Genomic DNA, 115,343 nt, shown 5'->3' with positions numbered 1-115,343 from the left:
CGCTGGTCCGGGAGATTCAGCGTGCCGGGCCGCGCGTTGTCGCCAATCGCGCGGCGGTGCCCGACGATCCGGTGTTCGGCGGGCTCCGGGTACTGCTGTTCCGCGCCGACGCGCGCGGAGACGTCTGGCAGATCACCGACGCCGTCGGCGGCGTGCGCACCTTCGGCCGGGACACCGCGCATCAGGTGGTGCGCGAGACCGATCCGTCCGGCGCGGCGACGGTCTACGACCGCGATCGCCACGGACTGATCACCGCCGTCACCACGCCGGACGGGACGACGACCAGAGTCGTTCGCGGCGCGTGGGGTGAACCGCTCGAAGAAGTGGGTCAGGGCGGCCGGACCTGGAGATACGAATCCGACAAACTGGGTAACACGGTCGCGGTGACGGGCCCCGACGGTGCCCGCGAGCGTTACGAATACGACTATCGTCCGAGCGGTTCGGTGCTCCGCCGCGTGATCGATCCGACCGGCTTGGTCACAGAGGTCGACTGCGACGACGCGGGACGGCCGGTGCGCGTCACCGCGCCCGGCGGTCGCACGTGGACCTACGAGCGCGACGACTTCGGCCGGATCCGCTCGCGCATCGACCCGCTCGGCCGCAGCACCGGATACACCTGGACACCGGAGGGCAAGCCCCTCAGCCAGCGTAACCCCGACGGTACCGAACTCGTCTGGGCCTACGACGCCGAAGGCAACGAACTTTCGCGTGTCGACGAGGCGGGCAATGTCAGCACGACCCGCTACACAGTGCTGGATTCGCCACTGGAGGTCACCGGAGCCGATGGCGCGCGCCTGCGCATCGGCTACGACACCCAGCTCCAGATCACCTCCGTGACGAATCCCGCCGGCCTGGTGTGGCGCTACGAGTACGACCCGGCCGGGCGACTGCTGGCCGAGACCGACTACAACGGCGCGCGCACCTCCTACACCTACGACTCCGCGGGCCGGATCCGCTCCACCACGGACGCGACCGGGCGCAGGACCCGGTTCGTGTACGACGCCGCGGGCCGCGTGCTGGAGGAGCACAGCGACGACGGCGTCACCAGATACCGCTACGACCGGCACGGCGATCTCGTCGAGGCCGCCAATCCCGATGCCGAGGTGCTGATCACGCGCGACGCGGCGGGCCGGGTGCTCACCGAACGCGTCGGTGGCGTCACGGTGGCCGTCGCGTACGACAGGGCGGGCAGGCGAACCCAGCGGATCGTCGACACCAGGGCGTTGCCGGGGGCGGGGCTCGGCAGGCGCACGGTGTTCGGGCGCGACGACACGGGGCTGCTGGTGAGCGCGGCCACCGATGATGGGCAGGGGCCCGCCGACATCGTGAGCTTCGGCTACGACCGTGCCGGCAACGAGATCGTGCGCGGCGTCGGCGCCGCGGTCGTCGACCGGCGCTACGACGCGCGGGACCGGATCATCGCCCAGCACGTGCGCAACTCGTCCGGCGTGGTCGCGGGGCGCACCTGGACGTACCGCGCCGACGGCTACACCACCGGCGGTCAGGACGTGCTCCGCGGTGCGCGCCGAGTCGATGTCGATCCGGCGGGCCGGGTCACCGCGGTGGCGGCCGAGCGCGGTCCGGCGCCGGTCGAGCGCTACGCCTACGACCCCGCCGGAGTCGTGACCCTCGCCGCCGACCCGGACGAACCCGCGCTGCCCGATCGCGTGTTGGCCACGGGGACGTTGGTGACCGAGCTGGGTCGGCGCCGGTTCACCTACGACGCCGCGGGGCGGCTGGTCCGGGTGGTGCGCACCAGGTTGTCCCACAAGCCGGAGGTGTTCGAGTTCACCCACACCGCGGCCGGACAGATCCGCACCGTGTCCGCCCCGGACGGCACCTACTGGCGGTACGGCTACGACGCGTTCGGCAGGCGGGTCTCGAAGGTGCGCACCGATCGCGCGGGCAACGTGCTCGACACGGTCGTCTTCGGCTGGGACGGCGACGAATTGGTTTTCCAGCAGAACCGGTCGCACGGTCCGGCGCCGTCGAGCACCACCTGGTGCTGGACGCATCACCCCGAGACCGGGGAGCCGCTCACCCAGTACACGCGGTCGACCGGTCCGGCGCGCGATTCCCGGGTATTCGCGGGTGCGGACCAGTCCGTCGTCGACACCGAGTTCTACGCCATCGTCACCGATCTGGCCGGTGCGCCCACCGAACTGATCGACCCGCGCGCGGGCACCGTCGCGGGCTGGGCGTCGGCCACGCTGTGGGGCCGCACCTGGTGGAACGGTCACGCGTCCACGGCACTGCGCTTCGCGGGCCAGTACCACGACGCCGAAACGGGACTGCATTACAACCGGCACCGTTACTACGATCCGGTCACCGCCGCCTATACCGCGCCCGATCCCCTCGGACTCGCGCCCAACCCGTCCAATGCCCATGCCTACGTGCACAATCCGCACACCTGGGTCGATCCGCTCGGCCTGGCGTCCTGCGGTGACGGCTGGTGGCGCAAGCTGCGGACGTTCGGCCCGATCGGGGCCGCCCGGCAGGACTACGTCGACACCGTGCGCGGTATCGCCGAGCGCGGACTGGCGCGGGTGGCGGCGGGGGAGAACCCGGAGACCGTGGCGCGCTGGGCGATCGACGAACGCAACGCGGTGAAGACCGCGACCCGTGCGAAGCTACCCAGGGTGCTCAACGTCTGGGCCGAGCGGCGCAACGTGCGGCACTACGGCCATCCGGTCGGACCCACCTACGAGTTCCTCCACGACGTGAAGGGCAAAACACCGATGGACATCATCCAGGGAGCGGGCCGCACCAGTGCCCGCGTGAATCGCATGCTCGGAGTGCATTAGGTGTCCCGGCGCGAGATCTGGCTGACGCGCAACGACCGCTTCGAATGGGTGCGCTACGACACCGCGACCGGCCGCGTCGTCGGTCGCCTGCGCCCCGCCGGGCGGTCCGCGCCGACCGCGGGCCTGCTCGGCACCTGCCTCGGCAAGCCGGTCGCGTTCTACGTGGACGCCGACGGCACCGGCTACGTCCTGCAATCCGGTTCGACCGCGATCCCCGTGGACGACCAGGCCCGCATCGGATTCCGCAGATCCGCCCGCAACCACCTCGCCCACTTGGACGTGGACCGTGGCCCGCAGCGCCTCCACCTCACCGAATGGACCTACGCCACCGCGCCCGACCCGCCGTCCGATCCCGTCAGCTCGAAGGACTTCCTCGGCACCATCCACGACTTCCTCACCCGCGAGGAACGCCGCCGCCAGGGGCTGTCCGTGTGGACGCAGGATGCCGACCCGGCCCGGGGGCCGGAGGGGGACGATTGATCCGGTCACCGGGAACCTCGCGGCGACAACGCTTCCGGGAAGGCGGGAAAGGTCCGCGTCGATCGGCGGTCGGATTGTGAGCTGTACCAATGCTGGTCCGGATGACCCGTGTGTCCGATTCGTGTCACCATGTACGGGGTTGGACCCGAGATCCTGTGACCATCGGAGTGCGTGCTGTGGCTGATGAAGGGAATGGCGGTTCGGCCGGCGATCGTACCGATCCGTGGCCGACGTTGAGCGGCTACGCGTCGGAGGGGACGCTGGAGTTCGAACCGAGCGCGGCGTACAACTTGGCGAACGCCGCGGCCGACGCGATCGCGAAGCTGATGGCGGTCAGGGAACAGGCGCTCGAGAGCCACAATCACTCCCTGGTCTTCTCGAACATGAGATCCGGTTCGGAGCTCGGCCGGATGTTCGACAACCGCGGCGATGACCTGATCGCCGCCGTCGACCGGCATGTCGAGATTCTCGAGGACATGTTCGATACGTTCATCGCCGCCGGGAAGGCTTACGTCGGCGCTGATGAAGGTAATGCGGAACTGTTGGATTCGATCGCTCTCCCCACGGAACCGGGTCGGTTGAGTGGCGAGCCGAGGACGATCGATACCTCCAACACTACCCCGAGATACACGCCCGACTCCGTCACTCCGACGAGTAGCTACCTCCCGCTGGACGAGACCGATGGGCCGCCCACCGCGCCGACGCTGACCGGGCCCTCGGAGCGGATGCAGGAGTTCGACGGCGGACTGCCCCCTGGCTTCGGTGCGGTCAGCTACGGTCCGAATGTCGAAGAGGGTTCGAGCCGAAGCTACAGTCAGCTCTATTACTTGGGGCAGAGTGTGGGCGAGGAAAAGGCCAAGGTGGCCAATCGCGCCGGTGTGTGGTCATGGCTCGCGGACAACGTGCACGAGGCATACTCTTCCTTCCGCGTAGGTATGGTCGGGGTGACCGGCGAAAGCTGGCGAGGCGCGGGCCGCGAAGCCGCAGCGGCCGCTGTCTCGAGCTACTTGGAAAGCGTGCCCCCCCTGCGTAAGTCGATGAAGGTGATCGCGGACAACCTCGAGTACGCGGTGGGATGGATGGAGGACACCCGCGTCAGCATGCCCCAAAGTCCGGTCAACCCCGCATCGCAGTCGCCGGGGTATACCGCTTATGGAACCAGCGGTTCCACCGCAGCGGACGACCTTGCGAAATACCAGACGAACATGAACGTCACGTACGGAACAGGAGCGACCGAATCGGGTTCCCGCGTTCCGTTGATTCCGTTGCCGGACGGCTATTTCGGTGACGTGCCGTCCGTGAACGGCGAACCCGGGGGCGAGTCGGGTGGCGGTCCCGGCCCGGGTGGCGTCGCGGGGCCGGGACCCGGTGCGATGGCAGCGGGTCCGGGCCCTGGCCCCGGCCTGTCCGCCCCGATCGCGCCCGGCGTGGGTCCGATGCCGTCCGGTGGCAGCGGGACGACGGTTCCGGTGGTGGGCGGGATGCCCGGCGGGATGCCGGGGCGCGAGGGGGCCGCCGAGGCGGCCCGGCGATTGGCCGAACAGCAGCGGCAGGCCGCGCAGCAGTCGGGTGCTCAGCAGGCCGCCCAACAGGCTCTCTCGGGTGCCCAGCAGGCCGCTCAGCAGGCGTTGGCCGCCGGACAGCAAGCGCTCGGGCAGCAAGCGGCGGCGGCCAGACCGGTTGATCCGAGGATGGCGGCCGGGCCGGGCACGGGCGCCAAGCCCACCGGCGGCGGTGGCCCCGGCGTGGGCAGTGGCAGCGGGCCCGCGCGTACCGCGGCAGAGGCGTCGAGGCTGTTTCCACGCGCGGGTGGCCTGGGATCCGGTGCGGGAACGATGTTCCCGCGCGCGGGACTGTCGCCGACCGGCGGGATGATGCCCGGTGCGCCGGGCGCCGCGGGCGCACCCGCGCGTGGTGCCGGCGAGAACGCGGGCGAGCGGAAGCGGCCGACCTATCTGGACTCGACGGAGCACCTGGAGGAGGCGATGGGCGAAGCGCCCCGAGTGGTGCGACCCGTCGTCGAACGATGAATCGCCGGTGGGACTTCACCGACCTGGAGTTCGTGGCGCTCTGGGACGGTATGCGGGAAGGATCGCTGCCGCAGCCGTTCTCGTTCATCTCCCGCACCGAGTTCCGGCAGGACTTCCTCCGGGAATGCGCGCGCACGCGCGAGCGGCTCCGTGACAGCGAAGGCCATGAACTCGCCCGGATCTTCGAGGACATCGCGCGTCCGGACATCGCCGTGCGAATTCGAGGTTTGCGCGGTCCGGATGCCGCCGAGCCCGCGAATGTCGTACGGCTGCTGGCGGTTCGCCGGGGTGAGCGTGGCTATGTCGTGTCGCAGTCGCCCGGTGAGACGGTGGAGCACAGCGGCGGTTTCACGGTCACCGAAGTCGGTGCGCTGTCGCTCGCCGACGCGGTGGTGAGCCGCCTGCCCGAGGTGGGGCCGGGGACCCACAAGCACATCGTGCTGCCGACTCCCGAGGAGTTCGCCGATGGCCGTCGTGACATGGACGATTCGCATGAGAGTTCGCCGCTGTGGGACTCGTTCGAACCCTCGGACGCGCATCGGGCGGAGTCGTTCCTGCGGTCGGCCACGCGCGGGATGGGAACAATGACCGTGGACCAAGGGAGGTCGAAGTTCGGACCGCGCGGTCGTGTGCGCCGCCGCCTCGAGTGGCGCGATGTGGTCGAGGACGGCCGGTATGTCATCGTCAGCGGGAGTCCGCCGTTCGCCGCAGCCGCGGACGAACGCCGGATGATCGCGGCGATCAACACCGAGATCGCCGCGGTGGTGAAATCCATCAAAGACGAGGTCTACTGAGCGTGCTGGGCGCCCGGCCGCGCCGACGGTGACGGTTCGCCGTTCTCGAAGTCGAGGTCGTCCGGATGCCCTTTGTTTGCCAGATGTTGTATCGGTCCCGGGTATCCGAACGCCGGACGCTGCGTCATCGGCTGTCAGCCCCCGACTCGAGGGCTGGACAATGCCGATACCGGGTGCAAGATAGTGGAAGTGAAGTCCGCGGCCGGGGTGGCCGCGTCGGGAGGCGTTGTGCGAAGGTTGTGGTCGGGACCCCGGCGGAAAGGTGGACAGACCGATGGCCGGTGAAGGCGAGAACCCCTGGGTCGCGTTCCAGGAGCAGGCGGCGGCGGGGAAGATCGACATCGGCGAGGGCGCCGCCAGATCAGCCGCGGGCATCGTCGCCGACTCGCTCACCATGATGCTGATCGGCAAGGCCGCGACGGATCGGATCACCGAGTATCAGGGATTCGGCAACCTCCCCTCCGGGCAGACGCTGCGGCAGCGGTTCCTCTCGGTGGCGCGAGATCTGGACGACCGCCTCGCCGAGGACGAGAAGATCCTGCGCGGCATGGGCGAGATGTTCCTGATCGCGGGCAAGATCTACGAGGACACCGATGAATCCGCCGCCGAGCAGTTCGAGACGTTCCGGATGGATCGTTTCGGCAACTGGCAGGACACGCGACGCGACTTCCCCGGTGTGCCGTTGCGTGGCGAGGGGACGCTGCCGGGATGGGCGCGGGAATTGCGCAGCGGCACCAGTGGCCCCCACTTCCCCGAGGGCGATCGGCTGCCCGATCCCAATTCGGAAGTGCAGCCGCAGACCAAAGGGATGGGCGCCATTCCGGTCGAGCTGGTCGAGAAGCCCAACGACTCGGCCAGGGACGGCGACCGGTGGACCGGGGACCCGTCCATCGAGAACGCCTACGCGATCGAGTACACCACCTTCTACGAGCTCGGCCAGGCGCTGGGAGACCACTCGCAGGACGTGATCGATGCCGCCGCGGTGTGGAATTGGATCTCGGCGCGGCTCGACGTCGCGTTCAACGATCTCGCCAACGGCATCGAGCAGTTGCACGCCTCAGGAGAGTGGGGTGGGGAGGGCCCGCAGGCGTCGCTGACCGCGGCGCTGACCTACCGATCCAACGTTCTGGATCTCACGAGTGCGGTGAGCTCGGTCGGCAACAACCTCAGCTGGACATCGGGGTGGCTGCACACCGTGAAGCTCAATATGCCGTGGCAGGCGTCGTGGGACGGCGCCGGTGGCACCGCCAGCGTAGGGAAGCCCTACGCACGCGACGTTCTACTACCAAGGGCGCGCACCGCGTTCAACAACTTCTACGTGCCCGGCGTCCAGCAGTCGAGTTCCGCGATACCGCCCATGCCGCCGCCGAACAAGGAACTGCTGACGGTCACCCCCGAGGAGACACCGGGTGGTCCCGGTCCTGGTCCCGGTCCTGGTCCCGGATTGCCCATCGGTCCCGGGCCGGGCCCCGGCTACCTCGACACCCGTGGCCTGCAACAGATCGCAGGGCCGCGCGACGGCGCCCGGCTCGACACCGAGCGACTTCAGCGCGAGCAACAGGAGGCCGCCGCCCGGCAGCAGCAGGCGGCGGCGCAGTGGCAGCGCGAGCAGCAGGAGGCGGCGCGCAGGCAGCAGGAGCAGCAGGCCAGGGAGCAAGCGGCCGAACAAGCTCGCCGTGCCGCCGAGCAGGCCGCGTCGGCGGGTGAGCAGGCGGCGCAGGAGGCGATGTCGGCGGCACAGCAGGCGGCCCAGGGCATTCCGGCGCTCGGCGGGCTGCCGACGCCGTCCGCGTTGGACGCCGCGCGGGCGGCCGCTCTCAACGCCGCGAAGGGCCTCGGTTCGGGACCGGGACCCGGCGGTGCGGCGCCCGCGGCGCGGCCCGTGGGAGATGTCGGCAAGCTCTTCCCGCGCGCCGGTGTCGCCAGCGGCGTCACCACGGGACTCGCCGGCGCGGCCCGTGCGGGGATCGCCTCGATGGGTCCGTACCCGGGCCCGCCCGGAGCCGCGGGCGCGGCCGGACGCAACGCGGGCGGCGAAGGCAAGGAACACAAGCGGCCCGCCTATCTGGACTCGGCCGAGCACCTGGACGAGGCGGTGGGCGAGGCGCCGACCGCGTTCAAGCCGGTGGTCGACCAGTGAGCAGAACCTGGGAGTTCGGCGATCTGGAGTTCTTCGTGCTGTGGGAGGAGGTCGACCGGGATGGGTTGCCCTCGCCGCTGATCTTCACCAGCCGTACCCCCGGGCACGATGATTTCGTCCTGGAGAAGGCGCGCACCAGGCAAGCTCTGCGCGCCAGGGCGGATCGGCGCGACATCGCCGAATTCCTGGAAGTGCTGGCGTTTCCCGACATTCGCATCGTGGTCGACGGCTGGGGCGGCGCGGACCCCGACGATCCGGCGGCCTGTGTGCGCTTGATCGGCGGCCGCAAGGGCGAGCAGGGTTTCGTCGTGGAGCAGCGGCCCGGTGAAACGATCTGGCACAGCGGTGGATACGTCGTCACCGAGTGCCGAGCGGTCGATCTCGCGACGGAGATCGTCGCGCGGATGCCCGCGGCGCCGGCCGGGAAGCCGGGGGAGATCGTCCTGCCCGACCCCGAGGATGCCGAGACCGATCGCCGGTACGGCAGATCGCCGGTCAAGGACGATGATCCGGTCTCGGATCGCAGGAGCGCCTTCCTGACGATGCCCGCCTCGCGCACGGGTGTCGTCAAGGTGATACAGGGAACCTCCCGGTTCGGTCCGCGCGGCATCGTGCGCCGGGAGATCGAGTGGCGTGATCTGGTGGACGACGGCCGCTACGCGATCATCGACGGCCTGCCCGCGCGAGCCGTCGGCGTCGACGCCACCGCGTTGGTCGCGCTGGTGAACACCGAGATCATCGCGGTCGTGCGCGCGATTCGGGACGAACGGGTGTGAACGGGCTGCCGAGCGCGTCGGCGTGCCGGGATCGCTGATTGCCGTGCCTGGAACAGGTGCCCTGTGTCATCATGGCCGCAGCCGGGGGGCGTTGAGGTAGCCGGTGCGACAGCGACGAGGAGCACGACCGGATGGGCGAATCCACGACGTGGGCCGAAATAGGTTCCGGTGACGTCACTTTCCACGGTGAGGCCGCGGCGTGTGCCCGTCTCTGCGCGGAGTTGGTCGGCATCGTGCTGGGTGTGCGGGACGAGGTCGGCGAGATCGCCGAACTGAAACCCTTCTCCGGCCTGGAATCCGGACGTGAACTGGCGCGGAAGATGTCGGCGCGCGGAACCGACGTGCTCACCTATCTCGACCGGCACGCCGAGATCCTGACCGAGATGACCGACGCGTTCATCGCCGCGGGCAGGCGGTACGCCGAGGCCGAGGGGCTGTCGACCGCTGAGTTCGAGGGGATCTCGGTGCCGGCGGAACCGACGGATGTGCGGAGCAGATGGGCGGTGTACACGCCGTACCAGTACGACGATCTGCGCGATCTGGGTGCGGGCGTGGACGGCGACAATCTGATTCAGGACAACTACGTCTACGACGTCCTCATGCTGGAACTCGGCTACAACAACGTGTACGGCGGGAAGACTCTGGTCGAGGAGTTCGGCCGGACGGCCGTCGACGTCGTGCGAGGCCGAGGCGAGTGGGGCGATGCGTCGGCCATCGAGAAGATCCGGCATCTGTCGGGTGTGTCGGTACCGGGCACCAATGACGCCGTGACCGAGTTCTATCCTCCCTCGATCGCGGTTTCGCACGCCGACGCCATGACCTTCGACCAACTCCGGGAATTGCACGCCAGCATCGATCCAGCGTCTGTCGACTCCGCCGCGCGGACCTGGGAGTGGATGGCGACCAGGCTCGATCGCGAGTACGAGGACCTTCGACGCAACGTGCTCGACGCGTCCGCCATGTGGGGCGGCGCCGGTGGCCCGGCAGCGCGGGAGGCTACCGAGCGATACGCCACCGATGTGCGGAATCTGATCGCAGGCATGGCGTCGGTCGGTGCGAACCTCTCCTACACGACGTGGTGGTTGGCCATCACCAAGGAAGGCACATCCGACGACGGCTCGGTCAACTCGACGTATACCGAGCGGGCTCGGTATATGGTCGACGAGTTCTATTGGCCGGGCGTCGTCGACTCGGACTCCTCGATACCGGTTCTGCCACGCCCGCAGAGTCCGGTGTCGTCGCCGGTGCTCCCCCAGGACAACCGAACACCTGGGAGCCCGACGCAGTTCGGCGGCCCGGGTTTCGCGGCGCCCCCCGGCGCAGGTCCCGGCGATACTTCCGCCGCGCGCGCACCGCGGTCGGCATCGCCGGGGGCGAGCGATGAGAACGCGGTAACGGGTAGCCTCGGGCAAGGGACCGCCGACATGCTGCGGGCCGGCGCCGACGCGATGACGGGCGCGGAGGGCAGCCCGGTCGCGGGAGCGGGAGCCGACTCCGCGCGAACGCTCGCCGCCGGCGCGGCAGACCCCCGGGTCGGTGGAGGTTCGGCATCAGGCGGACAGGGTGCAGCGTCTCGGTCCACGCACAACGCCGGTGCGCCGAGGCGTGACGGATACCTGTTTCCGCGCGCCACCGCCACCTCCGCTGTAGCCGCGCCCCGTGCGGGCTCCGCCTCGGGGGTTCCCCTGCACGGTGCGCCCGGGGCCGCGGGTACACCCGGGCGCGGCGCGGGCTCCGAGGAGCGCGACCGGAGTCGCCGAGGTCATCTCGACTCGACCGAACACCTCGATGAAGCCGTGGGCGGTCCGCAGATCGTGGCGCGTCCCGTCGTCGACCGGTGAGGTTGTCGTGATGGCGGCGCTGTCGTGTCGTCTTTCGGATCTGGAGTTCGTCGTCGCTTGGGCGCGAATGAGAATGGGAACGGTACCGCGCCCGTTCGTTTTCACCAGCCGCACACCGCTGCTGGCGGACTATCGGCGTGAGCGTGCCGAAGCCGCGGAACGGCTGCGCGCGACGTGGGGTTCGTCGCTGGACGACGGCCTGGCCGCGATGGCCTGCCCGGATATCCGCGTGGTGATCACGGGTTGGCGGGGCGACGAGCGGGATCCGCGTTGCCGAATCGCGCGACTCGCGGTGCGCAGCGGTGACCGGGGATTCGTCATCGACCAGGAGCCGGGCGAAACCCTTTGGCACAGCGTCGCTTTCACGATCATCGCGGTGGACGCGCTGGGTTTGGCCGAGGTTGTCAGCCGAACATTGCCCGAGCAGCCCGCGGGTTCGCTCGGGCGCCTCGAACCCCGGCACGGCGACGGTTTCGACCATTTCTACGCCACGTCGCCCGCCCACGAACCCACATACGATCACGACGCCGACCACTGGCAGCGGTTCGCCGAGTCGAGGGTGAGTGGCGCGGGCGTGATCGAGATCGAACAGGGCAGATCGCGTTTCGGCCCACGCGGTATCACGCGCAGGCGGCTCGAATGGCGTGACCTGGACCGAGACGGCCGGTACGCGATCGTCACACCGGACTCGCGACCCGTGTTCGAGCCCGTCGATCGGAATCGGCTGGCCGCCCTGATCAATACCGAGATCGCCGAGGTCGTCCGCGCCATCAAGGACGAGCGGGTGTGAGCGTCCGGGTTCCGGTCGTACACTGCACAACAGGACGAGCGACAAGGACGCATATGGCGACAGCGACTTCACGCAGCGGTTCGATCTCGGTCGTCACGACCGAGCAGGGGCTACCGATCTCGATCACCGTCGAGCCCGGTGAATTGCGCCGGGACCCCGGCGCGTTGGCCGGTGAGATTCTGCGATTGTGCAAGCAGGCGGCCAACCGGGCGGGTATGGAGCGACGGGCCGAGCTCGAGGCGGCCGGGCTGAGTGCCGATGTGCTCGCCCTCACCGGATTGCCGAAGCCCGAGGATGTGGCCGAACAGGAACTGCTGGAGGAGCAGGAGTACGAACAGGAGCCGCAGAGCTGGCTGCGGCCGGTGTGAACGGGGGTGCTGGTGTGAGTTCGGCGATGGACGAGCTGGAGGACCGGGTCCGCAGGCAGCTCAACAGGATTCGAGATCTCGGCGATCAGATGACCGCGGTCCGGGCGCGGGAGACCTCGCCGGATGGCGAAGTGACCGTGGTGGTGGACGGCAATGGCGCGCTGTGCGATCTGGAGTTCTCCGAGGGGATCTCGCGGTTGTCGCCGCAGGACTTCGGGCAGCTGGTGGTGACGACGGCGGCGCGGGCGGCGCAGCGCGCGTTCGCCGAACGCGGGGATCTGGTCACCGCGTTCAACGAGGAGATGGCGGGACGATGAACGGATCGGTGGTGATAGCAAGCCATCGATTCGTTGGGCGGAAGTTACATTTTGTTCTTCGAAACTTGCTCGGCGAGTCATGCGACCATCCGGTACATTGAGGAAGTCCGTGCCAATCGTCTTCTGGTAGCTGAGGTTTCGAATGGACAAGATTGCCGTCACATCGGATGCCATTCGGCAGTACGGGAACACCGCGGCGGTCATGGCCGGGGAAGTCGCGGTTGCCGGTGCGGCGAACCAGGCGGCGACGATCGCCGCGGCCATTCCGGTTTTCGGTTTGATCGGCCAGGACTTTCTCGCCGCCTTCGCCTACGCGCAGGCCAATAACATGATGTCGGTCGCCGAACTGGCGCACGTGTACGCGATGACGGCGGTGGCCTCACACGAGGCGGCTGCTCTCTACGACGTGACCGATGCGTCGTCGGCGGCCGAGCTCGGGGTCATATCCAGCTCATGAATGCGCCTTTGGACCAATCGGTAGTGGATCTGCTTCGGCAGAGCCCCGTCGGGCCGATGCTGGATCGCCCGGTGAACGACGTCCTGCGGGATATGGGCATTCCCGCGCTGCCGGAAATCCCTGGCCTGCCGCCGTTGCCGGATATGCCGCCGTTGCCGGTGCTCGACCTGTCCGCGCTCGCCAAGCCTCTCACCGATCTCGCCGGCGGATTCGGTACCGGCGTGTTGCCTTCCGCCGCACCGGCACCGGCGGCCGCCGAGGGGGCCGCGCCCGCGGCTGGTCAGGAGCCGGCGGCGCCACCGGTCGATCCGGCGCAGATGATGCAGATCGTGTCCACGGTATTGCAGACCGCGACCACGCTCGGTAGCACGGCTTTACAGGCCGTGATGGCGATCTGGCAGAGCATGGCCGCCATGGAGGCGGCCCAGAAGGGCGCCGAGACATCGAAGGACACCGCGGCGGTCGCGCAGCAGAGCGCTCAGACCTCGGTCGGTGTCACCTCCGCGGCAGGCTCGGTGTTCCAAGGCGCGGGCTTGATGGCGGGGGTGATCGCCAAGTTCGTGGCATCGGCCACGGCGGCCGCGCCGTTTCTCGCCACCGGCGCGGGCCAGGTGTTCCTGGTGGGCTTGACCACCGAGACGATCGCCGAGGCGCTGGCGGTGGTGGCCAAGACGCGCGGCGAACTTTCGGTGCACAGCGCGGCGATGACCGAGACCGGTACCAAGGTCCCGGTGACCAACGCCCCGAGCAATGTCGATCCGTCGCAGGCGATGTCGCAGATCATGCAGATCCTCGGCCCGCTTTCCCAGTTGGCGGGCAGCCTGCCGCAACAGGTGTCCTCGATCCATCAGGCGCTCGCTCCGCCGAAACCGGTGGTCACCCCGGATCGTGAGGACGCGGAGAAACTTTCGCGCGACGGACTCGCCGGTGGTGGCGGTGGCGGTGGCGGTGGCATGGTCGGTGGTGTGGGTGGCGGTGGCGCCGCCGGCGCCGTCCGCCAGCTGACGCCGTGGGGCGGTGCGAATACGGCGGGCGGCCTGGGTTCGGCGGGTACCAACGCCGGTGCCGGACAACCAGTCGCGCCCGGCGCGAGCTCCGGCCCGCGTGGCGGAATGATGAGCCCCGGCGCGGGCATGATGCCCATGGGCGCCGGCGCCGCCGGCATGGCGCGCGGCGCCGAGAGCACCGCCGACGGGTTGCGCGGCCAGCTGGTCACCGAGGAACACGGCAACGAGGTCGTGGGAGAGATCGAGGGGGCGTCGCTGCCCGTCGTGGGCGCGGTGGAACGGGTGACCGAGGTGCCGGGCACCGAACCGCCCGACAAGGCGCTGACCCTTTAGAACACGAGCCATCGAGCAGGGAGCACTCATGGAATTCGATCCGACCAGAGCCGGTCAGGCGGCCGCCGCGTTGGACGCGCTCGTCGCCCGGCTGGAACACGATCTGACCGTCGACGGTCCCGCGCTCGCCGTGCCGGCGCCCGGCGCCGACGAGGTGTCGCTGCGGGTCGCGCAGACCTTGTCGACGGTCGGTTCGTCCTACCGGGAGGCCGCGGCCAACGGGGTGCTGGAGATGCGGAAGCTGGCCGCCACCTTGCGTTCCCAGTCAGCCGACATGGTCGGCATGGATGCGGGCAACGCCGACGCGCTCGGCGCGGCGGCGGGCTGAACCCGGAATCGAGACACCATGATCGAGCCTCCGGTCATCGGCTTCACCGGGGTGATCTGGCAGGCCAGACCCACGGATCGACTGGCCCGCGAGCTGTCCACGGGCGCAGGCGTGGCGCCGATGGCGGAGTCGGCCGCCGCGTGGGCCAGGCTGGCGGCGAGTCTCGGCGCGGCCGTCGTCGAGTACGACCAGGTCATCGGGAAGATCAGGGAGTCGTGGCGATCACACGCCACCGAGGAAGTGGTCCAGCGGATTTCGCAGCTGCGCGAGTGGCTCGTCGAGGCGGCGGCCGCGGCGGGGGAGAACGCCGCGCGGGTGGCCGGTCAAGTCGTCGCGTACGAGGTCGCGCAACTGGCGATGCCGCACGTGGACGAGCTCGCCGCGCTGGAGGCCCTCGGCCGGGGTATCGAACAGGCCGGAGCGGCGCTCGGTGGGCCACTGGTCGCCGCGGCCGCGCAGGTCGACGAGGAGCGAGATCTGGCCAAGGCGAACGCCGCCCGGGTGATGCAGAGCTATGAGTCGGCCTCGACAGCGCTGGCCGAACCCTGGGAGTCGCGTCAGCCACCGGTGATCGCGTCGCCGGCGGCGTTGGAGGCGGAACAGGCGGCGGCCACGCCTTCGCCGAGCGTCGCGCCCGCGTTCGCACCCGCCGGTGTGAGCCCCGCGCTGGGCGGGATGGCCGCCATACGGCAGCCGACGGCCTATCAGGCCAGGACTCTGGCGCAGCACGTGCCGCGTGTGGAAATACTTCCCGGGCAGTCGAGTTCGGCGGCTGATCAGGCGGGCCGAGTACCCGCCGCGCCGCTGGGTATGGCGCCGGCCGCGGCCGCGGCCGCGGGCGAAGAGGGCCGCACGATCCGGGCCGCCGCCGCGGGTCTGCCCGGCACCGGTCTCGAGATCGAGGCGGGCGTCGACGCCGCACCCGCGGTGCTCGGCGCGACCGAGCCGCGGGGCGAGCAGACGGGGGCCGCGCCGTGACGACCCTGACCAACGACGGTCTGCTGGTGGCGGCGGACCTGCTCGGTGTGCAGACGTTGCCCGGCGTCCTCGGCGTGGGGCCACAGCAGGATTCCGAGGCGGCGTGGCGCGCGGCCCAGGACTTGGCGCGCGCCGAGCTGCGGCGGGCCGGACTCGTGGACGGATACGACGACGTGCGCGGCGAGCTCGCCGACGCGCTCCATGTGCTCGCCCGGCCCGAGCGGGAATTGATCGCGCGCAGTTACGGCCAGACCGAGAGTAGGCGGATGTGCCTGGCGCGCAACGGCTCCGCGCACGCCGTGGCGACGCGCGTGGGCACGGCGTTCGACGTGCGCACCACTTGGGCCGACGACAGTGGCGCCGCGCTGGCCAAGCCGGTGCTCGACATGCTCGGCCCCTGTCCGGCCGCCGCGATCGGTGATTTCAGCGCGCCCGCCGCGGAACTGCGTCCTCGTCTGGACGCGGCCACCGATGCAGCGGGCTTCGCGCAGGTGGCGCTGACGCTGGGCGTCGACGACCGTGAGGCCATGGAGTTCGGCCTCGCAATGGCCAGCTGCCGGGTTCGGACCGAGGTCGTCGCCTACGCCCATGCCGAGGGCGCCGGCACCAGATCCACCGGCGCCGTGGCGATCTACGACACCGAACGGGGTCGGATCGTCGCGAGCCCGGGTTCGTCCGCGGACCTGACCATCTGGTCCACCTTCACACCGGGTTCGGATCATCGCATCGCCCAGGCGATTTCGGCGCTGATCGACACCTTGCCCGGGGGGAGGTGGATGCCCTAGTCGACGCGTCGGAAATCACGAAGCGACCGACTCCGCCGTCGAAAGGTGCCGGCGGAGCCACCGAAAATCACCTGATGAGAGGGTAGACAATGACCGGTCAGACAAGCTTTACCGAAAAAGAAGCGGCAGACGTCGTCAACGAGTTCATGGAGGCCATCTCGGGTATCCAGACCACCGTTCGCAAGGTGGAGGACTCCTTCAATGCCGCCCGTGCCGGCTGGGAAGGCGACGCGGCGGTGAAAGGCCAGCAGGTCGCCACCGAATGGCAGGACGAGGCGGTCCGGATCAACCAGAAGATCGAGGCGATCAAAGAGGTCGTGTTCGAGGGCAACCAGACCTACTCGCAGATCGACCCCGACAACGTCGAAGCGCTGACCAATCTCGTCTGACACCGCAGACCATTCCAGGAGCACACCATGCTGTACACAGAATCGACTCGTGCCGCACTGATCGCCGAGATGGACGGCTACATCAGCGATCTCGGGACCTACAAGGCCGCTCTGCTCACGGCCAGCGCCAAGCTCGTCCGGCACGGTTGGGAAGAGAACGAGGCCGCCGGGATCTTCCAGGAGCGGATGGACTTGCTGACCAATGCGCAGGAAACCGGCGAACTCGACGATACCCACGTCAAGATCGGGAAGTTGCGCGACGCGATCAATGCGGCGTTCGACAATGCGAAGGCCGCCGACCGCAGGGTCTACAACGCCTTCTGACGCGCCGTGGGATGAGTTCGCCCCACCGCTTCGCCACACGCCCGGTCGTCGCGATCTCCGTACGGAGATCGCGACGACCGCGGCGTTTCAGGCCGACATGTCCTGCAATGCCCGAACCGGTTCCGGCACACCGAGGTAACTGATTTCGAACGGCGTCGCCACCATGCGGACTACGGTTTTTCCGGAGGCCGAAAGGACGGTGACGACATTCGGCTCCGTCGCGTCTTCGACGAGCGTGATATCCGGCTCGAACCCGGTGGGCCCGGTTCCCGGTCCGCGTACCGTGACCACCGTCGTATCGGAGTGATGCCCGGTGACGGGCACGCCGTCGTACACCACAACATTCGCCGAACGGTGCGAGTTCGCCTGCTGTGATCCGGCTGACCAAGTGGCCAGCGTCAGGCCGGGAGAGCCGACGTAGTCGACCATTTTCCGCCACTCCTCGTGGCGACTGGTGTGGACGACCACGGTTGACCCGATGGCTATGGCCCGCAGAATCACCTGCTTGGCCACCAAGACGCCGCCGACGATGTCCACGCGCCGCACGTGCGGGCCGATCAGCGGGACCGCGACGCCTTGCCCCGAATCGTCGGCGCCGACGAGCTGCCCGCAGCCCGCGATCGGGGTGGTCAGCTCGGTGAGCGCGTCGGCGTCGCCGATCACGCTCTCCTCCGGGAGTGCGAGCTCCGCGCTGTCGATCGGCAGGGTCTGGATCAGTGCGCGATATTGCCTGCCCGGCAACGGGATCAGGCCGGGTAGGTTCAGCTCTCCCGGTTCGGCGCGGGTGGTGAAGCGCACCAGGGCGGAGACGTCGATGCGTTGTCCCGCCGTCTCATCGGAACGCTTGTGTCCCGGTTCCTCCGGCGCCCGGCGCAATCGCATGGTCACCGTGGTCGCGATCGTCGAGGTCGTCCACATGTCGGCGAATCCGCGCGGGCCCAGCTGATCCAGCTCCACACGGTAGGTCGTCGTATGCATGTCGCCGTGCTCGAGCGCGTCCGGTCGTTCGGTGAAGTCGTCCAGTTCGACGCCGTGCGTCAGCTGGTGCACGACCGAGTTCAGTTCCGCACCGGTGAGCACCGAGGCCGTGATCCCGTGCGCGGCGAGTCGATTCGCGACCCGCTGGGTGGCCACGATCACCGAGCGCAGCACTCCGGTCGAGCCGCCGCCGCGCCGGTCGACTGCGGCGGCGTTGGCGAGCGGGTCCAGCCGCAGCACCACCCACACGGTGCGGTGCGCGACCGCGGGCAGGGGGCCGAGGATCTGATCGTAGAGTCGCGCGACGGGGCCGGCGCTCGCGGTGCGGGAACCGGTGCTGATGATGTCGATCGAGGAGAGCCCGATGTCGAATTGGTTCAGGCAGCGCGCCAACTCGGGAAGCGGCACCTTGTCGCCGGTGCTGAGTCCGCTCGGGCTCAATCGGGTCACGAACGGTGGCGGTACGTCCAAGCGCAGCATCGTGATCACATGCCTTCCGTCCCAGCGCATTCCGTAACTGCCGCCGTCGGGTAGGGGCACATCGAACGGGGTTCGGTGGACTGGCGCGGAACGCTTGCCGAATTTCTGCCGGGCGAAGGTGAACTTCTCGGCGATATACGCGGCCAGGCACACCCCACGGAATGGCGCCAGAAACAGCACGAAGACCGCGACGGCGATTCCGGCCGCTACCCAGGGTTCGGCGCCGAAAATCAAGGCGGCCAGGGCGCTCGCGTTCGCCAACAGCAGTACGAAAAGCACCCGGCGCAGCGGGAACATGCGAAACAACCAGAAATGTGTGGAACGCAGCGGATGCACCGGGGCATCTGCGGCCGCCTCGGCCGTAGGGGACGCCATACGCTCATCATGGACCGAACTCGCCGCCCTTCGCTACTGTTGTCCGACGAGATCACCGGATCGGGGGCACAACCGCGCCGGGCGCGTCTCGTCTCGCAGTTGTTCCGCCCGCGGCCATTCGGAGGGTTTCGTGCCCGCTCAGCTGACCACCAGGCAACAAGTCAACGGTTACCGTTTCCTGTTGCGCCGGTACGAGCATGCGCTCATCCGGCGGGACGTGCGGATGCTGCACGATCCGATGCGTTCCCAGTCCCGTTCGCTGATCGTCGGCGCGGTGCTGGGCCTGCTCGTCGTCGCGGGCGCGGCGATCCTGTCGTTCCTGCGCCCGCAGGGCGCGGTGGGCGACGCCAAGATCGTCATGGCACAGGAAACGGGCGCCCTGTACGCGGTGGTGGACGATCGATTGCACCCGGTGCTCAATCTGGCGTCGGCACGGTTGATCACCGGCACCAATGAGGAACCCACCTCGGTGAAGACGTCCAAGCTCACCGATCGGCCGCGTGGGCCGCTGCTGGGCATTCCCGGTGCGCCGGGGCTGCTGCCCGGATCGTCGGCGGGCGACCGTTCCACCTGGACGATCTGCGACACCGTCGCCCTTTCCGACGCCGGGCGCGCGACCGCGAATGTGAAGACGACGGCGATCGCGGGCGCGTTGGATACCGACGCCGACTACGCGGCTCGTCCGCTGGGGGGCGCGGAGACGATGCTGGTGACCAAAGGCGGCAAGACTTACCTGCTGTTCGACGGCCGGCGCGCCGAACTGGATCTCGGGGATCCCGTGTTGGTGCGTGCGCTCGGGCTGGCCGAGCGCACACCGCGGGCGATCAGCGCGGGCTTGCTGAACGCCACGGTAGAAGTGCCGCCGCTGCGCTCACCTGCCATCGACGGTGTCGGCGGGCCGGGACCCGGTGCGCTGTCGGATGTTCCGGTCGGCGGCGTGATCCGGGTGCGCACCGTGGCTTCGGAGGATCTGTATGTCGTTCTTCCCGACGGGGTGCAGCCGGTGTCGCCGTTCGCCGCCGAACTGATCCGGACCTCGAACTCCCAGGAGATGACCGATATCGTCGCGGTGCCGCCGGACCGTCTGGTCGGTGTTCCGGTGCGCAACACGCTTCCGGTGGACCGCTTTCCGCGGGAGATACCCGATATCAAGTCCGCCGAGGACGCCCCGGTCGGTTGTCTGTCGTGGTCGCGAGGGACGGACGCGCCCGCTGCGGCGGTGGCACTGCTCGCGGGTCGTGAACTACCGCTGCGGGATTCGGCCGCACCCGTGGAATTGGCCACTGCGGACGGCGGTGGCGACCGTATCGACGCCGCCTACATTCCGCCGGGAACAGGCGAGTACGTCCAGGTCACGGGGATCTACCCGGAGAGCGAGCGGCGCGGCAGCCTGTTCTATGTGGCGGAGAACGGAATTCGCTTCGGCGTTCCCGATCCGACCACGGCCGCGTTGCTGGGCCTGGAGGAGAAGCCCAGGCTCGCCCCCTGGGCGATCGTCGGTCAGCTGGTGCCGGGTACGAGTTTGACCAGGGAGAACGCCCTCGTCAGCCACGACACGCTGCCGACCGGGCTGCCCTGAGCGGGGTCGGCGGCGTCCCGGTGTGGGGGCCGCCTACCGGAGAGTCGCCAGCACGTTGTCCAACGCGTTGCGCATGTCGTCGGCCTCGATGCGCATGAGCGTCGACTCGTCCAGGCTCGCGAGGTCGAGGCTGTCGTCACTGGCCAGGCGGAACTCCCGCTCCTCCTCGGCAGCCTCGATGACGTTGCGGATGAACCGGCCGTTGCCCGCGATATCGATCCCGCGCCGGATTGCGCCACTCTGATCCGTGGTCTGCCGTTCGTACAGGTCGGCACAGGCGGCGACGAGCAGCGCTAGCGCCTCGTCCGACACCTCCGAATCGCGCCTGCCCGCGATGAACTGCCCGATCCGCCCCAGTTCCTCGGGGGTGTAGGAGTCGAACTTCACCCGTTTGGCGAACCGGGAGGCCAGACCGTCGTTGGACGCCAGCAGACGGTCGATCTCACCGTCGTATCCCGCGATGATCACCACCAGGCGGTCGCGGTCGTTCTCCATCCGTGCCAGCAGGGTGTCCACCGCCTCGCGGCCGAACGCGTCGCCGCCGGACAGGCCGGTCTGGATCAGCGTGTACGCCTCGTCGATGAACAGCACGCCGTCCATGGCGCTGTCGATCAGCTTCGATGTCTTGATCGCGGTGGAACCCAGGTGCTGGCCGACGAAGTCCGCGCGTTTGGCCTCGACCAGGTTGTCGGTCTTGAGCAAGCCGAGTCCGCAATAGATCTTGGCCACCACTCGCGCGACCGTGGTCTTGCCGGTGCCCGGCGGCCCGGTGAATGCCAGGTGCTGGCCGCGCGGTACCGAGGCCATGCCTTTCTCGGCGCGGACCTTCGCCAACTGTGCGGTGGCCTGTAGCTTGGCGACCTGCACCTTCACCGCGGCCAACCCGATCTGCTGGTCGAGTTCGGCGCGCGCGGCTTGCAGGATCTGCTTGGCCTTGTCGTCGCGTTCCTGCTGTCCGAGTTGATCGGCCGACGGCGCGGACGCGGGATCCCAGCGGTCGGTGCGGGCCTCGATCTGCTCGCGCGTGGTTACGGTCAAGCGGTACTTGCGATCTCGCATGGCCATGGTGTTGGCCTCGAAATCCGGCGCTTCGGAGAACACCTTCTCGAACAACGCCTGGGCCTGTTCCTCATGACCGGTCTCGCGCAGGCACAGTCCGCGACAGAATCGCGCGGTGGTCGCCGCCGCCGGAATCGGGCCGGCTTCGGCCTGCTCCATGCGCCGGATCGCCTCACCGAAGAGGCCGAGTTGCGCACAGGCCGTCCCGACCATCACGTGCGCACCCGCGGCGAGGTAGGGATCGTCCCATTCGGTGGACCCGGCCAGGACGGACATCACATCGGGCCATCGCTGGGTCTGGTAGTGCAGCACTCCGCGCACGTAGGCGCTGATCCGCTCGTCTATCTCATGATCCGTTTGGGAGAGTTGAGTCTTTCGGTAAGCCGCGAGTTCGTCGAGCATCCGCTCGGCTTCGTCGTACTCGCCGTCGGCGATCAGCTGCGACGCCTGCGCCAGCCAGATCTCGGTGTAGCCGGCCAGGGGGTAGTCGATGTACTGCCCGGCCACGAACCGCCCGGCGAGCTCGCGCGGCCGCAACCCGAGCCTGCGCTGTTCACGGAACAGCGTGTGCTGACTCGTCTTGTGCAGGTTGAACAACACTTCGCGGGTGACCTCACCCGCCGCCGCGCGACCCAGCCAGGCGTCACACATATCGGGATCCCATTCGGTCGCCCTGGTGAAGGCCAGCTTGGCGTAGTCGAGGTCGCGCGTCGATTCCTGGCCGTCGATGGCGAGGCCGAGAGAGAGGACGCCCGCGTCGAAGGCGCGTTGTGCTTGGCGATTGCCGGTCATGCGGGTTGGCCCCCAAAACCTTCGGGATGAGCGAATTCCCGCTCAGCATACCGGCTCGGCCTGGGTTAGATTGAGACTGTTGCCGAGGGGGACCGGGTGAAGTGTAGGGAGTCTGCGAGCCAGTGACAGAGTCGTCGACCGGCGGTGTGGTCGCCGCTGATCCGGAGCTGTGTCGGGTATCGGTGATCGGTGGCAACACTCAGGTGGACCTGGGTTTGCCGGCCACCGTGCCGATCGCCGCGTTCATCACCGACGTGGTCGAGCTGATCGAATCGCGGAATCCGGATCTCACCGAGCACGAGGAAGGCGCGCCGCTGGTCACCCAGCACTGGACCCTGGCGCGCATCGGGCGCGACCCCATCGCCCCGAATCAGACGCTCACCGAGGCCGAGGTGTACGACGGCGAGTTGCTCGTGCTGCGCCCGGTGGCGGCGAAGGAATCCCCCGCGCTGTTCGACGATGTGATCGACGCCGTTTCCAAACTCACCACCGCGGGGTACCGCAGCTGGTCGCCGATCTCGGCGACATGGATGGGTCAGCTCGCCGCGCTGGTCGCCGCGCTGGCCGCCACCGGGCTGCTGCTCCTGGCGAAGGCCGACGGCGCCGGCTGGCCGATCGGTTTCCTTCCCGCCGGTGTCGGTGTGGCGGCGCTGGTCTCGGCGGTGATCGCGATCCGGAGGTATCAGGCCAGGACGGCGGCGGTGCTGCTGTCCCTGCACGCCATGGTGCTGATCTTCGCCGCGGCGGTGCTGTTCGTGCCGGGATCGGTCGGTAGCCCGCACCTACTGCTCGGATCGGTCGCGGCGCTGGTGGCGGCGGCGGTCGGCTACAGCGTCACCGGCGTCGGGGCGACGATGTTCGCGGCCGTCATCACCACTGTGTTGTTCACCGGTGTCGCCGCTTTCGTGCGGATGGTGTGGGAGTTCGATTTCCCGAAGATCGCGGCGGGCGTCGTGGTCGCGTCCGTCATCGTGATCGGCTCGGCGGCCCGCCTCGCGGTGGCCGCGGCCCGGCTGCCCGTGCCCCCGGTACCGACCGCCGGAGCGGCGATCGATCCGGCCGATCACGAACCGCGCCCGACCATCGAGGACATCGGCGCCATCGGCGCCTCGGCGCTGCCGTCCGCCGCCGGGCTCGAGTTGCGCGCCCGCGCGGCGAACGAGTACCAGTCGGGTGTGATCATCGGCGCGACCGCGGCGGGTGTCGTCGCCGCGGTCGTCGCCGCGGACCCATTGGGATCGGCCCGCTGGCAGGGAGTCACCTTGGCGGTGATCATCGCGCTCATCCTGTGCCTGCGCGGTCGCTCCTTCGCCGACCTGACACAAGCCGCCACGCTCATCGGCGGTGGTGTGACCACCTTGTTCGCGCTGCCCGTCGCCGTGGCGCTCGGACGCCCGGAATCGCTGGTCCCGTGCGCCGCCATGGTTTTCGCGCTGGGCGCCGCCGCGGTGGCGTTCGGCGTCATCGGCCCGCACACCGAGATGACGCCGGTGACGCGGCGCGCGGGCGAGATCTTCGAGTACCTGCTGATCGTGGCCATCGTCCCCTTGGTGCTGTGGATCATGGGCGTATATTCGGCCGCGCGGAATCTGTGACACGGCGACGGAGTTCGGTGATATCCGGATGACCATTCCGCCACCCCGTTTCCGCGCGCGGCTCGCGCGGTGCACAGGTGCCGCCGTGGCCTCGGCGCTCGTCGTCTTGTCCGCCCCGGCGGCGGCCTCCGCGCCACCGGTCGTCGACGACGGCGCACTCGGCGCCGCGCTCGCCGTCAACGCGCGGGGCGGGCCGCCGGAGCCCACCGAACAGCGGCACACATGTGCCGAGCCTTCGCTCTCCGGTGGGCCGCCGCAAGAACCGCCCGCGGCGCAGCGGGTGCTCGATCTACCCGCGGCCTGGCGGTTCAGTACCGGCGCCGGACAGAAGGTGGCGGTGATCGACACCGGCGTCAATCGGCATCCCCGGCTGCCCGCGCTGCAAGCGGGCGGCGACTTCGTCTCCGGCAGCGACGGCACCGTGGACTGCGATGGCCACGGGACCCTGGTGGCAGGGCTGATCGCCGCCCGGCCGGCGCCGGGCGACGCGTTCGCCGGGGTGGCGCCGGACGCGGAAATCCTCGCCATCCGTCAGCTGAGCCTCGCGTACGAGGCCAGCGACCGGAACCGGAACGAGGGGCCAGGGCGGATCGCTCAGTCGGGCTACGGCACCGTGCTGACCCTCGCGGCGGCGGTGGTCCGCGCCGTGGACATGGGGGCGACGGTGATCAACATCTCCGAGGTGGCGTGCACACCCGTGAGCGGCGATCCGGCCGACGCGGCGCTGGGCGCGGCGGTGAAGTACGCCCACGACCGCGATGTCGTCGTGGTGGCCGCCGCCGGAAACATCCAGCAGGGCAGCGCTTGTGAGCGGCAGAACGATCGATCCGGGTGGAGCGCGGTCAACACCATGGTGACGCCCGCGCGATTCTCGCCGTACGTGTTGTCGGTGGCGTCGGTGGAAGCCGACGGCAGCGTGTCGCCCTTCTCGATCGGCGGACCCTGGATCGGCGTCGCGGCTCCCGGCCGCAATATCGTCTCGCTCGACAGCAAACCGGGTGGTACGGGGCTGGTGAACGCGGTACAGACCGCCGAGGGCACCGGAACCGTCGACGGGACCAGCTTCTCCACCGCGTTCGTATCCGGTCTCGCCGCGCTGGTTCGGGCCCGGTTCCCGGAACTGAACGCGCGGCAGGTGATGGACCGCATCACCCGCACCGCGCACGGGCCGGGTTCCGGCCGCGACGACCGGCTCGGGCACGGACTCATCGACCCACTCGCCGCGCTCACCGCGCAACTGCCGCAGGAGCCGGTGAGCGCGGGCGCCGACGTCGGGCGCGCGATCGCCGCGCCCGCCCCGCCGCCGTACCGGGACCCGCTGCCGCGCCGGGTGGCGACGATCGGGTCGATCACGCTGCTCGCGCTGCTCGGCATCGGGTGGGCGCTGTCGATTCCGTTCCGCCGCGACCGTGACGAGATCGTCGACCCGGGGGAGGGCGTTGCCCCCGGAGGAGGACAGTAGGACATGGCAACCGAAGGTTTCGTGCGACGTCCGAGGATCGCGCCGCCCCGAGCGCCGGGCGGCGAGGTGGCGCTGACCGCTCCGCCGGAGATCCCGCGCCCCGTGCCGACCGGCCTGCTGATGAAGCTGATGCCGGTGGTGATGGTCGTCGCGGTGATCGGCATGATCGCGATGATGGTCATGATGGGCCGCAACCTGCTGGCCAATCCGTTCATGATGATGTTCCCGATGATGATGATCATGTCGATGGTCGGCATGATGGCCGGATTCCGTGGTGGCACCGGCGGACCCAAGAAGGCCGCGGAACTCAACGAGGAACGCAAGGACTACTTCCGCTATCTGGATCAGGTGCGCAAGGACGTCCGGAAAACGGGCACCGCACAGCTCACGGCGCTGCTGTGGAGCCACCCGGATCCCGCCGACCTGCAATCGATCGCGGGCACCAGGCGCATGTGGGAGCGGCGTCCCAACGATCCGGATTTCGGGCATGTGCGCGTCGGGGTCGGCAGCCACCGCCTGGCCACGAAACTCGCCAGGCCGGAGACCGGTCCGCTCGAGGACCTGGAGCCGGTGTCCACGGTCGCCCTGCGCCGATTCGTGCGGACGCACTCGGTGGTGCACGGGCTGCCGACCGCGATCTCGTTGCGGGCGTTCCCCGCGATCAACATCGAAGGCGATCACGATCAGACCAGAATGCTGGTGCGATCCATGGTGATGGAGTTCGCCACATTCCACGGCCCCGACCACGCCGCGGTCGCCATCATCTGCGCCGACCCGGACGCCGAAACCTGGTCCTGGGCGAAATGGCTTCCGCACCTCCAGCATCCGGTGGACCGCGACGGCATGGGCACGGCTCGCATGATGTATCGCTCACTCGCCGAGCTGGAGACCGCGATGGCGGCCGAATTGCTCGAGCGCGGTCGATTCATGCGCAACGCGCAACCCACCGCGGGCCGCGTCCATTTGCTGGTCATCATCGATGACGGATATGTCAGCGGGTCCGAGCGCATCGTCAGCGATGCCGGGCTGGATTCGGTGACCGTCCTCGACTTGACGGCTCCTCAGGCCGGGCTCGCGGTGCGACGCGGCCTGCAACTGGTGGTGGCGGACGGCATGGTCGCCGCGAAGTCGGCGGCGGGTGTGGAGAAGTTCGCCACCGCCGACGCGGTGACCAGATCGGAAGCCGAATCGCTCGCCAGGGATCTCGCGCGGTACCGGATCGCCACCGCGGCCCAGATCGTCAGCCTGGGCGACGAGACCCGGGCCGTGCCGGGATTGATGGCGCTGCTGAAGATTCCAGACGCCGCACGCATCGACCCGGCTGTCGTGTGGCGGCCGCGCAGCGACCGGGAACGCCTGCGAGTGCCGATCGGCATCACGCCGGACGGCACGCCCGTCGAGATCGATATCAAGGAGTCCGCCGAGAACGGCATGGGTCCGCACGGCCTGTGCATCGGCGCCACGGGCTCGGGCAAATCGGAGTTCCTGCGCACACTGGTGCTGTCGCTGGTGACGACGCATTCACCGGACCTGTTGAACCTCGTGCTGGTCGACTTCAAGGGCGGTGCCACCTTTCTCGGGCTGGAGTCGCTGCCACACGTGGCAGCCGTGATCACCAACCTCGAGGAAGAGCTCTCGATGGTCGATCGCATGAAGGACGCGCTCGCGGGGGAGATGAACCGGCGCCAGGAGCTGCTGCGCGCGGCGGGCAACTTCGCCAATGTCACCGAGTACGAGAAGGCGCGTGCGGCCGGCGCGCAGCTGGATCCGCTGCCCGCGCTGTTCGTCGTGGTCGACGAGTTCTCCGAATTGCTCTCTCAGAAGCCGGATTTCGCCGATCTCTTCGTCATGATCGGCCGGCTCGGACGCTCGTTGCGCGTGCACCTGCTGCTCGCCTCGCAGCGCCTGGAGGAGAACAAGCTGCGCGGCCTGGACAGCCACCTGTCCTACCGGATCGGCCTGCGCACGTTCTCCGCCAACGAGTCCCGGGCAGTGCTCGGTATCACCGATGCTTACCATCTGCCCAGCGTGCCCGGGTCGGGCTACCTCAAGAGCGACGCCGACGACCCGCTGCGGTTCAACGCGGCGTACGTCTCGGGTCCGTATGTGTCGCCGCGCGGCAGCACGCAGATCGATGGTGAGGCCGTCGGCGGCCAGCACCCGGTGATCTTCACCGCCTCCGAAGTCGAGATCGTCGATGACCCGGCCAATTCCGGCGCGGTACCGGCACCGGCCGGGCTTCCCGACCTGCCGCCGGCGCCCGGGGCGGCCGAGCTGTCCCGTCCGGGTCTGCCCGATCTGCCGCCCCCGCCGGGCGGGCTCGATCTGCCCCCACCCCCACCCGCTGGCGGGCCCGAACTGCCTGCGCCACCCGGCGTGGACGACAGCGCCGTGGCCGAGCCCGCCACCTCGGCGCAGCGCGTTCCCGCGACCTTGTTGCAGGTGGTCGTGGAGCGGCTGACCGGGCACGGCAGGCCCGCGCACGAGGTGTGGCTGCCGCCGCTGGACGAATCCCCCTCGGTGGACATGCTGTTGCCCGATCCGGATTGGCGCTCGCCGGTCAACCAGCACGGTCAGCTGTGGCTACCGATCGGCGTCATAGACAAGCCGTACGAACAGCGCCGGGACGTGCTCATCGTGGATCTGGCCGGCGCGCAGGGCAATATGGCGGTGGTCGGCGGTCCGCAGTCGGGCAAGTCGACCACGTTGCGCACCATCATCATGGCGGCCGCCGCGACGCATACGCCCGAACAAGTGCAGTTCTACTGTCTCGACTTCGGTGGCGGCACGCTCATGGGGCTCGCCGACCTTCCGCACGTCGGTTCGGTGGCGGGCCGCATGGATGTGGACCGGGTGCGCCGCACGATCGCCGAGGTCACCACCCTGCTGCGCCAACGGGAAGAGCGGTTCCGGGAGCTCGGCGTCGAATCGATCCAGCACTTCCGCAGGCGCAAGGCCGAACTACTCACCCGCTCGCCCGAGGAACAAGCCGCGGACCCGCTGTCGGAGGATCAATTCGGCGATGTGTTCCTGGTCGTGGACGGCTGGTCGACCATTCGCGGTGAGTACGACACGCTGGAAGCGTCGTTCAACGCGCTGGCGGCTCAAGGGCTTTCGTATGGCATCCACCTGATCATCGCCGCCAGCCGTTGGCCGGAGATCAGGCCCGCGATCAAGGATCTCATCGGTACCAGGCTCGAGTTGCGCCTCGGTGATCCGGCCGACTCCGAGATGGACCGCCGCACCGCGGTTCTCGTACCGGTCGGGCGCCCCGGCCGCGGTCTCACGCCGCAGAAGCTGCACATGCTCGTCGCGCTGCCGCGCTTGGACAGCAGTTCCGATCCCGGATCGTTGTCGGAAGGCATCGCCGCGGCCAAACGGCAGTTCGCCGAGATGTACGGCGAGCGCCGCGCTCCTGACGTGCGGATGCTGCCGCTGCGCATCCCGCGTGCGGAAGTACTGGCGATCGCCGCCGCGCAGGGCATCGAGCAGAGCCCGACCCGGGTGGTCATCGGCCTCGGTGAGAACGAATTGTCGCCGCTGGTACTGGATTTCGACGCCCAGCCCCACCTCATGGCCTTCGCCGACGTGGAGTGCGGCAAGACGACGCTGCTGCGCAACATCGTGCTCGGCGTCACCGAGAACTCCACGGCCGAGACGGCGCGGGTCATCCTCATCGACTACCGGCGCACCATGCTCGGCGTCATCGAGGGTGACCAGCTCGCCGGTTACTCGACCTCGTCGCAGACCTCCGTGCCGATGATCAAGGAAGTCGCCAATTACCTCGCCAAGCGCTTCCCGCCCCCGGACATCACACCGCAACAGTTGCGCGATCGCAGCTGGTGGACGGGACCCGAGATCTACATCGTCGTCGACGATTACGACATGGTCGCCACCAGCCAGAACCCGCTCGACCCCCTGATGGAGTACCTGCCGCAGGCGCGCGATATCGGTATGCATCTCATCGTGGCGCGCCGCTCCGGTGGCGCCGCCCGCGCGCTGTACGACAAGGTGCTCGGCCGGATGAAGGACCTGTCGGTGGACGGCCTGCTGATGAGCGCGCCCAAGGACGAGGGCAAGCTGCTCGGTGACATCCGGGCCACCCGGCTGCCACCGGGCCGCGGCACCCTGGTCTCACGCGGCGAGCCGCAGATGATCCAGGTGAGCTACCTGGATCCGAACTGACTCGGTTCGTTCGGCCGGATGATCGGGCGTTTGCCGGTCGGCGGGTCGAACGAGGCTGGGTGCGCGCCGTGTGGTTGCCCTCCGGCGGCGGAGTTCGGCCCGGTCGGCTCAGTTCGGCCGGATGGCCGGGAGCGTGTCGGTCGGCGTGTCGAACGCGGGTGGGTGCGCGCCGTGTGGCTGCGCTCCTCCCGCGGGCACCACACGGCCGAAATCCCAGCTCTCCGTGCGGCGTTCGAACAGGGCGCGGGAGGGGCCGGTGGCGTCCCGGCCCGCGATCCGGACCAGGCGGAAGCCCGCCCTGCGGTAGTACTCGTGCAGGTCGGTATTGGTGGTCCAGGCGTCCAGGCGCAGCCAGTCGCGGCCCGCGCGGTGCGCGATCTCGCCCGCGTGCGCGAGCATCCGGTGTCCGAGGCGCTGCCCGGCGAAGCGCAGGTCGACGATCATGAAGTGCACGATCAGCGCGTGCGCGAGCTCCCGATCGGACCACAGGCCGGGATCGGCGCGGTCGTTGACGGTGATCGTGCCCGCCGCTTCGCCGTCCACCTCGGCGATCCAGGTCTCGCCCGCGTCCAGCGACCGCCCGACCGCCCTGGCGAAGATCTCGATGGGCAGCCCGCGTCCGGCGACCGTCCACTGATCGGAACCGCGCGCCGTGAGCCACGCCGTGCGTTGCACGCGCAGGCGGCAGATCAGGCCGAGATCACCGAGACCGGCCCGGCGGAAAACCGTTGTCATGTCAAGGGAATGGGGTGGCCGAGGGTGCGCCGGATGACGGCGGTGCCCTCCGCGTCGCCGAGTTCGTAGGCCAGACGGTGGTGCGCGGCGATGGACCGCTGCCGCGTCGCGCGGGTGACGCGCTCGCGATCGGCACCGATGCGCAGGTGATCGAGCAGGACCGTGCCGGTGGCGACCCCCAGCACCAGCGCCTCGTCGGCGCTCGCCGGGCGCGCGACCAGGGTGTCGCGGTGCGCGATCTCGGCGTGACCGCGATCGGCGAGACGGCGGGTGGTGCCCTCGGGGATGTCGTGCGGCGAATCGATGCCGGTGGCCTCGGCGAGGTCGCGCGGGTAGAAGCTCACCTCCCACGACCACGGCTCGTTGTCCAGGTACTGCACCACCGTGCGGGCCAGCACCCAGGAGCTCTCCGGCACCCCGAGCCAGTGCGCCACCTGGGCCGACGCCGGCTCCATCCGGGCGCTGAACTCCTTGGTGGGCACCCGATTCGCGTCGCGCGCGATCTCCTCGAAAATGTCGTGCGCGGACTTGGGACGATCGGGACGAATATGGTCGGTGACGACCGATTCCAGAATTTCCTGGTTTCGGACGATCGTCCCGCGGGAAGTCGCTGTGTAGACGAGGTTCTCGGCGACGAGCACCTGAATGGCGTTGCGGGCGGTGGTGATCGAGACCTGCATCCGATCGGCCAGCTCGGAATGGCTGGGAAGCCGATCACCAGGATGCCATTTCCCCGCGCGGATCTCCTCGCGGAGAAGGTCTGCGATCCGGTGATAGGTCGGACCGTCCGCCATCTTGCTCCTCGGTTGGTCGTGCAGGTAACGAAGTGTACTCTTCGTGACTCCCTACGGCCCGGTAACGCTTGACAGGCGACTTCAGAGGTTTATTGTAATGAACGTCCTGATCCGGTGTTGTGCGGCGATGAACGGCGAGGCAACGTGGCAGGTTCGGATTCATCAACGGTCGTGATGGCGGTCCCCGACACACCCCGGTGTGTCGATACGACGCTGCAGCCCACGGCAACGGGGCTACTCCCCACTTCGGATCTACTCGTTCGGGCGTGTCGCGGGCACCGGGTCGTCGGCGGCCCGCTGCTGTGGTTCGCGCGTGACCTGGCCGTGCTCCACGAACGCAAGCACATCGGCCGCGGCGGCTCGGTCGACACCGACCCCGTCCACATCCTCGAAAACGACAGGCGCCGTGGCGAATTGGTCATGGCCATCGACGACTGGGTGACGCGCAGCGTCCCGCAGCACCGCCTCGGCGCCACCCTGCACACCGAAACGATCGGCGCGGTGATCGACCGCCTCGCGGAATCCTCGGTGCGCGCCCACCACGCGCTGATGACCCTCGACGCAGCCGACGAACGCCTCCACTGCGCCTGGCACCACCTCGCCGAATTGGCCGACGCGTATGACGATCTGATCCGCGACGTCCTCGCGGGCCGGAGGCGCCTCCCGGAGTGGTGAGGGGTTCGGCGCGCCGGTGCGAACGGTCGGTCGTCGGGAGTTCTCGCCAGGATGGCCGGTTGGGTGCGGATCTTGTGTTGTGAGTTGGGGTTTGGGGTTGCGGGGTTGTCCGCTCAGTTGTGGTAGTGGCGGTGGTCGACGCCGAATTCGTCGGCGACGGTGGCGGCCAGTTCGACGTAGGCGCGCTTGGCTTGTTTGCTCAGGCGGTGCAGGTCGATTTCGGCGCCCTCGGAGAGGTGGGTGTCGTAGGGGATGATGTGGACCGCGCGGCAGCGGGAGAGGAAGTACTCGCGCAGCTGCTGCACGCCCACGTTCGGTGAACCCTCGCGCGGGAGGTTGATCACGACGACCGCGTTGCGCACCAGGTGGTCGTGGCCGTGCAGGGACAGCCAGTCCAGGGTGGCCGCGGCGCTGCGCGCGCCGTCGATCGCGGCCGAGGAGATCAGCACCAGCGAGTGCGCCAGGTCCAGCACGCCCGCCATGGCCGAGTGCATCAGGCCGGTACCACAGTCGGTCAGGATGATGTTGTAGAAGCGCTGCAGAATGCGCGCGACGGCGCGGTACTCCTCGTCGTTGAACGCCTCCGACGCCGCCGGATCACGTTCGCTGGCAAGCACTTCCAGTCGGCTGGTGGCCTGCGAGGTGTGCCTGCGCACGTCCGAGTAGCGCTGGATCGAGGGGTCGAGCAGCAGGTCGCGCACCGTGGAGCGGGTCTGCAGCGGCACGCGCTGGGAGAGGGTGCCGAAGTCGGGGTTGGCGTCGACGGCGATGACGCGGTCACCGCGGATGGAGGCGAAGATCGAGCCGAGCCCCATGGTGGTGGTGGTCTTGCCGACGCCGCCCTTCAGCGAGAGCACCGCGATGCGGTAGTCGCCGCGGACCGGCTGCCGGATGCGCGCCACCAGCTCCTGCAGGCGCCGTTCTTCCGCCGACATGCCGGGGTTGATCGCGCCACCGGACACGTGGTGCACGGCCTTGCGCCACCCGCTGCCCGGCGCCTTCTTCGCCCGCCGCATCGGGACGTCGTCCAGCGACGGCGGCGGACCGGACATCTGCTGCGGCTGCGGGTGCTGCGGCCTGCCCCAGCCCTCGGGCACCTGCCCGTGCTGCCCCCGATTCCAGGACGGCGCGGCCTGCGGCGGCACCGGCCCGTGACCGGCGGGCGCCACACCCTGCTGCTGGTATTCCCCAGTGCCCCACTGCGTTGCGGGCCCACCCGCGGGCGGCTGCTGCCCAGGCTGCTCGAACACGCCGGGATCGCGCCGCACCGCACCGGGCGCGGGATCACTCGTCGGCGCCCGATGCCCGCCCTGCGCGGACGGAGCCACGCCGGGAACAGGACCGCCGACCGGGCCGACCTGACCCGGTGCGCCTTGGCTGAACACCCCTGGGGCGCGGTGGAGCTCGCCGGGCGCGGGCTGGTCGCTGACGGGTGCGCGGTGAACGCCCTGGGCGGGTGCGAATCCACCTGGGGCACCGCTATTCTCGGCGCCACTCGGAGCGGGGAATCCACCCGGAGCACTGCCTTCCGGCGGACGCGGCCCGGTCGGGCTGGGTGCGCCTGGCTGCGTGAACACACCGGGATCGCGACCCACCGCGCCGGGAGCGGGTTGATCGCTCACCGGGGCGCGGTGACCGCCTGCGGCCGGCCCGACAGTGGGGGCTGGACCGCCCTGCGCCAAGTCTTGGGCGGTAGGACCGGTTTCGCCCGGGAGCCGATGCCGACCACCGGAAGGCGGTTGCGCGGTACCGCCCGGCGTCGCGAATCCCGTGCCGCCGGAACCGGAGTCGGCCGGGACGCCCGGCTGCTGCGCCGAGGCACCGCCAGGCGGTGGCCCCTGGAATACGGGCGTCTGCCCCGGTGCCTGGGCAGAAGAACTTTCACTCGCACTCGGCGCTGCGGCGCCGCGCGTTCCCGGAGGCGCGGAGCTCGCGGCCGACGGCGGCTGCGCGGGCGTGACACCGCTGGGCAGCGGAGATCCACCGATGGCGGCACCGCGTCCCTGGTTCGGGTCCGCAGGGCTGGGCGAGCGGTGCTGCGCGCGCCGCGCGGCATCGGCGGGCGTCGCATCGCCGGAGACGGCCGGGGTGGCGTCGATCGGCGGAACCACATTCGGCGCAAGGGGATTCGGTGCGGATGCCGCGGACTCGGTCGCCCCACCCTGCGTCGGCGGCTCGGGCGGACGAGGCGGGACGCCCGACGGGCGCGCCTCGCCCTCGGTGGAATCGAGCGACGAATCGGGCTGCGCGGCACCGCCACCCAACCACGGCGGCGGTCCATCGCTCGCGCGCTCGGACGTGGCGGGGGACTGCACCGTGGGCCCCGGACCGGCCAACCACGGCGGCGGGCCGTCGGGATCGGCGGCCGGTGGACTCGCCGAGCCGGTTTCGCGCGCCGCGGATACCGACGAGCTCTCGCCGGACGGCGTCGGCTGGACGTCGCCGGGCCGGCCGGTCTCCGCGGAGGACGGCCGGTCGGTAGCGGGAGCCGAATCCTGGGGTGCCGCGGGAGGAGCCGCCTGTCGCGCCGCGGGCGGCACCTCGGCCGCCCCGGGCGCACTGGAACTCGCCAGGGGGTTCACACCCTCGGCGGCGCGCTGCGGCGGGGAAACAGCCGCGTTCGGTGCCTGCGCGCTCGGGGATGCCGCGCCGGGGATCTCGCCCGAGGCGGAGCTCCCGGCCCCCTCGGCGGAGGGCGACAGGCGCGTGCCGGGGCGCTCAGCGGCCGCGTCGACGTGGGGCGGCGCCGCGTGCGGAGGCCGCCCATCGGCGGGGCTCTGTGGCGTCCCGGAATGTGGCGACGGTGGAGCGGGCAGGCGCTCGGGCGCGGCTCCGCGCTCGGCGGGGGGCGGCGGCAGATCGGGCCGCTGGCGGGTGACGCGGGTGGTGGCCTCGGTCGGATCGGGGAACGCGGGATCGACCGGAGGCTGGGAGACGGGCGGGCGCTGGCCGAGCGGCTGGAAGGCCGTGGACGGCTCGCTCGGCCTGCGGGTCGGCAGTCCGCCCGCAGCCTCACCGTGCGGGCCGTCGCCGGCGTGCGGACGCGGCGGAACCCCGGGCTGCTGCCACTGCGCACCCCGGTCGAACGCACCGGGACTTTCCCCGGTGTGGCCCGGCCCCTGGTAACCGTTCGGTCCCGGGAACTGCTGCGGCGGAACCCCGGGCGGCTGGACCGCGTGCGGGCCCGACACCTGTCCCTCGGGACGCGGCGGCACGCCGGGCTGCGCGCCCGGATCGAACGACCCGCCACCGGAGCGCGATCCGCCGGGACGCTGCGGCGCGCCCGGCCCGCCGAACGAGTTCGGCCCGGACGGATGCTCATCCGGACGGGACGGCGCCTGATCCCAGCCCTGGCCGCTGTCCCGCTCTGCGGGCTGGTCCTCGGCCTCGGCGTCGTCCTTGCCGCGACCCGACCACAGCCTGCGCTTCTTCTCCTTGCGCCCGCCGTCGGCGCGGCTCTCCGGCGACCGGCGCTTGGAGCGCTTGCGGTCGGGCGCCTCGTCGATCAGATCGTCCTGCGGCAGGTTCTGGACCGGGGCCTCGTAGCCGCTGGTGACCTCGCTGTCGGACAGCCATGGCGGCAGCATGGGCAGATCGTTGTTCCGGCTCACCGCCCGCCCCCGATACTGCTCGACATGCCCTCGATCGGTTCGTCGCGTTCGGTCACTGCAGCGCCCCGCTGACGTAGACTTCGTTGACATCCGTGACGCGCGCGTGCACGCCCCGGTGGCCGGCGGCGGGACCGCACCACGGGACGGCGTACGTGCTTCGCTCGCTGTGCTCGCTCACGGCGTCCCCCTAGATCCGCTCGACCGATTCCTGGACTCGGCCAGTTTACGTGACGTGCGCGCGGCGGGGCGGGGCAGGCGGCGACCGCCCGTGACCGTGCGCGCGGGAGCGTTCGACCGCCGCGCGCGGGGGAACGACGAGACCGTTTCCGCTGGCAGAACGTGGGCATTCCGGTCGGTGGCGCGAGATTGTCCCGGTCGGCGACAGCCCGCCGTTTCCGCTGGCGGGACCGGGGCGTTTTTGCCGGATCGTACGGCCCCCGGTAGGCTGGAGCGGCGGTACACCTACGTGCCGACTGTTCCGCACGCCACCGACCGGATTCCGGCCGGGACGTACGAAACAGACATCCAGGCTTTAAACACACCAGGTTCGAGCGGCCAGCCGTTCGACGAACCGGGATCGCGGAGGATATGGCGAAGAAGGACGGGGCCATCGAGGTCGAGGGTCGAGTTGTCGAGCCGCTACCCAATGCGATGTTCCGGATCGAGCTCGAGAACGGGCACAAGGTTCTCGCGCACATCAGCGGAAAGATGCGGCAGCACTACATCCGCATCCTTCCCGAGGACCGAGTGGTCGTCGAGCTCTCGCCCTACGACCTCTCCCGCGGCCGGATCGTCTACCGGTACAAGTGATCCGAATCGGCGAGGTGTGCTCGCGGAGCGCGCTCGCCGGGGTCGGATCACTTGGTGTTTTGTGGGGGTGCAACCCCCACACCCCGCTCGGCGGGGCTGCGCCCCCCGAACCCCCCGTGCCGTGGTTGCGTGGGATTGCAGGTCCAGTTCGGTGACGTTGCCCGGCCTTCGGAAACGGGGCTGGTCTCGGATGCCGGAGCAGGCTGAAATTGCTGGTCGCCCCGTGATCGCCGGTGCGGGAACAACTCTCGGCCCGTGGCTTTGCCGCCGATGGCGCTCTCCAGCATCGGCGCTGGACCGGGTCGCGGACCCGGGTGTCACCCCCTGAACAGGTGGTGGCAGAATAAATAGGCTTCCCCAGTCGTAAGGCTGGGGAAAAACTGTGTTCACGCCCCTGTGGACCACAACGAGATTGGACGGACGTGAAGGTTCAGCCGAGCGTCAAGAAGATCTGCGAGAAGTGCAAGGTGATCCGCCGCAACGGCCGGGTCATGGTGATCTGCGACAACCTGCGCCACAAGCAGCGTCAGGGCTGATCTCAGCTCACCGCCGGGCACCGATCGCCTGATCGGCTTGGCAACACAAAGAGAAGAACTCCCAGCTCCAGCCGCACGCTGTGGGAATCCGGGCCTCGGCCCGGGGCGTGCAGGCCAACCACCGGTACGGAGGCCGGTGCCCCAGTGAAGACGGGGGAACGGACAGGGAGCAGACCTCCGCAACGATTAAGGAACATGCCACATGGCACGTCTCATGGGCGTCGATCTCCCGCGCGAAAAGCGCATGGAGATCGCGCTGACCTACATTTTCGGCATCGGCCGTACCCGCTCCAAGGAGATCCTGGAGGCGACCGGCGTCAGCCCGGACCTGCGCTCCAAGGACCTCAGCGACGACGACCTGACGAAGCTGCGCGATTACATCGAGGCTTCGGAGTTCAAGGTCGAAGGTGACCTGCGCCGTGAGGTTCAGGCCGATATTCGCCGCAAGATCGAGATCGGCTGCTACCAGGGTCTGCGCCACCGCCGTGGCCTGCCCGTGCGTGGCCAGCGCACCAAGACCAACGCGCGCACCCGCAAGGGCCCGAAGCGCACCGTCGCAGGCAAGAAGAAGTAGGGATAACCGATGCCTCCCAAGAGCAGGGCCTCCGGCCCCAAGAAGTCCCAGAAGTCGCGTCGCAGGGACAAGAAGAACGTCCCGCACGGCAACGCGCACATCAAGAGCACGTTCAACAACACGATCGTGTCGATCACCGATCCGAACGGCAACGTCATCTCCTGGGCGTCCTCGGGCCACGTCGGCTTCAAGGGCTCGCGCAAGTCGACCCCGTTCGCCGCGCAGCTCGCCGCCGAGAACGCCGCCCGCAAGGCGCAGGAGCACGGCGTCAAGAAGGTCGACGTGTTCGTGAAGGGTCCCGGCTCCGGCCGCGAGACCGCGATCCGCTCGCTGCAGGCCGCCGGCCTCGAGGTGGGCACGATCTCCGATGTCACCCCGCAGCCGCACAACGGCTGCCGTCCGCCCAAGCGGCGTCGCGTCTAGCGGGAAAGGAAGGTAGAGCGAAATGGCCCGTTACACCGGACCCATCACCCGCAAGTCGCGTCGTCTGCGCGTCGACCTCGTCGGCGGCGATCAGGCGTTCGAGCGTCGCCCCTACCCGCCCGGCCAGCACGGCCGCGCGCGGATCAAGGAGAGCGAATACCTGCTCCAGCTGCAGGAGAAGCAGAAGGCCCGCTTCTCCTACGGCGTCATGGAGAAGCAGTTCCGCCGGTACTACGAGGAGGCCAACCGCCTCAAGGGCAAGACCGGTGACAACCTGCTTCGCCTGCTCGAGACCCGGCTGGACAATGTCGTGTACCGCGCCGGTCTGGCGCGCACCCGCCGCCAGGCCCGTCAGCTGGTCAGCCACGGCCACTTCCTGGTCAACGGCGTCAAGGTCGACGTGCCCAGCTACAAGGTGAGCCAGTACGACATCATCGATGTCAAGGAGAAGTCGGCGGGCTCGCTGCCGTTCCAGATCGCGCGCGAGACCTACGGCGAGCGTCCGGTCCCCGGCTGGCTCCAGGTGATCCCCGGCCGCCTGCGCATCCTGGTCCACCAGGAGCCCGAGCGCGCCCAGATCGATGTGCCGCTGCAGGAACAGCTGATCGTCGAGTACTACTCGAAGTAATCAGCGTTGCCGCTGGTGTTCCGGCCGTCTCACGGGCCGGCCGGAACACAACCCCTGAAACGTGGCGTCAAATAGTGGGCGCCCTAGAAGGAGGATGATCCTCATGCTGATTTCCCAGCGTCCGACGCTGACCGAAGAGGTCGTCGCGGAGAACCGCTCGAAGTTCACCATCGAACCCCTCGAGCCGGGCTTCGGCTACACCCTCGGCAACTCGCTGCGGCGTACCCTGCTGTCCTCGATCCCGGGGGCCGCGGTCACGAGCATCCGCATCGACGGCGTCCTGCACGAGTTCACCACCGTTCCCGGCGTGAAGGAGGATGTCACCGACATCATCCTGAACCTCAAGGGCTTGGTCGTGTCCTCGGAGGAGGACGAGCCGGTCACGATGTACGTGCGCAAGCAGGGTCCGGGCACCGTCACCGCCGGTGACATCGTGCCGCCCGCCGGCGTCATCGTGCACAACCCGGACATGCACATCGCCACCCTGAACGACAAGGGCAAGCTCGAGATCGAGCTCGTCGTCGAGCGGGGTCGCGGGTACGTTCCGGCCGTGCAGAACAAGGCGTCCGGTGCGGAGATCGGCCGGATCCCGGTGGATTCGATCTACTCGCCGGTGCTCAAGGTCACCTACAAGGTCGAGGCGACTCGCGTCGAGCAGCGCACCGACTTCGACCGGCTCATCCTCGACGTGGAGACCAAGAACTCCATCAGCGCGCGGGACGCGCTCGCCTCGGCGGGCAAGACCCTGGTCGAACTGTTCGGCCTGGCCCGCGAACTGAACGTCGAAGCCGAAGGCATCGAGATCGGCCCCTCGCCGGCCGAGGCGGATCACATCGCCTCGTTCGGTCTGCCGATCGAGGACCTGGACCTCACCGTCCGGTCCTACAACTGCCTCAAGCGCGAGGGTGTGCACACCGTCGGCGAGCTGGTGGCCCGCACCGAATCGGATCTGCTGGACATCCGCAACTTCGGCCAGAAGTCCATCGACGAGGTCAAGGTCAAGCTGCACGCGCTCGGCCTCTCGCTCAAGGACAGCCCGGCGTCGTTCGACCCGTCCAGCGTGGTCGGCTACGACGCGAGCACCGGCACGTGGAGTGACAGCGGCACCTTCAGTGACACCGACGGCGGCGAGCAGGACTACGCCGAGACCGAACAGCTCTAGGCCGTTGGGGTAGGGACCCCGACCGGCCTCTCACAAGGAGAATTAACCAATGCCCAAGCCCAAGAAGGGTGCTCGCTTCGGCGGGTCGGCGTCGCACCAGAAGGCGATCTTCGCCAATCTGGCCACGGCGCTCTTCGAGCACGGTCGGATCACCACGACCGAGGCCAAGGCCAAGGCCGTGCGCCCCTACGCCGAGAAGCTCATCACCAAGGCGAAGGCCGGCACCCTGGCCGACCGCCGCGAGGTGCTGAAGGTCATCCGCAACAAGGACGTCGTCCACTCTCTGTTCGCGGAGATCGGCCCGGCGTTCGAGGGTCGGGAGGGTGGCTACACCCGCATCACCAAGACCCTGCCGCGCAAGGGTGACAACGCGCCGATGGCGATCATCGAGCTGGTCCGGGAGAAGACCGTGACCAACGAGGCCGATCGCGCCCGTCGTGTGGCCGCCTCCAAGAAGTCCGAGGAGTCCGCTCCTGAGGTCGTCGAGGAGAAGGCCGACGAGGTCGTCGCCGAGGCGCCTGCCGCCGAGGACAAGGCCGATGAGGCCGCCGAGGACAAGAAGGACAGCTGACGTTCGCGTCGTGTTCTCGAACGAGCCCGCCACCCGTTCCGGGTCGGCGGGCTCGTTCGCGTTCGGCGGACGGGCCTGGTGAGGGTGGAGGATTCGATGGGTGCGGCTGACGGCGCGGTCACGCGGGTGCGGCTCGACATCGCCTACGACGGCACCGATTTCACCGGCTGGGCGCGCCAGCCCGGCCTGCGGACCGTGCAGGGCGTGCTGGAGGAATCGCTGAGCAAGGTGTATCGCGAGCCGGTGCAGTTGACCGTCGCGGGACGCACCGACGCCGGTGTGCACGCGGAAGGTCAAGTGGCGCACTTCGATACGCGCGCCGAGTTCGACGGCGACAAGCTGGTGCACCGGATGGCGCGGTTCCTGCCGAAGGACGTGCGGATCACCGCGGCGCGGGTCGCGCCGCCGGAGTTCGACGCCAGGTTCTCCGCGATCCGCCGCCACTACGCCTATCGGCTCACCACCGCCCCCTATGGCGCGCTACCGCTTTCGGCGCGCGGTGTGGTGGCGTGCCGTCCGGGCGTGGACGTGGACGCGATGCGGGACGCGTCGGCGAAACTGCTGGGACTGCACGACTTCGCCGCGTTCTGCCGCCGCCGGGAAGGCGCGACCACCGTGCGCGAACTCCAGCGCTACGACTGGGTGCGGGAGGGGGATCTGCTTACCGCCTACGTCAGCGCCGACGCGTTCTGCTGGTCGATGGTGCGCAGTCTGGTCGGCGCGGTGCTGGCGGTGGGGGAGGGCAGGCGCGCACCGGACTGGGTGGCCGGACTGCTCGCCGAGACCGAGCGCTCCAGCGCGGTCACGGTGGCGCCCGCACACGGATTGAGCTTGATCGGCGTCGACTACCCGGCCGACGCCGACCTTGCCGCCCGCAACGCCCAGACCAGGGAGATGCGGACCGTCCCCGGCCGGGGCTGTTGCGGGTAGCCAACGCCTTCGGCGTATTGCTCGGCATCTGGTACCCGGCACACAGGCTGCGCCGTGGTCCAGATGGCATGGAAGCCAACACCTTTGGCGCCGCGGCACACGCCGAGGATGCGATGGCGCACTCGGAGGGCGATTCGCGGTCAGCTGCTGCCGTGCCCGGCTTCGATGGTCTTGGGCGAGCTGCCGCCCGCGATCTCGATGCGGCGCGGCTTGGCCCTCTCGGCGACCGGGATGATGACCGACAGCACGCCGTTGTCGTAGGTGGCGCTGATCTTGTCGGCATCGACATTGTCGCCGAGGGACAGCTGGCGCATGTAGGTGCCCGCGAACCGCTCGGAGGCGATCCACTGGACGCCGTCCTCGCTGGGCAGGCTGCGCTGTGCTCGCAGCGTGAGCGTGCCGTTGTCCACGCTCACGTCGACCGAGCCGGGATCGACGCCGGGCAGATCGGCATTGAGCACGTAGTGGTCGCCCGCCTTGTACAGATCCATCGGCATGAATCGCGGGGCGCGAGCGGTACCGGTGGTCTCACCGAGCAGCTGGCGGGCGACGGTGTCGATGTCATGGAACGGATCGAACCTCAGCACAGCGATCACCTCCGTTTCGTCGCGTCGGCGCTCGCCACGGCGGCGGGCGCCGGAAGCTGTGCACCTTTGAGGTTAGCACTCTCGGGTCGAGAGTGCTAACACTTTTTCGGCGTGTTCGCGGCGTCGGCGGTGGCCGAGGAATAGGTCGTACGCGTGCGGGTGTTGGTTCGGGACATGACTTTCGACGGGCTCGGACGGGTCGGTGTGTGGCGCGGGTACGCGCAGGTGAGTGCGGCGGATGCGCGCGCCTACGAGGAGGCCGGCTACGGCGCGGTGTGGCTGGGCGGATCGCCGCCCGCGGATCTGGCGCGGGTGGACGAGCTGCTCGCCGCCACCGAATCGCTCACGGTGGCCACCAGCATCGTGAACATCTGGCAGTCGCCGGCGAAGGAGGTGGCGGAGTCGTTCCACCGGCTCGAGGCGGGTCATCCGGGACGGTTCCTGCTCGGCGTGGGCGCGGGCCATCGCGAGTTCGACGGCGTCTATCGCAAGCCCTACGACGCGCTCGTCGACTACCTCGACGAACTCGACGCGCAGGGCGTGCCGCGTGAGCGCCGGGCACTGGCCGCGCTCGGGCCGAAGGTGCTGAGGCTCGCGCGCGACCGGTCGGCGGGCGCGCTGCCGTACCTCGTGTCCCCGGAGCACAGCCGCAAGGCCCGCGAGATCGTCGGCGCGGGAACGCTGTTGGCCACGGAGCAGAAGGTCGTGCTCGACAGCGATCCGGAGCGGGCGCGCGCCGTCGGCAGGCAGGCGGTGACCCCGTACCTCGGGCTCACGAACTACGTGAACAACCTGCGCAGGCTCGGCTACAGCGACGCCGACGTCGCCACGCCCGGCAGTGACGGCCTGGTGGACGCGCTCGCCGTCCACGGCGATGCGCGCCGGGTGGCCCAGCAGGTGGCCGCGCACCTCGACGCGGGCGCCGATCACGTCGCGGTGCAGGCCCTCGGCGGCGGTCACCTGGAGACCCTGCGGGCGCTGGCCCCGCATCTGGTCGGGTAGCCCGAGTCGGGCGGAGCCCGCGACGACTCTCCTAAGGGAGTGTTAGGAAACCCCTCGCGAGCTTCCGTCCACCTTGTGACTGCCGACACACTCGTCTCCGACCCGGCGCGAAGAAGCGCCGGAGGAGGAGATTTCCGGTGACAACGACCTCGGTGCGCAAGACACCACCCTCGGGGGAACGACGCGTCGTCGCGAACGTGCTGCGCGGCTCGATCGGCAATCTGGTCGAGTGGTACGACTGGTACGTCTACGCGGCGTTCAGCGTGTACTTCGCGAAAACGTTCTTCCCCGAGGGGGATTCGACGGCGCAGCTGCTCTCGACGGCGGCGGTGTTCGCGGTCGGGTTCCTGATGCGCCCGCTCGGCGGGTGGGCGCTGGGGCGCTACGCCGACCGTTTCGGGCGGCGGTCGGCGCTGACGCTCTCGGTGACGGTGATGGCGGCGGGTTCGCTGCTCATCGCGCTGACGCCGGGCTACCAGACGATCGGCATCGCGGCACCGGTGCTGCTGCTGCTCGCCCGTCTGCTGCAAGGGCTCTCGGTCGGCGGCGAGTACGCGACGAGCGCGACGTACCTGTCCGAGGTGGCCTCGGCCGGACGACGCGGGTTCTACTCGAGCTTCCAGTACGTGACGCTGGTGGCCGGGCAGCTGACCGCGCTCGGTGTGCAGATCGTATTGCAGCAGGTGCTGACCTCCGAGCAGATGTACTCGTGGGGTTGGCGCATCCCGTTCCTGATCGGCGCGGGCGGCGCGCTGGTGGTGATGGTGCTGCGCCGCGGGATGGACGAGTCGGCCTCGTTCGAGGCGGAGGCGACCGGCGCCGCGAGCGGTGAGTCCAAGCGCGGATCGCTGCGGGTGCTGCTGAGCTACCCGCGCGAATGCCTGCTCGTGGTGGGCCTGACGCTGGGCGGCACGGTCGCGTTCTACACCTACACCACCTACATGCAGAAGTTCATGATCAATACCTCCGGCATCTCCAAGGACACGGTGGCCTGGATCAACTTCGCGGCGCTGCTGGTGTTCGTGGTGATCCAGCCGCTCGCCGGCGGGTTGTCCGACCGGATCGGCAGGCGCAAACTGCTCATCTTCTTCGGCGTGAGCGGCACGCTGCTGACCGTGCCGATCATGAGCGTCCTCGCGCACACGTCCAACGGGTTCGCGGCCTTCGGCCTGATGCTGCTCGCGCTGGTCATCATCACCGGCTACACCTCGATCAACGCGATCGTGAAGGCCGAGCTGTTCCCGACGAAGATCCGCGCCCTCGGCGTCGGCCTGCCGTACGCGCTGACCGTGGCGATCTTCGGCGGCACCGCGGAGATGATCGCGCTGGCGCTGAAGAAGGCCGATATGGAGGCGGTGTACTTCTTCTACGTCGCGGGCTGCATCGCGATCTCGCTGTGCACCTACTACTTCATGCGGGAGACCTCGGCGGAGTCGACCATCGACGCCGACGCCAAGGCCGCGTCCGCGGTGCCGGAACCCGGCCCGGAACGCGAGCCGGTCGCGGTGCGCTGAGCACCGTGCGCCCTGGCGCTCGCGTCCGGCCCCCACGACGGGCGGGACGCGAGCGCATCGGGCAGTTGTTTGTGGCGGCGCGACGTCCGGGCGGGGCGGTTTCGAGTCGGAAGGAACGAACATGTGAAGCATGCCTGTGCGAAGGGCATCCGCTGCCTCGACGGATGTGGTTGCCGGAGCCCGAGGCGAGCCGGTCGTGCGGTGGGATCGCGCGGGCAGGGGGAGTGCGCTGCGGGGTCCGACGGGGCGCCGGTCCGTGGGGCGGGAGCGCGCGGTCCGGCCGGGCGGTTGTGGGAGGATCGGCGCGTGCGGGTAGCGGTGGTCGAGGACGACGACGGCGTGGGCGATGCGCTGGTGGAGGCGCTGACCGTCCGCGGCTACACGGCCGAGCGCAAGCGGCGGGGCAGTGATCTGCTGCTCGACCACCGCGGGTACGACGCGGTGCTGCTCGACCTCGGGCTGCCCGATATCGACGGCCTCCAGGTGCTGCGGCAGTTGCGCGAGGTGAGCCAGGTGCCGGTGCTGATCCTCACCGCCCGCGACGACGAACGATCCATCGTGCGCGGCCTGCGTGGCGGGGCCGACGACTACGTGGTCAAACCGCCCCGCATCACCGAACTCACCGCGCGCCTGGACACGGTGATGCGCCGGGTGCCGCTGGTGCGGCGTCCCGCGCCGCGCGAAGTGGTCACCGAGGATGTGCGCGTCGACCTGGCGGCGCGGGTCGTGGAGGTGGCGGGCAAGCCGATCCCGTTGACGCAGAAGGAATTCGAACTCGTCGAGGCGCTGGTGGAACGGCCGGGGGCAGCGGTGAGCAGACAGCAGCTGATGGACCGGATCTGGGGCGACGCGTTCGTCGCGGTGTCACGCTCGCTGGACGTGCACATGACGGGTCTGCGCGCGAAACTGAACCGGCCCGGCCTGATCACCACGATCCGCGGCTACGGATACCGGTGGGGCCGTTGAGCGCGGAGGGCGTGCCGTGCGGCGCAGGCTGCTCGCCGCGCTGACGGTTTTCGCCACGCTGGCGGTGCTCGCGTTCGCGGTGCCGCTCTCGCTCACCTACGCCACCAGCCGCACCCAGGAGCTCGTGCTCGGCCGGTCGGGTGACGCCGACCGTTTCGCGACCCTGGCCGACGCGGCCGCAGCGGCGGGTGACGGGACCGCGCTGGCCGAGGAAGCCACCCGCTACCACGAGTTGTACGGGGAGAACGTGCTGGTCGTGGACGCGCGAGGGGCGTCGGCGGTGAACGCGGGCGTCGACGTGGCCGATCCCGAGGTGGCTGCGGCCGTGGCCGCCGCGCGCCGCAATCAGCGCCCGCACCCGGTGACCAGGCTGCTGCCGTGGAGCGCCGACACGATGCTGGTGACGCGGCCGGTGGGCACGGGCGTGCAGGTCAACGGCGCGGTGGTGATCGAGGCCTCGACGGGACGGGCGCGCGCCGACATCACCCGCGCCTGGGTGATCATCGGTCTGGGCGCGGCGGCGGCGATGGTGCTGTTCACGTTGCTCGCGCTCACGCTGAGCCGGTGGGTGCTGCGTCCGCTCGCCGCGCTCTCCGACGCCGTGGCCGGGCTGACGGCGTCGCTGCCGAAACCTCGAGCGGCAGCGGCGCCCGCCTCGATCACCCGTCGCTACGGCGGACCGCCCGAAATGCGGGCCGTCGCGGAATCCTTCGACAGTATGGCGGCCGCGGTGTCCGAATCGGCCGAAGCGCAAAGGCAATTGGTGGCCGACACCGCACATGCCATGCGCAACCCGCTCGCTGCCCTGACCATCCGACTCGACTCTTTGGAGCCGTCCATCCCGCCCGCCGCGTCCGATACGTTCCGGCGGGCGAGCGGGGAAGTGGATCGCCTGACCTCCCTGCTGGACGGGTTGCTCTCACTGGCGGTCGCCGAAACACCGGAAGCCTTCACCACCGACGCGTCCGAAAACCATTGCGACGCGGTGCAGGTGGTCGCCGACCGGATAGACGCTTGGCACTCGGCCTTCGTGGCGGCGGGGCAGACGTTGCGTGCGGAACCTGCAGTGGGGGCAGCCGAGGTCGCCGTGTCAGCCGACGTGCTGGCGCAGATCCTCGATGTGCCGCTGAGCAATGCGACCCGGTACTCCGGAGCCGGCGCCACCGTCTCGGTATCGGTGGATCTCGCTGACGACCGGGTCCTCCTCACGGTCGCCGACGACGGGCCGGGTGTGCCCGCGGCGGAACTCGACAAGCTCACCACACGCTTCTTCCGCGGTTCCACCGCATCCTCGGGAGGGTCCGGTCTGGGCTTGCCGATCGCGGCGGCGTTGGCGAAATCGCGCGGCGGCGCGCTGACGGTGCGAGCGGTCGAACCGCACGGGTTGGCGACCGTCGTGGACCTGCCTTGGGCGGAGGTGCCGCGATGACCGGAATCCGCCGCCGAGAGTTCCTGGCGCTCACGGCGATCGGTGCGCTGAGCGCCGCCGCGTGCGGGAACCGCGACCCCGTCGTGGTGCGTCTGGCGTCGGGGGAGGCGGGTGGTTTCTACCACGCGTTCGCGCGGTTGCTGGCGGACGTGGCGGCGGCTACCGGCGCGGTGCGGATCGAGCCGCTCACCACGTCGGGCTCGCAGGAGAACTTGGATCTGCTTGGCGCGGGGTTGGCGGATGCCGCTCTGGCGCTGGCGGATTCGGCGCGCTCGGCACCGGGTTCGGCGGTCGCGCTGGGCCGAGTCTACGAGAACTATCTCCAGTTCGCGGTCCGGGCGGACGGCCCGATCCGCGCCGTCGACGAATTGCGCGGCGCCCGGGTGAATCTCGGTGCCGCAGGGTCGGGCGCCGCGCTGACCGGCGAGCGGCTGTTGCGCGCGGCGGGGATCGACCCGGCGCGCGATATCACGGTTGAACACCGCTCCCTGTCGGACGCGGCGGTCGCCTTACGGGCGGGTTCTATCGACGCGTTGCTCTGGGCGGGTGGCGTGCCGACGGGTGCGCTGGAGGTCCCCGCGCGAATGCGACTGCTGGATCTAGGCGAGCTGGCCGCGCCGCTGCGCGCGAGCTACGGACCGGTGTACGACCGCGTCGCCATCCCCGCTGACGCGTATCCCGGTGCGGCCGCAGTCCATACGGTCGGCGTGGCCAATCTGCTGCTCACCACACCGGCGCTGCCGGACCGCGCCGCCGCGGCCATAGTGGATCTGCTGGCCGGGCACCCGGATGACTTGGTTCCGGCGGAGGCTGCGGGCACCCAATTCCTGGACGTGCGTTCGCTGATCGGCACCGGCCCTATCCCACTGCATCCGGGCGCGGCAGCGGCCTACCGGCGCCGTCACGGATAGCCGGTCGGCGCACTCCACCCGAGTCAGGAGCGCACCAAGCGCGCGATGGCGTCGGTGGCCTCCTTGATCTTCGCCTCCGCCTCCGGCCCGCCCGCGACCGCCGCGTCCACGACGCAGTGGCTGATGTGATCCTCGAGCAGGCCCATGGCGACCGCCTGCAGCGCCTTGGTCATCGCGGAGACCTGAGTGAGGATGTCGATGCAGTACTTCTCCTCCTCGACCATCCGCTGCAGCCCGCGGGCCTGGCCCTCGATGCGGCGCAACCGCTTGAGGTAATCGTCCTTGGCCGTGATGTAGCCGTGCCCCGCGTGCGCGTGGTCGTGGGTGGTGCTCGTGTCCGGGGTGGTCACCGACTGCCTCCTCGTGCCTGCCGGTCTGATACCCCCCTAGGGTACAGGCGTTCCGGCGTCTTGTCAGGTCGGGGTGCGGCGCGAGGCGGACTCCGCGCGCCGCACCGACCGCTGTTCGGCACCGTACCTGGCCAGCGCGATACCGCCCACCACGAGCGTCGCACCGGCCGCTTGCACCGGCGCGATCGCCTCGGCGAGCAGCAGCCACGACAGCGCCACCGCGAACAGCACCTCGCTCAACAGGATCAGCGAGGTGAGCGTCGCGCCGATCCGCGCCGTCCCCGCGACGGCGCAGAGATAGGGCACCACGGTGCTCATCACGATCAACAATGCCAGTGCCAGCCAGGTGGGCAGGTCGCGGTGGTTCATCGTCGCCGTGGCCGCGCCGAAATGGATGGGCAGCAGCGATACCGCGCCCAGCGCCCATGCCGTCAAGGCCGCGACCACCATGCCCGATCCGAGCAGCGCCACCGGTTCCAGGTTGTCGGACGCGCGCGCCGAGACCAGGAAGAACGCCGCGTTGCACACCATCGACAGCGCCGCCCAGCCGAGGCCGGGCAGGCTCAGCCCGCCGGTGTCGAAGACGTTGATGACCAGCGCCGCCCCGGTCAGCGCCACGCCCGCGCCGAACAGCGTCGCCCCCGACGGCCGGCGCCCGCGCACCGCCCAGTCCCAGCCGATCACCACGATCGGCGCGAGGAACTGGATCATCAAGGTGACCCCTACATGCAGGTATTGCAGGGACAGGAAGAACGTCGCCTGCACGCCGGCCACCCCGATCACGCCGAACAGGACGACCGTGCGCAGGTGGCGCAGGCTGTCGCGCAATCCGGCGCGCTCGGTGAGCGCGGCCAGCGCGAGCAGCAGCGCCGCCGCGCCGGTCAGCCGCAGCGCCAGCACCGCGCCCGGCGACCAGTCCGCCACCATCACCGATTTCGCCAGCGGGCCCGAGCTGGCGAAGGTCAGCCCACTCGTCACCGTCAGCCACACACCGGCCCGCGCACGCGACACCGCTACCTCACCTTCGACCGGGAATCGTCCCATCATTACCGATGCCCTCCGGTGACCGTCGTCACCACCGGCTCCCGGTGGTGCACCGGGGCCGGGCGGGCGCGAGAATCGAGCGCATGAGTTCGCTTCCCCGGCCCGCCCTCGCCGTCATCGGCGGCAGTGGCTTCTACGACTTCTTCGACAACGACGCCACCACCGTCGAGGTCGACACCCCGTACGGGAAACCGAGCGCACCGATCGCCGTGGGCGAGGTCGAGGGCCGCCCCGTCGCGTTCGTGCCGCGCCACGGCAAACAGCACGAGTTCGCGCCGCACACCCTGCCCTACCGGGCCAACCTGTGGGCGTTGCGGTCGCTCGGCGTGCGGCGGGTGCTCGCGCCGTGCGCGGTCGGCAGCCTGCGCGCGGACTGGGGGCCGGGCACCGTCGCGGTGCCGGATCAGCTGGTCGACCGCACCTCCGGCCGCGAGCAGACCTACTTCGACGGCGGCGGCGTGCACGTCTCGTTCGCCGACCCCTACTGCGACGAATTGCGTTCGGCCGTCGTGAAATCCGAGATCGAGGCGCTGCCGCTCAAAGCGGGCGGCACCATGGTCGTGGTGCAGGGCCCGCGCTTCTCCACTCGCGCCGAGAGCCGCTGGTTCGCCGGGCAGGGCTGGGATCTGGTGAACATGACCGGGCACCCGGAGGCCGTGCTGGCCAGGGAACTCGAACTCTGCTACGCCGCCGTCGCGCTGGTCACCGACCTCGACGCCGGACTGGAGGAGGGCGACGGTGTGCACGCGGTGGACGTGTTCGCCGAGTTCAAGCGCAATCTCGCGCCGTTCAAGGAGCTCATCCGCGCGTCGGTGGCGGCGGTGAGCGGCACCGACACCTGCGATCGGTGCCGCGTGCACACGGGCGTGTCGCTGCCGTTCGCACTACCGTGATCGCATGGGACGGCGCGACGTTCGCGTAGCGGGGCGGTCCCGATGAAGGTGCTGCTGACCGGCGCCGCCGGATTCATCGGGTCGCGGGTCCGTCGAGCCCTCGGCGCGGCGGGGCACGAGGTCGTGGGCGTCGATCTGATGCTCGCGTCCGTGCACGGTCCCGAGGCACGGCTGCCGGACGGTGTGGTTCAGGTCGACGTGCGCGACCGGGAGGCGTTGGTCCCGCTGCTCGCGGGGGTGGACAGCGTATGCCATCTCGCCGCGCTGGTCGGCGACGAATCCGACTCCGGCACCGGTGATTTCGTGCTGCACAACGATCACGCCACGGCGGTGCTGCTCGCCGGGATGGCCGACGCGGGTGTGCGCAGCTTGGTGCTCGCGTCGTCGGTGGTCGTGTACGGAGAGGGGCGCTATCGCGCCGTGCGGGGCGGCCCGTTCTTCCCCGGGTTGCGCTCGCGCGCCGATCTCGATCGCGGGATGTTCGACCATCGTGCGCCCCGCAGCGGGGAAGTGCTCACCTGGGAACCGGTCGCGGAGGACACGCCGCCGCGTCCGCGCAGCGCATACGCGGCGAGCAAGGCGGCGCAGGAACACTATGCGTACGCGTGGGGGTTGAACGCGGGCGCGGCCGTCACGGTGCTGCGCCACCACAGCGTGTACGGGGAGGGCGCGCGCGTCGGGCCCGCGGCCCGGTTCCGCGACGACCTGCTGGTCGGTCGCGCGCCCCGCGTCTTCGAGGACGGCGGACAGGTGCGCGATCTGGTGCACGTCGACGACGTCGTCGTCGCCACCGTCGCGGCCGTCGAACGTCAGCCGCCGGGTTTCGTCCCGCTCAATATCGCCTCCGGCCATCCGATCACCCTGTGGGAGGTCGCGTCCCTCATGGCGAAGGCCACCGGCGGCCCCACCCCGGTCGTCACCGGCCAGTACCGGATCGGGGATGTCCGCCACTTCGTCGGCGACCATCGCCGCGCGGCGCACACGATCGGCTTCACAGCCCGGGTCGCTCCGGCGCAGGGCTTGGCCGAATTCGCCAGGGGTGCAGTGGAGAACAGCTGAGCGGAGGGCCGGCCGGCGTGCGAGAGGTCGCTCCGGCTACCGCCGCATTACCATCGCGGCGTGGATACCCCCTTGCGGCTGGAAGTCATCGTGGCCAGTGTTCGTCCCGAGCGGTTCGCGCCGGTCGTGGCCGACTGGTACCTGCGCACCGTGCGGGAGAGGTCCGAATTCGATACGGGCGTCCTCGATCTCCTCGACACACCGCTGCCCATGGACCTCACGGAGACCCCGGCGGTGCGGGCGTATCGGGAGCGGCTCGCGGCCGCCGACGCGTTCGTGGCGATCACCTCCGAGTACAACCACGGCTACCCGGCCTCGCTCAAGACCGCCCTGGACACCGCCAAGCGCGAATGGCGCGGCAAGCCCATCGCTTTCGTGTCCTACGGTGGACTGTCCGGTGGCCTGCGCGCCGTCGAGCAACTGCGGCAGGTGGTGGGCGAGATCCACATGGTGTCGGTGCGCGAGACCGTCAGCTTCCACCAGGCCAAGCGCCGGTTCGACGCGACCGGCACGCCCACCGACGGCGCCGCGCTCGATGCCGTCGAACGCCAACTGCGCCAACTCGCCTGGTGGGGGCGGCATCTGCGCGCCGCGCGGGCCGCCGACCCCTATCCGGGCTGACCGGCCATCGCGCGGCGCCCGCGCGGGTGGCCGATGTAGGTGGCCTCGCGCGGGATCGACACCAGCGTCAGATCCACCTGCGCGGTGCCGGTGCGCAGCACCACGTGGTTGCCGATCGCGCCCGGCTGGTGGATCGACAGGTCGGGACGGGTGGCGGGCCAGCCCATCGGATCGCCCGTCACGTAGATGGTGGTGACACCGGCGTGCGGCGCGGGCGCCAGCACACCGTCCACCACGGTGGCGGTGAATCCCGCGTCGGACTGGTGGGTTTCGACGGCGATGGTGAGCCGCTCGGGATTGCCGATGGTCTGCACCAGGTTCTCCCACGCGTGCGCGCGGTCGGTGCGGATCAGGATGCGCTCGCCGACGGCCAGCGCGCGGAACACCAGCTGCTGGGCCAGATACAGCTCGCCCGCGACGTATACGGTCGAGATGCCCTGGCCGATGATGCGCACCGCCACACCTTGATTGCTCTCGTCGGAGCCGATCAGCTGGCCGCAGCCCGACGAGGGCAGGTGCAGCGCGCCGATCACATCGATCGGGTACTCGGTCATCGGGACGGTGTCGTCGACGCCGGGCACCGCCAGCGGCAGGTGCGCGAGCAGGCTGTCGCGGTGGCGGCCGTTCATCGACACCATGCCCTTGAGCTTGCCGCGTTCGGGCAGTTCACGGGCGGTGAGACGCCAGGCGGCGCCGATGGTCACCGACTCCGCCGAACTGCCGGGGCGCAGGCGCACCGTGACCGTGGTGCCGCGCGAGGGCGCGACCCACAGCTGGGACAGCAGATCCGAGCCGAGGTGCTTCGGATCGACCGCGCTGCCGATGTTCACGGCGTTGCCGAGTTCGGCGTAGCGCCAGCGATGGGTGAGCGTGCGCGGATCGAAACCGGCGGTGATCTGCAGGACCGCCTTGCGGATCTCGGGCGCGGTCAGGATGCGGGCGTTGCAGTCGGCGTCCTCGAGCGCGCGCATGATGCGCTGCGTCGCGACGGTCACCGCACGCGAGGCGCCCTCGCTGCCGCCGCCGCGCCGGGCCGCCGCGTCGGGGCACTCGATGGCATCGAAGCTGATCGCCAGCCACACCGCGCGATGCGCGGTGGCGGGCAGCGGGCCCAGCAGGGACTCGTAGATCTTGCCCGCGGGCGTGCCCGCCCGGCTGCGGTGGCCGTGGCTGATGATGTCGATGCCGCTGAGCAGGATGTCGTGCTGGTTCAGGCACTGCGCGAGCTCCGGCAGCGGCAGCAGGTGCGAGGCCAGCACGGTGCTGCTGGAGATGCGGGTCAGCCCGCCGCGCGGCGGCAGCACCTCGACCACGGTGACCACCCGGCTGCCGTCCCAGTACAGGCCGAGCGAGCGATCGTCGGAGCCGCGGAAGTCGACGGTGTCGCCGAGCTCGTACTCGCGGCGGGTCAGGTAGCGCCACCAGGTGGTGATCCACTGCAGCAGCGTGCGTTTGGCCACCGGGATGAGCGGGATGAGACCGGCGGCGATCGCGATGCCGAGCGCGATCCAGCCGTCGAGTCCGCACAGCACCGCGATCAACCCGGCGATCAGCCCCACGACCTGCGCGACCAGCAGATTCGGCAGCGAGATACGGCCGAGGAGCGGGCGCGGCCCGGTCCCGGTGGCTACAGCCATCATCGTCCCCCAAATACCCGGATCGACCGTTCGCACCGGCCGAGCTGAACAACAGTCCCAGGGAACTGTACTGTGTTCGGCGAACGCGAGCACTGTTCGGGGGAGGAACCATGCCTTCAAAGCCCACTACTCGCTGGCAGGTGAGCGGCTACCGCTTCCTGGTGCGGCGAATGGAGCACGCCCTGGTCCGCCGGGACGTGCGAATGTTGCACGATCCGATGCGCTCGCAGACGCGTGCCTACGCGGTCGGTCTGGTGCTGGCCTGCGTCGTCCTCGCGGGCTGCGGCATCCTGGCCCTGCTGCGGCCGCAGGACAAGATCGGCAGCAACACGCTGTTGATCGGCAAGGAATCCGGCGGCGTATACGTCGTCATCGACGGTGTGGTGCACCCGGCGCTGAACCTGGCCTCGGCTCGGCTGGCCGCCGACGACGCGGGCAAGGCCGTCATAGTCAAGGAGTCCGAGCTGAGCAAGAAGCCGCGCGGCCAGCTCATCGGCATCCCCGGCGCGCCCGCCGCGCTCCGCTACGACAAGGACGGCAAGGGCCGGGCCTGGAGCGTCTGCGATGTGCTCAAGGTCGACGGGTCCGGTGACATGACCACCACCATCATCGCGGGCGATCCGGAGCTCGGGGACAAAGCCAGCGCCATGCCGGGCGACAAGGCGCTGCTCGTCACGGTCAACGACCAGGCGTACCTGGTGTACGACCAGCAGCGCGCCCGCGTCGACATGACCGACCGCAAGGTGACCGACGCGCTCGGCATCACCGGCCGCACCCCGCGCCCGGTGAGCGAGGGCCTGATCAACGCGATTCCCGAAGTGCTGCCGATCATTCCGCCCAAGATCAACGATCCCGGCGCGAGCGTGAGCTACCAGATCGGGGGGCACCGCGTGGGTGATGTGGTGCAGGTGTCGACCGAGCCCGACCAGGACTACGTGGTGTTGCAGGAGGGCCTGCAGCCGGTGTCGCGCCTGACCGCCGACATCATCCGCAACACCTACCGCCTCTCGCCGGGCGACACCAAGATCGATCAGACCGACAAGGTGGCCGCGCAGGTGGCCGATTCCCTTGCGGTGTCGACCTATCCGCGGGTGCAGCCCACCGTGGTCGACGTCGAGGACCAGCCGGTCAGCTGCATGTCCTGGAAGCCCATTCCGGCCGCCGACCGCAGCACCGACGGCGGCAAGCGCGCCGAACTGTCGGTCCTCACCGGCGTGACGCTGCCCATCCCGGACAACGCCAAGCCGGTGTCGCTGGCCAAGGCCGACGGTTCCGGGCCCAACGCCGACACGGTGTACGTGCCGCCGGGCACCGGCGCGTTCGTGCAGACCACCGGCATCGAAGAGGATAGCCAGCGCAAGGACAGCATGTTCTACGTCGCCGACACCGGCGTGCGCTACGGCATCAAGAACGCCGCCGCCCAGAAGGCGCTCGGTCTGGACGCGGAGGCGGGCGTGACCCCCGAGCCCGCGCCGTGGCCGATCGTGGGCCTGCTGGCCAACGGGCCCACGCTGGGCCGCGAGGAGGCGATGGTCGCCCACGACGGTGTCGCCCCCGACCCGTCACCCGCGCCCAAGCCGGTGGGCAACCAGAACAGCAACTGAGTCGAGTATTCGGACGCCGCACCGGGAGTTCTTGCCGGTGCGGCGTTTTCGTGTGGCGGTGCGTGAGATGCCCGGTCTGTCGGCCACGTCGGCTTCTGGGCTCGAGCCGCGCGTGGAGCGCGTCGGGCCAGCGGCTCCACTCCCCGGGGCAGGGGCTGACGGAGGTCGGGGTCGGACGAGACCCTTCGCGCGCGACAAGCGCGACGTGTCCGGGAAGGCACGATGCCTTGTTGTTCCCCCGCGCAACGCCGGAGATTCGGACGAGGCACGCGGTCGTTGCTGTGCGCCACGCCCCGAACACCGAACGGGCCCGCGCGAATTCACTTCACGCGGGCCCGTTCGCCGTCTCACATGTCGTCGGACGTGACGCCGAATCTTCTCCTGATCGGGAACGACGCCAGGTATCCGAGGATCAGCGCACCCGCGATCACGCCCGTACCGATCAACGCCACGTTGCGTGCGGTGTTGTCCGGCGGCACCGGCGGCGGGGGCACGGCGAGTTGGGTGCTCTTGGCCGGCGTCGGCTGCTTCGGCGGCAGTTCGTCGGGGATCTCGGCTGTGAGCGCGCCGAGCGGGTCGACGGAGCCGTACCCGATATACGGATTCCAGCCCTCGGCCGGCGCGTGCGCCGTGGCCTGGATGCGCTTGATCACCTCGCGCGCGCTCATCTCGGGGAAGCGAGCCCGTACCAGCGCCGCCACGCCCGCCACCAACGGTGTCGCGAAGCTCGTCCCGCTGATCGGCCCCTGTGACCCGCGCTGGTCGACCACGCCTTTCGCGGTGCCGTCGCTGCGCGGGTTCAGCGAGATCATGTTCTCGCCCAGCGCGGCGACGCTCAGCCACGGGCCCGGCACGGTGAAGCTGGACGGCGCGCCGTTGCTGTCGATCGAACCGACGGCCAGCACGTACTCGTCCCAGCGGGCCGGGCTCACGTTCATCGAGACGTTCTCCCACGGATCGGCGGTGGGATCGAGCGGATCGATCGGGCTGCTGTTGCGGCACTTGTCGTTGTCGTTGCCCGCCGCGACCACCACGACGACGTTGCGGTCCACCGCGTACTGCAGCGCCGCGCCGATCGCGCCGTCCAGATCGTTGGCGGTGCCGCACCAGACCTCGGAGATATTGATGACGGTGGCGCCCCGGTCGACCGCGCGTACGATGGCCGAGGCCATGGTGGCGAGGTTGCCGTACCCGTCGGGCAGCTCGTCCGGGCCCTTGTCCCGGCTCGCGCCTTCCTTCTGATACATCTTGCTGGTCTGGCGGATCGTCATGATCCTGGCCTCCGGCGCGACGCCCGCGAAACCCTGTCCTGGCACCTGCGACGCCGCGATCAGGCCCGCGACGAAGGTGCCGTGCCCGTCGCAGTCCTCGGTGCCGTCACCTCCGGCCGCGACGTAGTCACCCGCGGCTTCCAATCCGGGGAGCCGCGGATGCCTGGCCACACCGGTGTCGATGACCGCGACCACTTGGCCCGCGCCTTTGGAGAACTGCCAGGCCCGCTCCAGATTGAGGGCGCGCTGCGCCTCGGGGATCGTCGGACCGTCACCGCCGATCACGATATCCGCGCAGTTCGAGTTCGGCGGGCGCTCGGTGGGTTCCGGGGGCGCGGCCGGATCGCCCGCCGGACGCAGTGCGGGATTCACCGCGGGTGGACGGTCGGCGTGCGCGACGCCGGGACCGGAGAAGGTGCCGAACGACGCCGACATACCCAGCGTCACCGCCACCGCGGCGACGCGCAGTCGCGCGTTCACAGCCCGCGGACGAGGGAGTAGAGCGAGGTCACCCAGAACACCAGCGGCAGCACCGCGGCCACGAAGCCGTACTCGAGCAGTTCCACACCGCGGCGCATCGGCGGGGTCGCCGACTGGTTCGGGATGATGATGCCCAAAATGAGCGCGACGACCAGGATCAGCATGGCCGCGCCGAACACCGCCAGCGGCATGTCCATCTCGAAACTCATCGCGACCAGCATGATCAGCACGATCGACGCACCGCCCGCGATCAGCACGACGGCCTGCTCGGCGCCCGCGTAGGTCCGGCTGCGGAACATCAGCACCACCGCGCACACCAGCGCCAGCGCGATGCCCTGCCAGTACGGCTGGTTCCCCTGCGGATCGGTCGCGGCCAGCGCGCCGACGACGGTGACCAGTGTGGTCGCGGCGACCAGACCGGCCAGGTACATGCGGGCGCGCTCGGACTTCACCCGCAGCGCCTCCATGGTGGGCAGCGCGCGGTGGTCGTCCGGATCGTCCTCGGTGGGGTCGATCGGGGTGCCGGGGGAGGGGACCGGCGGCAGCGGCAGCTTGGCCAGCAGCATCGACAGCCGCGGCGAGAGCGAGAGCCCGATGAGGCCCAGCGCCGCGGCGACCGCGCCGATCGCCTTGACGGGCTGCTCGGTGAGCAGTCCGACCAGGGCGGCGGGCACCGCGTACACCGCCAGCGCGGAGACGCCGATGAACAGCGCCAGCCCGACGCCGGTGACGCGCCAGGCCAGGATCGCCGTCGCGCCGAGCAGCACCGAGCCGAGCAGCAGGTGCGCCCAGCCGTAATGGTCTGGGACATAGAGCATTCCGGCGGTGAACGCCGCGGGCAGGGCGCAGCCGCCCAGCACCAGCGCGGTCGCGGTGTCGCCGTACATCCTGCTCAGCACCATGCCCGCGACGACGAGCAGGATGGCCACCACCAGCGGGATGGAACCGCTCACCCACACCGGCATCTCGTCGGGTGCGAGCAGCAGGCCCAGGCAGCCGACCAGCATGGTGAGCGCCGCCAGCACCGAACCGGTGATGCGCGCGGTCTTGGGCGTCCAGCTGCGGTAGTGGTCGGCGTCGGCGATCGCGACGTTGTACATGATGTCGTCGAACAGCGGCGTCGGGGCGGTGTGCGACGCGCTCTCGAGCATCAGCAGCTCGCCGTCGCGCACACCGTGCTCGCCGAGGCTGAGCGAGTTGGAGAACGGTGGGTGCCCGATGCGGGCGAGCACCCATTCGGCGGGCTCGAAGCGCTCGCCCTCGTTGTCGAAGTCGTTGGTCCTGCTGTGCTGGGCGACCATGTCGACGACACTCGGGATCACCAGCGCGACCGGCACGTCCACGGGAATGGCCATGTCGACCTGGGTGTGCTTGGCCAGGATGGTCACCCGGGCCAGGTCCGGCGCGCGCACGATGCCGCGCGAGGAGTCTTCATCGATGTGGTCAAGTCGCGCGTGCGTCAAACTTCCCCCAACCTGGTGTTCTACGTCGAGTATTCGCCGTCCCGCGCGCCGGGCAGCGAGTTTGCGACCCCGGCGTCCGGGCAGCAGAATGCAGGTCGAACTGTACGACATGTCGGCGGTGGCCTCTACACTGAGGCCGAACTTGCAGGTTGCGTAGAGGGGGATCTCATCCGATGAGCACTGTCCGGTTCCAGCGTCGTGCGCGTCGTGAGATGCCACGCACGCCCGGCGGCGAGGTGACGCTGCAGCCGCCACCCGAGATCCCCCGGGTCACACCGGGCAACCTGCTCATGAAGATGATGCCGGTCGTCATGATCGTGGCGATGGTCGGCATGATGGCGCTGCTGTTCACCCAGGGTAGCGGCATCGCGTCCAACCCCATGATGATGATGTTCCCGGTCATGATGCTGTTCTCCATGGTCGGCATGTTCGCGGGCCAGGGCGGGGGCAAGGGCCAGAAGGCCGCCGAGGCCAACGAGGACCGCAAGGACTACCTGCGTTATCTGGACCAGGTCCGCAAAGACGTCGACGAGACCGCCAAACAGCAGCGCGCCTCGGTGGAGTGGAGCCACCCCGAGCCCGGTCTGATCTGGATGCTCGCGGGCACCAGCCGCATGTGGGAGCGCCGCGCGGGGGACAAGGACTTCTGCCACGCCCGCATCGGCATCGGCGGCCAGCGCCTGGCCACCCGGCTGGTCGCCCCCGAGACCGGCCCGGTCGAGGAGCTCGAGCCGATCGCGGCGGTGTCGCTGCGCCGCTTCGTGCGCGCCCACTCCACCGTGCCCGACCTGCCGACGGCCATCGCCGTGAAGGGCTTCGCGACCATCGCGCTCGACGGCGACCGCGAGCAGGCGCGCGACATGGTGCGCGCGATGTTGTTGCAGCTGTGCATGTTCCAGGGTCCCGACCAGGTGCTGGTGGCCGTCGTCGCCGGGCCCGACACGGCCCGCGAGTGGGAGTGGACCAAGTGGCTCCCGCACACCCAGCACCCCGACGCCCAGGACGGCATCGGCTCGCAGCGCATGTTCTACGGCTCCATCCGGGAGGCGATGGCGGGCCTGCAGCCGCTGCTGGCCAACCGCGTCCGCTACTCCCGCAACCAGCCCGCCAACGCGAACCTGGTGCAGCTCGTCATCGTCGTCGACGGCGGCCTGCTCGAGGCCGAGGACGACCAGCTGCGCGAATCGGGCTACGAGGGCGTCACCCTCATCGACCTGTGCGGGTACGCGCCGCGCCTGGCGGTGTCGCGCGGTATCAAGATGGTGATCGAGAACGGCGAGTGCGTCGGCCGCGGCGCGACCGGCAACCAGGAGCGGTTCGCGACGATCGACCGGATCAGCGCCCAGCAGGCCCAGCAGGCCGCCCGCCGCCTCGCGCCCTACCGCGCCGCCACCCAGCGCAGCAGCGATGTGGAAACCGATGACGCCGAGGTGATCTCGTCGTGGGCGCAGCTGATGAACCTCGGCGACATCGGCACCTTCAATCCGGAGAGCGCCTGGCGCCCGCGCTACGGCCGCGAGCGGCTGCGCGTCCCGTTCGGCCTGGACGCCGCGGGCCTGCCGATCGAACTCGACATCAAGGAAGCCGCCGAGAGCGGTATGGGCCCGCACGGCCTGTGCATCGGCGCCACCGGTTCCGGTAAGTCGGAGTTCCTGCGCACGCTGGTGCTCAGCCTGCTCGCCACCCATTCACCCGACCAGCTGAACCTGGTCCTCGTCGACTTCAAGGGTGGTGCGACCTTCCTCGGCCTGGACGGTGTGCCGCACGTCGCGGCCGTCATCACCAACCTGGAAGAGGAAGCCGACCTCGTCGACCGTATGAAGGACGCCCTGGCCGGTGAGATGAACCGCCGCCAGGAAGTGCTGCGCCAGGCGGGCAACTTCGCCAACGTCTCCGAATACGAGAAGGCGCGCGCCGCCGGCGCCGACCTGGACCCGCTGCCCGCGCTGTTCGTGGTGCTCGACGAGTTCTCCGAACTGCTCACCCAGCACCCCGACTTCGCCGAGCTGTTCGTCATGATCGGCCGCCTGGGCCGCTCGCTGCACGTGCACCTGCTGCTGGCCTCGCAGCGCCTGGAAGAGGGCAAGCTCAAGGGCCTGGAGAGCCACCTGTCCTACCGGATCGGCCTGAAGACGTTCTCCGCCAACGAATCTCGCCAGGTGCTCGGCGTGCCCGACGCCTACAACCTGCCCAACAGCCCGGGTGGCGGCTACCTCAAGTCCGACTCCGGCGAGATCCGGCGCTTCCAGGCGTCCTATGTCTCCGGGCCCTACGTCGGCGGCGGTTCGCAGCGCGAGGTCACCCAGGCGGGCGTCGCGGGCGGCGAGATCGATGTGAAGGCACGGCCGTTCACCGCCCACCACGTGGATTTCCGTGCCATCGACCGGGTGCCGCTGCCCACGCAGTCCAACGCCCAGCCCGAGGAGCACCGCAACGAGGAGGGCGAGAAGATCTCCAACGTGGACATGCTCGTCTCCCGCATCCGGGGCCACGGCCGTCCCGCGCACGAGATCTGGCTGCCGCCGCTGGACGAGGCGTCCACGCTCGACCAGCTCATCCCGCGTTCCATCCTCACCGGCGAGTACTCGGCGGTCGCCACACTGCGCGCGCCGATCGGCATCGTCGACCGCCCCTACGACCAGCGGCGCGACCCGATGGTCGTCGATCTGTCCGGTTCACGCGGCAACGTGGCCGTGGTCGGTGGCCCGCAGTCCGGTAAGTCGACCGCGCTGCGCACCATGATCATGGCGCTGTCCATGACGCACACCGCCGAGCAGGTGCAGTTCTACTGCCTCGACTTCGGTGGTGGCACGCTCTCCAGCCTCCAGGGCCTGCCGCACGTCGGTTCGGTGGCCAGCCGTCTCGACGAGGACAAGGTGCGCCGCACGGTCGCCGAGATGACGACCATCGTGCGCCAGCGCGAGGCGCGGTTCCGCCAGCTCGGCATCGAGTCGATGGCCGAGTTCCGCCGTCTGCGCTCGATGGATCCCTCCAGCAGCCCCGCCGCCGCGGGCGCGCACGAGGACCCGTTCGGCGACGTGTTCCTGGTGATCGACGGTTTCGGCTCCATCCGCCAGGATTTCGATCCGCTGGAACAGCCCATCATGAACCTCGCCGTGCAGGGCCTCTCCTACGGCGTGCACGTGGTGATCGCGCTGGCCCGCTGGGCCGAGGCGCGACCGGCGCTCAAGGACCAGATCGGCACCCGCATCGAGCTGCGTCTCGGTGACCCGATGGACTCCGACCTGGGCCGCAAGTTCGCGGCGCTGGTGCCGATGGGCCGCCCCGGCCGCGGTATGACACCGGACTGCCTGCACATGCTCACCGGTCTGCCCCGCATCGACGGCAGCTCGAACCCCGAGACGCTGGGCCAGGCCGTGGCCGACGCGGTCGCCACCATCGCCCGCCTCACCCCGGGCAGGCACGCGCCCGCCGCGCGCATGCTGCCGGAGATGCTGCCGCGCGAGCAGCTGTTGCAGATGGCGGGCAACTGGCCCTCGCAGCTCAACTCGGGCGTCAAGAATCTGCGAATCCCGATCGGTATCAACGAATCCGAGCTGGCGCCGGTCTACCTCGACTTCAACGAGAGCCCGCACTTCATCATCATCGGTGACACGGAGTCGGGTAAGACCACGCTGCTGCGGTCGATCATCGAGGGCATCGCCGCGGCGAACTCGCCGAACGAGGCGCGCTTCATCCTCGGAGACTACCGCCGCACGATGCTCGGCCTGGTGCCGGACGGGTATCTCGCCGGATACGGTTCCACATCGCCGCAGTTCACCCAGAACATGGCCGACTTGGCCGCCTACGTCGCCAAGCGCACGCCGGGCCCCGACGTGACGCCGCAGCAGTTGCGTGAGCGGTCGTGGTGGAGCGGTCCGGAGCTGTTCGTCATCGTCGACGACTACGACCTGGTCGCCACCTCCATGGGCAACCCGGTCTCGGCGCTGGTAGAGCACCTGCCGCACGCGCGCGACCTCGGCTTTCACGTCATCGTCGCCCGCCGCGCCGGTGGTGCCAGCCGCGCCATGTACGAGGCGAGCATGGCGCGTATGAAGGACCTCGGATCCGCGGGCCTGATCATGAGCTGCCCGAAGGACGAGGGTGTGCTGATGGGCACGGTCCGCCCGAGCCCGCTGCCCCCGGGCCGTGGCACGTTCATCACCCGCAACGCGCAGGAACTGATCCAGCTCGGCTGGATGCCGGCGGCCGAGTGATGCCCACCGTCGAACTGGTTCTGACGGAGGCGCGGATCTGGGCTCGCGGCCCCGCCACGCACTGGGACGCCCCGCCCTCGGTCGTGCTCGGCAGCAACGGGAATCTCGTTGTCGGCGAAGCACTGAACCCGGCCGCGCAGGTGAGTTCGGCCGCGCAATTCGTGCCCGCCGACCGGATCGCCCTGCTGCCCCGGGTGCCCTCGGTGGAGGAGTCGCTGACCGCCGTGATCGGGACGGCGCTGGACAACCTCGGTGTCACGGCGCCGTGTGAGCGCATCACGATCGTGTGCCCGACCGAATGGGGCGGGCAGCGCCGCGCCGTGGTCGCCGCGGCCGCACACCGGTTCGCCCACGATGTGGTGTTCGAGGACATGGCGGTGCGCGCCGTCGCCTCCGACGACGGCACCGTGCGCAGCAGGCGTACCGCGGTGCTGGAGTTCGGCGCCGTCGCCACCACCGCCTCCACCGTCACGCGCGACCACCAAGGCGTGCATCTGGAGGCGTGCGAGTACGAGCCGAACCTCGCGCTCGCCGAACTCGGCGTCGACAACCGCGCGTCCGAGGCGCTCGCCGCCCTGCTCGGCCGCTTGCTCGAGGGCGGGCCCGCGGATCTCGTGCAGTTGGTCGGGATGTCCGATCCGGCGAAGCTCGAGGAGATCCGCGCGGTGGTGCACCAGGTCTGCGGCGAGGAGACGGGCATCCGTCCCGTCGCCGGCCCGGACTTGGTGCGGGGTGCACAGGTGGAGCCCGAGTACCGGCCCACCGCCGCGCCCGCCCTGCCGTCGAACGAGTGGTTGCAGCCGCTGCGTGAGCGTGCCGCCGCGCAGTCGCCGCCGCGCCCCACCGCGAAGTATGCTCTCGCCGCCGCCGGCGCTGTCGCCGTGATCGCGGCGGTCGTGGTGGGCGGTGTGGTGGTGTTCGGCGGTTCCGACGATGATGCCACCGCCTCGGCACCCACGACGACGCAATCCGCCGCGCCGTCGGGAGCGGGGTCGCCTTCCACCGCACCGACGACCTCCGCGTCCGGGGCGGGGGAGGAAACCGTTGGCCGCGTGCGCTTCGAGGTCCCGGAGGGCTGGAAACTCGGCGCCCCCACCACGGCCCAAGCCACCCGTGTTGATCTCTCCCCGGTCGACGGCAGCCGGTTCCGCATGACGATCGTCCAGACCCCGGTCGCCGCCGACGCCGGCTACGCCCAGGTCGCCGCCAATCTCGAAGCCCAGATGCGGGAGCGGCCCGCCATGAGCGACCTGCGCCGGGATGTCGTCTTCGGTGGCCGCTCCGGCCTCGCCTACCTGGAACGTCCCGAGGGCGGCTCGATCGTGCAGTGGCACGTCATTGTCGAGCGCGGCATCCAGGTCAGCATCGGGTGCCAGTACGTCGGCAATACGTGGACCGAATTCCAGACCACCTGCGAAGAACTCGCGGCGACCGTTCAAGTGGTGCCGTGATCGTTTCGGTTCGGTGTCGGGCGTGAAGCACGCGCGATAGACGCTGCTGTTGCTCGGTGGTGGCGGACTCTGCTGCCCGGGGGGTACGTACGCTGCGGGCGCGCTGTAGGACGTCGGTGCCGATGGTGAGAGCGGACGCCGCGCTGGAGATCGGTCCGGTGAGCAGTTGCGGTGACAGCGGGCCGATCAGGTAGACAGGGCGGGCGTGCGGGTCGTCGCAGCATCTCCGTCGGGCGGTTGCGGCGATCGCGTCGTTTCGGCGATTCGCCGAATTCGGGTGGTCGGTACGTATTCGGGGTTCCGGTGCCGAAAGCTGTTGTGCCGCTGACGATCTCTCCGGTTGCTCGAGGCGCGACCTCCGCGTTGGGGCTTTCTCCCGGGTAGCTCAGCTACCCCGACGCGGTGCTGTCGGTCGGCGTGCCACGGCTCGGACCTTTTGTACGGGTACTCGGACCTTTGTACGGGGAGATGCGTAATCGGTGGTGACAGGTTCAACGGCGTCGACGTCAGCGAGTGCGCCGCAGGGCAACCGCGTAATCGCCCCTGGCCGGAGCGACTCTCGGCGCACAGCTACGACGAGAAACCTCACCGGAGTGGTACGACCCACTCGTACTCGGCCGGGCAGTTGCTGCTCACCGAGATTTCCGGCCGGCCAGCCGGTTTGGCGCCGTCTCGCACGTCTGCGCACTGAGCAGTCGGCGCATAGCTCAGTGGGGGCACGGTTCTCTCGATCCACCCCTGGAAACAGTTCGGGCCCCGGCTGAAACAGCCGGGGCCCGAACTGGTGAGCGTGGACCTCAGAAGAGGTTGGCGAGCGCCTTGTCGGTGCCCTGCAGCTCCGCGTTGCCGGTGCTGACCAGCGAACCGGCACCCGAGAGGGTGGCCTGCAGCTGCTGGACGTGCTGGTCCCACTGGTGCTGGAACGCGGTGAACGCGTCGTTCGCATCACCTTGCTGGGTTCCGACGAACTCCTTCACCTTGGCGTGGAAGGCGTTCAGCTCGTCGCGGATCCCCTCGGCGCGCTTGATGATCGCCTGGGCACCGGCTTCGACGCCCTCAAAATTGGCTGAGATATTCCGTTCCGACATTTATGTACTCCTTGTCGTGAGGTGCGAGCGGTATCAGACGGCGGGCAGGTCGAGGCTGGAGACCTGGGCCTGCACCTTGGCGGCGTGGTCCTGGTCCTGGTCGTTGAACGAGCCGCTCATCTTCAGGAGCTTGTCGGCAGTCTCCATCAGCTTGTCGTTCATCTTGTCGGCCTGGAAGTAGTACCGCTCCATGAAGGCGTTGAACGCGTCACGCGCGGCGCCTTGCCAGTTGGCGCCGTTGGTGACGGCGTCCTCGTCGGCCTTCAGCGTCCGGATGGCGATCATCAGGCTGTCGTGCTGCTCCCGGAACTCCTTCGCCTTGACGCTGAGTGCCGCTGTATCGGCATTTACTCCATTGCTCATCGCGGTTGCTCCTGCTCTGATCAAGGTCAGCGGCTCTTGTCAGCTGACCGGTTCATAAGGTTGGACGTCACGCCGGTCGGATCGGTTCCATCGAATTTCGGAAAGTTTCGCTGGCCCCGTGCGTCGCGCTCACTCATCCGAGGTCTGAGCGTCCGTCGGCACCGAGGACGCTTGGATGTGACCCCCCGAGACCTGAGACCGCGGCGGCGTCGCATTGGTCATCGCCAGCTCCGTGCTCCCCTCCTTCCCCCTGCTCGCTGCCACTGACTGGCGAGTTGGGGCTGGCTGGCAACACCCTACCGAATTAGGTGGCGGTCGCGCCAGCAGTCAATCCGCGCTACCACGCCTACTGGGTGACGACTTTCGCGATGACCGGGACCATAGTGTCGATCAACACACGCTCGGACTGGTCGGTCCACACCTGGAACGCCTGCACGGTGGACAACTCATCGATGACGACGATCTTCGCCTTGCTGTTCAGGATCGTCCTCGGCAATCCGCCGAGTCCGCCGTTGCCCGCCGCGCTGTCGGTGCGGAACACGAGCACGACATCCGTCTCGACGTCGGCCGAATAGGAACTGGCCGACAACTGCCGCGGTGATTTCTCCTCGCCGACCGCCTTGAACTCGGTGTTGTAGGTGAATCCGATGTTCTGCAGGAACTTCGACTGGTCGCTCGGCGTGAGCACCACCGACAGCGTGCCGTTGCCGAAGTTGAACGCCGTCAGCGTCTTTCCGTCGAACTGGGGATTGTCCGCACGGACCTGGGCGAGATCGGCGCCGCCGCCTCCACTGTCGCCGGAGGGACGGGTGAGGAAGAAGGTGCCCGCGGCGACCGCCGTCACCACCACCAGGCCGACGATCGCCGGAATCAGCAGTTTGCGCCGCTTGGAACGGCCGGTGTCACGGCCGTTGCGGGCGGTCTCGACGGTGCTCTGATCCGGGGGCGCGCCGAAACCCAGCGCCGACGTGCGCGGCTCGGTGGGGTAGGACGTGACCTGGTGACGGGGATCGGTCCCGTATCCGCCGGTCATCTGATGCGTTGGACCGGTGGTGTATCCGCTGTGCGTCTGATGCCGTGAATCGGTCGTGTAACCGCCCTGCGTCGGGTGGCGCGGATCGGTCATGTGCGCGGGACCGGGTGCGTGGAACTGCGCGCCGTACAGCACCGCCTGGGCGTCCTGGACGAACTCGCGGCACGAGTTGTAGCGGTCGGCGGGATCCTTGGCGAGGACCTTCTCCAGCACGCCGTCCAGCGCGGGCGGCAGCCCGGCGCGCGCGGCGCTGAGTTTGGGCGGCGGCTCGTGCAGGTGACCCATCATGACCACGGCGGGCATGGTCGAGGGGTAGGGATTCTGGTCGGTCAGCAGCCGGTAGAACGAGCAGCCGAGGCTGTAGAGATCGGAGCGGTGGTCGAGCCGCTCGCCCATCAGCTGCTCCGGCGACGCGTAGGCCACCGTCGCCATGAAATTGCCTGTGGCGGTGAGGTCTTGGCCGTCCTCCGACGACTTCGCGACGCCGAAATCGGTGAGCAGCACCCGCTCCTCGTCGCCTTCGTCGGGCGCCGAGAGCAGGAAGTTCGCCGGCTTCACATCGCGATGCAGCAGCCCGCGGCGGTGCGCGTAGTCCAAACCCTTGCCGACCTCGGCGATGATCCGCAGCGCGCGCTGCGGGGTCATGACCGACGGACCCTTCTTCGCCTCCTTGGAGGCGTCGGTGCCGTCGATGTACTGCATGGCGATCCAAAGCTTGCCGTCCTCCTCACCGCGGTTGTAGACGGTGACGATATTGGGATGGTCCAGCCCAGCCGCCAGATTCGCCTCGCGTTCGAACCGCGCGCGGAACTCGTCGTCGGTGGACAACTCGGCGCTGAGGACCTTCAGAGCGTCGCGGCGCGGGAGAATGGGGTTCTGCGCGAGGTAGACCGTGCCCATACCGCCGGCGCCCAAAACCTGGATAACCCGGTACCCACCCACGATTGCGCCGGGCCGCAACGCCATTCGGTCCTCCTTACGATGTCGAACGCCCGGCGAACGAGCCTTCCGGTGAAATCTAGCAAGCTGCCGTGTCGTATTCGACCCGGCCGCGTGATCGCACCGGGCCGCGCGACTACGGTCTGGTCAGCAGCGCGTACTGCGCCGACGTCTTCTGGTGCAGGTCCTGCAGCTGTTTGCTGGCCAGCTGGACCGCGTACCGGTCCACCTGGAATGTGCAGATATGCATCTGCAGGATGGGCTCGCCTTCGGAGGGCTGGAAGTAGTCCGCGAAGCAGTAGACGTTCTCCCCGAGCCCGGTCGGCGAGTCGACCATACGCCGGACGTCGGTCTCCTTCAGATTCTCCCGCCACCGTTCCCACAGGGTTTCGGCCCCGTCGCCTGTCTCGGACCGGAACACCACGGCGTCGCCGAAGGAGATGAGATCGATCTTGTGGTCGCGCAGGATGGTGAGATCCTCGGAGTCCGACTCCATCAGCGTCAGTGCCGCCCGCCCGGTGTAGTAGCCGTCCGGGTCGGCGCGCAGCGGTGACTCCACGTTGCTCGGAATCGTGCGCGCGACCATGCCCTCGGGGTCCAGTGGGACGCGCGACAGTTCCTCGGCCGGCGTCGGCTCGAACTCGTCGAGCAGCGGGACCTGGACGTCGAGCATGCGCTCGACCTGGGAGGTGAGGCCGGGCAGGTCGGGCGGTGCGGTGTCGTCGACGACCTTGATGAAGATGACGTACCGGTCGTGCACGGTCCACGAGCCGATCGAGGACACGGTAGGCCGCCAGTGTGCGGTGGTGCCGGGATGCTTGGTGATCTGCACCGAGACGTTGTCCGGGTTGTAGGTGAAGTCGTCGTGCTCGAGCGTCGGCCCGACTTCGGCGGCCGTCTCGGCGTCGGGGAACATCAGCACCGCGAGATTCATGGTGCGCCGCGGCGCGTCCACCGGGCCGCCGGTCGACCACGAGTTCACCCAGCCTGCCACCAAGTCCTCGGCGACCTCGTCGAACGTGTCGTTGATGACGAGGGTGCCCAGCGCCTTCTGATTGAGGACGACGTGTGGCCTGATGTGCCAAGCGTCCTCGACATAGCTGGGGTCGGCCTCGAAGGGCAGCGCCACGTAGTCGCCGAGGCGCTGGGATTCCCGGGTCCGCGCCTCCCGGTCGTTCTTCGCGTTGCCGATCTCGCGAGGCTCGGTCGGGTAGTTGCCGACGTCGAGCGTCGACACGTCGGTCGACACACGGACCGGAGATCCGGGGACTTCCGATCCGCACGCGCCGACGGCGGCCACCAGCAGGCCGGCCGTCACTGCGGCGACCGCGATCCTTCCGGGATAGGACTTCACTGGTTTCGGCACGGCCACCCCTGTTGTTTCGCTGTGTTCTCGCGGGATCCTACGTCGCGGGCGTGGATTCGCTCTGGGTTCACGATGGACCTCGCCGCTCATCGGTCGTGCGCCAGCAGCTTGTACTGGGCGGCGGCCTTCTGATGGACCTCCTGCAGGTTGATGCCCTGCACGATGGCGACATATCGGTCATAGGCCAAAAAGCACGTCGGGGGAGTGGTAGTCCAGCTCCCTTTGGGGTCCGACATGTCGAAGCACTCGACCCCCGGCATGTCCCGCGGGCTGTCGGCCTCCTTGTATCCGTCGGCTCGCATGGCGGTGAGCGCGGCGATGAGCCGTACGGTGCTGGCGGCGTCGCGGGTGCGATAGACCCGAGCGCCGTCGGAGGCCACCAGATCCACGCCCGCGTCGGCGAAGGCGCCCTTGGCGAGCGCGGGTGATTTCTCGGAGTGCAGCGCGGCCTGGTCGGTCGCGATCACCTCGGTGCTGTGACCGTGGCCGGGCCGGTCGCGCTCGGCGGTCGGCAACGTGCGGGACAGCATCCCGTCGATATCGACCGGCAGCGACGCGAGTTGGTCGACCGGCGTCGGTTCGTACGACTTCAACATCTCGATCTGCTTCGTGAACGCGTTCTTCGCGATCTCCGCGAGCGCGGTCGGATCGGCGGGCTCGGTGACCGGGTCCTGGAGATGTACACCGAGCAGCATCTCGCCGTGTGGCAGCCAGACGTCGAGGTAGCGCTTCTCGTGCGACCACCTCGTCACCGCACCGGGAAACCCGTCGATGGGAACGGGGACCCCGGGGTAGACCTTCTGCTGTTCGTCGGCGAGTCCGCGCGCCGCGGTCTCCGCTTGCGCGGCGGTGCCGAAGCGCAGGTTGTAGGTCTGAATCTCCTTGCCGAGCAGCGGGGTCGACCGCCGTTCGCCGTTGGCTTCCCACCCCGCGATGAACCCCTCGGCGAACTGCCCGAACTCGAACTCTTCCGGGACCGAGAACAATGTCGGCGCGGAGGTGGGCGTGTTCCTGCGGTCGTATCGGGAGTACCTCCGCTGGTAAGTGAGCCTCGGATCGATGTCGACGGCGACCGGCGTGACGGCGCCGATGCGCATCGCCTCGAGGAAGTAGCCGGAGTCGTCTCGCCTGGTCGCCTCGACGTCGCGGGGTTCGGTCGGGAAGTTGCCGGAATCCAGGGCGGCGATATCGATCGTCGGGGTCGCCGGTCCGTCGTCGCCGGAATCGCCGCAGGCGGTGAGCGTGGTCGCGGTGATCAGCGCGATGCACAGGGTGCGTCCGAATCGCATGGGTGCGTCCTCACTCACTCTTGGCCAGGATCGCGTATTGGGCCGCGGCTCGCTGGTACAGGACTTCGCCGACCCGGCCGCTCATATTGGCCTTCGCCAGCACGACGGCAACGTAGCGACCGAAGACGACCGTGCAGAACGCGTCATAGAGGCGGCTGGTCATCATGGTGTCGAGCTTGAGGCAGCGTGCGTCGGGCAGTCCGGGGGGAACGGGCAGCTCTTCGTCGTTCTTGCCCGCCTGCATCAGTGCCGTCTGCACTTGGAACGCGCCTTGCAGATCGCGTGCGCGATAGACGATGCCCGCCCGCCGGGCCACCAGGTCGACGCCGGCCTCGTCGAACGCCTTACTCATCTCGGCGGGATTGCGCTCGTAGTGCAGATGCCCCTGCGGGCTGTACACGCCGAAATCGTCGTCGCCGATGAACGGGTCGCTGTAGTCGGGGGCTTCGGGCAGCGCACGCCACATGATGCTGTCGGGGTCCAGCGGCAGGTCGAGGACGTCGTCCAGCGGCGTCGGCGTGGTCTCGTCCAGCCGCGCCTTCTGGCGTTCGATCGTGGTGCCGACGAAGGTGGCGAGCGCGTCGCGGTCCGGGGTCGGGAGGCCCGCGTTGACCATGATCACGTACGGACCGTGCGCGACGAAGCCGATGGCGGTGATGTCGTCGCGCGAGGACACTTTGGCGTCGGACTGCGACGGGATCGGTATGGGATGGCGGTCCCGTGGTTCGTTCGTGACCTGATCGAATTGCTCTGCGGCTCTGCGGCTCTCGGCGTCGGTGGGGAAGCGCAGCACCGAGATGATCAGCTTCTTCAGCTCGCGCAACTTGCCGTTCGTGCGTGAGGAGTACACGCCGAGCAGCAGGTTGTTCTCATTGGCGGCCGCCTTATAGGTCTCGGGGAAGGTCGTTTCGCTCACGATCGAGTCGCCGTTGACGAACAGATCGACCGGCCCCGCGTCGGAGATCTCCGGATCGATCTCCGTCTGCGCGACGAGATAGCCGAGCAGCCTGCGCGCCTCGACCATCCGCAGCTCGTTGATCATGGTGATATCGGGGTCGTACGCACTCGGCTCGGGCGTGTACGCCCCGGTCTTGAGTGCCGCCACATCCACGGGCGCGAGCCCCGGCTGCGGGGTGCCCGCGATCGTCGACGCACAGCCGACGGATAACGCCGCGGTGGCCGCGATCAGGCCGGTGAGTACCGGTCGGAACCTCACTTGTCGCCCTTTCCGGAACGGCCGTCCACGTGCGAACCGCGCACCACCAGGTCAGCGTGCGTCATCCCTGCCCCCGTCCCTCCGATTGCTTCCGCCGGATGATAGTCGACGGACCGGGTGGTTCCGATAGCGTCAGATCCGGGGCCGCAGCGCGGGCACGCTCCATGACAGCAGCGCGGTGTCTGGTCCAACGGTCTTTCTGACAGGTTCCTTTCGCCCGCGCCGCTCGATCGGCGGGAGCGGATCTGACCGAGGCCGCGACCACCGTCCGCCAGCCCACGCATTTTCACGATCCCCACTCGAGTATCTTGTACTGAGCAGCTGTCACCTGGTGCACTTGCTGTGTATTGGAACCCGAGATGTACGCGACGTATCGGTCGCTTATCAGGTAGCAGTGCGTTGGATAGCTCACCACATCCATGGCGTTCAAATCTTTGCGTTCGAAACAGCGCACGCCCGGCATGTTCGGCGGGCTGTCGATTGTCCGGTATTTCTCCGGCGCCCGCGCGATCAGCGCAGCGACGAGACGTTCGGCGCTGGGCGTATCACGAGTGCGGATCAGTGTCGTACCGGAAACGCTAACCAAGTCGACACCTGCATCGGCATATGCCGCTTTACTCAACAGCGGATAGTTGTCCGAATGCAGCCAAGCTTGCCTGGTGAGAACCATCGACGGGTCGGGGCCGTCTCCCGCGTTGGACTCCTCCATCGGGAGGGTGCGCGCCAGCATGCCTTCGGTGTCGCCGGGCAGCGACGCGAGTTGATCGACAGGCGTAGGGGAGAAGTTCCGCAGACCCTCCACCATCTTCACCAGGGCCTTCTGGGTCAACTCGAGCAACGCGGACATCTGTGGTGGATCGTTGACCGGTTCCTCCACGCGGACTCTGAGCAGATAGATGTCATGGACCAGCAGACTGTCGAGACTTTTTCCGGTTGGTGACCATGTCGCACGGGCCTGGGGGTGCTCGGGAATCGTGGCCTGCTCGCCGGGTGCTTCGCGGTCGAGAACGTCGGCGAAGCGCGGCGCCGCGGCCCGTGCCTGGTCAGGAGATTCGAATCGAAACGTCTGCATCTCCAAAGTTCTCCCCACGCCTCCCATGCGTCGTGTTCCATGGGACTGCCAGCCGGCTACGAAACCGGGCGCCAGTGTGGCGAACGCTTCTGGCGTATTGGGGGCTATCATGCCGGTCGGGAAGCGTGTAGGTGTCACACGGCGATCGATGTAGGCGCCGGTTCGGTAGGAAAAAATGGCATCGATATCGGCCGCGATAGGCAAGACCGCCCCGAGCCGTGCCGCCTCCTGAAGCTGTCCGGATTTGTCGAGATTCATCGTCGAGATGTCGCGCGGCTGCGTGGGATAATTGCCCGAGTTCAGCGTCGCGACATCATACTCGTACGGGCTCGAAACTTCCTGACCGCCGCAACCGGCGATCAACGCCGCGGAGGCGACGGTGGCCAGGGCTATGCAGTGAATTCGCATAGTCGTTACTCGCTTCTCGCCAGGATCGCGTACTGTGCCGCAGCCCGTTCGTATAGGTTCGCGGTGGAGCGGGAATAGTACGGCAGAGCCCAATAAACCACTGCTACGTAACGTCCGAACACTACGGCACACATAGTGTTGTACGAGCGGGCGGGGTCCAATTCCTCGAGAAGGAGACACCGCACATCGGGTAGTCCGGGTGGCGGCGGGAGTTCCTCATCGTTCTGTTCCGCCTTCATCAGTGCGGACTGCAGCGCGAACGAGGCCTCCAGGTCGCGGGTGCGGTAGACGACGCCACCCCGTCGGGCCACGAGATCGACTCCGGCTTCATCGAACGCCTGTTTTGCCGCTGCAGGGTTGCGTACGAAATGCAATTGAGCGGACGGGGCGAGGGCGCCGAAGTCCCTATCCCCCTTGAACGGGTCGCTGTAGTCCTTGTAGTCGCTGGCGGGAGGCAATGCGCGTCGGAGAATGCCGTCCGGGTCGATCGGTGAGTCGAGGATCTCGTCCAGCGGGATTATTTCCAATTCGTCGATCCGGGGTATCTGCAGTGAAAGTGTTTTGCGGAGCACCTCCGCGAGAGCGGCTTGATCCGGTTGCGGTATACCGGCATTGACCATGATCACGTACGGGCCGTGGGCGATGAACGAGATTGCCGTGATGTCATCGGCGGAACTCGTCAGCGCGGTGGGGTAGCCATCGATCGGGATGACATGTCGTCCCGGTTCGTCATTGGTGATCTGGTCGAAGTCGACGGCTGCCTTCCGGCTCAGCTCTTCCGTCGGGAACCGCAGCACGGAGATGATCAGTTTCTTGCGGCTACGCAGACTGTCGTTGATGCGTGAGACGTATACCCCCGAGAGCAGTCTATTGTCGACCGAGGCGCGTTCATATTTTGGCGGAAAGGTATCCTCCTGGATCATCACCCCGGGACTCTCGAAAACCTCGATTGTCCCCAGTTCATCAATTTCAGGGTCGACTTCATACGAGTGCACCAGTTTGGCGAGGATGCGATAGGCGTCCAGTCTGCGGATCAGGGGGATCGAATAATCCGGGTCGTACGCGGTGGGCTCGGGCGTGAACACGCCTGTCGCCAGTGATTCGATGTCCACCGGAGTCAAGCCAGGCGACGGATTGCCCGCGATCGTGGACGCGCAGCCCACACACGTGGCCGCTGTCACGGCGATCAGAGTGGTCGATAGCCCACGGAACCTCATGCTTCCCCCTGTTCGAAACGTCCGGCCGGCTCGGCGCAGGGCAATCCCAGTCCGGCGCGCGTCGTTCTCCACCCAGCCCCGGCCGTGTTCTCGCCGGATACTACTCGACGGATCGGGTGGACCCAGTACGGCCGAACCCCGGCGGACCAGCGGTGACTCATCATTTCTCGGCCAGGAGCAAATACTGGGCGGACAGTCGCTGGTGCAGGTCCTGCGGCTGGGTCGACACCACCGCCGCGACGTAGCGGCCCACCGGCAGGAAGCACAGGCGGTCGACGATCGGGCGTGGGGCCGTCGGCGTGCCCTCGTCACCCTTCACGCATTTGGCGCCGGGAAAACCGGGTGGGCTCGCGTCGGGGGTCATCTCGGTCTCGGCGGTGACGAGGAAGGCGGCCAGGCGTTCCGCGGCCGCCGCGTCCGATGTGCGGAAGAGGGTGGAGCCGCTGATCGCGACGTAGTCGACGCCGGCGTCCTGGTAGGCGCGGGCGGCGAGGTCGGGGCGCGCTTCCAGGTGCAAGTACACCTGGACCGGGTAGACGCCGCTGTAGTCGTCGTAGGTGCCGGCGCGTTCGGGTGCCAAGGTTCGGGCCAGCAGTCCGTCGACGTCGGCCGGGACCGTCGAGAGCTGATCCGCCGGCGTCGGCTGATACGCGGCGAGACGTTCGACTTGGGCGTCGAACACCTTCTTGGCGAAGTCGAGCAGTGGCACGTGGTCGGGCGGGGTGGCGAGACTGTTCGACACGTAGACGTACAGCAGATACTCGTTGTGCGGCGTCCAGGACTGGACGGCGTCGTACTGGCTGTGGAAGGTGCGCCCCGCCGGGAACCCGGGGATGTCGAGCTCCCCCTTCGGCGGATATTGCCTGTTCTCCTCCGCGGAGATGACGTCGGCGGCGTGTTCGGCTTGGGCGGCGGTCTGGAACCGCATCACCCAGGACGAGGCCGACAGACCCGGCGTCATTCCCTCGCGCTGCGAGCCACCTGTCCGCCAGCCCGCGACGAGCCCCGGCACCCGTTCGTTGAAGGTTTCGACATCGCCGATCCTGGGTGGACGCTCGGCCGAAATGTGCTTGGCGGACGACGAACTGGCGCCGTGGATCATTCGCGGGTCGATATCGAACATCAGCGGCACGTGCTCTCCGAGCCGCACAGATTCCTGGAGGGAGCCGGTGGCCGCGGTGCGCTGCCCTTCGATATCGCGCGGTGTGGTGGGGTAGTTGCCTGGATCGAGCTGGGCGGTGTCGACGGCGGCGGCGATGGCGGGATCGTCGCCGTCACCGCAGGCGGTGGTGACGGCGATCAACGCGGCGATCGCGGCGTAGGCGAGTTTGCGCGGGCGGTTCGTCATGGTCACTCGCTCCTCGCCAGCATCGAATACTGCGCGGCCGCACGCTGATGCAGCGAGGGATCGAACCCGAACCCCTGAGTATTGGCGAACACCACCGCCACGTAGCGGCCGTAGACCAGGACGCACCGGAACTTGGTCTCGCGGATCGGATCGCGCAGTTCGCTGCCCAGGCAGCGCGCGTCGGTGATGCCGGGTGGGTTGTCTACCTCTTCGTCGTCCTTGCCCGGTTGGGACAGGAACGTGTGCAGGCGAAACGCCGCCTCCGCGTCGCGGGCCCGGTAGAGACGGGCGTCGTGCTGGCCGACGAGGTCGACGCCGGTCTCCTCGAAGATCTGCTTCGCACCCGGCCCGTCGTGCTCGAAGTGGATCTGCTGCGCGGGGCCGTACACGCCCACGAGTTCCTCATAGCTGGTGGCGTATTCGCTCGGCCCGGGCGGCAGGACGCGCCGCATGTAGCCCTCCGGATCCTGGGGCAGGTCCAGGATCTCGTCGATCGGCGTCGGCGGGTTGGCGTCCAGGCGCTCGAATTGGAGGTCGATCAGCTTGCGGAACTGGCCGGTGAGCGCGTCGATATCGGGCCGCGCCATGGTCACCATCGTGACGACGGCGTAGGACCCGCGGCCGGCGAAGACGTAGCCCTTCTGGTCGTTGGCGGTGACGACGGTGAGACCGTCGTGACCGGGCAGCGGCACCTGGCGCAGCCCGGGGACGCGTTCGCCGAGCGCGGTGGCGAACTCGGCGGAGGCGGTGCGCGCGTACGCCTCCGAGGGGAACCGCATCACCGTGTGAACCATGTTCTTCAGTTCCCGCGCGGACCCGTTCGATCGAGTCGTCGCCGCGCCGGCGATCAGATAGTTGCGTTCGGCGACCGGCAGGAACTCGCTCGGCAGCACCCCGAACGGCGGATCGCTGAACACCGAGCTGCGCGCCTCGAGGAGCTGCGTGGCTTCGAGGTTCGTCAGATCGGGGTCGACCTCGAACGGCGCGACGAGAAAGCCCAGCATGCGGCGGGATTCGATGCGGAAGACCTCGGCCTTGGAGTCGTATTCCGGTTCGTAGTCCACCGCCTCGGTCGCGTACGGACCCACGTTCAGCGACTCCAGGTCGACCGGTGTCGCACCGGGCACCGCGTGCCCGCCGACCGTCGACGCGCACGCCGCCAGTATCGGTACGACGACGGTGGCTGTCAGCGCCACCTTCAGTTGTCGCCACGTGCGCGCACGGGCGATGACAGACTTCGCCAACGGATTCCCCCACCCCTCGGACGTTCAGACCGCTCAGTGTCCCGACATCGTAGCCCGCCGCGCCGACAGGGTCAGAGGCTGTTGGCCAGCAGGGCGTACTGGGCGGCGACCTTCTGGCGCACGTCGGGCTCCTTGTCACTGGTCACCAGGCCGACGTACCGCTTGTAGGGCACGTAGCAGCGGTACTTGTACTCGCGTTCCGGATCGCCGGAGCTGTTGAGCTGCAAGCATTTCGCACCGGGCACGTCGTTGGGGGCCGGGTGCGGGTCGAAGAGGTCGGAGACCGATTCGATCAGCCCGTCCAGGAGTTTCACGGCGGCCTCGGCGTCGCGGGCGCGCGTGACGGAGCTGGCCTCGGCCACGGCGATCTTGTCGGTGCCGGTCTCCTCGATCAGGCGCGCGACTGCGGCTTCGTCGTCGGCCGCGTGGATGGCCTGGTACGCGTCGAAGATCGCGAAGGCCCGCGCGTCGGGTTCGAGATCGGAACGGTCGTCGACGACGACGCGCGCCAGCAGGTTTTCCGGGTCGACCTTCAGCGTATCGAGCCTGTCGGCCGGAGTCGGCTGGAAGCGGTCGAGCGCGGGGACCTGGGCGTCGAAAGTCTTGTCGGCCCAGGTGACCAGATCGTCGCTGTCGGCCCTCGGGCGCTGGACGTACAGCGAGATCACGAACTCGCGGTGCGCGAGGAACGCGCCCACGCTGGCGACACCGGGACGCCAGTGCAGATAGGCGTCGGGATACTCGGTGGAGCCGAGCCTGCGGTTGTCGGGGGAGACGCCCATATCGGCGTCCTCGAGTTCGCGGGCGGCGAGCTTGGCGGTGGCCTCGTCGCGGAAGCGCAGCACCACCGTGGTGATGGCGGTGGTGTCGGTGGCCGGGCGGGTCTGGCCCGGCGGGTCGGCCTTGTCGGCGCCGCTGGCCGCGAACCCGACGATCATGTCGTGGTTGTCCAGCACCGGTTTGGACACGTTGGCCAGGAACTTCAGCGCTTCCTCGCTGTCGGCGACCACGGTGCTGCCTCGGCCGTAGACCAGCGAGGGGTCGATCTGGATGGTGGGCACCACGGCCTCGCTCATCCGCATGCCCTCGAGCAGCGCGCCCGCGCCGCCGGATTCCTGGTCGTAGCGGTGCCGGTCGACCGGGTACGGCCCCACCTCGAGCGTTCTGACATCCGGTTCGCCCGGCAGCGCGGTTCCCGCCACACTGCTGCAACCGGCCAGTACGCCCGCCGTCACGATCGTTGCCACCACGATCGCCCACCGCTGCCTGCGAACCATGACGAGCCCCTCGTTCCTCCCGTATGTGCTCATGAAGTTACCGGACGAACGCCGCACACAGCGACCCTTGCCGACGCGATTGCAATACGCTGGGAGCATGGCGACGACCACGAACCGCACGCTCGGCGGAGGCCGATACCGGTGAAAGATCGGCAGGTCGAGGTCGTCGCGGGAAACCATGCGGTCGCCAGGGTGGCGGGTGCGGTGCTGGTGGTCGCGCACCGCGGGCCGGGCGAGCCGACGGCGGACTCGACGGCCTCGCTGGCGCTGGAGTCGCTGGCCGAACTGGTCGCCGAGGCCGCGCACCTGCACCCGGAGGGGCCCGGCGCGCAGGTCGCGCGGCAGGCCACCCGCTGGCTAATGAAGCACGCCGAGCAGATAAGTCCCGGCGTGCCCATCGATTTCGGCATCCTCTCCGCGGCCGAGAACGGCGGGGTGGCGATCTTCCTGCACGGCGCGGTCACGGCCGTGCTGGCCGGCGACAACGGCGACCAGCGCTACCGGGGCAGCGACGCCGCGTTCACCGTCGACCGGGTCGCGGCGGCGCCCGCGCGCGGGGTGGCGCTGTTCATCGATGACGAGAAGGGCCGCATCCCGGAGGTGCCCCGCGCGCGCGGAATCGGTTGGCTGGTCGAAGGAATCGCGCGGGCCGGCGGCGCCGTCCTCTGGACCGACGGCGCCCGCGCGCACCGCCCGGTCGCGTCACCCGCGCAAGAGTCCGGCCCGCCCGTGCCGACGGCGCGCATCGACGCCGAACCCCGACGCGAATCCGACTCCCGCGAGCCGCGGCGCGCGCCCGAACCGGGCCCGCACCACGCCGCGACGCAGGCGTCGACCTCGATGATGGACCAGGTCGGCGAGGATTCCGACCCGCAGTTGGCGCAGACCATGATCGGCGGCACGAACCCCGCGCCGGAACCCGACCCGGACCTGCAACGGCGCCTCGAGGCGACCGCCAAGGCGACCGCGCTCACCGTCAAGGTGATGGGATTCAAGTGCGCGCGTGCGCATCCCAGCGATCCGCGGTCGGCGTTCTGCACGGTCTGCGGCATGCCGGTCGACCAGACGCAGTCGCTGATCGAGGTGATCCGCCCGCCGCTGGGCATGCTGGTGCTCGACGACGGCATGACCTACATGCTGGCCGCCGACGCCGTGATCGGCCGCGATCCGGAGCATTCCGAGGCGGCCCAGCGCGGCCTGGTGCCGCTCAAGGTGGACGACACCTCCGGCGGCATGTCCCGGGCGCACGCCGAGATCCGCCTGGTCAACTGGGACGTCACCTTGGTCGACCGCGGTTCGACCAACGGCACCCGCAGCAGGCTGCCCGGCTACCGCGACTGGGTGCGCCTGCACCCGAACCAGCCGATGACGCTGGTGCCCGGCACCGAGATCATGATCGGCAACCGGGTGCTGCGGTTCGAACCGGCCGCCCCGCCCCCGTTCGGCTGAGCGGTTACGAATACCGCGACATGCAGGTGTTCTCGCCGTACAGGACGCCGGCGCGGAACGCGTCGACGCGGGCGAATCCACTCGGCACCGTCTGGCCCTCCACGTCGCTGGCGGCCAGGCCGTCGGTGAGCAGGCCCGAGACCGCCTCGTCGAGATCGCCCGCGGCCAGGGTGATGTCGCCCTGGTCGGCGCCCCGGTTCGGGTCGGCGAGTTTGCCGGTCACCACGCCCGCCAGGCAGGCGGCGCGCAGCCCGGTCTTGGGGCCGACCAGCGACTGGCCGTGGTTCTGCTGCACGGCCAGCGTGTAGCGGGAGATGAAGACGACGTAGCCGTTGTAGTCGCCGGAAACCTTGAGCGGCAACGGATTGTCGTCGTCCACGTCGGCGGTGCCGCGCTCGGCCAGCTTGGGGATGTCGGTGGCGATCAGGTTGCGCGCCGGGCAGTAGGAGACCGGCTCGGTGGTGACGCCGTCGGTGCAGGTGATGGTCGCGCCGTTGTACTCGTAGGTCGGGCTGTTCCGCACCGGCAGGATCGCCGCCAGCGCCTTGGTCAGTTCGAGCAGACTGGCCTTGTCGATCTCGTATTCACCGCTCTGCCCGCCGAGGGTCTGCGGGAGATTGCCGCGGCGCTGGTTGATCTCGTCGATATCGATGCCCTTGCACGCCTTGGGTCCGTCGGTGAAACCGATCTGTACCGCGGTCACCCGCTCGAACGCGGACCCGTGCACGCTCTCCGGATCGTCGGGATCGGAGTCGCGGATCGCGACGGTGGCGGCGAGCACGTTGTTCAGGCCGTCGGAGGTGTTGATGGTGAAGTGCTTCGACTTGCCTTCGGCGACATGGCGGATGAACGCGCCCGCGAAGCAGTCGGCCTGCTGCTCCTTGACGATCACCGGGTCCTTCGGCTTGACGATCTCCGCCTGATTCTGGATGGCGTGGCCGTACTCGTGGGCCAGCACCATCACCACGGCCATGTTGCCGAAGGCCTCCTCCATGGTGGGCAGCAACACCGCGCGGTCCCAGCCGATCGAATCGTCCAGGCGGCAGTAGGCGGCGTTGACCAGACGGTAGGTGGTCTCCTTGCAGAACTCGGGGGCCTCGGCGCGCGGATCCTTCGCGCTCCACGAGATCAGCTTCTCGACCGGTTCGAACTCGCCCTCGAACTCCTTGCCGTACTCGGTGCTCCAGTAGGTCTGGATGTCCTCGACGGCGTTGAGCGCCAGTTGATCGACCTCCCCGCCGTCGCCGTTGATCGCGGTGAGGGTGCTGTCCTCGACATTGGGCCGGGGCCCGCTCGGTCCGCTGGTGGTGGGCAGCCCGGCCACCTTGAACGGGTCGTCGTAGACGGAGACGGCGCGGCCGTCGACCATCCTCGTGCACCCGGTCAGCGCGATGGCGCACAGTAGGGCTGTGATCACAGCGGTCGCTTGGAGTTTCGGCAAAGCTGCCCCTCGTCGGCCGGTATAAAGTTCACATCGGTCGCCGGATCGGGAAGAAAGGCGCGTCGGGGGCACCGCCGATGTCCGGTCGATCGCATAGTATCGCCCGCATGTCTTTACCGGGGGCGCAGACCATCACCGTGCGCCATGATGGAACTGAACGGGTATTCGAGGCGAACCAGAAGATCACCATGGGCCGCGCGCCCGAGGTGACGCTGTTCGTCGACAGCCCGCTGGTGTCGCGGGTGCACGCGACGCTGGCCTGGCAGGGGAGTGGCTGGGTTCTCACCGACAACGGCAGCACCAACGGCGTTTTCGTCGACGCGCGCAGACTCGCTCAGCCCGTGACGATCGACCGGCCGACACAGGTCCGGCTGGGTGACGCGATCAGCGGCCCGCTGCTGCATCTGCTGCCCACCGCGCCCGCGGCGCGGCACGGGCGGCCGCCGATGCCGCCGTCGCAGGCGCAGCAGGCCGCGCCGCCGCGGCCGGGCTACCGGCATCCCAACCGCCCCGCGCCGCCACAGCAGCACCAGCCGACCCCCAAACCACCGCCGACACCGCAGTACAAGCCGCCGTCGCAACCCACACCGCAGACTCCGCCCGTCAACGTCAACATGACCACCAAGGCCGACACCTCGGCCTTGCCGCCGGTCCGGGCCCGCGCGTCCACCGCGCCGATCGCCCGCGCCGACCGCCTGCCGCCCGGCGGGCTCGACATCGGCCGCACCACCGACAACCAGATCGTCGTCAACGACCCGCTGGCCTCGCGCAAGCACGCCCGCCTGCTGGCGGGTTCGGAGGGCCTCACCCTCGAGGATCTCGGCTCGGCCAACGGCACCTTCGTCAACGGCACCCGTCAGCAGCGCACGGTGCTGCGCGAACGCGACATCGTCACCATCGGCAACGTCGACTTCGTCGTCCAGCAGGGCACCCTGGTGCACCGGCAGAAGCCGGTCGCCGAACAGGGCCTGCACGTGCACGGCGTCGGCTTCACCGTCGAGGGCAACAAGCAACTGCTCGTCGATGTCAACATGCAGGCGGGCCGCGGCACGCTCACCGCGCTCATCGGCCCGTCCGGCGCGGGCAAGTCGACGCTGGCGAAGCTGATCGCGGGCAACACCCAGCCCTCCGGCGGCGTGGTGACCTTCGAGGGCCGCAACCTGCACGCCGAGTACGAGGCGTTGCGCTCCCGCATCGGCATGGTGCCCCAGGACGACGTGCTGCACCGTCAGCTCACCGTCCGCCAGGCGCTGGGCTACGCCGCCGAACTGCGGCTGCCGCCCGACACCAGCAAGGCCGACCGCCAGCAGGTGATCGACGGTGTGCTCAAAGAGCTCTCGCTCACCCAGCACGCCGACACCCGGGTGGACCGGCTCTCCGGCGGCCAGCGCAAGCGTGCGTCGGTGGCGTTGGAACTGCTGACCGGCCCGTCGCTGCTCATCCTGGACGAGCCGACCTCCGGCCTGGACCCCGCGCTGGACCGCCAGGTCATGGTGATGCTGCGCGAGCTGGCCGACGCGGGCCGCACGGTCATCGTGGTGACCCACTCGGTGGCCTGCCTGGACATGTGCGACCAGGTGCTGCTGCTGGCGCCCGGCGGCAAGACCGCGTTCTGCGGGCACCCCGCGGGCGTCGGCGCGGCGCTCGGCACCAGCGACTGGGCGGAGATCTTCGCCCAGGTGGCCGCCAACCCGGACCAGGCCTTCGCCGCGTACCGCTCCCGGCAGGCGTTCGCGCCGCCGCCTCCGCCCCCGCCGCGCTACGGCCCGTCGGGCAGCCCCGTGCGATCCAGCGGGTTCAAACAGTTCTCGACGCTGGTGCGCAGGCAGTTGCGCCTGATCCTCGCCGACCGCGGCTACCTGGTCTTCCTCGTGCTGCTGCCGATCATCCTCGGCGTGCTGTCGCTGGTGGTGCCCGGCGAGAACGGGTTCGCGCCCGGCGGATTTACCACCCTGCCCAGTGGCGAGATCGTGCGCACGGGCGGGGGTGAGACCCAGCAACTCCTGGTGGTGCTGATCCTCGGCGCCTGCTTCATGGGCGCCACGCTCACCGTGCGCGACCTGGTCGGCGAACGGACCATCTTCTACCGGGAGCGCGCCGTCGGCCTGCTGCCCTCGGCGTACCTGATCGCGAAGATCGCCGTGTTCAGCGTCACCGCGTTCCTGCAGTCGGCGGTGCTCGTCGGCATCACGCTGGCGGGCAAGAAGCCGCCGGGCGAGGGGTCGGTGCTGGCCAACGGCAGCATCGAGCTGTACCTCGACATCGCGCTCACCGCGGTCTGCTGCGTGGTGTTCGGCCTGCTCATCTCCAGCATCGCCAAGTCCAACGAGCAGGTCATGCCCATGCTGGTCGTGATGATCATGGTCCAGCTGGTGATGGCGGGCGGCCTCATCCCGGTCACCGGACGCGTCGTGCTGGAACAGCTGTCGTGGCTGTTCCCGGCCCGCTGGGGGTATGCGGCGGGCGCGTCGACGGTGAACATCCGGGAAATCTTCGTCAACGCGCAACCGGACGGACTCTGGAACCACGAAGCGGGCATCTGGTTCCTCGATATCGGACTGTTGCTGGCGATCACCGCGGTGCTGGCGGTCATCACCTGGCAGCGCCTGCGACTGAAGAAGTCGTCGGCGTGAGCGTCGCCCGCACCCGGCGCGACCCGGTGATGGCTGGGATCGCGCGCATGTCTCTCACACAGCAGGCACACTTATGCCTGTGACAGTGCGAGTAGGGGCAGTGCATCTCGGATGGGATGTGGTGTCCGTGGCAGCGGGCGGCGGAAGCACTCCGATCCGCCCGGTGCAGGTGGAGGGTACGTTCACGCCACCGGCGTATCTGCTGGCGGACGCGTCCGGCCGGCTGCACACGGCGGGGGTCGACCGGCAGCGCCCCGACCTGGGCATGGCGATCGCCGACGTGCGCGACATCATCGGGCACTCGCAGATCGTGGTGGCCGGCGCGACGTGGCCGGCGGAGATGGTGTTCCGCGCCCGCATGTACAACCCGCTCGCGTCCATCGGCAAGTACCTGCGCGGCAAGCCCGACGTGGTCGCGCTGCCCTTCCCGGACGGCTGGCCGGACGAGAAGGTCGACGCCTACGCCGAACTGGTCGAGACGCTCGACGTGACGGTGGAACCCCTGCCGGAGAGCGTCGCGCTGTCCGGGTACGTGCGCGCGCTCGGCCTGGTCCGCCCGCCCGACGGGCGCATGCCGCACGGCATCGGCGCGACCGGCGTCTACTCCGACGGCCGCACCATGCTGGTGGTGGCCGTGCACGGCGACGACGAGCAGCCCACCGAATCGGTGGACGTGCCCGTCGGTCCCGACGCCATGCGCGATGCCCGCTCGGCCGACAACGTGGTGATCGAGGTGATGGCGGCGGCCCGCGCGATCGGCGCCGACACCTCCACGGTGCTGCTGACCGGCAACGTCTGCTTCAACGACGCGCTGCGCCTGGCCTTCCAGAACCATCTGGGCCATCGCCTGCACGTGGCCGACCACCCGATGCACGCGCTGGTGCTCGGCGCGACGCACCTGCTGGTGACCGACAGCGATGCCGGTGAGCCGCAGAGTTCGGGCAGGCACGCCGAGCCGCCGCGCCAGGACTACCCGCCCCAGCCGCCGCGCCCCGCGCCGCCGGTGGATCCGGGCCGGCGGGGGCCGGATGCCGGTCCGCCGTCGGGATCGCCGGTCGTGAGCTACGGCCCGGGATATCCGACGGTCGGCCCCGGTGCGCCCGACTCCGGTGACGAGCCCACCAGGCGCGTCACCCGGGAAGATCTGCGCGGCCTGCCGCCGAACGCCCCGGACGAGGGTGGCCGGTTCACGAGACCGCCCGAGGACCCCGGTTCACCGCGCGGCAGGCATGCCAGCGTGTGGGACGAGCCCGAGGAACACGACGGCGGTAAGGGCAAGGTCTGGAACAAGGTGCGCGACAACCTGTTCGGCGCGCAGACCGTGGTCGGCGCGGTGGCGCTGGCCATCGTCGCCCTGCCCGGTGAGGGCGGACAGGTCGAGCTCACCGCGTCGGCGGCGGAGTCGGTCGCGGCGCCCGTGGCCTGTGGGTTCACGCCCCGCGCCATCCTGGGGGAGCCCCGCCAGGGCATCACCACGGTGCGCGGTTTCGCCGACGCCGACGCCGAGTGCGCGCCGAACATGGACACCCTGCGCTACGTGGTGCCCGGCCCGCCGGGCGCCGTCGATCCGGGCCCGCCGGTGCAGATCTGACCGGATTCTCCGCCGTCGATACCGCCCTGGTATCGTGGCTCCTCGGCGTGTGGACGGCCTCGGGATTCCGCTGTGGATACCGGGGCCGCCGACCGAGGCCCGGGTCTCCACCGGCCGCCGGGAACCCCTCGACCGCACGCCGTGGCCGGCAGCACCGACTACAGACAGGGAAGCACTGTGCCTACGTACAGCCCCAAGGCTGGTGACGTGACCCGCAAGTGGTACGTCATCGATGCCACTGACGTAGTGCTCGGCCGTCTTGCCGTCCAGGCAGCGAATCTGCTGCGTGGCAAGACCAAGCCGACCTACGCGCCGCACGTCGACGGTGGCGATTTCGTCATCATCATCAATGCCGAGAAGGTCGCGATCTCCGGCAACAAGCGTGAGAACAAGCTCATCCACCACCACTCCGGGCACCCGGGCGGCCTCAAGTCGCGCACTGTCGGTCAGGTGTTGGAGACCCGTCCCGAGCGTCTCGTGGAGAAGGCCGTCAAGGGCATGATCCCCAAGAACAAGCTGGGCAACGCGATCGCGGGCAAGCTCAAGGTCTACGCGGGCCCGAACCATCCGCACGCGGCCCAGCAGCCCGTTCCGTTCGAGATCAAGCAGGTGGCCCAGTGACCGCTCCCGAAGAATTCAACGAGTTCGCCGAAGAAGTCGTCGTCGAGGACGGCGCCGCCGAGGTCGTGGAAGAGGAATACGGCTACGAGGCCGAGCCCGCCACCTACGCCCCGGTCCTGATCGACCGCCCGGTGCAGACCGTCGGCCGCCGCAAGGAAGCCGTCGTCCGCGTCCGCCTGGTGCCCGGCTCGGGCAACTTCGTGCTCAACGGCCGCACCATCGAGGACTACTTCCCGAACAAGGTGCACCAGCAGCTGGTCAAGTCGCCGCTGGTCACCGTCGAGCGCACCGAGTCCTTCGACGTGTACGCCCGCTTGGTCGGCGGCGGCCCGTCGGGTCAGGCCGGCGCCCTGCGCCTGGCCATCGCCCGCGCGCTGATCGAGGTCACCCCGGATGATCGTCCCGCGCTGAAGCGGGCGGGCTTCCTGACCCGTGACCCGCGTGCCACCGAGCGCAAGAAGTACGGTCTGAAGAAGGCGCGCAAGGCGCCGCAGTACTCGAAGCGCTGATTCCGGCACCGCCCGCCCCCGTCATCCGGCACCCTGGTGGTGCCGGTGTCGGCTCGGCGACCGATCGCGCCGGGGTGGTACGCACCGCCTCGGCGCCGGTCGCCGTCCGATACGGCGTGGCCGGCGTGGCAGCTGTACGAGAGCAGGCTTCCAGCATCGCTGGTGGCCTGCTCTCGTGCTGTATCAACCACCGATGAGGGGCTTAGGTATGGGACGTCTGTTCGGCACCGACGGGGTACGCGGTCTCGCCAACGAATCGCTGAGTCCGGAGCTGGCGCTGCGGGTCGCCGGTGCGGCCGCGCAGGTGCTCGGCCGCGGCAAGAAGCGGGCGCTGGCCGTGGTGGGCCGCGATCCGCGCGCGTCCGGCGAGATGCTGGAGGCCGCGGTCACGGCGGGCCTGACGGCGGCCGGGGTGAACGTGCTCGCGGTCGGCGTGCTGCCGACGCCCGCGATCGCCTATCTGACCGGCCTGTACGACGCGTGCCTCGGTGTGATGATCTCCGCCTCGCACAACCCCATGCCGGACAACGGCATCAAGATCTTCGCGGCGGGCGGGCACAAGCTCGACGACGCGGTGGAGGACCGCATCGAGGCCGCCATGGCCGAGGCAGCCTCCGTCCGTCCCACCGGTGCGGGCATCGGGCGCGTCCTGAACGCCTCCGGCGCGCGCGACCACGGCCTCGTCATCCCCGATCACTACAGCGTCGAGGGCACGCACGAGCGCTATGTCGAGCACCTCGTGGAGGCGACGGGCCAGGACTTGAGCGGCATCACCGTGGTCGTGGACTGCGCGAACGGCGCCGCCGCCGAGGTGGGCCCCACGGCCTACCGCGAGGCGGGCGCCACCGTGATCGCGATCAACGCCGAACCCGACGGGCTCAATATCAACGACGGGTGCGGGTCCACCCATCTCGATCAGGTGCGCCGCGCCGTGGTCGAACACGGCGCCGACCTGGGTCTGGCCCACGACGGCGACGCGGACCGCTGCCTGGCCGTGGACGCCGCGGGCACTGTGGTCGACGGCGACGCCATCCTGGCGGTGCTGGCCATCGCGATGAAGGAATCCGGTGAGCTGGCCGCCGACACGCTGGTCGCCACCGTCATGAGCAACCTCGGCCTGCACATCGCCATGCGCGAGGCGGGAATCGCGTTGCGCACCACCGCCGTCGGCGATCGCTACGTGCTGGAGGAACTGCGCGCGGGCGGTTTCACGCTCGGCGGCGAGCAGTCCGGTCACGTGGTCTTCCCCAAGCACGGCACCACCGGCGACGGGGTCCTGACCGGCCTGCGGCTCATGGCGCGAATGGCGTCCACCGGGCGGTCCCTGGCCGACCTGGCGAGCGTGCTGCGCACCGTGCCCCAGATCCTCGTCAACGTCCCCGTCTCCGACAAGGCGGCCGTCGCCGCCGCCCCCGAGGTGCGCGAAGCCGTCACCGAAGCCGAACGCATCCTCGGCGACACCGGCCGAGTCCTGTTGCGCCCCAGCGGAACCGAGCAACTCGTCCGCGTCATGGTGGAGGCCTCCGACCTGTCCCAGGCCCGCCAGGTCGCCGACGACCTCGCGAAGCGAGTCGCGTCCGTCTAGGCCTCCGACGGCGCTGCTCGGCCGGGTCGAACACGGGTCGTTCGGCGGCAGCGATTTTCGGAAGGGAAGTGGCGACGGGGGTGCCGACCTCCCTGCCGAGCGGCCCGTTGTCCACAGGCGCGAATCTGTCCACAGGACAACCGTTTTCCCAGGTCGGGGGGACGGGGCCGGAGAGGTTTTCCTCGACTCTGGTCGCATGCGACCGGGACTGACGGAAGTTCGAGACAGGCAATTCGGAGCGTTCACCAGCTGGCAGGCGCTGTGCGAGTACAGCAGGGCCGAGCTGCGTGCGCGGGTGGAGAGCGGGCGGTGGGTGCGCGTCTTCCGCGGCGTGTACCGGGAGGTCACCACGCCACCCACGGCGCGCCTGCGGGTCGAGGCCGCGCGGCTGTCGATCGGGGCGCCCTCCGTGGTGGCCGCCTTCGAGACGGCCGCCGAACTGCACGGATTCGGGGTGACCGGAAGCGGCGTCACCCACGTGCTGGGGCCGCGTCAGGCGCGGTCGTCACGGTTGATCGTGCACCGCATGCGGGCCGACCCCGGTGAACTGGAACTGGTCGGTGGCGTGGTCGCCACGAACGCCGTGCGCACCGCGATCGACGTCGCGCGCACCGCCGACCGCCCCGACGCGCTCGCCACGTTGGACGCGGCTGTCCGGCAAGGGGTTTCCATCGCCGCCCTCACCGACGAATGCGAGCGTCAGCGCGGCAGGCGCGGCGGCGGACAGGCGAGTGAGCTGGTCGGGCTGGCCGACGGACGCGCCGAATCTCCGGCGCAGTCGCGGGTCCGGCTGCTGTGCATCGATGCCGGGCTGCCGCATCCGGTGCCGCAGGTGCGGATGGGCGAGGGTCCGCAGCGGGTCGATCTGGGCTGGCCGGACAAGCGGATCGGCATCCGCTGCTTGACGGCGCCCACGTCCGACGGGCAGCCGGTGGCGGGTGCGTCCACCTCCGACGGCTGGGTGGTCCTCCTGGTCGCCACCGAAGCATGCCGCAGCCCCGAGAACCTGCTCGAGCCGATCCGCTTCGCCATGGAACGGCGGTGAGCGGGATGGGGATTCGCCTCCTGGTGCGCCGCACCGTGCGGTTCGTGGGGGAATGGCGCCGCCGGGCTTCAGCTTTCGGAGAGCTGCCCGTTCTCCATGTGCCAGCGGCGCGTCGCGCGCACGGAATCGAGCATCCTGCGGTCGTGCGTCACCAGGATCATGGTGCCCGTGAAGGATTCGACGGCCTGCTCGAGCTGCTCGATCGCGGGCAGGTCGAGGTGGTTGGTCGGCTCGTCCAGCACCAGCAGGTTCACCCCGCGCGCCTGCAACAGCGCCAGCGCCGCCCGGGTGCGTTCCCCCGGCGAGAGCGTGTCGCACGCGCGGCTCACGTGCCCTCCCCGCAGGCCGAACTTCGCCAGCAGCGTGCGCACCTCGGCGTCGGGCCAGTCCGGCACCTGCGCGGCGAAAGTGTCGGCCAAGCAAGCGCTTCCGCGGAACAGCCCGCGCGCCTGGTCGACCTCGCCGATCTCCACGCCGGAACCGAGCGCCGCGGTGCCACTGTCGGGGGCGGCCTTGCCGAGCAGCAGCGCCAGCAGGGTCGATTTCCCGGAGCCGTTCGCACCGGTCAGCACGATCCGGTCGGCCCAGTCGATCTGCGTCGTGATGGGGCCGAGGGTGAACTCACCGCGGGTGAGCGTCGCGCCGGCGGCGGTCGCCACCACCGTGCCGCTGCGCGGGGCCGCGGCGATCGACATGCGCAATTCCCACTCCTTGCGCGGCTCCTCCACCACGTCCAGCCGCTCGATGCGGCGCTGCGTCTGGCGCGCCTTGGCGGCCTGCTTCTCCGTCGATTCGGCGCGCATCTTCCGGCCCGCCTTGTCCGAGTCCACCTTCTTCGGGTCGCGGGCCTTGCGGCGGGCGTTGCGCACGCCGTGCTCGAGCCAATTGCGCTGCATCTGCGCGCGGGCCTGCAAGTCGGCCAGCGTACCGGCGTACTCCTCGTAGGACTCCCTGGCGTGCTTGCGCGCGATCTCGCGTTCGGCCAGGTAGGACTCGTACCCGCCGTCGTAGAGGCCGACCTGCTGTTGCGCGAGGTCCAGCTCGACAATGCGATTCACGGTGCGCGCCAAGAACTCCCGGTCGTGGCTGATCACCATCAGCGGCGCGCGCACGCCGTTCACGAAGCGCTCCAGCCGGGCGAGTCCGTCCAGGTCCAGGTCGTTGGTGGGCTCGTCCAGCAGCAGGATGTCGTAGCGCGAGAGCAGCACCGCGGCCAGTCCCGCCCGGGCGGCCTGCCCGCCGGACAGTGCCGTCATCGGGGTGCGCAGTCCGTCGGCCAGGCTGTCGGCGAGCCCCAGGTCGGCGGCCACTTCCTCGGCGCGCTGGTCCAGATCGGCGCCGCCGAGGGCGAGCCAGCGTTCCAGGGCGGGCGTGTACTCGTCCTCGCCGCCGTCGGCGAGCCGTTCCGCCGCCGCGTCCATCGCGGCCTGCGCGGCGGTGACTCCCGTTCTGCGGCCGAGGTATTCGAGCACGGTCTCGCCCGGCACCCGCTCCGGTTCCTGGGCGAGGTAGCCGACCGTGGCGTCGGGTGGGCTCAGCGTGATGGTCCCGGTGGGGGCGGCGCCGTCGGCGAGCATGCGCAGCAGCGTCGACTTGCCCGCGCCGTTCACCCCGACCAGCCCGATCACATCGCCGTCGGCGAGGGTGAGGTCGAGGTCGTCGAAGAGGGTGCGTTCGCCGTGTGCGGCGGACAGGCCGCGCGCGTGCAGAGTCGTGCTCACAGGAGAAGTCTGCCGGGTGCGCGTGGCGCGGCCGCACCCGCCTCGGGGTTGCACCCTGAGATTCGCCCGTCGGAAATCAGGGTGTGGATGGGGCCCGCGACCGATGCGCGGGGCGCGCCAGGTCCGGAGAGTGGAAGGTACAGATTCGACGTCAGAGAGGGATCTACCGATGACTGCCCCCACCCGCCGCTTCACCCGTTCCGACACCGACAAGTGGATCGCCGGCGTCTGCGGTGGAATCGCCGAGTACTTCGGCTGGAACGCCAATATCGTCCGCCTGCTGTTCGTGCTGTCCTGCCTGCTGCCCGGCCCGCAGTTCCTGCTCTACCTGGTGCTGTGGCTGGTCATCCCGAAAAAGTGACGTTCTCGATCGGGTAAGGGGGCTGCGCCGGAGCCGCGCGGATGTCAGGATGGTGATTGCCCGTGTGTTCCGCGGGCATCTCCACACCACCGCATGAGTCCCCGTTGAGGAGGAGCCACATGATCACCTCGGGCGAGTTCCCGGGTCTGGATCTACCCGACATCGACACCTCCTCCTCCCTGGGCGGCCTCGGCGCGGTCGAACTGAACCACCCCACCCAGGACATCGACGGCGACGGCATCCTCGACAGCATCACCACCCAGGGCGAGGACGCCATGCAGGTCTGGACCGACTTCGACCAGGACGGCATCGCCGACCAGGTCACCATCGTCGAGAACGACGGCGACTACGCCGCCTGGGAGTTCCACCGCCACCCCGACGGCTCTTCCGAATGGAAGCGCACCGACCAGGGAAAGATCGGTGAATAGGTAGTAGCTCACCCGGCGGCCGGCATCCCGATGCCGGCCGCCGCTGTTCCGCCCTGAGCCCAGGTCGGCCTCGTGGATCCCTGCCCCGTGCCGGCCCACGCCACCGCGCCCGATTGTGGCGTCAACGACCACCCCAGTAGATTGACTCCGAACACCTCGGGCGGGCACCGGTTCCGATGGAACCGATCACCGACCACGTGCGTCCAAGAAAGTATGGCGATACTCGGCACGCACGGGACTCCGAGCCGGGGGATCGGACGACACGCGACTACGGGAGGTGCCGGCACGGATGAGCACACTAGGTGTATCGACGGGGGATCTGGGCAAGCTCGCCAACGAGCTCCGCACATCGGGCGATATCGTCGCGAAGCAAGTGAAAAAGATCGGTGACAACCTCTTCGGGCCAGGGGAGGCGGGGGCGAACTATGCGACCGAGGGGAAGAAGATCCAGAGCGGCTTGGAGCAATTGAAGCAGCGGATCGATGACTGGTCGAAGGCGACCGACACGACTGCGGATGTGATCGGTGCGGCCAGCGTCAGCTACACAACGGTAGACGACCGGCGCGCCAGCGAAACCAACAAGCAGTAAGTGGGGGATTGTCGTGGAATACACAGTTCCGGGGGATGCGAGCGTCGAAGAGTACCTTCGGATGGGCTCCAAGTCGCTGCTGTACTTCGAGAATTTCGAACCGCGCTACATCAAGGCTTTCGGGCAACTGCCGGGCAGTACGCAGACCTACGACGAACTGCACAAGCGATTCTATGAACAGAACGGCCTCAATGAGGCGAAGCTCGTCGAGGCCACTGAAGCTTTGAAGGAAGCCGTGACAACGGCGGAGCAGCAACATGCGCAGCAGAAGACGACGCAGCAGAGTATCTCGCAGTCGTGGACCGGAGACGCTGGCACATCCGCTCAGGCAATGATGACAAAACAGTCGACACTCGCCTGGACTGACATCGAGAAAGCGAAGTCTGTGATTTCGGCCCTCGAATTGGCGCCGAAAGGGCTTCGTGAGGCCGCGAAAATAAAGGCCGATGTGGTGCTGCAAATTCGCGAGCATGGACTTTACGAGAAGATCGACGGGAAGACTCCGGAGAATGTAGACGATATCATCAACGGAGCGGGCGGGATTTCTTGGTCGAACTTCTATAGTGGTGATAGCGAGGCCAATAGGATTCACAACATATTTCCGGATATTGGCCAAGAGATGGGCCTGAGTGGAAAGTTCTTTAACTTCGTGAATCATGCGGGGATCGTGGCCCCGGGTTCGGAGTGGGAGCGGGCGGCGAAGGAGCGTTGCCAAAAATGGTTGGACGAGGTGTTCAAGGGTGACTACATCGACAAGGTGAATAAGTTTCTGGAGGCATGTGACGGTACCGACAGAAAAGTCAAGGAAGTCTACGGCGCGATCACCACTGCGATGGGCGGGATCGCGGAGGAGTCCTACCCCTGCCCTGTCGGCCCTTCAACCCCCAGCAATCCGGGACCCAGCACCCCGGGTCCGAGCACTCCTGGCCCGAGTACCCCTGGTCCCAGCCCGGGGCCGGGCACCACGGATGACCCATCGGTGGATGACGACGAGGATGATGACGACACGTCCACGAACCCCAGTGCCGCCGACTTGCTCGAAGGGCTCACCAGCGCCGCGCAGACTCTGTCCCCTCTGGTGAGCACACTGGCGCAGAGCCTGAGCACGGGGCTCACGTCATTGAGCGGCGTTATCGAGGATGGGGTCGACAATGCACTGGAGTATTTGAAGGAGCAGCAGGAAGACGCTGCCGGGAAAGAAGAGGAAGAAGAGCAGACAGAGGAAGGTAAGGAGAAGGATGATGACAAGTCCGCCTTCGACCTTGCTGGAAAGAACCTGAAGCTGGAGATGGGCCCGGACGGCCAACTCAAGCTCGTTGCGACCGATTCCGAGGGCAATTCGCAAGAGTACAGCGTGAAGCTGGACGAGAACGGGAACCCCGTGATCGTCGGTCAGGACGCTGAGCCGGATGGTGAGAAGTCGGAGGACAAGCCGAACGAAGGCTCGCAGAACGACCAGGGCTCGCCTGGCCCGGGTGGGATCCCCTCGGTACCGGGCTCGAAGAAGGAAGAGGACGGCGAACACACCCCCCAGCCCATTCCCGCTCCGACTGTCGAGGAAGAGCCGGAAGCGCCGGTGCCCACGCCCGAGCCGCCGTTCGACAGCGGCGCACGACTGGCTGAGGCGGGGCCGTTGTGAGCCTTGTGGCGTGACCGGCATCGTTGGTTAGGAGAGTAACCATGGTCGACTATCGCTCCGAGATGGAGCGGATCATCGACGACTGCCGACGTATTTCGGCAGCCATCTCGGAGGATCTGGAGGAGATCAACCGGCGTACAGCTGCGAAAAGTCAAGAGCTGGAGGCTCGTTCGCGAGCTGAACTTCGGCAATTCATGGAGGAGCACGGCGAGGAGTTCCGGAGGCAGGTCGCTGAGATAGAGGAACAGCAGCGCCGAGAGGCCGAGGAGAGGGCTGAGCGCGAACGCCGGGAAGCCGAGGAGAGGGAGCAGCGGGAGGCGGTGGCGCGGGCGATCGCGGCGCGGAAGTCGAAGAACGTTGTGACGCCGATCGATGAGGATGATGACCCCGAAGGGGAGTACTACCGGCGGCAGAGTTGGCTGGTGTGAGCGGGTGGGATGCGTTGGGCTCGTGAGGGTCCGGCGCGTCGCTTTCGGCTAGCATGGCCGTGCTCGACGGTGGGTGAGGGATCGAAGGGGGAGGCTTGTGACCGATCTGCGGCCCGGTGAGGTGTTCGCCGAGTATCGGATCGAGCGGGTATTGGGGCAGGGTGGGATGGGCACGGTGTTCTTGGCCAAGCATCCCCGGTTGCCGAGGAAGGTGGCGCTGAAGCTCCTCAACGAGGAAGTGTTCGGCGACAGCGAGATCCGGGCTCGGTTCGAGCGGGAGGCGGATCTGGTCGCGCGGCTCGAGCATCCGAATATCGTCGCGGTGTACGACCGGGGTGCGGAGGGGCGCAGCCTGTGGATTTCGATGCAGTACATCGCGGGCACCGATGCGGCCGAGTTCGGCGTGATGGAACCGGCATTCGCGGCGGGCATCATCGCCGACGCGGCCTCCGCGTTGGACTACGCCCATCAGCAGGGTGTGCTGCATCGCGACATAAAACCGGCCAATATCCTGCTCGGGGAAATGGACTCGGGCCGTCCGCCGCGAGTGTTCCTGGCGGACTTCGGGATTGCGCGGTTCCGCGACGAACAGAACGGCCTGACCCAGACCGGCACGTTCACCGCGACGCTCGCGTTCGCCTCGCCCGAGCAATTGACGGGGAATCCGCTGGATCATCGGTGCGACCAGTACTCGCTGGCTTGCACGCTGTTCGTGCTGCTCACCGGGCAGGCCCCGTTCGACGCGACCAATCCGGTCACCGTGATTCGCGCGCACCTCTCGGATCCGCCACCGCCGATCAGCACCCGCCGTGCGGGGCTGCCACAGGCGTTGGACGCGGTGCTGGCGAAGGCTCTCGCCAAACGGCCCGACGACAGATACTCCAGCTGCGGTGAGTTCGCGGCCGCGGTGAGCCGGGCATGGAGGACAGGCGGGCAGGTGTCGCAACCGCGCGCGGCGTCTGCTCCCGCCTGGCAGCAGCCGGCCAATCATGCGTCGCCACAACCTGTTCCGAGCTACGGGGCACCGAACCCGGGGTTTGCACCACCAGTGCGGCATCCCGCTCGGCCGCATCCCGCGCCGCAACCGTATTCCGCTCCGCAGGCCGCCCCCTATCCCGCTCAGCAGCAGTTCAGGCACGCGGTTCCGGCGCGGTCGAGCTCCGGTGGTTCGGGCAAGCTGGTCGCGCTGATCGGCGTCGGCTTGGCGATATTGCTTGTGGCCGTGGTGGGTGTGGTCGTTCTGGTGGCCAAGACCGCCGATTCGGCGACGTCGTCGTGGGTCGGGCTCACCACGGCCGCGTGGCCGCAGAAACAGCAGAGTGTCGTCGACGCGTTCCCGAAGATGCTGCCCGCCGGCGAGGGAATCTCCGCGAAGGGCTGGCGCGACGTCTTCTGTACCTTCTCCGATTCGACGGACCGCCTCGGTTTCCAGTGCCTGGGCGGCGCCGACGATGCCACCGGGTTCACCATCTACGACTACAAGTCCTCTGCAGGCGTCCGCGCGAAGCTGGAAACATATGGCGAGCAGAGCTATACGCGCGGCGCCGCACAGCAGATGCGGCGCCCGCACGACGGTTGCGCGATCGATCCGACGATCTTCATCCCACCGGAGAACGCGATCGCACCGATCGGGGACGGCGACTTCTTCACCGCGTTCCCCGATGACCCCACACTGTCCCGATACCTGGTCGGCGTCGAGATTCCGGAAGGTTCCACTCTCGAGCGGACCCTCGCGAACTGGTGGGCCGAAGCCCCGATCTGCGGCTGACCGCCCTACTTCCGCAGCAAGGAGGCGATGGTCCCCACGGACAGCTTCGGCTTCGACTCCTCTTCCCGCGGCGCGTCGGGATCGATCACGTGGGTGTGGGGGATCTGCGCTTCGGGGTCGGTGAACGGTTTGTAGGTCTTCTCGTCGAGGAGGGTGTGGCGGAGGTAGCCGACGAGGAGGGCGCGGGTGGTGCGGGAGACCTTGGGCTGGTGTTTGCCCGCGCCGAGGGCGGCGAGGGCGCGGCGGCCTTCGATGATCCCGTTCTGACTCGCGCCGTCGATGGCTCGCAGCAGCGCGGGGCCGCCCCAGGCGGAGGTGAGGGGGAGGGCGTTGGAGTTGACCGACGCGATGTCGGTGGAGCCCGCCAGGACGAGGGCCGGAATGTCGATGTTCGGGGCGAGGGTTTCGGCGGAGGGTGCGGTCGGCGCGGGGAAGAGGGCGGCGAGGGCGGCAACGCGGCGCTGGCTGGCGGCGATCACGGCCGCGCCGGCGCCCATGCCGTGCCCGGCCAGGGCGATGCGCTCGGGGTTGACGCTGATCTCGCCGTCGCCGAGCCGCACGCCGGTGCAGATGTCGACGGTGGTGAGCAGGTCGGTGGCCAACCCCAGATGTGATGGGATCGGCCCGCGTTCGGTGTCGGGCGCGGCGGCGACGAAACCCCAGGACGCGAGGTGTTCGAGCAGCTCACGATAGTTGCCGACGCCGGTCAGCCAGCCATGGCCGAACACCACGGCGGGCAGCCCTCGCCCGCTCTCGGGCGTGAACACGACACCGGGCTGACCCGCGATGGCCAGGTTCCCCCGCAGGACCCGGTGCGGGCCGCGGCTGGTCAAGGTGCTCAGAAGCGATTTCACTGACGCCGACACGACGTGAACGTTATCCGATAAGTAGTCTGGGGAGCCATGTGCGGAATCGTTGGCTACGTCGGGTACCGGGACGCGCTCGGCGTTGTCGTCGATGCGTTGCGCCGCATGGAATATCGCGGATACGACTCCGCCGGCGTGGCGATCCTGGACGGTTCGGGCGGCTTGGCGGTGGAACGCAAGGCCGGTCGGCTGGCCAATCTGGAGGCCGAACTCGGCGAGTCGGCGGCGGGCGTGTTCGCGGGCACCACCGGCATGGGGCATACCAGGTGGGCCACGCACGGCGCGCCGACCGACCGCAACGCGCACCCGCACCGGGACGAGACCGGCAAGGTCGCGGTGGTGCACAACGGCATCATCGAGAACTTCGCGCCGCTGCGCCGCGAGCTCGAGGACGCGGGCGTGGAACTGCTCAGCGACACCGACACCGAGGTGGCGGTGCACCTGGTGGCCCGCGCCTACGCAGACGGTCCCACCGCGGGCGATTTCGCCGCGAGCGCGCTGGCCGTGGTGCGCCGCCTCGAGGGCGCGTTCACGCTGGTCTTCACCCACGCCGACCACGCGGGCATGATCGTCGCCGCGCGGCGCAACACCCCGCTGGTGGTGGGCGTCGGCAAGGGCGAGATGTTTCTCGCCTCCGATGTGACCGCGTTCATCGAGCACACCCGCGAGGCCGTGGAGCTGGGCCAGAACCAGGCCGTGGTGATCACGGCCGACAGCTACCTCGTCACCGATTTCGATGGCGCCACCGAGGGTGTGCTGACCCGTCCGTTCACCATCGACTGGGATCTGGCCGCCGCCGAGAAGGGTGGCCACGACTACTTCATGCTCAAGGAGATCGAGGAGCAGCCCACCGCGGTCGCCGACACCTTGATCGGGCACTTCACCGTCGACGAGTCGGGCGGGCGCATCGTCCTGGACGAGCAGCGCCTCGCCGACCAGGAGCTGCGCGAGTTCGACAAGGTGTTCGTGGTGGCGTGCGGCAGCTCCTATCACGCGGGCCTGCTGGCCAAGTACGCGATCGAGCACTGGACCCGCCTGCCCGTCGAGGTGGAGCTGGCCAGCGAGTTCCGCTACCGCGACCCGGTGCTGGACCGGTCGACGCTGGTGGTGGCGATCTCGCAGTCCGGCGAGACCGCCGACACGCTGGAGGCGGTGCGCCACGCCAAGGAGCAGAAGGCGCGCGTGCTGGCGATCTGCAACACCAACGGCGCGCAGATCCCGCGCGAGTCCGACGCGGTGGTCTACACCCGGACCGGCCCCGAGATCGGCGTCGCGTCCACCAAGGCGTTCCTGGCGCAGGTCGCGGCCAACTATCTGGTGGGTCTGGCGCTGGCGCAGGCACGCGGCACCAAGTACCCCGACGAAGTGGCGCGCGAGTTCCACGAGTTGGAGGCCATGCCCAAGCTGGTGGCGCGTGTGCTCGAAACCGCGCCGCAGGTGCGCAAGATCGCGCGCGAGCTGGCACACGTGCCCACGGTGCTGTTCCTCGGCAGGCACGTCGGCTACCCCGTGGCACTGGAAGGTGCGCTCAAACTCAAGGAGCTGGCGTATATGCACGCCGAGGGCTTCGCGGCGGGTGAGCTCAAGCACGGGCCGATCGCGCTGATCGAGGACGGGCTGCCGGTGATCGTGGTGATGCCTTCCCCGAAGGGCCGCGCGGTGCTGCACTCGAAGCTGCTGAGCAATATCCGCGAGATCCAGGCGCGCGGCGCCCGCACCATCGTGATCGCCGAGGAGGGCGACGACACGGTGCGCCCGTTCGCCGACGACCTCATCGAAATCCCCTCGGCCCCCACGCTTTTCCAGCCGCTGCTGTCCACCGTGCCGTTGCAGATCTTCGCCGCCGAGGTGGCGCAGACCCGCGGCTACGACGTGGACAAGCCGCGCAACCTGGCGAAGTCGGTCACGGTCGAGTAGGGCTCACCCGACGTGAGTCGGGGCGTCCGTGTGCCTGCCGGAGTGCTCACTCCACGGTGACGGTGCCGCGCATCTCCGGGTGCAGGGTGCACAGATAGCGGTAGGAGCCCGGCGAGGTGAAGGTGTAGCTCCATTCGCCCTGGTCGATGATCGGGCTGTTGATCCCCATGGCGCGATCGCCGATGCCCTGCACCGAATGCGGCGCGGAATCGCGGAACCGCCAGGTGACGGTGTCGCCTGGGGCGACGGTCAGGTTCGCGGGGGAGAAGGTCATGTCGTTCACCTCGACGAAGACCGTGGTGGCGGGGCGTTCGATGGGGGCGGTGGACGTCGCCGCGGCGTCGATCGTGGTGGTGGCCGGGGCGGCGCTGTCGTCGCCGGAGCCGCAGCCGGCCAGCGCTAGCGACGCCGCCAGGGCGAGTGCGGTGACGACCTGGGCGGACTTGGCGTGGCGAACGATCGGCATGATGTCCGACACTAGTCGCCGCGCTCGCGCGCACCGGCATTCGCCACGGCCGCGGCGGCCGGTGAGAGGGAACGCACTTTCCGGCGGGGATGCGCCGGTCGATGACGTGCGAATCCGTCGGGGACGCGCTCGGCAGGCGGCACCCGGTGGGTGGGGGCGAGTAACGTCCGGAAGTGCGGGAACACGCCGGTCCCGCGCACAGTGCCGTTCGACACCAGTGGAGGCGCGCCGATGTCGGTCTTGCGGGGCTATTACACCGCCGATGAACTGCGGGCGGCCGAGGCCGAGCTGTTCACCAGGGTGCCCGAGGGCATGCCGATGCAGCGCGCCGCGCACGGGCTGGCGACGGTGGTGGCGTCGGAACTGCGGGCGCGCACGGGCGGGATCGCCGGGCGGGCCGTGACGCTGTTGGTCGGCTCGGGTGACAACGGCGGCGACGCGTTGTGGGCGGGTGCGAAACTGCGCAGGCGCGGGGTCGACGTGCGGGCCGTCCTGCTCGCGCCCGGCCGCGCGCACGCGAAAGGGCTTGCCGCGCTCCGCGCTTCGGGTGGGCGCGTGGGGGAGGACCTGGGCGCGCCGGAGTTGGTGGTCGACGGCATCGTGGGGATCTCGGGACGCGGACCGCTGCGTCCGCGCGCGGCCGAGCTCGTGGCGGACGTGGACGTGCCGATCATCGCGGCCGACCTGCCCAGCGGCGTCGATCCGGACACGGGCGCGGTCGAAGGGCCCGCCGTGCGGGCCGATGTGACGGTCGCGTTCGGCGCGTACAAGCCGGTGCACGCGCTGGCCGCGCCGTGGTGCGGGCGAATCGAACTGGTGCCCATCGGATTACGGTTGCCCGACCCGGAACTCGCGGCGCTGGAACCGATGTCGATCGGCGCGGAGTGGCCGGTGCCGGGGCCCGCCGACGACAAGTACACCCAGGGCGTCACCGGAATCGTCGCGGGCAGCGCCCGGTATCCGGGTGCGGCGGTGCTGTGCACAGGTGCGGCGGTCGCGGCGACGTCCGGGATGGTGCGGTACGTGGGGACCGCGGCGGGGGACGTGCTCGCCCGCTTCCCGGAGGTGGTTGCCGTCCAAGACATTTCGAAGGCGGGACGCGTGCAGTGCTGGGTGATAGGCCCCGGCGCTGGCGTCGACGACGAGGCACGCGACCGGCTCGCGGAGGTGCTCGCCAGCGATGTGCCCGTGGTGGTGGACGCCGACGGCCTCACCCTGCTCGCCCGCGAACCGGCGTTGCTGCACCACCGCACGGCGCCCACCGTGCTCACCCCGCACGCGGGCGAGTTCGCGCGACTCGCCGGGCGCGAGGTGGGGGCCGATCGCGTCGCGGCCGTGCGTGAGTTCGCCGAGGCGTGGCAGGTCGCCCTCCTGCTGAAGGGGCGCGCCACCCTGATCACGGCACCCGGCCGCCGGGTTCTCGTCAACGAGGCGGGCGGTTCGTGGGCAGCCACCGCCGGTGCTGGGGACGTGCTCTCCGGCGTCATCGGCGCGCTGCTCGCCGCCGGTCGCGACCCCCTGTGGGCCGCGGCCGCGGCCGCTCGCGTCCACTCGCTGGCCGCCAACCTCGCCGCCCACGAGGACCACCACGCCGCCGCCCCGACCTCGGCCACCCCGCTGCTCGAGCACATCCGGCCCGCTGTCCGCGTTCTGCGGACGCTGTCGGGGGTATGAGGTGGGCTGCGGCAGTCCGATCCGGTGTGTCGGGATAGCGGTGGTCACGTGTTCGCCCGGTGCCGTCGCGGACTCCTCGTACCGGTGGGCGCGGCGTTGATGCTGGTGAGCCGGGTACTGGGGCCACTGCTTCGGCGCGCGTGTCCGGGACACCTTCCCGCGGCGAACCGCGCAGGTGGCAGGATCGCAAGCTGTGAGTGCGCAAGTGGAGACGGTCGTCGATCTGGATGCCATTGCCCACAACGTGCGGGTGCTGCGCGGATACGCGGGCGACGCGGCGGTGATGGCGGTGGTGAAGGCCGACGGCTACAACCACGGCGCCGTGCAGGTGGGGCGGGCCGCGCTGGCCGCGGGCGCGCGGGAACTCGGGGTCACCACGGTCGCCGAGGCGCTGGCGCTGCGGGACGCGGGGATCACCGCGCCGATCCTGTGCTGGCTCAACAACACCGACGCCGATTTCGCCGCCGCGATCGCCGCCGACGTGGAGATCGGCGTGTCCTCCCTGGCGCACCTGCGCGCGGTCGAAGCCGCGGCGCGCCGCACCGGCCGGACCGCCATCCTCACCCTCAAGGTCGACACCGGCCTGAACCGCAACGGTGTCGCCCCCGACGAATACCCCGAGGTGCTGAGCGCGCTGCGCGAGTTGGTACGCGAGGAGGTGGTGCGCTTCCGCGCCGTGTTCTCCCACCTCGCGCACGCCGACGAACCCGAGCACCCGTTCATCGACGTGCAGCGCGATCGCTTCCTGGCTGCCCTCGCGACGGCGAAGGAACACGGCCTCGCACCCGAGATCGCGCACCTGTCGAATTCGGCGGCCACCATCACCAGGCCGGATCTGGCGTTCGACATGGTCCGTCCCGGGATCGCGGTATACGGGCTGGACCCGGTGCCGGGCCTGGATCTCGGCCTGCGGCCCGCGATGACGTTCCAGGCGAAGGTCGCGCTGGTCAAACGGGTCGCGGCGGGCGAGGGCGTGTCGTACGGGCACCGGTGGATCGCCCCGCGCGACACCACCGTGGCCCTGATCCCCGCCGGGTACGCCGACGGCGTGTTCCGCCCGTTGAGCGGGCGGTTCGACGTGCTGCTCGGCGGCGAGCGGCGGCCTAACGTGGGCCGGGTCTGCATGGACCAGTTCGTCGTCGACCTCGGCGACAACGCGGCGGGCGTCACCGAGGGGGACACCGCCGTGCTGTTCGGCGGCGGCCCGGCCGAGCCGCGCGCCCAGGAGTGGGCCGATCGGCTCGACACCATCCACTACGAGATCGTGTGCTCGCCGCGCGGCCGGGTGACGCGCCGACACGTCGGCGGGGGAGTCGCTTGCCCGTGAGGGCCGCGTGTGCTGGACTCGACGGCGTGTGGTCCGCCGATACGTGAAGGGGTTCACGATGAGGTCGCGGCGTTCGAATATCTTGCGGGGCAACCATAATCGTTCGACCATCTGGCGCGGCGGCATGGCGACCGCCGGTGTGGTCGGCGCGCTGGCCGGTGCCCACGCGCTGCGCCGCGCCGGGGCGAGAGTGCTGTCGCCCGCGCGCCGCGACGAGTACCGCGACGAGGATTTCGGCCTGATCGAGGCAGACCGCCCCGGCGCGGTGGTCACCGAAGACGGTGTGCGCCTGGCCGTTCGCGAGTGCGGGCCGCCAGAGGCACCGCTCACCGTGGTGTTCGTACACGGGTTCTGCAACAGCATGGAGTCGTTCCACTTCCAGCGCCGGGATCTGGCGCGGCGCTGGGGCGACGCCGCGCGGCTGGTGTTCTTCGACCTGCGCGGGCACGGCCGCTCGGGCACGCCGGCCACCGAGAGCTGCACCGTCGCCCAGCTGGGTCGCGATGTGGCGGCGGTGGTGGAGGCCGTGGCGCCCGCCGGCCCGGTCGCGCTGGTCGGGCATTCGCTGGGCGGAATGGCGGTGCTCGCCGCGGCGGCCCAGTTCCCGGACCTGTTCGCGCGGCGGGTCGTGGCCGTGGGCTTGCTCTCCACCGCGGCCGCCGAGGTGACGGCGGCGGGCATCACCCAACTGCTGCGCAATCCCGCGATCGACGGTTTCCGGCTGGCCGTGCACACCGCGCCCGCACTCGTGCAGGCCGGACGTTCCACGGTGCGCCACCTCATCGCGCCGATCCTGCACGTCAGCTCGTTCCACGGCCCGGTGAGTCCCACGCTCTCGCGCTTCACCACCCTCATGATCGACGGCACCCCGGTGGAGACGATCGTGAAATTCTTGAAGGCGATTGAGCTGCACGATGAATCGGCCGCCCTGCCCACGCTGGCCGGTCTGCCCGTGCTGGTGCTCGGCGGCGCGCACGACCTGGTGATCCCGTTCCGCAACTCCCGCGCCCTGTCGCGGGCGCTGCCCGACAGCGAACTCATCCGCCTAGCGGGCGCCGCCCACATGCCGCATCTCCAGTTCCCCGACACCGTCAACGACGCGTTGCACGCGCTGATGCTGCGCGCGGGCATGTTCGCCGACGAGCCCGATGTTTCGTTGCGCCACACCGGCGGAGCGTGAGCAATAGCGTTCGGCGAGGGACGGCCTACCGGATCGAGGACGCCGTAGTCCTCACCTTGCCCGCACGGCCGCCAGGTTGTCCACGCTGTCGGGCGTCCCCTTGGGACAACACCGTGACGCCGGCCACCGAGACGCCGGACACCGCTCCACGAGCCCGTCACCCGGCGGGCCACACCGGCGCCCGCCGGATATCCGGGGGACCGCGGCCCTATCGCATGCGCCCGGTGACGGACCTGCTCCCGCCCCGTCGGTACGCTCGGACCAGTTCTCCGGAAGTCGTGACTGGGAGGTAAGGGTGGAGCAGCGGCGGGTTCTGCCCACCGTCGAGGACACCGAGGCGCTGGGGCGTGAGCTGGCGGCGGAACTCGGGGCGGGGGATCTCGTCGTGCTCGACGGTCCGCTGGGTGCGGGCAAGACGGCGCTGACGCGCGGTATCGCGGCCGGGCTCGGGGTGCGGGGCCGGGTCAGCTCGCCCACCTTCATCATCGCCAGACAGCATCGCGCGGGCGAACGCGCGGACGGGCCCGCGGTGCCGCTGGTGCACGTGGACGCCTATCGGCTGGGCGGCGACCTCGACGAACTCGACGCGCTCGACCTCGACACCGACCTGCACGACGCCGTGGTCGTGGTGGAGTGGGGACTCGGTGTGGTGGAGCATCTCGCCGACCGGCACCTGCGCGTGCGGCTGAGCCGCGAACCGGAATCCGACACGCGGACCGCGGTGTGGGAGTGGATCGAATAGACGCCGGTCACACCGGCGTAGCTATCCGGTAGCTCCGCGTCGGGGCCGAGTACCACCCGGTATCGTGGGGCCAATCATGCTTGTACTCGCTGTCGACACCGCGACGCCCGCCGTTACAGCGGGACTGGTGGATCTGGAGCCCGCCGCCGACGGCGTCGCGCTGCGCACCGTCGCCGCCCGGGTCCGGGTCGACGCCCGCGCGCACGCGGAGGCGTTGACGCCGCAGATCCTCGAATGCCTCACCGAGGCAGGGCGTTCCAGGACCGATATCGGGGCCGTCGTCGCGGGCGTGGGGCCGGGGCCGTTCACCGGCCTGCGGGTGGGCATGGCCACCGCCGCCGCGTTCGGTGACGCGCTCGGCATTCCGGTGTACGGCGTGTGCAGTCTCGACGCCATCGCCGCCGACGTGTGCGCGCAGGAGGATCTCGGCGAGCGCGAACTGCTCGTCGTCACCGACGCGCGCCGCCGCGAGGTGTACTGGGCGCGCTACCACGCGGGCGCGCGCGTGGCCGGGCCCGACGTGATCAAGCCGGGAGAGCTCGACGTGGCCGGCGCCGCCGCGATCGCCGGGTCCGCCTCGCACGTGGACCTGTTCGACCTGGCCGTGCTGCCGGTCGAAACGCCCTCGCCCGCCGGACTGGTGCGCGTCGCGGCCGCCGAGCTGCTCGCGGGCACCGTGCCCGAACCGCTCACCCCGCTCTACCTGCGCAGGCCCGACGCCGTGGAGAACAGCTACCGCGCCCTCGACCGGACGGGGGCGTGACGGTGGACCACCCCACCCCCGGAATCCGCATCGCCCCGATGACGCCCGCCGACATCGAGCGCTGCGTAGAACTCGAGCACCTGCTGTTCCCCGAGGACGATCCGTGGCAGGCGGTCGCGTTCCGCTCCGAACTCGCGGGCCCGCACAACTGCTACATCACCGCCCGCGACGAGCGCGGCCGCATGGTCGGGTACGCGGGTGTCGCGCTGCTCGGTGATGCCGAACACCCTGAGGCCGAGGTGCACACCATCGGCGTCGACCCGGAGTACCACCGAGCGGGCATCGGCACGCTGCTGCTGGAAGCGCTGCTCGCCGAGGCGGGTAAGCGCGGCGGGCCGGTGTTCCTGGAGGTGCGCACCGACAACGCGCCCGCGATCGGGCTGTACGCCAAGCACGGCTTCCACATCATCGGGCTGCGCAAGAACTACTACCACCCCAGCGGCGCCGACGCCTACACCATGCGCAGGCCGGAACTGACCGCGCTCCCGCTCCCTGACGAGGTGCTGTCGTGATCGTCATGGGCATCGAATCCTCCTGCGACGAAACGGGAGTCGGCATCGTCCGCCGCCTGCCCGACGGCAGCTGCGAGCTGCTGGCCGACGAGGTCGCCTCCAGCGTCGACCAGCACGCCCGCTTTGGCGGAGTGGTGCCGGAGATCGCGTCGCGCGCACACCTCGAGGCGATCGTGCCCGCCATGCGCCGCGCGCTGTCGGCGGCGGGGATCGCCAAACCCGACGCGTTGGCCGTGACCATCGGCCCCGGCCTCGCGGGTGCCCTGCTGGTGGGCGTCGCGGCGGCGAAAGCGTATGCGGCGGCGTGGGATGTGCCGTTCTACGCGCTGAACCACCTGGGCGGACACGTCGCGGTCGACACGCTCGAGCACGGCCCGATGCCGCCGTGCGTGGCGCTGCTGGTCTCGGGCGGGCACACGCATCTGCTGCACGTCACGGATCTGGCGGAGCCGATCGTGGAGCTGGGCAGCACCGTCGACGACGCGGCGGGTGAGGCGTTCGACAAGGTCGCCCGGCTGCTCGGGCTCGGCTTCCCCGGCGGGCCCGCGCTGGACGCGGCCGCCGCGTACGGCGACCCGAAGGCGATCGCGTTCCCGCGCGGGATGACCGGGCCGCGCGACGCCCGCTACGACTTCTCCTTCTCCGGACTCAAGACGGCTGTGGCCAGGTATGTGGAAGGCGCGCAGCGCCAAGGGACCACGACGGAGAATCTGCCGATCCCCGATATCGCGGCGTCCTTCCAGGAAGCCGTCGCCGACGTGCTCACCCTGAAGGCGGTGCGCGCCGCGCAGGACGTCGGCGTGAGCACGCTGGTGCTCGGCGGCGGCGCGACGGCGAACTCCCGCATCCGCTCGCTGGCCGAGGAGCGGTGCGCCGCCGCCGGTATCACGCTGCGCGTGCCGAAACCGCGCCTGTGCACCGATAACGGCGTGATGATCGCGGCCCTGGGCGCCCACGTCATCGCGGGTGGCGCGGCGCCGTCCTCGCTGACGGTCGCCACCGATCCGGGGCTGCCGGTGTCGGTGAGCCAGATCGCCTGACGGTCCGCGAATCACGCTCACACATCTGGTTTCGCGCTGCCGGGGACAGCCCCCTGCCGACCACCCGGGAGCCTCGCGTCTGGATCGGCAGACCGAGGGAGAGGCTGCTCGACCATGGCGCGAACGGTGACGATGCCGACGGGCCGGACAGCTCGGCGGATGCCGCGTGGTCGCGGTGACCCTGATGCGGGTCGGCGACACAGCCGAGTCCGGGAGCGATGCGCCCGCGAATCACCCGCGCGCGACCGAGGATTCGGCCCTCAGTCCGTCGGCGCGAGCTGGAGCGGGCTGGGCTCCGCCGAATCGGGGGTGGACGAGCCGGAGTTGGCGCGCGGGAACGGGAACGGGATACGGGTCTGCGCCGGCGCGGTGGTGGGGCCGGTGGTCGTCGGCGACTCGGTGTTGTTCGGGTTCCGATCGAGCTGCGAGGAACCGCCCGGGGCGGCCGGATTCGCGCCCGGTGTGGGCGTGGTCGGCGTGGTGGGGCTCAGCAGCGGGCCGAGCAGCTCTGGGAACGGGATCGGCGGCAGATTCGGGTCGGGCCGCAGCGTGGGCGTGGGCGCGGTGGTGGTGGCCGACGGCGTCGCCACCGTGCTGGTGGGCGTGGTCGGCTGGGTAGTGGCGGGCACCGTGGTCGGCACGCTGCCCGTGGGATAAACGGTGGGCTCGCGGTCCTCCGTGGTGACGGTGCCCGCTCCCGTGGGCGGAGCGACGGTCACCGGCGGGGCGGGCGGCACCAGCGCGCTGCTCGTGGTGCCCGCGGGGGAGACCTCCTCCTCGGAGGTGGGCGCGAATGTCTTGAAGCCGTAACCGATCACGAGGCCGACCACCACGATGGCGCCGGCCAGCGTGCCGACCACCTTCGTGAACGTGCCCGACGACGCTTCCGCGCCGAGCGCGGCCACCGGGAACACCGAGGGCTGCGCGGAGTCGGCGACCAGCGCCGCGCCCTTGGCGATCACGGCCTCGGGGTCATCGACCGTGATCACGGGCAGCTCGAGGTCGGACTCCAGCGCCGCGACGACAGCGGGGATATTGGCGCCGCCGCCGATCACCGCGACCGCCTGCGGGAACTTGGGCGCCCGCGCGAAGACGGCCTGCGCGAATCCGGTGGCCTCGCCCAGCAGATCGGCGATCAGTTCCTCGAAATCGGCCCTGGTGAGCTTGAGCGGGCGACCCGCGACGTGGTCGATGGTGACCGCGGGCGCGATCGACAGATGCTCCTTGGCGGCGCGCCCCCGGTTGGTGAGCATGCCGCGATTCGGCCGGGTACCGCGGCGGGCGTAGTGCACGTCGACCAGGTGGTGGTAGATGAGGTCGTCGATGGCGTTGCCGCTCACCGCGTGGGTGCGCTGGGAGTGCAGGACCGTGCTGTCGGCCGGATCGGCCACCGTGACGCTCAGCCCCGTGGCGCCCAGGTCGACGACGGCGACGGTCTCGTAGCGGTCGAGCAGACCGGTGTGGCGCAGGTAGGTGAGCGCGGCGACGCCCTCGGGCACCAGTTCCAGCGCGCGCTGCCTGCCGGTCGCGGACCGGATCACCTGCGCCTGTTCCTTGTTGCGGTAGGCGACGGCGACGGAGGTGGGCGGCTTGCCCGCGGCGGCCTCGAGCCCGGGCGGGTGCGACCCCGCGAAGCTGACGCCGACGGGATGGCTGGGCCATGCGATGTCGTGCGGTGTCTGCTGGACGGGCAACTGCGTGGTCATCAGATCGATGGAGGACGCGACGAGATCGCCGATGTCGGAATGCGCGGCATCGGCGGACACGACGCGGTAGTCGAAACTCTGCGCACCGTTGGACGCGGTGGCGACCAGCGCCGAGCACACGACCTCGTTCCCGGCGGAGATACCGAGGCTTGTTCGCATGTTCACCTCCCTTCGAGCGGATGGTCACGGTGTCGCCGACCATCTCGAATGGACTGCCGCAACGCCGCGTGGTCGGCGAGCGCTCCGGACTCGGGACCCGGTCGTTCCGTTCGGCCTGGTGGGACGGTGGAGCCGCTCCGGATCACGTGTGGACTTGCCCTGTGTGGATTCGCACGGTGGTGATGTGGGATCGCACTGTGGTGAAGCTCTTGTGACGCCGTACTTCGTATTTCGTTACCTGACGATGGCCCCCGCGGGCGCCGGTTCGTGAGAGAGACCAGAGGCGGGAACAACCGTCGTCAATACTGTCACAATCCGTTATCCGAACGTTACAGATTTCCGGAACCGATGGGAAGCCCCCGGGCCCCGGGGTAACCAACACTGCTCAGTGTGGGTTCGGCGCGGCCGCGGGCGCCGGATTGGCAGAACCCGGCCTTGAGCGCTGGCACTCTCATGTATAGAGTGCTAGTGGCACTGGTGAACGTGGTGGCCGGGCGATCGTCCACCCCGCGTATCGCCGGTGTCAGGCAGTTGTGACCACTGGGCCGGGTCCCGGCACCCGCGACGACGGGGCTGTGCGCAGGGGTCGTGCACCGTGACCGAACCGACGGTCCGGGACAACAGTCCCGGACGACCGTAATCCCCTGAAAGTGGAGGGCTCAACGTGGCGAGCGTGAACATCAAGCCGCTCGAGGACAAGATCCTCGTCCAGGCCAACGAGGCCGAGACGACGACGGCCTCCGGCCTGGTCATCCCGGACACGGCGAAGGAGAAGCCGCAGGAAGGCACCGTCGTCGCCGTCGGCCCCGGCCGCTGGGACGAGGACGGCGAGAAGCGGATCCCGCTGGATGTCCAGGAGGGTGACACCGTCATCTACAGCAAGTACGGCGGCACCGAGATCAAGTACCAGGGTGAGGAGTACCTGATCCTGTCCGCGCGCGACGTGCTGGCTGTCGTCAGCAAGTGACCGCGCTCGGCGCGGGCCCGACCGGCCCGCGCTTCCCGGCCTCGTCCGGGATCGAGTCGTAACGACGGTGCCCCGGTTCCCCTTCCACGGGGCCGGGGCTCTGTCGTTTCAGCCCCCAACCGGGCGGCGGGTCACGGCCCCACCGGGCCGCGCCGCCCCGGAATCCGAGGAAAAGGACTTATGGCAAAGCAGATCGAGTTCGACGAGAAGGCTCGCCGGGCTCTGGAACGCGGCGTCGACAAGCTCGCCGACGCGGTGAAGGTCACCCTCGGCCCGCGCGGTCGCCACGTGGTGCTCGCGAAGGCCTTCGGCGGCCCCACCGTCACCAACGACGGCGTCACCATCGCGCGCGACATCGACCTCGAGGACCCGTTCGAGAACCTGGGCGCCCAGCTCGTCAAGAGCGTCGCCACCAAGACCAACGACGTCGCCGGCGACGGCACCACCACCGCCACCGTGCTGGCCCAGGCGCTGGTGCGCGGCGGCCTGAAGAACGTCGCGGCCGGTGCCAACCCGATCACCGTCGGCGCGGGCATCGCCAAGGCCGCCGACGCGGTCTCCGAGGCGCTGCTGGCCGCGGCCACCCCGGTCTCGGGCGAGCAGGCCATCGCGCAGGTCGCCACCGTGTCCTCGCGCGACGAGGAGATCGGCGAGATGGTCGGCAAGGCGCTGACCACCGTCGGCAAGGACGGCGTGGTCACCGTCGAGGAGTCCTCGACGCTGCAGACCGAGCTCGTCGTCACCGAGGGCGTGCAGTTCGACAAGGGCTATCTCTCGCCCTACTTCGTCACCGACACCGACACCCAGCAGGCCGTGCTCGAGGACGCCCTGGTGCTGCTGCACCGGGACAAGATCACCTCGCTGCCCGACTTCCTGCCGCTGCTGGAGAAGATCGCCGAATCCGGTAAGCCGGTGCTGATCATCGCCGAGGACGTGGAGGGCGAGCCGCTGTCCACCCTGGTGGTCAACGCGATCCGCAAGACGCTCAAGGCCGTCGCCGTCAAGGCTCCGTTCTTCGGCGACCGCCGCAAGGCGTTCCTCGACGACCTGGCCGTCGTCACCGCCGGCACCGTGATCAACCCCGATCTCGGCATCACCCTGCGCGAGGCGGGCATCGAGCTGCTCGGCAAGGCGCGTCGCGTGGTCGTCACCAAGGACGACACCACGATCGTCGACGGTGCGGGCAGCGCCGAGGACATCGCGGCCCGCAGCGCGCAGCTGCGCCGCGAGATCGAGGCCACCGATTCCGATTGGGATCGCGAGAAGCTCGAGGAGCGCCTGGCCAAGCTGTCCGGCGGTGTCGCGGTGATCAAGGTCGGCGCGGCCACCGAGACCGCGCTCAAGGAGCGCAAGTACCGCGTCGAGGACGCGGTGAGCGCGGCCAAGGCTGCCGTCGACGAGGGCATCGTGCCCGGTGGCGGCACCGCCCTGGTGCAGGCCGCGGCCAAGCTGGTCGAGCTGCGCGATTCGCTGTCCGGTGACGAGGCCGTCGGCGTCGAGGTGGTCCGCAAGGCGCTCGAGGCGCCGCTGTACTGGATCGCCAGCAACGCGGGCCTGGACGGCGCCGTGGTGGTCGGCAAGGTCGCCGAGGGCAAGGACGGCTTCAACGCCGCCACCCTCACCTACGGCGATCTGCTCACCGACGGCGTCGTGGACCCGGTGAAGGTGACCCGGTCGGCCGTCGTGAACGCGGCCTCGGTCGCGCGCATGGTGCTCACCACCGAGAGCGCCGTGGTCGACAAGCCGGCCGAGGAGGCCGACGACCACGGACATCACGGTCACGCGCACTGATCGCGGTATGGCGAAGGCCCCCGGACATGTTCCGGGGGCCTTGTCGTTTCGGGGGATGTGCGCGAGGGCGGATGTCCGCGGGAGGCGGATCTCGACGGCCTGCGCGGCGTGCGCGAGAAGTGACGGGGGAACCGCACCGTCACCCTGGCACCGACGGTGATCGTGGGGACCGGCGCTCGGACGCGCACGAGGTCCGGGGGAGCGAGCAACCGAGCCGGGAGCGTCTCCTCGGGCCCGGGCGGAACCGGTGAATCTCGATCAGGAGGCCACTGGTGGTTGCTCGGCGGCGATGGCCGCGAGCAACCGGGCGCGCAATGCGGGTGGCGGCGCGGTGGCCGTCACGGCGGAGAGGGTACACAGAGCGTCTTTGGTCTGCTGTACCTCCGCGAGGAACACGGCACGTAGTACCGGATCCTCACCGTCGAGCAATTCCTGTACCGCGTGATGGTCTTCGTCGTCGATCGATCCGAGCGCGACGGTGTGCGCGAGATCGACCTGGCCTTCGTTCATCTCACGTCACCCCCAAACTTTTCTTCAGTCGTGTCAATCCGTCCCGAATCCGGGACTTAACGGTCGGTAACCCTACGCCGAGATGGGTGGCCACTTCCGCGTAGGTCCGGCCGCCGTAGTAGGCCAGCGAGATGGCTTCCCGCTGTGTCTCGGTCAGGCCGGTGAGCCCGGCGAGGACGGCCTGTTGTTCGAGCCTGCGCTCGACCTCTTCGGTCACCTCGTCGAACTCGTTGCCGAGCACCCGCACCCCGTACGCGACTTCCCGCACGGTGTGCGCCTGTTCGGCGCGGACCCGGTCGACGGCACGCCGGTGGGCGAGCGTCATCAACCACGTCACGGCGGACCCCTTCGCGGGGTCGAAGCTGGCTGCGGTTCGCCAGATCTGGAGATACACCTCTTGTGTCGTCTCCTCCGCGTACCCCGGGTCGTGGAGCACCCGGAGCACCAGACCGAACACCCGAGCCGACGTTCGGTCGTACAGTTCGGCGAAAGCTTCCTGGTCGGACTCGCCGCAACGATGCAAGAGAGCGGCTAGCTCGATGCTTTCGGCTGCGCGTGCCGACACCGCAGATTCCACGCTCGGTGGGATGGCTTCTCTACGGAACGAGTCGCCCTCTGCGGCCGGCGGCCGCGTTGTCACAACGCTCCATTCTGTGTCATCGGTCACTACCGTAGCGCGTTGCTATCGCCTCCTTCCGGCGGGGTCGGCAAGAAATGGCAACGGCCCAGCTACGGTGCCGTGCGAGCGCGACACGCCGGGCGATTCAGCTGTGGCACACCGGGAGCCGACGCGCGGCTCCGCTCCGACGTCCGTGCGTCCGCGGGCGGCTCGCAAGGAGCGCTGCCTGCGGATATCGCGATGCCGTACCTCGACGTCGGTCCCGGGCGCGCTCGGCGATGGGCCGTCGGGCGCCCGGCCGGTGATCGAGCATCCGGTGTAGCAGGGGCCGGTTGTTTGGGAAGTCATTCGGCGCCCCGCAACGCGCGGATGGGTCGCTTGTTCAGACTGCCATTCGCCTGCGGTTGCGCCGGGCGTGCATCTCGCGCTCGGTCTCGGACATGCCACCCCAGATGCCGTAGGGCTCGCTGACCTTGAGCGCGTGGCTGCGGCACTGCATCAGGACGGGGCAGGTGCGGCAGATCTCCTTGGCGCGCATCTCGCGGGCGGTGCGGGCGCGGCCGCGCTCGCCGTCGGGGTGGAAGAACACCGCCGAGTCCACGCCGCGGCAGGAGCCGCGCATCTGCCAATCCCAGACATCGGCGTTCGGTCCGGGGAGGTGGGTGGGCATGGGCATGGTGAACTCCTCGTAGTGCGAGCTCGTCGGCGTTGTCGAGCAGTGTGTCTGCAACAGTCGTGGGCCACATCGCGATCGGCGATGCCCCGCGGCTCGCCCTTCGCGGTCGCTGCCATTTCGCGCGGCGCCGTCCGTGGCGATGAGCTACGTTAGGTCCAGCCGCGAAATTCCGTCAATAGTTCGGCGCACCGGTTTTCTGAATCCTTAATGGCGAGATTTAACCTGGGCGCTGTTTACATTTAACAGGTCATCCGGTAATACTGGCCGGTTGGCCAGTGGGCGGCGCGCTGATCCCTGCTCGCATGCGCCGAGTGTTTGCGCAGTTCAGTTCATATTTTTCTCGGTACGTTCCGGTATCGGAGGGGTGTGCGGGGCCGTCGGGGCGCCCTCGAGGGAGTGGTGGAGGCTGCTATGTCGAGAGCCTATGAGATGGCGGAAACGCGGCGCCGAGGTTAATTGCGCGAAACGCATGTGAATTCGAGTGGTCGCCGATCCCGGGGCGCCGGACGAGATTTACGTGATGGAAACATCAATACCGTGCAAGAAATGCTGGAGGGTTGCCGGAAGGTTTCGGGCGCCCCGGAACCGGAGGGCGACCGGCGGTGGGCCGGGGTTGGTGCGCGGGCCGTATTCGCGCAAGATCCCCCTGTGGATGTTCGATATGAAGCCCTCGCCGACGCCGCGTTCGGCGGCCGCCCCGGCATGTCCGCTGCCGAGTTGCCAGCCGCCCACGACGCCTACGGCCACTGGTTGCGCGCGGTGGTGCTCGGGGGACAGGGCCGCTACGCCGCGGCCCGCGCCGAACTCGCTCGGGTGCGCGCGGGCGGGGCCGATCCGGTGCTGCTCTCGCTCGCCGCGAGCACCCGCGGCTCGCTGCTGCGCCAGCTCGGCTGGCACACCCTCGCCTCCGGCCCGGACGGTGACGCGGCGGGCCTGGCGCTGCCCCTGATCGCTTCGCGTGCTGCCTCAGGCTCGGACGAGGGACCGCTGCCCGGGCTCGGGCGCCCGTACCGCCCTGACGCGTACGACGCCGCCGCCGACGCCCTCACCGGGCTCGCGGCCGACGCGCTCGGCGTCGGCAGGATCGCCCTGGCGCGGCGGCTGCTGGCGCGCTGCGCCGCCACCGTGCCCGACGACCGGTGGCGGGCCGGGATCCGGCGGCACTGGGTGTCGGCCGAGGCCGAACTCGCCGCGGGCGCCGCCGAGGCGGCGTTGCCGCACGCGCGCGCGGCCGTGGCGGCCGCCGACGATGCGTCTTCGGTACGGCACCGGATCAAATCGCGGCTGCTGCTCGCGGCCGCGAGTGCCGCGGCGGGCGATCTCGGCACCGCGAAGGTGATGGCCGACATAGTCGCGGCCGACTGCCGGGAGCGCGATCTGCTGCCGTTGCGGTGGGCGTGCGCGATGCTGCGATCCGGTCTCGGCGAGGCATCCGCGGAGAGGGAGGCGCGGGCCTGCTCGGCCGAGATAGCCCGTCGTGGGGGCACTTTCCGACCGCTCGGGTTGTAGTGACAACCGACCATGTTGCCCGGCCGCGCGCCGGGTGTCGCTATTGTTAGACCCGTTCCGCAAACACTTGCGGGAGCACAGGTCATCGGGCCGGTGCCACTTGTAACGCCAGGAATATCTCTGACGATGACTCACTCGGGCGAAGAGCTGGACCTCGCCGTCACTGCCGCAGCGCAGGGCGACAGATCCGCTTTAGCTCAGGTACTCGAGCTGATCCGCCCGCTCGTTGTCCGGTACTGCCGTGCGCGTATCGGTGCGGCCGAGCGGGGCCAGCTTTCCGCCGACGATGTTGCGCAGGAGGTATGTCTGGCCGTGATGACCGCGCTGCCCAGGTATCAGGACCAGGGCAGGCCCTTCATGGCCTTCGTATACGGAATCGCTTCGCACAAGGTCGCCGACGCACATCGCAACGCCGCTCGTAACAAGGCGGAGGCGATGGCCGAAGTACCAGATGTCATATCCACCGACCAAGGCCCGGAGCAGCGAGCTCTCGAATCCGAGACGAGCAGGCAGATGAACCGTCTGCTCGCAACGCTTCCTGAGAAGCATCGGGAGATCCTGATCCTGCGCTTGGTCATGGGTTTGTCAGCGGAAGAAACCGCGGTCGCCGTGGGCAGTACGGCGGGTGCGATACGAGTGGCCCAGCACAGGGCACTCGCGAAACTGAAGTCACAAGTGGCGAGGGCAGGTGAAATGTATGGCTAGGGATGACTGGAAGGCGCGACGTGGATCGCGTAACAGCGGTCCCTACGCCGAGGGCGCCGGCGACAGCGGCCCGGTCGACATCGTCGCGGTACGCCGCGACGATGCTCTGATCGACGCCATCGCCGGTGGTGGGCCGGTGCAGACCGACAACCCGGAGGAGTTCCAGCTCGCCTCGTTACTGGCGGACTGGCGCGCGGAGCTCGTGGCTCCCGACCTACCGGCGGACCCGGATCTGGACACGGTGTTCGCCGCGGTGAACCAGGAGATCGGCGCCCGTAAAGTCCGGGTGAGCGCGGCCAATCGTGGCCGGCTACGCCTGGTCGGCCCGATCGCGGGTACCGCGGCCGCACTGGCTCTCGTCTTCGGCGGGGTGACGGCGTTCTCCTACAACGCCGAACCCGGTGATCCGCTGTGGCGGGTCAAGGAGGTCGTGTTCAGTGAACAGGCGCAGACCACCGTGGTGGCGCGTGCCGATTCCGAGCTGACGCAGGCCCGGCAGGCGATCGAGCAGGGCAACGCGGCGCAGGCCCGTGCGCTGCTGGAGCGGGCTCAGGTCAACGTCTCCCAGGTCAGCGACGACAGCACCAAGCGGGATCTGGCCGGTCAGTGGCAGCGCCTGCTGGCGGAGCTGCGGGGCATCTCGCCCGAGATCGCGGCCCAGCTCGAGCAGACGCTCGATCCGACCGCGCCCACCACGCCCGGCTCGACCGCGCCGGTGCCGCCGACCAGCGACGTGACCAACACGATCATGGGCGTGCCGCCGGAGTCGTCGACGTCGCAGGAGCCGTCCGAGACCGAGCCGACGGAGCCGCCGACCAGGCCGACCACGCCGCCCGTGGACACCACCGCCCCGACAACGCCTCCGGTCGAGCCCACCACGCCGCCTACGTCCGCGCCGACGACCCCGCCCACCGCGGTGCCGACGTCGGCGGGCACGGTGGCGCCCACCCGGACGCATGTCGAGGACGGGCCGGGCACGATCACCATCCCGATCCCGAACATCCCCGGCTTGCCCGGTGGCGAGCAGACGCCGCCGAGCTGACCTCGGGGGTAATCGATCTCACAGTCCGCGGCGGTTCGCCGTGGGTGGCCCGTCGGCCGTCGCCGGCGGGGCGAGCGACATCACATCGATGCGTGCGTTGTGCGGGATGT

The 115,343-nt window shown here is 69.4% G+C and carries 97 protein-coding genes (1 of these 97 running past the window's edge); 67 read left to right on the top strand and 30 right to left on the bottom strand.

Annotated features, from left to right (window positions below; genetic code table 11):
* The 17 genes from OHB21_RS03270 to OHB21_RS03190 form a co-directional block, all read left to right on the top strand.
* A protein-coding gene (locus OHB21_RS03270; RefSeq protein WP_195125528.1) for an alpha/beta hydrolase crosses the window boundary here: on the top strand, positions 1–2,804 show its 3' portion. It extends 18,865 nt beyond the left edge of the window; 2,804 of the gene's 21,669 nt are visible here — the last part of the coding sequence; its start codon lies off the left edge, out of view; it ends in the stop codon at positions 2,802–2,804.
* On the top strand, positions 2,805–3,284 hold the full coding sequence (locus OHB21_RS03265; protein ID WP_067507422.1) for a hypothetical protein: 480 nt from the start codon (positions 2,805–2,807) through the stop codon (positions 3,282–3,284).
* A gap of 176 nt (positions 3,285–3,460) precedes the next feature.
* Positions 3,461–5,314, top strand: coding sequence for a hypothetical protein (locus tag OHB21_RS03260; RefSeq protein ID WP_195125527.1), 1,854 nt, complete (start codon positions 3,461–3,463; stop codon positions 5,312–5,314).
* On the top strand, positions 5,311–6,108 hold the full coding sequence (locus tag OHB21_RS03255) for an ESX secretion-associated protein EspG (RefSeq protein ID WP_195125526.1): 798 nt from the start codon (positions 5,311–5,313) through the stop codon (positions 6,106–6,108). Before OHB21_RS03260 ends, OHB21_RS03255 begins: the two co-directional genes overlap by 4 nt.
* 274 nt (positions 6,109–6,382) lie before the next feature.
* Entirely contained in the window at positions 6,383–8,248 is a 1,866-nt protein-coding gene (locus tag OHB21_RS03250) for a hypothetical protein (RefSeq protein WP_067507414.1), read from the top strand.
* Positions 8,245–9,024 carry an ESX secretion-associated protein EspG gene (locus OHB21_RS03245; RefSeq protein ID WP_067507411.1) on the top strand — a complete coding sequence of 260 codons (780 nt, stop codon included), beginning with the start codon at positions 8,245–8,247 and terminating at the stop codon, positions 9,022–9,024. Before OHB21_RS03250 ends, OHB21_RS03245 begins: the two co-directional genes overlap by 4 nt.
* Positions 9,025–9,155: 131 nt before the next feature.
* Entirely contained in the window at positions 9,156–10,865 is a 1,710-nt protein-coding gene (locus tag OHB21_RS03240) for a hypothetical protein (RefSeq protein ID WP_195125525.1), read from the top strand.
* Positions 10,813–11,655, top strand: coding sequence for an ESX secretion-associated protein EspG (locus OHB21_RS03235; RefSeq protein WP_084537482.1), 843 nt, complete (start codon positions 10,813–10,815; stop codon positions 11,653–11,655). The genes OHB21_RS03240 and OHB21_RS03235 overlap by 53 nt, the downstream gene beginning before the upstream one ends.
* Before the next feature lie 53 nt (positions 11,656–11,708).
* Positions 11,709–12,023: a hypothetical protein gene (locus OHB21_RS03230; RefSeq protein ID WP_067507406.1), complete on the top strand. Its 315-nt coding sequence runs from the start codon at positions 11,709–11,711 to the stop codon at positions 12,021–12,023.
* Positions 12,024–12,037: 14 nt separating this feature from the next.
* A complete protein-coding gene (locus tag OHB21_RS03225) occupies positions 12,038–12,340 on the top strand; it encodes a YbaB/EbfC family nucleoid-associated protein (protein WP_113975217.1) in 303 nt (100 codons plus the stop codon).
* 142 nt (positions 12,341–12,482) lie between these two features.
* Positions 12,483–12,797, top strand: coding sequence for a type VII secretion target (locus OHB21_RS03220; protein WP_067507401.1), 315 nt, complete (start codon positions 12,483–12,485; stop codon positions 12,795–12,797).
* Complete coding sequence (locus OHB21_RS03215; RefSeq protein ID WP_195125524.1) at positions 12,794–14,137, top strand: hypothetical protein; 1,344 nt, start codon at positions 12,794–12,796, stop codon at positions 14,135–14,137. The genes OHB21_RS03220 and OHB21_RS03215 overlap by 4 nt, the downstream gene beginning before the upstream one ends.
* Positions 14,138–14,165: 28 nt before the next feature.
* Entirely contained in the window at positions 14,166–14,465 is a 300-nt protein-coding gene (locus OHB21_RS03210; RefSeq protein ID WP_067507395.1) for a PE family protein, read from the top strand.
* Between the two features lie 18 nt (positions 14,466–14,483).
* Positions 14,484–15,443, top strand: coding sequence for a PPE domain-containing protein (locus OHB21_RS03205; protein WP_195125523.1), 960 nt, complete (start codon positions 14,484–14,486; stop codon positions 15,441–15,443).
* Positions 15,440–16,228 carry an ESX secretion-associated protein EspG gene (locus tag OHB21_RS03200; protein ID WP_195125522.1) on the top strand — a complete coding sequence of 263 codons (789 nt, stop codon included), beginning with the start codon at positions 15,440–15,442 and terminating at the stop codon, positions 16,226–16,228. The genes OHB21_RS03205 and OHB21_RS03200 overlap by 4 nt, the downstream gene beginning before the upstream one ends.
* Positions 16,229–16,317: 89 nt before the next feature.
* Positions 16,318–16,617, top strand: coding sequence for a WXG100 family type VII secretion target (locus tag OHB21_RS03195; RefSeq protein ID WP_084537481.1), 300 nt, complete (start codon positions 16,318–16,320; stop codon positions 16,615–16,617).
* Between the two features lie 27 nt (positions 16,618–16,644).
* Entirely contained in the window at positions 16,645–16,941 is a 297-nt protein-coding gene (locus OHB21_RS03190) for a hypothetical protein (protein WP_195125521.1), read from the top strand.
* 87 nt (positions 16,942–17,028) lie between these two features.
* Here OHB21_RS03190 and eccE (OHB21_RS03185) read toward each other — a convergent pair whose 3' ends face one another.
* A complete protein-coding gene (gene eccE, locus OHB21_RS03185; protein WP_195125520.1) occupies positions 17,029–18,774 on the bottom strand; it encodes a type VII secretion protein EccE in 1,746 nt (581 codons plus the stop codon).
* Between the two features lie 130 nt (positions 18,775–18,904).
* Here eccE (OHB21_RS03185) and eccB (OHB21_RS03180) point away from each other — a divergent pair, with 130 nt between their 5' ends.
* Positions 18,905–20,353: a type VII secretion protein EccB gene (eccB, locus tag OHB21_RS03180; RefSeq protein WP_067507381.1), complete on the top strand. Its 1,449-nt coding sequence runs from the start codon at positions 18,905–18,907 to the stop codon at positions 20,351–20,353.
* 33 nt (positions 20,354–20,386) lie between these two features.
* On the opposite strand, the gene eccA is transcribed toward eccB (OHB21_RS03180), so the two are convergent.
* Complete coding sequence (eccA, locus tag OHB21_RS03175; RefSeq protein ID WP_195125519.1) at positions 20,387–22,204, bottom strand: type VII secretion AAA-ATPase EccA; 1,818 nt, start codon at positions 22,202–22,204, stop codon at positions 20,387–20,389.
* 122 nt (positions 22,205–22,326) lie between these two features.
* On the opposite strand from eccA, the gene eccD (OHB21_RS03170) reads away from it, so the two are divergent.
* The 3 genes from eccD (OHB21_RS03170) to eccCa (OHB21_RS03160) are packed head-to-tail and all read left to right on the top strand — an operon-like array spanning position 22,327 to position 29,446.
* Positions 22,327–23,799 (top strand): type VII secretion integral membrane protein EccD, encoded by a 1,473-nt coding sequence (eccD, locus tag OHB21_RS03170; protein WP_195126432.1) that lies wholly within the window; start codon positions 22,327–22,329, stop codon positions 23,797–23,799.
* A 28-nt stretch (positions 23,800–23,827) separates the two neighbouring features.
* Positions 23,828–25,261, top strand: a complete 1,434-nt coding sequence (gene mycP / locus OHB21_RS03165; protein WP_067507373.1) for a type VII secretion-associated serine protease mycosin — start codon at positions 23,828–23,830, stop codon at positions 25,259–25,261.
* Between the two features lie 3 nt (positions 25,262–25,264).
* On the top strand, positions 25,265–29,446 hold the full coding sequence (eccCa, locus tag OHB21_RS03160) for a type VII secretion protein EccCa (RefSeq protein WP_195125517.1): 4,182 nt from the start codon (positions 25,265–25,267) through the stop codon (positions 29,444–29,446).
* A gap of 108 nt (positions 29,447–29,554) precedes the next feature.
* Here eccCa (OHB21_RS03160) and OHB21_RS03155 read toward each other — a convergent pair whose 3' ends face one another.
* Positions 29,555–30,181: a GNAT family N-acetyltransferase gene (locus OHB21_RS03155; protein WP_195125516.1), complete on the bottom strand. Its 627-nt coding sequence runs from the start codon at positions 30,179–30,181 to the stop codon at positions 29,555–29,557.
* Entirely contained in the window at positions 30,178–30,975 is a 798-nt protein-coding gene (locus OHB21_RS03150; RefSeq protein WP_067507367.1) for a GntR family transcriptional regulator, read from the bottom strand. Before OHB21_RS03150 ends, OHB21_RS03155 begins: the two co-directional genes overlap by 4 nt.
* Before the next feature lie 174 nt (positions 30,976–31,149).
* Between OHB21_RS03150 and OHB21_RS03145 the strand changes: the two genes are divergently transcribed.
* Entirely contained in the window at positions 31,150–31,650 is a 501-nt protein-coding gene (locus OHB21_RS03145; RefSeq protein ID WP_067507364.1) for a DUF4254 domain-containing protein, read from the top strand.
* A gap of 113 nt (positions 31,651–31,763) precedes the next feature.
* Here OHB21_RS03145 and OHB21_RS37380 read toward each other — a convergent pair whose 3' ends face one another.
* Complete coding sequence (locus OHB21_RS37380; RefSeq protein WP_407675228.1) at positions 31,764–33,227, bottom strand: nucleotide-binding protein; 1,464 nt, start codon at positions 33,225–33,227, stop codon at positions 31,764–31,766.
* Positions 33,228–35,849: 2,622 nt separating this feature from the next.
* On the opposite strand from OHB21_RS37380, the gene infA reads away from it, so the two are divergent.
* From infA to truA, 8 genes are all read left to right on the top strand, one after another.
* Complete coding sequence (infA, locus tag OHB21_RS03135) at positions 35,850–36,071, top strand: translation initiation factor IF-1 (RefSeq protein ID WP_003418601.1); 222 nt, start codon at positions 35,850–35,852, stop codon at positions 36,069–36,071.
* Between the two features lie 422 nt (positions 36,072–36,493).
* Positions 36,494–36,607, top strand: a complete 114-nt coding sequence (rpmJ, locus tag OHB21_RS03130) for a 50S ribosomal protein L36 (RefSeq protein ID WP_025347279.1) — start codon at positions 36,494–36,496, stop codon at positions 36,605–36,607.
* 202 nt (positions 36,608–36,809) lie between these two features.
* Entirely contained in the window at positions 36,810–37,181 is a 372-nt protein-coding gene (gene rpsM, locus OHB21_RS03125; RefSeq protein WP_039795645.1) for a 30S ribosomal protein S13, read from the top strand.
* A gap of 9 nt (positions 37,182–37,190) precedes the next feature.
* Positions 37,191–37,604 (top strand): 30S ribosomal protein S11, encoded by a 414-nt coding sequence (rpsK, locus tag OHB21_RS03120; protein ID WP_067507360.1) that lies wholly within the window; start codon positions 37,191–37,193, stop codon positions 37,602–37,604.
* 22 nt (positions 37,605–37,626) lie between these two features.
* Positions 37,627–38,232 carry a 30S ribosomal protein S4 gene (rpsD, locus tag OHB21_RS03115; protein WP_067507357.1) on the top strand — a complete coding sequence of 202 codons (606 nt, stop codon included), beginning with the start codon at positions 37,627–37,629 and terminating at the stop codon, positions 38,230–38,232.
* A 103-nt stretch (positions 38,233–38,335) separates the two neighbouring features.
* A complete protein-coding gene (locus OHB21_RS03110) occupies positions 38,336–39,394 on the top strand; it encodes a DNA-directed RNA polymerase subunit alpha (RefSeq protein WP_067507486.1) in 1,059 nt (352 codons plus the stop codon).
* A 49-nt stretch (positions 39,395–39,443) separates the two neighbouring features.
* The gene (rplQ, locus tag OHB21_RS03105; protein WP_067507355.1) at positions 39,444–39,965 is read left to right on the top strand and encodes a 50S ribosomal protein L17; all 522 of its coding nucleotides are present in this window, start codon (positions 39,444–39,446) and stop codon (positions 39,963–39,965) included.
* 96 nt (positions 39,966–40,061) lie between these two features.
* On the top strand, positions 40,062–40,895 hold the full coding sequence (gene truA, locus OHB21_RS03100) for a tRNA pseudouridine(38-40) synthase TruA (protein WP_067507483.1): 834 nt from the start codon (positions 40,062–40,064) through the stop codon (positions 40,893–40,895).
* Between the two features lie 140 nt (positions 40,896–41,035).
* Here the strand turns inward: truA and OHB21_RS03095 are convergent, their stop codons facing one another.
* Positions 41,036–41,482 carry an Hsp20/alpha crystallin family protein gene (locus tag OHB21_RS03095; protein WP_067507481.1) on the bottom strand — a complete coding sequence of 149 codons (447 nt, stop codon included), beginning with the start codon at positions 41,480–41,482 and terminating at the stop codon, positions 41,036–41,038.
* Positions 41,483–41,656: 174 nt separating this feature from the next.
* On the opposite strand from OHB21_RS03095, the gene OHB21_RS03090 reads away from it, so the two are divergent.
* From OHB21_RS03090 to OHB21_RS03070, 5 genes are all read left to right on the top strand, one after another.
* The gene (locus tag OHB21_RS03090; protein ID WP_067507353.1) at positions 41,657–42,484 is read left to right on the top strand and encodes an LLM class F420-dependent oxidoreductase; all 828 of its coding nucleotides are present in this window, start codon (positions 41,657–41,659) and stop codon (positions 42,482–42,484) included.
* 137 nt (positions 42,485–42,621) lie between these two features.
* Positions 42,622–43,998: an MFS transporter gene (locus tag OHB21_RS03085; RefSeq protein WP_232331704.1), complete on the top strand. Its 1,377-nt coding sequence runs from the start codon at positions 42,622–42,624 to the stop codon at positions 43,996–43,998.
* Between the two features lie 306 nt (positions 43,999–44,304).
* A complete protein-coding gene (locus OHB21_RS03080; RefSeq protein ID WP_067507348.1) occupies positions 44,305–44,964 on the top strand; it encodes a response regulator transcription factor in 660 nt (219 codons plus the stop codon).
* Between the two features lie 16 nt (positions 44,965–44,980).
* The gene (locus OHB21_RS03075) at positions 44,981–46,393 is read left to right on the top strand and encodes a sensor histidine kinase (protein ID WP_195125514.1); all 1,413 of its coding nucleotides are present in this window, start codon (positions 44,981–44,983) and stop codon (positions 46,391–46,393) included.
* Positions 46,390–47,304 carry a TAXI family TRAP transporter solute-binding subunit gene (locus OHB21_RS03070; RefSeq protein ID WP_195125513.1) on the top strand — a complete coding sequence of 305 codons (915 nt, stop codon included), beginning with the start codon at positions 46,390–46,392 and terminating at the stop codon, positions 47,302–47,304. The genes OHB21_RS03075 and OHB21_RS03070 overlap by 4 nt, the downstream gene beginning before the upstream one ends.
* A gap of 23 nt (positions 47,305–47,327) precedes the next feature.
* Here the strand turns inward: OHB21_RS03070 and OHB21_RS03065 are convergent, their stop codons facing one another.
* Together OHB21_RS03065 and OHB21_RS03060 are read right to left on the bottom strand one after the other, a co-directional pair.
* On the bottom strand, positions 47,328–47,654 hold the full coding sequence (locus tag OHB21_RS03065) for a metal-sensitive transcriptional regulator (protein ID WP_067507343.1): 327 nt from the start codon (positions 47,652–47,654) through the stop codon (positions 47,328–47,330).
* Positions 47,655–47,717: 63 nt separating this feature from the next.
* Entirely contained in the window at positions 47,718–48,665 is a 948-nt protein-coding gene (locus OHB21_RS03060) for a DMT family transporter (protein ID WP_170160779.1), read from the bottom strand.
* Between the two features lie 116 nt (positions 48,666–48,781).
* Here OHB21_RS03060 and OHB21_RS03055 point away from each other — a divergent pair, with 116 nt between their 5' ends.
* From OHB21_RS03055 to OHB21_RS03045, 3 genes are read left to right on the top strand one after another with little or no spacing between them, the layout of a single operon-like run.
* Positions 48,782–49,591 carry an S-methyl-5'-thioadenosine phosphorylase gene (locus OHB21_RS03055; RefSeq protein WP_067507340.1) on the top strand — a complete coding sequence of 270 codons (810 nt, stop codon included), beginning with the start codon at positions 48,782–48,784 and terminating at the stop codon, positions 49,589–49,591.
* Between the two features lie 42 nt (positions 49,592–49,633).
* A complete protein-coding gene (locus tag OHB21_RS03050) occupies positions 49,634–50,650 on the top strand; it encodes an NAD-dependent epimerase/dehydratase family protein (protein WP_195125512.1) in 1,017 nt (338 codons plus the stop codon).
* Positions 50,651–50,710: 60 nt separating this feature from the next.
* Positions 50,711–51,271 carry an NADPH-dependent FMN reductase gene (locus tag OHB21_RS03045; protein WP_195125511.1) on the top strand — a complete coding sequence of 187 codons (561 nt, stop codon included), beginning with the start codon at positions 50,711–50,713 and terminating at the stop codon, positions 51,269–51,271.
* On the opposite strand, the gene eccE (OHB21_RS03040) is transcribed toward OHB21_RS03045, so the two are convergent.
* On the bottom strand, positions 51,259–52,908 hold the full coding sequence (eccE, locus tag OHB21_RS03040; RefSeq protein ID WP_195125548.1) for a type VII secretion protein EccE: 1,650 nt from the start codon (positions 52,906–52,908) through the stop codon (positions 51,259–51,261). The genes OHB21_RS03045 and eccE (OHB21_RS03040) overlap by 13 nt on opposite strands.
* 110 nt (positions 52,909–53,018) lie before the next feature.
* Between eccE (OHB21_RS03040) and eccB (OHB21_RS03035) the strand changes: the two genes are divergently transcribed.
* The gene (eccB, locus tag OHB21_RS03035; protein WP_067507331.1) at positions 53,019–54,512 is read left to right on the top strand and encodes a type VII secretion protein EccB; all 1,494 of its coding nucleotides are present in this window, start codon (positions 53,019–53,021) and stop codon (positions 54,510–54,512) included.
* 347 nt (positions 54,513–54,859) lie between these two features.
* On the opposite strand, the gene mycP (OHB21_RS03030) is transcribed toward eccB (OHB21_RS03035), so the two are convergent.
* Together mycP (OHB21_RS03030) and eccD (OHB21_RS03025) are read right to left on the bottom strand one after the other, a co-directional pair.
* Complete coding sequence (mycP, locus tag OHB21_RS03030; protein WP_195125547.1) at positions 54,860–56,218, bottom strand: type VII secretion-associated serine protease mycosin; 1,359 nt, start codon at positions 56,216–56,218, stop codon at positions 54,860–54,862.
* Positions 56,219–56,259: 41 nt separating this feature from the next.
* Entirely contained in the window at positions 56,260–57,726 is a 1,467-nt protein-coding gene (gene eccD / locus OHB21_RS03025; protein WP_195125510.1) for a type VII secretion integral membrane protein EccD, read from the bottom strand.
* A gap of 173 nt (positions 57,727–57,899) precedes the next feature.
* On the opposite strand from eccD (OHB21_RS03025), the gene eccCa (OHB21_RS03020) reads away from it, so the two are divergent.
* Together eccCa (OHB21_RS03020) and OHB21_RS03015 are read left to right on the top strand one after the other, a co-directional pair.
* A complete protein-coding gene (gene eccCa / locus OHB21_RS03020) occupies positions 57,900–61,943 on the top strand; it encodes a type VII secretion protein EccCa (RefSeq protein WP_067507324.1) in 4,044 nt (1,347 codons plus the stop codon).
* The gene (locus tag OHB21_RS03015) at positions 61,943–63,394 is read left to right on the top strand and encodes a type VII secretion-associated protein (protein ID WP_067507321.1); all 1,452 of its coding nucleotides are present in this window, start codon (positions 61,943–61,945) and stop codon (positions 63,392–63,394) included. Before eccCa (OHB21_RS03020) ends, OHB21_RS03015 begins: the two co-directional genes overlap by 1 nt.
* Before the next feature lie 797 nt (positions 63,395–64,191).
* Here the strand turns inward: OHB21_RS03015 and OHB21_RS03010 are convergent.
* From OHB21_RS03010 to OHB21_RS02960, 11 genes are all read right to left on the bottom strand, one after another.
* Positions 64,192–64,482 (bottom strand): WXG100 family type VII secretion target, encoded by a 291-nt coding sequence (locus OHB21_RS03010; protein WP_067507318.1) that lies wholly within the window; start codon positions 64,480–64,482, stop codon positions 64,192–64,194.
* A gap of 33 nt (positions 64,483–64,515) precedes the next feature.
* Positions 64,516–64,845 (bottom strand): WXG100 family type VII secretion target, encoded by a 330-nt coding sequence (locus tag OHB21_RS03005; RefSeq protein WP_195125509.1) that lies wholly within the window; start codon positions 64,843–64,845, stop codon positions 64,516–64,518.
* Positions 64,846–65,191: 346 nt separating this feature from the next.
* The gene (locus tag OHB21_RS03000) at positions 65,192–66,844 is read right to left on the bottom strand and encodes a serine/threonine-protein kinase (protein WP_195125508.1); all 1,653 of its coding nucleotides are present in this window, start codon (positions 66,842–66,844) and stop codon (positions 65,192–65,194) included.
* A 109-nt stretch (positions 66,845–66,953) separates the two neighbouring features.
* Entirely contained in the window at positions 66,954–68,183 is a 1,230-nt protein-coding gene (locus OHB21_RS02995) for a DUF7373 family lipoprotein (RefSeq protein WP_324192065.1), read from the bottom strand.
* An 86-nt stretch (positions 68,184–68,269) separates the two neighbouring features.
* On the bottom strand, positions 68,270–69,472 hold the full coding sequence (locus tag OHB21_RS02990) for a DUF7373 family lipoprotein (RefSeq protein ID WP_067507306.1): 1,203 nt from the start codon (positions 69,470–69,472) through the stop codon (positions 68,270–68,272).
* A 10-nt stretch (positions 69,473–69,482) separates the two neighbouring features.
* A complete protein-coding gene (locus OHB21_RS02985; protein ID WP_067507303.1) occupies positions 69,483–70,688 on the bottom strand; it encodes a DUF7373 family lipoprotein in 1,206 nt (401 codons plus the stop codon).
* Between the two features lie 286 nt (positions 70,689–70,974).
* Positions 70,975–72,168, bottom strand: a complete 1,194-nt coding sequence (locus tag OHB21_RS02980; protein WP_147265863.1) for a DUF7373 family lipoprotein — start codon at positions 72,166–72,168, stop codon at positions 70,975–70,977.
* Positions 72,169–72,173: 5 nt separating this feature from the next.
* Positions 72,174–73,349, bottom strand: coding sequence for a DUF7373 family lipoprotein (locus OHB21_RS02975; RefSeq protein WP_324192064.1), 1,176 nt, complete (start codon positions 73,347–73,349; stop codon positions 72,174–72,176).
* Between the two features lie 196 nt (positions 73,350–73,545).
* Positions 73,546–74,733 carry a DUF7373 family lipoprotein gene (locus tag OHB21_RS02970; protein ID WP_195125506.1) on the bottom strand — a complete coding sequence of 396 codons (1,188 nt, stop codon included), beginning with the start codon at positions 74,731–74,733 and terminating at the stop codon, positions 73,546–73,548.
* Between the two features lie 2 nt (positions 74,734–74,735).
* Complete coding sequence (locus OHB21_RS02965; RefSeq protein WP_195125505.1) at positions 74,736–75,977, bottom strand: DUF7373 family lipoprotein; 1,242 nt, start codon at positions 75,975–75,977, stop codon at positions 74,736–74,738.
* A gap of 71 nt (positions 75,978–76,048) precedes the next feature.
* Positions 76,049–77,287 carry a DUF7373 family lipoprotein gene (locus OHB21_RS02960; protein ID WP_228790604.1) on the bottom strand — a complete coding sequence of 413 codons (1,239 nt, stop codon included), beginning with the start codon at positions 77,285–77,287 and terminating at the stop codon, positions 76,049–76,051.
* 108 nt (positions 77,288–77,395) lie between these two features.
* Between OHB21_RS02960 and OHB21_RS02955 the strand changes: the two genes are divergently transcribed.
* Positions 77,396–78,703 (top strand): FHA domain-containing protein, encoded by a 1,308-nt coding sequence (locus OHB21_RS02955; protein WP_067507286.1) that lies wholly within the window; start codon positions 77,396–77,398, stop codon positions 78,701–78,703.
* Positions 78,704–78,707: 4 nt separating this feature from the next.
* Here OHB21_RS02955 and OHB21_RS02950 read toward each other — a convergent pair whose 3' ends face one another.
* Entirely contained in the window at positions 78,708–80,072 is a 1,365-nt protein-coding gene (locus tag OHB21_RS02950; protein ID WP_407675227.1) for a neutral zinc metallopeptidase, read from the bottom strand.
* A 179-nt stretch (positions 80,073–80,251) separates the two neighbouring features.
* Here OHB21_RS02950 and OHB21_RS02945 point away from each other — a divergent pair, with 179 nt between their 5' ends.
* The 6 genes from OHB21_RS02945 (at position 80,252) to OHB21_RS02920 (ending at position 88,128) form a co-directional block, all read left to right on the top strand.
* A complete protein-coding gene (locus OHB21_RS02945) occupies positions 80,252–82,777 on the top strand; it encodes an ATP-binding cassette domain-containing protein (RefSeq protein ID WP_067507280.1) in 2,526 nt (841 codons plus the stop codon).
* Positions 82,778–82,940: 163 nt separating this feature from the next.
* The gene (locus OHB21_RS02940) at positions 82,941–84,368 is read left to right on the top strand and encodes a hypothetical protein (RefSeq protein ID WP_232331700.1); all 1,428 of its coding nucleotides are present in this window, start codon (positions 82,941–82,943) and stop codon (positions 84,366–84,368) included.
* Positions 84,369–84,545: 177 nt separating this feature from the next.
* A complete protein-coding gene (gene rplM, locus OHB21_RS02935) occupies positions 84,546–84,989 on the top strand; it encodes a 50S ribosomal protein L13 (RefSeq protein WP_067507465.1) in 444 nt (147 codons plus the stop codon).
* On the top strand, positions 84,986–85,498 hold the full coding sequence (rpsI, locus tag OHB21_RS02930; protein WP_084537476.1) for a 30S ribosomal protein S9: 513 nt from the start codon (positions 84,986–84,988) through the stop codon (positions 85,496–85,498). The genes rplM and rpsI overlap by 4 nt, the downstream gene beginning before the upstream one ends.
* Positions 85,499–85,706: 208 nt before the next feature.
* The gene (glmM, locus tag OHB21_RS02925) at positions 85,707–87,083 is read left to right on the top strand and encodes a phosphoglucosamine mutase (protein WP_195125504.1); all 1,377 of its coding nucleotides are present in this window, start codon (positions 85,707–85,709) and stop codon (positions 87,081–87,083) included.
* Positions 87,084–87,279: 196 nt separating this feature from the next.
* The gene (locus OHB21_RS02920) at positions 87,280–88,128 is read left to right on the top strand and encodes a type IV toxin-antitoxin system AbiEi family antitoxin domain-containing protein (protein ID WP_067507271.1); all 849 of its coding nucleotides are present in this window, start codon (positions 87,280–87,282) and stop codon (positions 88,126–88,128) included.
* A gap of 68 nt (positions 88,129–88,196) precedes the next feature.
* On the opposite strand, the gene OHB21_RS02915 is transcribed toward OHB21_RS02920, so the two are convergent.
* Entirely contained in the window at positions 88,197–89,849 is a 1,653-nt protein-coding gene (locus OHB21_RS02915; protein ID WP_195125503.1) for an ABC-F family ATP-binding cassette domain-containing protein, read from the bottom strand.
* Between the two features lie 169 nt (positions 89,850–90,018).
* Here OHB21_RS02915 and OHB21_RS02910 point away from each other — a divergent pair, with 169 nt between their 5' ends.
* From OHB21_RS02910 to OHB21_RS02885, 6 genes are all read left to right on the top strand, one after another.
* Positions 90,019–90,210: a PspC domain-containing protein gene (locus tag OHB21_RS02910; protein ID WP_067507265.1), complete on the top strand. Its 192-nt coding sequence runs from the start codon at positions 90,019–90,021 to the stop codon at positions 90,208–90,210.
* Between the two features lie 119 nt (positions 90,211–90,329).
* A complete protein-coding gene (locus tag OHB21_RS02905) occupies positions 90,330–90,638 on the top strand; it encodes a DUF6802 family protein (protein ID WP_067507262.1) in 309 nt (102 codons plus the stop codon).
* A 289-nt stretch (positions 90,639–90,927) separates the two neighbouring features.
* Positions 90,928–91,227: a hypothetical protein gene (locus OHB21_RS02900; protein ID WP_067507259.1), complete on the top strand. Its 300-nt coding sequence runs from the start codon at positions 90,928–90,930 to the stop codon at positions 91,225–91,227.
* A 13-nt stretch (positions 91,228–91,240) separates the two neighbouring features.
* Positions 91,241–92,866: a hypothetical protein gene (locus tag OHB21_RS02895; RefSeq protein WP_195125502.1), complete on the top strand. Its 1,626-nt coding sequence runs from the start codon at positions 91,241–91,243 to the stop codon at positions 92,864–92,866.
* A gap of 41 nt (positions 92,867–92,907) precedes the next feature.
* Positions 92,908–93,294 (top strand): hypothetical protein, encoded by a 387-nt coding sequence (locus tag OHB21_RS02890; RefSeq protein ID WP_067507249.1) that lies wholly within the window; start codon positions 92,908–92,910, stop codon positions 93,292–93,294.
* A 97-nt stretch (positions 93,295–93,391) separates the two neighbouring features.
* Positions 93,392–95,062, top strand: coding sequence for a serine/threonine protein kinase (locus OHB21_RS02885; RefSeq protein ID WP_324192063.1), 1,671 nt, complete (start codon positions 93,392–93,394; stop codon positions 95,060–95,062).
* A gap of 5 nt (positions 95,063–95,067) precedes the next feature.
* Here OHB21_RS02885 and OHB21_RS02880 read toward each other — a convergent pair whose 3' ends face one another.
* Complete coding sequence (locus OHB21_RS02880) at positions 95,068–95,928, bottom strand: poly(ethylene terephthalate) hydrolase family protein (protein WP_195125501.1); 861 nt, start codon at positions 95,926–95,928, stop codon at positions 95,068–95,070.
* 36 nt (positions 95,929–95,964) lie between these two features.
* Between OHB21_RS02880 and glmS the strand changes: the two genes are divergently transcribed.
* On the top strand, positions 95,965–97,845 hold the full coding sequence (gene glmS / locus OHB21_RS02875) for a glutamine--fructose-6-phosphate transaminase (isomerizing) (protein WP_067507240.1): 1,881 nt from the start codon (positions 95,965–95,967) through the stop codon (positions 97,843–97,845).
* Between the two features lie 46 nt (positions 97,846–97,891).
* Here the strand turns inward: glmS and OHB21_RS02870 are convergent, their stop codons facing one another.
* The gene (locus OHB21_RS02870) at positions 97,892–98,311 is read right to left on the bottom strand and encodes a cupredoxin domain-containing protein (RefSeq protein WP_067507462.1); all 420 of its coding nucleotides are present in this window, start codon (positions 98,309–98,311) and stop codon (positions 97,892–97,894) included.
* Positions 98,312–98,551: 240 nt separating this feature from the next.
* On the opposite strand from OHB21_RS02870, the gene OHB21_RS02865 reads away from it, so the two are divergent.
* The 7 genes from OHB21_RS02865 (at position 98,552) to tsaD (ending at position 105,549) form a co-directional block, all read left to right on the top strand.
* Positions 98,552–99,985, top strand: coding sequence for an NAD(P)H-hydrate dehydratase (locus OHB21_RS02865; protein WP_195125544.1), 1,434 nt, complete (start codon positions 98,552–98,554; stop codon positions 99,983–99,985).
* A 175-nt stretch (positions 99,986–100,160) separates the two neighbouring features.
* Positions 100,161–101,312, top strand: coding sequence for an alanine racemase (gene alr / locus OHB21_RS02860; RefSeq protein WP_067507238.1), 1,152 nt, complete (start codon positions 100,161–100,163; stop codon positions 101,310–101,312).
* A gap of 124 nt (positions 101,313–101,436) precedes the next feature.
* Complete coding sequence (locus tag OHB21_RS02855; RefSeq protein WP_067507235.1) at positions 101,437–102,492, top strand: alpha/beta fold hydrolase; 1,056 nt, start codon at positions 101,437–101,439, stop codon at positions 102,490–102,492.
* Between the two features lie 295 nt (positions 102,493–102,787).
* Positions 102,788–103,234, top strand: coding sequence for a tRNA (adenosine(37)-N6)-threonylcarbamoyltransferase complex ATPase subunit type 1 TsaE (tsaE, locus tag OHB21_RS02850; RefSeq protein WP_067507232.1), 447 nt, complete (start codon positions 102,788–102,790; stop codon positions 103,232–103,234).
* A gap of 76 nt (positions 103,235–103,310) precedes the next feature.
* Complete coding sequence (gene tsaB, locus OHB21_RS02845; protein ID WP_067507229.1) at positions 103,311–103,997, top strand: tRNA (adenosine(37)-N6)-threonylcarbamoyltransferase complex dimerization subunit type 1 TsaB; 687 nt, start codon at positions 103,311–103,313, stop codon at positions 103,995–103,997.
* A gap of 38 nt (positions 103,998–104,035) precedes the next feature.
* Positions 104,036–104,509: a ribosomal protein S18-alanine N-acetyltransferase gene (rimI, locus tag OHB21_RS02840; protein ID WP_067507456.1), complete on the top strand. Its 474-nt coding sequence runs from the start codon at positions 104,036–104,038 to the stop codon at positions 104,507–104,509.
* Positions 104,506–105,549 (top strand): tRNA (adenosine(37)-N6)-threonylcarbamoyltransferase complex transferase subunit TsaD, encoded by a 1,044-nt coding sequence (tsaD, locus tag OHB21_RS02835; protein WP_195125500.1) that lies wholly within the window; start codon positions 104,506–104,508, stop codon positions 105,547–105,549. The genes rimI and tsaD overlap by 4 nt, the downstream gene beginning before the upstream one ends.
* Before the next feature lie 260 nt (positions 105,550–105,809).
* On the opposite strand, the gene OHB21_RS02830 is transcribed toward tsaD, so the two are convergent.
* Complete coding sequence (locus OHB21_RS02830) at positions 105,810–107,414, bottom strand: Hsp70 family protein (protein ID WP_195125499.1); 1,605 nt, start codon at positions 107,412–107,414, stop codon at positions 105,810–105,812.
* Between the two features lie 664 nt (positions 107,415–108,078).
* On the opposite strand from OHB21_RS02830, the gene groES reads away from it, so the two are divergent.
* Together groES and groL are read left to right on the top strand one after the other, a co-directional pair.
* Positions 108,079–108,381 carry a co-chaperone GroES gene (gene groES, locus OHB21_RS02825; RefSeq protein ID WP_014349218.1) on the top strand — a complete coding sequence of 101 codons (303 nt, stop codon included), beginning with the start codon at positions 108,079–108,081 and terminating at the stop codon, positions 108,379–108,381.
* 180 nt (positions 108,382–108,561) lie between these two features.
* Complete coding sequence (gene groL, locus OHB21_RS02820; RefSeq protein WP_067507217.1) at positions 108,562–110,172, top strand: chaperonin GroEL; 1,611 nt, start codon at positions 108,562–108,564, stop codon at positions 110,170–110,172.
* A gap of 258 nt (positions 110,173–110,430) precedes the next feature.
* Here the strand turns inward: groL and OHB21_RS02815 are convergent, their stop codons facing one another.
* The 3 genes from OHB21_RS02815 to OHB21_RS02805 form a co-directional block, all read right to left on the bottom strand.
* Entirely contained in the window at positions 110,431–110,682 is a 252-nt protein-coding gene (locus OHB21_RS02815; protein WP_067507214.1) for an RskA family anti-sigma factor, read from the bottom strand.
* A 1-nt stretch (position 110,683) separates the two neighbouring features.
* Positions 110,684–111,259: a sigma-70 family RNA polymerase sigma factor gene (locus OHB21_RS02810; RefSeq protein ID WP_067507211.1), complete on the bottom strand. Its 576-nt coding sequence runs from the start codon at positions 111,257–111,259 to the stop codon at positions 110,684–110,686.
* 424 nt (positions 111,260–111,683) lie between these two features.
* On the bottom strand, positions 111,684–111,977 hold the full coding sequence (locus tag OHB21_RS02805; RefSeq protein ID WP_067507208.1) for a WhiB family transcriptional regulator: 294 nt from the start codon (positions 111,975–111,977) through the stop codon (positions 111,684–111,686).
* 648 nt (positions 111,978–112,625) lie between these two features.
* Between OHB21_RS02805 and OHB21_RS02800 the strand changes: the two genes are divergently transcribed.
* The 3 genes from OHB21_RS02800 (at position 112,626) to OHB21_RS02790 (ending at position 115,233) form a co-directional block, all read left to right on the top strand.
* Positions 112,626–113,486, top strand: coding sequence for a hypothetical protein (locus OHB21_RS02800; protein WP_113975216.1), 861 nt, complete (start codon positions 112,626–112,628; stop codon positions 113,484–113,486).
* Positions 113,487–113,612: 126 nt separating this feature from the next.
* Positions 113,613–114,191 carry a sigma-70 family RNA polymerase sigma factor gene (locus OHB21_RS02795; RefSeq protein WP_067512282.1) on the top strand — a complete coding sequence of 193 codons (579 nt, stop codon included), beginning with the start codon at positions 113,613–113,615 and terminating at the stop codon, positions 114,189–114,191.
* Positions 114,184–115,233: an anti-sigma-D factor RsdA gene (locus OHB21_RS02790; RefSeq protein ID WP_195125498.1), complete on the top strand. Its 1,050-nt coding sequence runs from the start codon at positions 114,184–114,186 to the stop codon at positions 115,231–115,233. Before OHB21_RS02795 ends, OHB21_RS02790 begins: the two co-directional genes overlap by 8 nt.
* The last annotated feature ends 110 nt before the right edge of the window (positions 115,234–115,343 follow it).

Source organism: Nocardia puris, from assembly GCF_036051655.1.
GTDB lineage: Bacteria > Actinomycetota > Actinomycetes > Mycobacteriales > Mycobacteriaceae > Nocardia > Nocardia puris.
Note: the sequence above shows the minus strand (reverse complement) of the source record. Positions and strands in the feature narration are given on the sequence as shown.

Excerpts from the sequence above, each read along its gene's own strand:
- OHB21_RS03255 (WP_195125526.1), top strand. The coding sequence starts at position 5,311 with ATGAATCGCCGGTGGGACTTCACCGACCTGGAGTTCGTGGCGCTCTGG.
- OHB21_RS03250 (WP_067507414.1), top strand. The coding sequence starts at position 6,383 with ATGGCCGGTGAAGGCGAGAACCCCTGGGTCGCGTTCCAGGAGCAGGCG.
- OHB21_RS03240 (WP_195125525.1), top strand. The coding sequence starts at position 9,156 with ATGGGCGAATCCACGACGTGGGCCGAAATAGGTTCCGGTGACGTCACT.
- OHB21_RS03235 (WP_084537482.1), top strand. The coding sequence starts at position 10,813 with ATGAAGCCGTGGGCGGTCCGCAGATCGTGGCGCGTCCCGTCGTCGACC.
- OHB21_RS03230 (WP_067507406.1), top strand. The coding sequence starts at position 11,709 with ATGGCGACAGCGACTTCACGCAGCGGTTCGATCTCGGTCGTCACGACC.
- OHB21_RS03220 (WP_067507401.1), top strand. The coding sequence starts at position 12,483 with ATGGACAAGATTGCCGTCACATCGGATGCCATTCGGCAGTACGGGAAC.
- OHB21_RS03215 (WP_195125524.1), top strand. The coding sequence starts at position 12,794 with ATGAATGCGCCTTTGGACCAATCGGTAGTGGATCTGCTTCGGCAGAGC.
- OHB21_RS03210 (WP_067507395.1), top strand. The coding sequence starts at position 14,166 with ATGGAATTCGATCCGACCAGAGCCGGTCAGGCGGCCGCCGCGTTGGAC.
- OHB21_RS03205 (WP_195125523.1), top strand. The coding sequence starts at position 14,484 with ATGATCGAGCCTCCGGTCATCGGCTTCACCGGGGTGATCTGGCAGGCC.
- OHB21_RS03195 (WP_084537481.1), top strand. The coding sequence starts at position 16,318 with ATGACCGGTCAGACAAGCTTTACCGAAAAAGAAGCGGCAGACGTCGTC.
- OHB21_RS03190 (WP_195125521.1), top strand. The coding sequence starts at position 16,645 with ATGCTGTACACAGAATCGACTCGTGCCGCACTGATCGCCGAGATGGAC.
- eccE (WP_195125520.1), bottom strand. The coding sequence starts at position 18,774 with ATGGCGTCCCCTACGGCCGAGGCGGCCGCAGATGCCCCGGTGCATCCG.
- eccA (WP_195125519.1), bottom strand. The coding sequence starts at position 22,204 with ATGACCGGCAATCGCCAAGCACAACGCGCCTTCGACGCGGGCGTCCTC.
- mycP (WP_067507373.1), top strand. The coding sequence starts at position 23,828 with ATGACCATTCCGCCACCCCGTTTCCGCGCGCGGCTCGCGCGGTGCACA.
- eccCa (WP_195125517.1), top strand. The coding sequence starts at position 25,265 with ATGGCAACCGAAGGTTTCGTGCGACGTCCGAGGATCGCGCCGCCCCGA.
- OHB21_RS03155 (WP_195125516.1), bottom strand. The coding sequence starts at position 30,181 with ATGACAACGGTTTTCCGCCGGGCCGGTCTCGGTGATCTCGGCCTGATC.
- OHB21_RS03150 (WP_067507367.1), bottom strand. The coding sequence starts at position 30,975 with ATGGCGGACGGTCCGACCTATCACCGGATCGCAGACCTTCTCCGCGAG.
- OHB21_RS03145 (WP_067507364.1), top strand. The coding sequence starts at position 31,150 with ATGGCGGTCCCCGACACACCCCGGTGTGTCGATACGACGCTGCAGCCC.
- infA (WP_003418601.1), top strand. The coding sequence starts at position 35,850 with ATGGCGAAGAAGGACGGGGCCATCGAGGTCGAGGGTCGAGTTGTCGAG.
- rpsM (WP_039795645.1), top strand. The coding sequence starts at position 36,810 with ATGGCACGTCTCATGGGCGTCGATCTCCCGCGCGAAAAGCGCATGGAG.
- rpsK (WP_067507360.1), top strand. The coding sequence starts at position 37,191 with ATGCCTCCCAAGAGCAGGGCCTCCGGCCCCAAGAAGTCCCAGAAGTCG.
- rpsD (WP_067507357.1), top strand. The coding sequence starts at position 37,627 with ATGGCCCGTTACACCGGACCCATCACCCGCAAGTCGCGTCGTCTGCGC.
- OHB21_RS03110 (WP_067507486.1), top strand. The coding sequence starts at position 38,336 with ATGCTGATTTCCCAGCGTCCGACGCTGACCGAAGAGGTCGTCGCGGAG.
- rplQ (WP_067507355.1), top strand. The coding sequence starts at position 39,444 with ATGCCCAAGCCCAAGAAGGGTGCTCGCTTCGGCGGGTCGGCGTCGCAC.
- truA (WP_067507483.1), top strand. The coding sequence starts at position 40,062 with ATGGGTGCGGCTGACGGCGCGGTCACGCGGGTGCGGCTCGACATCGCC.
- OHB21_RS03090 (WP_067507353.1), top strand. The coding sequence starts at position 41,657 with ATGACTTTCGACGGGCTCGGACGGGTCGGTGTGTGGCGCGGGTACGCG.
- OHB21_RS03070 (WP_195125513.1), top strand. The coding sequence starts at position 46,390 with ATGACCGGAATCCGCCGCCGAGAGTTCCTGGCGCTCACGGCGATCGGT.
- OHB21_RS03055 (WP_067507340.1), top strand. The coding sequence starts at position 48,782 with ATGAGTTCGCTTCCCCGGCCCGCCCTCGCCGTCATCGGCGGCAGTGGC.
- OHB21_RS03050 (WP_195125512.1), top strand. The coding sequence starts at position 49,634 with ATGAAGGTGCTGCTGACCGGCGCCGCCGGATTCATCGGGTCGCGGGTC.
- eccE (WP_195125548.1), bottom strand. The coding sequence starts at position 52,908 with ATGGCTGTAGCCACCGGGACCGGGCCGCGCCCGCTCCTCGGCCGTATC.
- eccB (WP_067507331.1), top strand. The coding sequence starts at position 53,019 with ATGCCTTCAAAGCCCACTACTCGCTGGCAGGTGAGCGGCTACCGCTTC.
- mycP (WP_195125547.1), bottom strand. The coding sequence starts at position 56,218 with ATGTCGGCGTCGTTCGGCACCTTCTCCGGTCCCGGCGTCGCGCACGCC.
- eccCa (WP_067507324.1), top strand. The coding sequence starts at position 57,900 with ATGAGCACTGTCCGGTTCCAGCGTCGTGCGCGTCGTGAGATGCCACGC.
- OHB21_RS03015 (WP_067507321.1), top strand. The coding sequence starts at position 61,943 with ATGCCCACCGTCGAACTGGTTCTGACGGAGGCGCGGATCTGGGCTCGC.
- OHB21_RS03010 (WP_067507318.1), bottom strand. The coding sequence starts at position 64,482 with ATGTCGGAACGGAATATCTCAGCCAATTTTGAGGGCGTCGAAGCCGGT.
- OHB21_RS03005 (WP_195125509.1), bottom strand. The coding sequence starts at position 64,845 with ATGAGCAATGGAGTAAATGCCGATACAGCGGCACTCAGCGTCAAGGCG.
- OHB21_RS03000 (WP_195125508.1), bottom strand. The coding sequence starts at position 66,844 with ATGGCGTTGCGGCCCGGCGCAATCGTGGGTGGGTACCGGGTTATCCAG.
- OHB21_RS02990 (WP_067507306.1), bottom strand. The coding sequence starts at position 69,472 with ATGCGATTCGGACGCACCCTGTGCATCGCGCTGATCACCGCGACCACG.
- OHB21_RS02980 (WP_147265863.1), bottom strand. The coding sequence starts at position 72,168 with ATGCGAATTCACTGCATAGCCCTGGCCACCGTCGCCTCCGCGGCGTTG.
- OHB21_RS02970 (WP_195125506.1), bottom strand. The coding sequence starts at position 74,733 with ATGACGAACCGCCCGCGCAAACTCGCCTACGCCGCGATCGCCGCGTTG.
- OHB21_RS02960 (WP_228790604.1), bottom strand. The coding sequence starts at position 77,287 with ATGAGCACATACGGGAGGAACGAGGGGCTCGTCATGGTTCGCAGGCAG.
- OHB21_RS02950 (WP_407675227.1), bottom strand. The coding sequence starts at position 80,072 with ATGGTCGACGGCCGCGCCGTCTCCGTCTACGACGACCCGTTCAAGGTG.
- OHB21_RS02945 (WP_067507280.1), top strand. The coding sequence starts at position 80,252 with ATGTCTTTACCGGGGGCGCAGACCATCACCGTGCGCCATGATGGAACT.
- glmM (WP_195125504.1), top strand. The coding sequence starts at position 85,707 with ATGGGACGTCTGTTCGGCACCGACGGGGTACGCGGTCTCGCCAACGAA.
- OHB21_RS02920 (WP_067507271.1), top strand. The coding sequence starts at position 87,280 with ATGCGACCGGGACTGACGGAAGTTCGAGACAGGCAATTCGGAGCGTTC.
- OHB21_RS02910 (WP_067507265.1), top strand. The coding sequence starts at position 90,019 with ATGACTGCCCCCACCCGCCGCTTCACCCGTTCCGACACCGACAAGTGG.
- OHB21_RS02905 (WP_067507262.1), top strand. The coding sequence starts at position 90,330 with ATGATCACCTCGGGCGAGTTCCCGGGTCTGGATCTACCCGACATCGAC.
- OHB21_RS02900 (WP_067507259.1), top strand. The coding sequence starts at position 90,928 with ATGAGCACACTAGGTGTATCGACGGGGGATCTGGGCAAGCTCGCCAAC.
- OHB21_RS02890 (WP_067507249.1), top strand. The coding sequence starts at position 92,908 with ATGGTCGACTATCGCTCCGAGATGGAGCGGATCATCGACGACTGCCGA.
- glmS (WP_067507240.1), top strand. The coding sequence starts at position 95,965 with ATGTGCGGAATCGTTGGCTACGTCGGGTACCGGGACGCGCTCGGCGTT.
- OHB21_RS02870 (WP_067507462.1), bottom strand. The coding sequence starts at position 98,311 with ATGCCGATCGTTCGCCACGCCAAGTCCGCCCAGGTCGTCACCGCACTC.
- OHB21_RS02855 (WP_067507235.1), top strand. The coding sequence starts at position 101,437 with ATGGCGACCGCCGGTGTGGTCGGCGCGCTGGCCGGTGCCCACGCGCTG.
- tsaB (WP_067507229.1), top strand. The coding sequence starts at position 103,311 with ATGCTTGTACTCGCTGTCGACACCGCGACGCCCGCCGTTACAGCGGGA.
- rimI (WP_067507456.1), top strand. The coding sequence starts at position 104,036 with ATGACGCCCGCCGACATCGAGCGCTGCGTAGAACTCGAGCACCTGCTG.
- OHB21_RS02830 (WP_195125499.1), bottom strand. The coding sequence starts at position 107,414 with ATGCGAACAAGCCTCGGTATCTCCGCCGGGAACGAGGTCGTGTGCTCG.
- groL (WP_067507217.1), top strand. The coding sequence starts at position 108,562 with ATGGCAAAGCAGATCGAGTTCGACGAGAAGGCTCGCCGGGCTCTGGAA.
- OHB21_RS02815 (WP_067507214.1), bottom strand. The coding sequence starts at position 110,682 with ATGAACGAAGGCCAGGTCGATCTCGCGCACACCGTCGCGCTCGGATCG.
- OHB21_RS02805 (WP_067507208.1), bottom strand. The coding sequence starts at position 111,977 with ATGCCCATGCCCACCCACCTCCCCGGACCGAACGCCGATGTCTGGGAT.
- OHB21_RS02795 (WP_067512282.1), top strand. The coding sequence starts at position 113,613 with ATGACTCACTCGGGCGAAGAGCTGGACCTCGCCGTCACTGCCGCAGCG.
- OHB21_RS02790 (WP_195125498.1), top strand. The coding sequence starts at position 114,184 with ATGGCTAGGGATGACTGGAAGGCGCGACGTGGATCGCGTAACAGCGGT.